The sequence below is a fragment of the Beijerinckia mobilis genome, from assembly GCF_000745425.1.
GTDB classification, from domain to species: Bacteria; Pseudomonadota; Alphaproteobacteria; order Rhizobiales; family Beijerinckiaceae; genus Beijerinckia; species Beijerinckia mobilis.
Map to the genome: position 1 here is coordinate 57,672 of NZ_JQJH01000012.1, position 88,038 is coordinate 145,709.

An 88,038-nucleotide genomic window follows, 5' to 3' on the forward strand; every position below is an offset into this window, starting at 1 on the left:
TATGCATCGCGTCGACGCCAAGATCACCCGGCCGCGCGCGCCCGACGATCGCGTTGAAATTGGCGCCATCACAATAGAAATAGGCGCCCGCCTCATGCATGGCCTCAGCGACCTCGACGATATTCTTCTCGAAGAGGCCGCAGGTATTGGGGTTGGTCAGCATAATCGCGGCGACATCAGGCCCGAGCGCCTGACGCACGGCGTCGACGTCGACAATGCCGTCGGCGCGCGCGGGCACCGAGCGGACCGTGAAACCGACAAGCGTGGCGGTTGCCGGATTGGTTCCATGAGCGGAATCAGGCACCAGCACGACAGTACGCTGCTCTGTCTCGCCTCGCGCGATCAGAGCCTGTTTGATCGCCATCATCCCGCAGGCCTCGCCATGCGCACCCGCTCGTGGCGAAAGCGCGACAGCCTGCATCCCGGTCAGGGTCAGGAGCCAATGGCTGATTTCGCGCATCAATTCCAGCGCACCCTGGACCGTCGATTGCGGCTGCAAGGGATGAATATCGCCGAACCCCGGCAGCCGCGCCATGCGCTCGTTGAGCCGGGGATTATGCTTCATCGTGCAGGAACCGAGCGGGAAAATGCCTGTGTCGATCGCATAATTCTTCTGGCTCAGCCGCACATAATGCCGCAGCACCTCCGGCTCGCTGAGGCCAGGCAAACCGATCGGCGCCTTGCGCTCCAGCGTGCCAAGCCGGTTTGCGACCGGTTTCGGATCCGGCAGATCGACGCCGGAAACTTCCGGGCGCCCAAGTTCGAAGATCAACCCTTCCTCAATGGCAAGCGCGCGATTGCCGGTGAAGGTCGTATGATCAGCCGGCGCGATCGTTCCTTCGATATTGCTCGTGTCGATCTCGATTTTCGTCTGATCCAACTTCGGCTGGTCCAACATGGCCTCGGCCCCGTCCTGCAAAATGATAAAATTTTCCGGCAATCGTTTATGGAGAGGATGATTATCGATCGCCCCGTTTCGCGATCTCACCACCCCGACCCCACACTCATTCTCGAATGGAGCGGATGCACATTCTCGCATCCGCTCGCACTCCGCTCAGGCAATGGATTTGGTAAGCGCCTCAGCCAGAGCGGCACGGTCCTCATCGCTATTCACTTCGGTATTGGCGACGAGCAGCAGATCGTCGAGCCCCTGCCCCGGTAACAGGCGCGATACCGGTACACCGGCGAGAATTCCCTGTGCCGCGAGCCGCTCAACATGATCGGCAGCACGGCCCGGAACACGAATGGTGAATTCGTTGAAGAAAGTCTCATTGAGGACTTCGATGCCCGGCACGGCGGCAAGGCGATCGGCGAGATCGACAGCATTCGCATGATTGAGTGCGGCAAGCCGGCGCAAGCCCATCTCTCCGAGCAGTGTCAGGTGAATGGTGAAGGCGAGACAGCACAAACCCGAATTGGTGCAGATGTTCGAGGTCGCCTTATCACGGCGGATATGCTGCTCGCGCGTCGACAGTGTCAGCACGAACCCGCGCCGTCCGTCGGCATCCACCGTCTCGCCGCAGAGGCGGCCCGGCATCTGACGCAGATATTTCGTGCGCGTTGCGAAAAGACCGACGTAGGGTCCGCCGAAAGTGAGTGGATTACCAATCGACTGGCCTTCGCCGACGACAATATCGGCACCCATCTCACCAGGCGCCTTGACAAGGCCGAGCGACACCGCCTCGGTAAAAACCGCGATGAGCAAAACACCCTGCTTGCGGCAGGTCTCGGCGAGCGGCTCGAGATCGCGCAGATTGCCGAAGACATCCGGCGTCTGCACGACGAGGCACGCGGTTTGCGCATCGATCGCCGCCGCAATATCCTCCTTCGCCGCAATGTCAGGCGGCAAGGACACGACTTCATGTCCGGTCAGCGCGGCCTGCGACGTGACGACTTGCGCATAATGCGGATGTAATCCGCCAGAGAGAACCGCCTTGCCGCGCTTCGTCAGCCTTTGCGCCATCAATACGGCTTCGCCGGTCGCCGTCGAACCGTCATACATGGAGGCGTTAGCGACCTCCATGCCGGTCAGCGCCGCGACCTGCGTCTGAAACTCGAAGACATATTGCAAAGTGCCCTGGGCGATTTCCGGCTGATAGGGCGTGTAACTCGTCATAAATTCCGAGCGCTGAATCAGATGATCCACACTTGCCGGCACATGATGTTTGTAAGCGCCGGCGCCGACGAAGAAGGGCGCGGAGGAGGCCGCAATATTCTTGCCCGCGAGGCGAGAAAGCCAACGGTCGACTTCGAACTCACCCTTGTGCAAGGGCAGATCTGGCAAATCGATCAGACGCTGCGCTGCCGGAATATCGTCGAACAGGGCATCAATCGAACTGACGCCGACGCGCGCCAGCATTTCGGTCCGGTCTTCCGCGGTCAGGGGCAGATAACGCATCGGCTGTCCTCTCGGGCGATCAATCGGCGCGCTCGGCCATGAGTGCGCGGTAAAATGAAGGAAGGAGACGGCTAAAGCGTCTTGAGAAAATCCTGATAGGCGGCTTCGTCCATCAAGGTATCGAGTTCGGCAGGATCGCTGATCTTGATCCGGAGAAACCAGCCGTCGCCGGTGGCGTCCTCATTCACTTTGCCGGGCTCTTCTCCCAAAACGTCATTGATTGCGACAACCTCTCCGGCAACCGGCGCATAGATTTCGCTCGCCGCCTTCACGCTTTCGACGACGGCCGCCTCGGCCCCCTTGGCAAGCACCTTGCCGATGGCCGGAAGTTCGACGAAAACGACATCACCCAATTGCGACTGGGCGTAGTCGGTAATCCCAACCGTGCCGGTGTCGCCTTCGACACGGATATATTCATGATCCTTGGTATAACGGGTGGTCGACATCAGGAGCCCCTGTAATAATGATTGGGAACGAAAGGCATGGCGGTGACGGTCGCGGCCAATTTCTTCCCACGGACAACGGCCTGCAGGACAGTGCCATTGGCGGCATGGGCGCTCGCCACATAGCCCATGGCGATCGGTGCCTGCAGGCTCGGTGCGAATCCGCCCGAGGTGACAAAGCCAACAGACACGCCCTCCGGCGTCTCGATCACGGCGCCTTCACGTGCAGGGACCTTGCCTTCGATGCGCAGGCCGATACGGCGGCGCGCGGGTCCCTCAGCGATTTCGCACTGGATGCGCGCCGCACCGGGAAAGCCGCCCGACTCGCGGCGCCTTTTGGAAATCGACCAGAGCAGTCCCGCCTCGATCGGCGTTGTTGTCGTGTCGATATCATGGCCGTAAAGGCAGAGCCCGGCTTCGAGCCGGAGCGAATCGCGCGCACCGAGGCCGATCGGAAGCACTGTCTCATCCGCCAACAGGCGTTCGGCAAAGGATTGCGCCGAATCTGCCGGCACGGCAATCTCGAAACCGTCTTCGCCGGTATAGCCGGAGCGCGAGATGCGCCAGACCATCCCTTCCTGCTCGATCTCGATCAGGCTCATGAACGGCATGGTGGCAACGGCGGGAAAATGCTGCGCGAGGCAGGCCGAGGCGGCAGGACCTTGCAAGGCCAGAAGAGCCCGATCTTCCAGCGGCGTCAGCCGAAGATCGGGTAGCGACGCGCTTATATGCGCGAAATCCTGTGCCTTGGTTGCGGCATTGACGACGAGAAAAAGTCGCTCGCCGTTCGAATCATTTTCGAGGCGCGTGACCATCAAATCGTCGAGGATACAGCCTTGCGCATCGAGCAATTGCGTATAGCGCATACGACCCGGCACGAGCGAGGTCAGATCGCCCGGAACGAGCGTTTCAAGACGCGCGGCAGCCTGTGGACCTTCCAACAAGGCCTGCCCCATGTGTGAAACATCGAACAGACCGGCCTTGGAGCGGGTCTGAAGATGTTCTTCCAATATACCTGTGGGATATTGAACCGGCATGGCATAGCCGGCAAAGGGAACCATGCGTGCGCCGCGCGCGACATGAAGCGCATAAAGCGGCGTATGCAGCAACGCCGGAGCGGAGCCTGCGGTTTTGGACTCTTCGAGCGACATGCGTGCACTATCCGGACAGGAAACAATAGGAGGGCGGCCTCATCGCAGATGCTATTCCGGCATCATGCGTCAAGAGAACGCCTGCCCCCTCTGTCCGGTGACCTGAGAGATTTCCTCCACGCCACAAGGCGTAAAGTTACCCCCGTCGGTGGATCCCCTAAGCGGAGATCGCTTTCCAGAGTGTCATCCCCTAGCGGTCCGTGGGCCTGAGCGTTTCCGGGGCGGTTGCGCCTTCGGCGCCGTTTCCAATGAAACGGACTCTTCCGCTAGGATTGGTGATCTGACGTGCGGGAATTTGGTCGAGGAGCTGTCACTTGTCAATCGGCCTCGCTGGTCGCTGCCACCAAGGCCGCCGTTTTTACGCCGCCGCGAAAATAAAAACCGATATTATTTCAATAGCTTTCAAGCATAAGGCCAAGCCGCGAAGCAAGCGCGGCGATAAGACGCAAGGCGAAGCCACGCCCCGGCTTCATGCGGAAAAATAAATGCGAATCAGAAGGATATCACCAACGGGAACGGATCGGGAAGCGAGCCGGTTCGCGGCGCTGACTGTCGGTCGTCGACGCAATCTGGATAACGTCCAGCAGCATGGCACGCGTCCCGCGATCACCGTTCCTTTTTAGCGCTGCCGTCGCTCACGCCGATCTTGACCGCATAATCCTGATCAGCCTGTTCGGTATGGAAAGGCATCTGCAAGACATCCGAGATCAGCGTGTAGCTTCCCTCCGTCCTGCCCGGAGGGATCGTGACCGTGGCATGATAAGTCTTGCTAAAGATCTCTTGCTTCTCACCCTCGTCGAAGATCGCCACCCGGCCTTGCACATTGAATGTTCCAGGGTTTCCCTTCGGTCCCAGCAAGACCTTGCCGCGCATACCGACCTTGATCTCCAGCTTGTCGCCATTGCGACCACATTCCCGCGCCGCATCGTCGATCGAAATCTGGTAGCGCAGATCATTGTTCGCTTCGCCGCCCGCGTAGACGCGCTTGGCGGCATCGCCTTCAAGGAGAACGATTTCCGGGCAGGCGATGGGTACGACATTTTGCCGGAGATTGCCGTGCTCGTCGAAGGAGGCACTCTTCAATCCGAGGAGACTTGCGAGTTTGGGCGTGAAACTGTTCTGCGACTCCGAGCCAACATCCTGCACTGACGGACTGTCAAAACTGCTGGCCGGCCCCTTGCCGCCACACGCGGCCAGAGTAGCGGCGAGAGCCAAGCAGACGACGCCCCGTGCAAGATTCCGAGTCCTGGAGAGCGACTTGTCCCGCAGGATCTTTTGGCGCGCAGACGCACCATCGGAAACAGCCGCAACGCGTTTATCGTCAGGGCGGGACCCTGTCCTCGAGCGTGCACGGAAGGCAAATTGAAAAGCACCGATTCTGCTTACGGCTTGCCGCATGCACCAAGGCTCCCGAAAGGATGATCGGAGCCGGAGCAGAACCTGCTTCGGCTGCGTGAAGGCATTAGGAGAAACCGAAACGAAAAGAACGGACTAGTGGAGAAGCGCGCAAGACACCCGTCCTTCCGCTGAGGTCGCACGGTTTTATCCTTACTCTCGGCAAAAGGAAATGCTTCCGGACAAGCTGTGGCGCAAGCCCGCGACTCTCCCCATGCGCACGACCGGCCTTGGCAGGAGCCGTTCCGGAAAGGTCCGAAATAACTCTATGGCAGGCGTGCAAATCCTTCCTTGAACCCGTTGAGCGCCAGAGGAATGCCGATTCCCTCCTCGGGGGTCTGGAAGATGATGAAAGTGGCATTCTTGCCGTTCTTCATCTGCTCGATGAGCTTTTCATCCATCACGACCTCAGCGACGCAACCGGTCGGCAGACACCGCACAAAACCGGCACGCCCGACGTCGGTCGCGTCGATCTTGAGGCCTAGGCCGGAAGGCAGCAAAACGCCAAGTGGAGCAATGACTCGCAACAATCGGCTCTTGCCATCGGCCGTCTTCAAAACGATCACGACGAGATTAATGTTGGGCTTGTCTTCCGCGGCGACGCTTTGCAGCAACGCGCATTGTTCGCTCTGTGCGCCCGGCGGCGTTTCACACCGCAATTCCCAGTCGCCATGCTTGGCCTTGACGATGCCCTGCGCCGTCGCCGGCGCGCCGGACACGGCCAGCAGAGAACATAAACCCACCAGAAAAAGCAGCCCCAATCCGAGCATACGCGCCGTAAAAGAACGCGAATCACCACGGGGGGCAACTGCAGGAGCCACGGATTGATTCACAAAGCCCGATTCCCGCAGGCGCGGGGCACAAAACCATTGATTGAGAGGCCAAACCGGCCGGGCGATTCCTTCTCGACCTATACGCTCGTCGATCCATTCCGCCATGCTTGCTCCAGCCATCCGCCTTTAGTCAATATCCAATGTCTATTCTAGAATACCTCTGCGCCAAAGCCTTTAGCCATAACGCCGAGGGAGTTCGCATCCTCCCGCGTCGATCATGCTCCATACCGCGCCAGAAACACTTCGACACGTCCTTGGCGTTTGAGGAAGATCACTTTGGAAGAGGGCGCCCCAGAAGCAACCGCCTTGCGGTGTTCGATTTTCCAAATCGATTCCGCCTAAGCAGGCGTGCGCAGCCAGCACCGCAATTGATTTTACTTCAAAAAGCAAAATCAATGCTTCCTAGATTTTTTTAAGTATAAGCCAACTTTGGAAAGTTTGCTTAGTGCGTGAGGCCCAGCGTATCGCCGGGGGACCAGCTTGGAGAGCACTAGCAAATCACCTCACCCTGTCAAGCACAAGGGTCGGTCACGAATTCCGGCGCAGATTCCCAGTCGATACCCGGCCCACGCATTCACCAACTTGCGGCCGAAAGACATATCGCGCATCGGCTAAAATCAGCAACTCTTGGTCTTGCGCTTTTAAGCCGCAACATATGAATTGCGCTTGAAACGCGTTTGTGTTTTGAACCCAAATAGGTTCCATCCATCCAGGCTGGAAGGTCCGGCGCATGGCGCGCCGGAGAAGCCGCTTATGAGTCAACACGGCGCACTGCCGTGCAGCGGAGCGAGGGTATACATGAACTTTGTTCCACCAGCCGCGCGACCCTCTCGATTGGTGCGCAGCGCAATCGGATTGGGTTTGCTCCTTTCCACAACGATTTCTGCCGGACTGGCTCATGCCGATGGCCTCGCCTATCCTGGCGAGATCTCCATGCAGGCAGCCGCAACGCCGATTGCCGAGGAAATTCACGTTTTCCACAACTGGGTGCTGCTGCCGATCATCACCGCGATCTGCCTGCTGGTCCTCGGGCTTCTGGCCTATGTGATCTTCCGCTTCAATGACAAGGCCAATACGGTTCCGTCCCAGACGACTCATCATACCGGCCTCGAAGTCGCCTGGACCATCTTCCCGGTCCTGGTTCTGGTTGTGATCGCAATTCCCTCGTTCCGGCTGCTCACGCACCAATTGGTGGTTCCGCCTTCCGATCTGACCGTCAAGGTCACCGGAAAGCAGTGGTACTGGAGCTATAATTATCCGGCCGACCAGGGCGGTGGCTTCGAATTTGATTCAACCCTGATCCAGGAAGCCGATCTGAAGCCCGGCGATGTGCGCCTGCTTTCCGTCGACAATGAGGCGGTGGTACCGGTTGGCAAAGTCGTCCATGTCCTGGTGACCGCGGACGATGTGATTCACTCCTTCACGATTCCCTCCTTCGGCATCCGTATCGACGCCGTCCCCGGCCGTACCAACGAAACCTGGTTCAAGGCCGAGCGCGAAGGCATCTATTACGGTCAATGCTCCAAGCTTTGCGGCAAGGATCACGCTTATATGCCGATTGCCTTCCGCGTCGTGAGCGAAGAAAAATATGCTGACTGGCTCGCCTCGGCGAAGAAGAAATTCGCTTCCGCTGATTCCCAGCCGATCCATCTCGCACAGGCACATTGAATTCCAGGTGTGAATTCCAGGTGTAGGGAGGGCGGCACGCATCCCGGCTTCTCCCCGCCATCCGACGACAACGACGAAAAACCAAGCGGCGGTTTTGATAGGTCAAGGTTCCGCCACTTGCCCTAATCGGACCGCAAACATCCGTTTCGAGGAGACTTCCTGATGGCGACAGCCTCAGCCCATCCAGCACATCCCACCGGGTTGAAACGATATCTGTTTTCAACCAACCACAAAGATATTGGTATACTTTACCTCGTCTTCGCGGTCATCGCGGGCGTCTTCGGCGCGTTCCTGTCGATTCTGATGCGTATGGAACTGCAATATCCCGGCATCCAGATTTTCACTCATCTCGCCCAGATCGTCGACGGCGCTGCTCCTGAAACCGCCATTGACGCCGCGAAGAATCTTTATAACGTCACGATCACCATTCACGGCCTGATCATGATCTTCTTCATGGTCATGCCGGCGCTGATCGGCGGTTTCGGTAATTATTTCATTCCGCTGATGATCGGCGCGCCGGATATGGCGTTCCCGCGCCTCAACAATATTTCCTTCTGGCTACTGCCCGCTTCTCTCGGCCTCGCCGTGATCTCGCTGTTCATGGAAGGCGCACCCGGCATGCTGGGCTTCGGCGGCGGCTGGGTCATGTATCCGCCGCTATCCGCCAATACGGGCCATCCGGGTCCGGCTATGGATTTCCTCATCCTCGGCCTGCATATCGCCGGTATTTCGTCCCTCGTCGGCTCGATCAATCTGATCACCACGATCTTCAACATGCGCGCGCCCGGCATGACGATGCATAAAATGCCTTTGTTCGCCTGGGGCATGCTCACTGCAGCGTTTTTGCTGGTTCTCTCGCTCCCGGTTCTCGCCGGCGCACTCACCATGCTGCTGACTGACCGCAACTTCGGAACGACTTTCTTCGACCCGTCCGGCGGCGGTGATCCTCTTCTGTTCCAGCATCTGTTCTGGTTCTTCGGTCATCCCGAAGTCTACATCATGATCCTGCCGGCCTTCGGCATCATCAGCCACATCGTTTCGACCTTCGCCAAGAAACCGGTCTTCGGCTATCTCGGCATGGCCTATGCCATGGTCGCCATCGGCATCGTCGGCTTCGTCGTGTGGGCTCACCACATGTACACGGTCGGCATGTCGCTCGATACACAACGCTATTTCGTCTTCGCCACGATGGTGATCGCGGTGCCGACCGGCGTTAAGATCTTTTCCTGGATCGCCACGATGTGGGGTGGCTCCATCACCTTCCGGGCGCCGATGTACTGGGCGATCGGCTTCATCTTCGTGTTTACCGTTGGTGGCGTCACTGGCGTCGTTCTCGCCAATGCTGCTGCCGACCGCGCCCTGCACGAGACCTATTACGTCGTCGCGCACTTCCACTACACCCTGTCGCTCGGCGCCGTGTTCGGCATTTTCGCCGGCTTCTACTATTGGTTCCCGAAAATGTCGGGTTACCTCTACAATGAGCGCCTTGCGAAGATTCACTTCTGGATGTTCTTCATCGGCGTGAACCTGACCTTCTTCCCGCAGCATTTCCTCGGCCTTGCCGGCATGCCGCGACGCTATATCGACTATCCGAACGCCTATATGCTCTGGAATTCGGTCTCCTCCATCGGTTCCTACATTTCCGGGCTCAGCGTCATCTTCTTCCTTTATATCGTCTTCCAGGCCTTCGCGCAGAAGCGGCTGGCCGGCGCCAATCCATGGGGTCCGGGCGCCACAACGCTCGAATGGACTCTCAGCTCGCCGCCTCCGTTCCATCAGTTCGACACGCTTCCGCGTATCGTCGGCTCGGACAGCCACTAACGTTTTTCGCGGCGAGCCACGGCTCGTCGCGATTCTCCCTTCGTGGACAAAATTCGGCGCTTAGAGCGTTGCGGGTCTATCCGGCAACGCTCCACTCGAACAATGAGAGTGTTTGCGAACGAAGCGTCGAATTTTATCCATGATGTTGGGATGGCCGTTACGACAGCCCCGTTCTTACGAGGCTCGTCCAATTTCCACCCAGCGATCTCGTCACCGACAAAAACAATGGAAAATAAAAGATGGGGGGAACGAATCTCTAGCGGTTTCAGAACCATCATCAGAGAAGACCGGTCTGATCGCGACTGTCTCCCGGCTCCCCGCCGGGAGATTGGACATAATCAAGCCGTTTGGGACCGTTTCGGTCCCTACCATCCGGCTCTCATATGTTGCGAATCACCAGACTTCGGAATGATGGCCGCTGTCTTTGCGCCCGCAGCACGGATCTCGCGAGAGGTATCCGCTGCGGTAGAATTCACGGCTTCGGCCTAACCCGGCACATTTACATGACTTTCCTCAGCCAAGTACCTTCCGCCGCCATATCGAGCGCCAGTCCCTCGGATTATTTTTCCCTGTTGAAACCCCGGGTTATGTCCCTGGTGATTTTTACGGCGCTGGCGGGAATGTTGCTGGCCCCTGTCCCCGTGAACCCGATCGTCGGTTTCGCCAGCCTGCTCGCCATTGCCGTGGGCGCCGGCGCCTCCGGGGCTCTCAATATGTGGTATGATGCTGACATAGACGCGGTCATGAAGCGAACCGCCAAACGGCCGATTCCTCTCGGCCGCGTCCTGCCGCAGGAAGCTCAGGCCTTCGGCCTCACGCTCACCCTTCTCTCGGTTTTCACTCTTGGCGTGGTCGCCAATTGGCTGGCAGCGGCCTTTCTTGCCTTCACCATCTTTTTTTATGTCGTCATCTATACGATGTGGCTGAAGCGCTCGACCCCTCAGAACATCGTCATCGGCGGGGCCGCTGGGGCGTTTCCACCCATGGTCGGCTATGTCGCGGCAACGGGTCAGTTCAGCCTGTCGAGTTTCATCCTCTTCGCCATCATCTTCATCTGGACGCCGCCGCATTTCTGGGCGCTCGCCCTCGTGCGTTCCGAGGATTATCGGCAGGCGGGCATTCCGATGATGCCCAATGTGAGAGGCTCCGACCACACGCGTCTTGAAATCCTTCTCTACACGCTGGTGCTGGTGCCGGTCGGCGTGCTGCCCTGGCTGTTCGGCTTCACCTCTCTCGCCTATGGCATCATTTCGATCACGCTCGGGGGTACGATGCTCTTCTTCGCCGCACGCGTCTTTGCCGTGCGGACCGGCCCGCAAGCGGATCGCCATGCCAAGGCGCTGTTCGGATTTTCCATCCTTTATCTTTTCCTGCTGTTTGCCGAGATCGTCATTGAACGATTGATCCCGATCGTCGCCAGCTTCGTTGCTCAAGTGATTGGCTGACGGCGCAGGAGTTGACTGATGACGAAAGATAAAGAACCCGAGGGGATCACCCTCACACCGGAACAGGAAAAAGCCCGGCGGCAACGCAACGTCGCAATCGGGGTGGCGATCGCCTTTTTCGTCCTGCTGTTTTATGTGGTCACCATCGCCAAGCTTGGGCCTGGGGTCATCGACAAGCCATTTTGACAAAAGGTAACGACATCATTCTTCGTGAGTACACCTCGCATGAGGCATTCCGGAGAGGAACCACGATCAAGTGCTCAGGAACACCTCTCACCGCTCCAGAAACCTGAGAGGTGAAGCACGAAGGGGAAAAGTGTGGAAATGAACGCTTCTCCGGCCACTGAACAGGAGGCACGAAAGTCCAGGCGGCGCATGACTGTCAGCGCCGTCCTCATCAGTGGCGCCATCTTCAGCATGCTCGGCCTTTCCTTTGCGGCTGTTCCTTTGTACCGGATGTTCTGCTCCGCAACGGGTTACGGCGGTACGACACAGGTCGCCAAAATCGCTCCAGCCACCGAGGGACAACGCGATATCATTGTGCGGTTCAACGCCAATGTCGCCAAAGGCCTTCCCTGGAGCTTTGAACCGGAAACGCCGCAAATCCGCTTACGAACCGGCAAGGTGGCGACGGTTTTTTACAAAGTCACCAATCACGCCGACCGGCCGATCGCCGCCCAGGCGCTCTATAATGTGACGCCAGAAAATAGCGGCGGCTATTTCGACAAGATCTCTTGCTTCTGCTTCACCGAGCAAACGCTCGGCCCGCATGAAAGCGCCGACATGCCTGTCGTTTTCTTCCTCGATCCGGCTCTCGAACAGGATGAATCGATGAAGAACGTCGATCAGATCACATTGTCCTACACGTTTTTCATCTCGAAAAATCCTGCGCCGGTGACCGCATCAAGCGACCATAGCGAGGGCAGCGACAAACCATTGTGAAACAGCTTTTCAGGGAGGCATGCGCCGCATCAACGCTGTCTGACCAATAACCGAATTGATCGCCTTGACCATTGCGGTCAAACAAGGCAAAGCCGGAGAAGCAGGGGAAAGCGGATCGGTCGGCAAAGATTGCTCGCTTCGCGTCTCGCGCTACAGATCCGCTGCTGCGCTCTTCCGGTTCCTCGCATGACCATTCTGGTGCAAAATCGGGATCTTTCCAGGCCAAAGGTCATCCTGCGATGATGGGCCCGGTGGATCCGGTGTCTGGAACAGATCATTATCCCTTTCCAACCCTATCGGGCGGAAGAACGACTGGAGCAAGGCTCGCGCAGCCATAAAGAAGGTAGACTCTCATGTCGGACGCGCATGCGAAACCGAATCACGATTATCATCTCGTCGATCCCAGTCCATGGCCCCTGGCAGCGTCCATCGCGGCCTTCATTATGGCTGTCGGCGGCGTCCTGTGGATGAAAGGCATGACCATCGGCGGATCCAAAGCCGGTGTCTACGTCTTCTTTGCCGGCCTTATCGGTGTTCTCTACACCGCCGCCTCCTGGTGGGTCGATATCATCAAGGAAGCTGAACACGGCGGCTACCATACACGTGTCGTCCAGATCAGCCACCGTTACGGCATGATCCTGTTCATCGCCTCCGAAGTGATGTTCTTCGTCGCCTGGTTCTGGGCCTTCTTCAACACCAGCCTGTTTCCGAATTTTCCGATCGAATATGCCCGGACGGAATTTCTTGGCGGCGTCTGGCCCCCGAAGGGTATGGAGGCCATCAATCCCTGGAAGCTGCCGCTTCTCAACACGATGATCCTCCTGACCTCGGGCACCACCGTCACCTGGGCGCATCATGCGCTTCTGGAAAATGATCGTGCCACGGTCAAGAAAGCCCTGTTGCTGACCATCGTTCTTGGCGTGATCTTCAGCTTCGTGCAGGGATACGAATATATTCACGCCCCCTTCGCCTTCAAAGGCTCAATCTTCGGATCGACCTTCTTCATGGCGACGGGCTTCCACGGTTTTCACGTCATCATCGGCACGCTCTTCCTTCTGGTGTGCCTGATCCGCGTGCAGATTGGCCAGTTCACCCCCACCCATCACCTCGGCTTCGAATTCGCGGCCTGGTACTGGCACTTCGTCGACGTGGTTTGGTTGTTCCTCTTTGCCGCCATCTATATCTGGGGTTCGTGGGGCGCGGCCGTCGAAGTCACGGGTTGAACTCTTTAAAGACGTTCTTTCTTTCTCATCAAGGGCGGCCACGGCCGCCCTTTTCTATGGAAAATACCCGAGCGGCGTGCGAATCAGTTTGATGGTGATGGACCGGAGCCCACAGTGGACCATCCTCTGGGAAACGCCATACGACCAGAGCGCGCGAAGAGACGTTTCGTTTCCGGCTTCAGCCAAAGCGCTCGACAATCCTGTCGCCAAAAGCCCGCCACGCCACACGAATAAGGAAAGGCATGAGCGCATGAACGCTCCCGGGACCACCTATTCTTCCATCTCCCCTTTTCTCACAGCGATCAAGGGAACCTGTCCGCGCTGCGGCAAGGGCAAATTATTCCATGGCTTCCTCGAACTCGCACCAAGTTGCAGCCAGTGCGGCCTCGATTACACCCCCCTCAATGCCGGTGATGGTCCTGCGGTTTTCGTGTCGTTGATCGGCGGTTTCATTGTTCTGGGTCTCGCCTTATGGATGGAACTGACCTACGAGCCACCGTTCTGGGTTCACATCCTCTTATTTTTCCCATTGACCATCCTGATCTGTGGCGGTCTGCTGCGCCCCTTGAAAGCTTTGCTCGTCGCCATGCAATACAAGCACAAGGCCGAGCCCGGCCGGATCGCTGGTTGACATGCGCTTGTCCCGTCGCCTGATCATCGCAGCGTTCCTCAGCGGTGCCGCCTTTCTGATCATGATCGGCCTCGGCGTCTGGCAACTGCAGCGTCTGGCCTGGAAGGAAGACCTGATCGCCAAAATCGCGGAAAGGGCGAAAGCACCACCACAGGCGCTCGCAACGCAGGATCAATGGCCAAAGCTCATCCCCGACGCTTATGATTACCGGCACGTCCGCCTGGCAGGTTCCTTCCTTCCGGGCCGCGATCGGCTGGTCTTTCGCGGTTCCGCCAATACGGTCGCGGCGGGTATGGGGCCCGGCTATCTGGTCATGACCCCTTTCGCACTTGAGAGCGGTGGAATCGTCATCGTCAATCGTGGATTTGTGCCGGTTGCGGCGAGGAATGACGCTCTCTTGCCCGAGCAAGTATCACCCACACCCACGACCCTGACGGGCCTGATGCGGCCGCCCGAGCCCCGCAATCCCTTCACCCCCCAGGACCAACCTGAAAAAGGGGAATTCTTTACCCGCGATCCCGAGGAGATCGCGGCCTCCATGCACCTCACCGAGGCCGCACCCTTCACCATTGATCTTGATCCGCTGCCCCCAGAGGCGGCTGCAAAAGCTCCTTGGCCACATCCAGGCACGACGGAAATACATTTCCCCAACAATCATCTTTCCTATGCGCTGACCTGGTTCGGGCTCGCCATTGGGATGGTACTCGTCCTCTACGCCTATGCCTGGAAGGAACGCAAAAGCAAAACTGAAGCGGGACAGAGAATTTAGCGTTACGGTTCATCGCTAATCTCTTTCCTGCCCAGGAGCATGGGAGAAACAGGTGCGAAGCCGAATGTCATGGTCTAAAAGAACGGCTTTCTTTCCCAGACCGTTTCGCCGGACAGGAGACGGGTTCGAGGTCCGATGATCACCTATATTTCCACACGTGGCGAAGCGCCCGCGCTTACCTTCACCCAAGCCCTGCTGACGGGCCTTGCGTCGGACGGCGGTCTCTATCTGCCCGATCATTATCCGCGCCTCGCTCCCGAAACGATCCGCGCTTTCGCTGGCAGGCCTTATGCTGAAGTCGCGGCCAGCGTCATCACCCCCTTCGTCGGCGATGATCTGCCGGCGGGACTCCTGCGGGAGATGATCGACGATGCCTATGCCGGGTTCCGGCATCCGGCCGTGACACCGCTCTCACAGCTCGACAGCAATCTCTACTTTCTCGAATTGTTCCATGGCGCCACGCTCGCCTTCAAGGATGTCGCCATGCAATTGCTCGGGCGGCTGATGGATCATGTCCTGAAGATGCACGGGCGCCGGGCAACCATCGTCGGCGCGACCTCGGGCGATACGGGGGCGGCCGCCATCGAGGCATTTCGCGGTCTCGCCCAGGTGGATGTCTTCATCCTTTATCCGCATGGGCGTGTTTCGGATGTGCAGCGGCGGCAGATGACGACCGTCGCCGACGCCAATATTCACGCCATCGCCATCGAGGGCACATTCGACGACGCTCAGGCGATCATCAAGGGCCTGTTCCAGAACCAGACTCTGCGGGGCGAACTCAATCTTTCCGGTGTCAATTCGATCAACTGGGCCCGTGTGGTGGCTCAGGCGGTTTATTATTTCACCAGCGCCGTGACGCTCGGCGCGCCCCACCGGACGATTTCCTATGCGGTTCCGACCGGCAATTTCGGCGATATTCTCGCGGGCTGGATCGCCAAGCGCATGGGCCTGCCGATAGATCGTCTGCTGATCGCCACCAACACCAATGATATTCTGGCGCGCGCGCTAAGGGACGGCCGTTATGAAGTCCGCGGCGTCGAACCTACCCAATCGCCGTCCATGGATATTCAGGTCTCATCCAATTTCGAGCGTCTGCTGTTCGAAGCTTATGGCCGCGATTCTCAGGCGCTGCGCCGGTTGATGGCGCAGCTTTCCCAATCACGCGGCTTTTCCATCGACCCCGGGCCGCTCGAGACGATCCGCGCCGAATTTGCCGCCGAAGCCGTCAACGAGCAGGAAACGACGGAGGAAATCGCCCGCGTCTATCGCGAAGCGGAAGTGCTCATCGATCCGCATTCCGCCGTCGGCGTCGCGGCGGCGCGCCGCCATCTGAACATCACGAGCGGCGAGAGCCCGATGGTCGTGCTCGGCACTGCCCATCCAGCCAAATTTCCTGATGCGATGGAAAAAGCGACGGGTGTGCGTCCACCATTGCCACCCCATCTCGCCGAGATCCTCGAAAAGCCGGAACGTCTCACCTTGCTCCCCAACGATCAGGGCGTCATCGAAGAGTTCCTGCGCAAATATGCGAGAGCGAAAATCCACTGAGGCAAACCCGTTATCGGCTCGCCTTGATCCTGCGAGCCCTCTTTAGAGCCGGTGCGGACTTGTTCCTTGTGACCCGGATCACGACATCTCGTAGTCTACACGGCTTTCAAGGCCAGCGCCGACGCACGCTCTTTATCGTCACGTTTCGTGCTTCCTGACATGCGATCTGGCCGTTCGGCCCCGCCGAAAAGCCGTTCCAGAAAGGTGTTCTGGGCGGCTCTCGCTTCAGATTTGACGCCGTAAAACCTCCCTGAAGGATTCGCCATGAGCGTTGAAATCACCACCCTTCCCTCCGGGCTGCGCATCGTCACCGATGCCATGCCGCATCTCGCCACGGCCTCGCTCGGAACCTGGGTCGGTGTCGGTTCCCGGAACGAACGCCCGGAGGAGCATGGTCTGTCGCATCTTCTCGAACATATGGCCTTTAAGGGAACCCGCCGGAGAAGCGCCCGCGAGATCGCCGAGACTATCGAGACGGTAGGCGGTGATCTCAACGCTGCGACCTCGACAGAGCAAACCGCCTATTATGCCCATGTGTTGGCACAGGATGCTCCGCTGGCCCTTGATATTCTCGCCGATATTCTGACCGACAGCCTGTTCGACAGGACCGAACTCGAACGCGAGAAAGATGTCATTCTTCAGGAGATTGGCGCGGTGGAGGATACGCCGGACGATCTCGTCTTCGATCTCTTCAACGCCTGCGCTTTCCCCGATCAGCCGCTCGGCCGCCCCATCCTCGGTACGCCGGCGCATGTGAGAAGTTTCGGGCCGGATATGATCGGTCATTATCTTTCGACACATTACCGCAGCGGTGCCATGGTCGTCGGGGCGGCCGGTGCCGTCGATCATCAGCGTATCGTCGACGAAACTGCGCGCCGTTTCGAGACATTGCCGGTCCATCCTGCGGAAAATGTCGCACCAGCCCGTTATCAAGGGGGAGAAATCCGCCTCAAGCGCAAGCTCGAACAGGCGCATATCGTTGTCGGTTTCGAGGGCCTCGACTATCGCCAGGACGCGTTCTACGCGATGCAAATCTTCGCCAATGCCACGGGCGGCGGCATGTCCTCACGCCTGTTTCAGGAAGTACGCGAAAAACGCGGCCTCGCCTATTCGATCTCGGCCTTCCATTGGGGTTATGCTGATACCGGCCTGTTCGGCTTCTATGCCGCGACCGGCGCCCGCGACGTCACCGAGCTCATGCCCGTGGCGCTCGATTGCCTTCTGGAAGCGGCTTCCGGCCTGACGGAAATCGAAATCCGCCGCGCCAAGGCGCAGATGAAAGTATCTCTCCTCGCCGCACTCGAATCGCCCTCGGCCCGCGTCGAACAGATCGCGCGGCAGTTGATCGCTTTCGACAGGGTCTTGACGCATGAGGAAATCGTCGAAAAAATCGACGCAATAACACTCGATGACGTGCGCGCCGTCGGTCAGGCAGCTTTGCGCAGCACGCCGACACTGGCAGCCGTCGGGCCGATCACGAAAGTCATGACACCGGACCTGATCGCCGCACGACTGAAAGCTTGATGCACGATCAAATCGGAATGTTCGAATTCCGCCGCTGGCGGCACGCGGCAGAATCGCGTCCGACGGCGCGGAACAGACGCCTCTTTTCAGACGAGTGAGAGCGTTTCGGATATATCCAGAAACATTCCACTAAAAAGATGGAGGATTTTCAAAATCCTGGAATCGCGAAGGGATTCAACATTCCCGAAAATTGCTCTAAATATATTTAGAATGGCTTGAAGTACTATCTCAACGCGTCGGGAGGTGGCGGGCTGATGGTCTTGAACGGGCGCGAACTTGCCGCATATTCCGGGAGCTGGGCTTGGCAACGCTCCGCCGCGCCCGTGCGGCCCTGCCTTTGCTCCTCCAGGCAGTAACGCCATGGCACTCTTCCGGCTTGGTCCTTCCAGCGAGAACGCTACCTTCGTGCGGGGCGATGGCGTCTATTTACGCCCCCCGGAAATGCGCGATTTCGAAGCCTGGGCAGGCTTGCGCGAACGCAGCCGCGCTTTTCTGACCCCCTGGGAGCCGACATGGCCAGGTGACGATCTCACCCGTGCCGCCTTTCGCCGCCGCCTACGCCGCAATGATCAGGAAATAGCTAATGATGAGGCCTATCCTTTCCTGGTTTTCAGTTCCAAGGACGTGCTGCTCGGCGGTCTTACGCTCGGCCAGGTCAAGCGTGGCGTTGCCCAGTCGGCGACCCTCGGCTATTGGATGGGCGCCCCCTATGCCGGAAAGGGTTATATGGCCTGCGCCGTCCGGGCGGTGATCGGTTTCTCCTTTGCGACCTTGCGGCTCCACCGGCTAGAAGCCGCCTGTCTGCCGCATAATCAACCCTCTATCAGGCTATTGCAGAACGTGGGCTTTACGCGCGAGGGCTATGCGCGCGCCTATCTGCGCATTAACGGTAACTGGCAGGATCATCTGCTTTTCGCCCTGCTGGAATCCGACCCGCTGCCGCGCAAAACACCCACGATCATCGGCTGAACCATGCAGCGGGACGCAGCCACGGCAATCCGCATCATCGCACCCTAGTGGATTTGTCGATTGAACAAGGTTCTGTATAAAACCGCGTGCCGTCGGCTCCTGGCTATGAGAAAATCTTCATTTCACCATAGAGGTTTCCCAATCCATTCCTGGTCCGGTCATTCTCGCGCGTGTCTCCAGAGACCTCGTCTCCGTGCTTTCTGAAGTGTCGATGCTGTTCATCTTTTCCTCACACGGCCGCCGCTCTCGTGAACATTGTTTCGCGGCTCCCGGCCTATGGCGCTCCGGCTTGAACTGCCTCCGTGGGAGACACCACGCGTTGAGCCGACACCGCGCGAACCGCCTGTCTCTCGGTTTCCTTCTATCCCTGTTGATGGTGTTGTCGGTGGCTCTGCCCGGCCCCGCCGCTGCGGTCGAAGCGGTGCGCGTTCCTCTCGACGCGCAAGCGATCGACCTCACCCATGCCGTGGTCGCCTATCATTCGCAAGGCGACCGTCTGCAGGTCTCGACGGCACCGGGCTCGGACGGCATCGTCCGACGCATCGAGGTCAGCGCCCGCGAGGCGGGCACGCAGCCGGCCTGGATCGTTTTCGCCCTCACTAATGATACGGATGAACAGCTTGAAAGGCTGATCGTCGCGCCGCATTTCCGTCTGGTCGGCTCGGGCGTGATCTGGCCGGATCTCGGGGCGACCCGCATCTCCGCCATTACCGCGAGCCAAGGTTTCGCGCCTGAGCATGAAGACAGCGACGATGCGGATGTCTTCCGTCTCACGCTCGATCCCGGCACCACGGTCACCTATGTCGCGGAATTGCGGACGCCAAACCTGCCACAGATCTCCTTGTGGGAACCTGACGCCTATAAAGACAAGATCACCAGCCTGACGCTTTATAAAGGCATTATCATCGGGGTCGCGGGTTTGCTCGCCTTGTTCCTGACGATCGTCTTCGTCGTGCGCGGCGCGGTGATCTTCCCGGCGGCGGCGGCGCTCGCCTGGACCGTGCTGACCTATGTCTGCATCGACTTCGGCTTCTGGAGCAAATTATTCGACCTTGAAGGATCCGCCGAACGGATCTGGCGCGCCTGTACGGAAACGGTGCTCGCCGCGACGCTGCTCGTCTTCCTTTTCGCCTATCTCAACCTCAACCGCTGGCATGTGCGCGCGTCGCACATCACCGCCCTGTGGTTGATCTTTCTCGCGGCGCTCATCGGCCTCGCCGTCTATGACGCGCCTGTAGCGGCTGGTGTCGCCCGTATTTCCCTCGCCACAATCGCCGGTATCGGCTTCATTCTGGTCGTCTATCTCGCAGCCCATGGCTATGACCGTGCGGTCATGCTGATCCCGAGCTGGTTCCTGCTGCTCGCCTGGATCGTCGGCGCGGCCTTCACCGTCACCGGCAAACTGACCAATGATCTCGTCTCGCCAGCCCTGATCGGCGGTCTCGTGCTGATCGTGATGCTGATCGGTTTCACCATCATGCAGAACGCCTTTGCCGGCATCGGCCTTGGACAACAGGCTATTGGCGATAGCGACCGCAAGGCACTCGCGCTGGCTGGCGGCGGCGATCATATCTTCGACTGGAATGTGGACGCCGATCAGATCTATGTGGCTCCGGAAGTCGAGTCCCATCTCGGTTTCGACCGCGGTGCTCTGGAAGGACCGGCCTCCGCCTGGCTCGACCTTCTGCATCCGCTCGACCGCGACCGCTACCAGGCGGTGCTCGACACGATGCTGGAACAGAGGCGCGGCCGCATTCATCAGGAATTCCGGCTGCGCGCGGTCGATGGTCAATATTTGTGGTTTCTGTTCAAGGCGCGGCCCGTCGTCTCCGCCGATGGAGAAGTGGCGCGGATCATCGGCACGCTTGCCGATGTGACGGAGACACGCATCTCACAGGAACGGCTGCTGCACGATGCGGTGCATGACAACCTCACCGGCCTGCCCAACGAAGGCCTCTTCCACGACCGGATCGATCGTGCCCTCGTCTTCGCCGCCAACGATCCCGAGATTCAGCCGGTCATCTTCAGTCTCGATATTGACCATTTTAAAACCGTCAACGAGACGATCGGCTTTTCGGCTGGTGATTCCGTTCTTCTCACCATCGCCCGCCGGCTTGGACGGATTTTAAAAGCTCAGGATACGCTGTCGCGGATCGATGGAGACCATTTCGCGATTCTGATCCTGTCGGAACATAGTCCCGAAGCTTTGATGGCTTTCGCCAACGTCATCCAGCGAGTCGTCTCGACACCGGTCAATTTCGCCGATCGAGAAATCCCGCTCACCGCATCGATCGGCTTTGCCGCTTATGATCCCGAGCAGCCGCCACGCCGCGAGGAACTCGTCAAGAACGCCGAACTTGCGATGCTTTACGCCAAGCGCAATGGCGGCAACCGGATCGAAGCCTATCGGCCCATGCTCCGCAACATGCGGTCGGATCGGTTGGGTCTCGAGGCCGATCTCCGCCGCTGCCTGGAGCGTGGCGAGATGAAAATCCTGTTTCAGCCGATCATCCGCCTCGAGGACCGCACGGTGGCCGGATTCCAGACGGTCTTGCGCTGGGATCACCCGCGTCTCGGACGCCTGACGCCCACAGAATTTCTGCCTGTCGCGGAAGATTGCGGCTTCATCGTCGATCTCGGCATTTTCGCCCTGGAAAGAACCGGGCGCGAACTTGCCGCATGGCAGAACGCCCTCAATGTGGATCCACCAATCTTCGCCAGCGTGAATATTTCCTCGCGGCAATTGCTGCGGCACGATCTGCTGCACGACATCAAGACTTTGCTTGCCCGCTGTCCGGTCGCGCCCGGAAGCCTGAAACTTGAGCTGAGCGAAAGCCTGATCATGGAAAACCCCGAATATGCGGCGCAAATGCTCACGCGCATTCATGATCTTGGCGCCGGCCTGCTGCTCGACGATTTCGGTACCGGCTATTCATCACTCTCTTATCTGCAACGCTTCCCCTTCGATACGATCAAGATCGACCGTTCGTTCGTGCATCAGCCGGGACAGGGGATCAGGCAGGGCTCGCGCTCGGCCATTCTGCGGGCGATCGTCACATTGGCGCAGGACCTCGGCATGGATGTCATCGCCGAAGGCGCAGAATCAGAATCCGATACGATCGAGCTCTATCAATTGGGCTGTGAATATGCGCAAGGATCGGCCTTTGGCCATCCCATCAGCATGGCGGATGCCCGCAAGCTCGTGGGCGCCTCCACGATTGCCGCCTGAGTGCGATTGCCTCAAACAGCCGGAAACAAAACCGCCCACACGGTTACACACATAGCGACGTTTACGCACCATGCTTTTCGTGATCGGGGAATTGTAGGCTCAAGGAGATTGTGCCCATTGACCTTGGACAGCACACCAGGATTGGGCGGGAAGAGATAGATGAGATGCCTTGCCCCCATGCCCCCTGAAAGGGCACGGTGGCAGTCATCCGGAAAGCGAGCCGAGGTGGAGCCTTAAGCGTGTCCAGCTTCGCTGGAAAGATAGCCGGGATCGATGCCGACCTTGCGCAACGCACGCTCATATTTGGAACCCAGCGCGTCATCGAAAATGATGGACGGATCCGCCGGGCAATTCAGCCAGCCATTATGCTGGATTTCTTCTTCCAGCTGACCCGCCGACCACCCGGCATAGCCAAGCGCCAGAAGTGCTTGGTGCGGTCCGGAGCCTTTGGCGATCGCCCGCAGAATATCGATCGTCGCAGTCAGGGCGACGCCCCCGTCGATCGACAGGGTCGAATTATCGATGAAGAAATCATCGCTATGCAGGACGAAACCGCGTCCTGTTTCCACCGGACCACCGTTCAGCACCTGCATGGTTTCGGCGCTGTTTGGCAAACGGATCGCCTCATCGGCGCCGATAACTTCCAGTTGCACGAGAAGCTGGGGAAAGCTGATCTTATGGGCCGCACGGTTGAGCACGATGCCCATGGCCCCTTCCTCGGAATGGGCACAAAGATAAATTACGGAACGCGCGAATCGATTGTCACCCATGTTCGGCATGGCAATCAGCAGTTGACCATCCAGAAACCCATCGGTCGAGAGGGTCGAGTCCATAGACTTCATCGATATCATCCTAACGTACCTCCCCGAGGAAGAGAAAGTCGTAGTCCAGGTTGCACCTTGTCGTCCGTCCCATTACTAAGAACGAATGTGAAAGTGACATCTGCATGAATGCTCATGCAAGACTCTCTCCACCCGATGGCGAGGCTGGTCATGCAAGCTCGGAATAATCCTTGGAATAATCAGGGCTCTCCCGTTTCGGGATTTTTTCTGGCAGCGATGATCGTATCACTGATCCTCGGCTTTTCCACAGCGTCTCCGCAAGCGTTCGAGAGCCTTGAGTCGAGGGTTAAAGACAGAGAGCCGCCGCTCGAAATCCTCAGCGAAGGCGGAAAGGACGGCGGTTCCTATACGATTGGCGTCGTTCTCTCCCTCGATCCAGGCTCGATAACCTATTGGCGCACGCCCGGCGAAGCTGGCGTACCCCCCGTCTTCTCCTTCGATCATTCAGTCAATCTCGCCGCGGCGACGGTTCTTTATCCGGCACCCGAGCGGATCGAAGAGGAAGGAATGCAGGTCTATGGCTATAGCCACAGCCTCGTCATTCCTCTCCAGATCACGCCGAAAAACGCGCGGGAAGCGGTCCATCTCGCGATCCATCTCGATTATGCCGTTTGCGACCGCTTGTGCCAGCCGCGAAAGGCTTCGGCGGAGATCGAGCTTTCGCCGGATCAGCCCGCCGCCAAGGATTCACGCCTTGCTGCAGCCATGACCCTGGTTCCCGAGCGCCTCGCCGCTGAAATCCTTCCAAAAGTCGTCAAGATTATTCCTGTAGTGGGATATGAGCATCCGACCTGGCGGTTGCAATGGCTGAAGGGACCGGCTCGGGATCTCTTCGTCGAGGCGCCGGAAGGATGGTTTTTTACCTCGAAACCGGTACAGGAACCCAATGCCTTTCTGGTGACAGCGGTCGAAGCGCCGAAATCCGGCGATCAGCCCGCCGCCGTCCCTATGCTCACCATGACCTTGACAACCCCAGACGCACGGCAGAGCTACGAATTTTCCCTTCAGCCTCCGATGCCGGCGAGGGCGGAGCCATTCTCAAATCCCTCGCAAAAGAAAGGCTGATATTGGCCTCATCAACACTGGACATTTGAGAATTTCTCAATAGTTCAGGCTCATGCTGCACACTATCGACCCGGCTTCGTCGCCGCGCGCCTATCCCGCCCATCCGCTGATCGGCGCAAGTATCGCCGTTTTTCGCCGCTTCTCGGGCGGTCTTGTGCCGGATTATGATGCGGTCCTGCTCGCACGGCGCACGCGGCCGCCCTTTGCCGGCGCCTTCTCCCTGCCAGGTGGCCTCGTCGAGATTGGCGAGCATCTGGAGACCGCGGCGCTGCGGGAATTAGGTGAGGAGGTTTCGGTCGAAGCGCGGATCGTCGCCTTCAACCGGCATGTCGAATCGATTGAGGAAGATTCGGATCATCGTATCCGGTTTCATTTCGTCATCGCTTCTTTCGTCGGCGAGTGGCTTTCCGGCGAAGGCGAGATTGGCCCCGAGGCCAGCGAAATCCTCTGGGCGCGGCCCGATGCTTTACCGATAGAGATGTGTACACCGATGGTCGGGCCTGTGGTCGCCTCGGCCTACCCGCTCTTCCTTCAAAACAGGCGATGCTGACATGCACAGGGAAATGGACCGGCTGCTTCGGGTTTTCACCTGTCTCCTCGCCGTCCTTCCCCTTTTGTCGGGGCCGGCGGGCGCCCAGTTCGACTGGTTCCAGAATGCGGAAAAGCCGCCCGGCTATCAGATGCCGGCGGCTCCGGCGCCGCACCAGCGTGCCCATGTAAAATCCCATCGGGATCATATCCAGGGCAATTCCAGCCAAGGACGGCCGAAATTCCATCCGGCGGAGAAAGCCGCACGGCACGGGAAGGCCGCTCCGCCAGTGCTGCATACCGGCCGCACAGTCGCCGTACCATCGAAGGAAAAGCGGAACGAAACGGCGCGCGGCAAAAAAGGACGCGCCAGACAGGAAACAGCGAAGGCCTCGCCTGAGGATCTCTCAGCACCCATCGCTCCGGTCGTCCCCAAACCGCCACATGCGCCTTATGAAAGCGACCTGCTTCGGCTCGCGGAAATCCTCGGCACTTTATCCTATCTCGAAACGCTCTGTGGCAAACAGACGGAGAACTGGAATGCCAGAATGGCAGCCCTGATGGATGCGGAAGCCATTAATGAGGATGAACGAGAACGTCTCGCCGGCGCCTACAATCACGGCATACGCGATTATCAGCTCTCCTACCGGACCTGTACGCCTAATGCACGGGCGGTCATCACACGGTTTTTTGCGGAAGGTGCCAGAATCAGCAACAGCGTCATCGATCGCTACGGCACCTACTGACAACGCCGCAGCGCAACAAGCCAAACAAACGCTCCGCGAAGCTCTCTTTCGAGGGTTTCGCGGAGCGTTCAAAAAGAAATACGGGTGATGCCGGCATATACATTCAGGCGTATATACCATGCGGCGAATCCAGATGCCGCTAGAGCGTTTCGGATACATCCAGAAACGCTCTACTCAAACAACCGGAGCATTTCCAACTGTCGGAAGATGCTCCGGCCTCCTTCTGGCCAAGGACAGCGTGATGCTTGCGTCCGCAAACACCCGGTCCTGACAAGGAAGATCAGGCGTGATCCTGAACGCCGTTGTGAACCTTGAACAGGACCTTGCCTTCGCGCCACTTGAACGGGCCTTCCTTATCGGCGACGTCGATTTCGCGCTCGACGATAAGGCGATCGCACAGCATGATGATGATGTCTTCGAGCGGAGCAGAAGTGTCGTTTTCTTCGGTCATGCGATCGATGGACATTTCACCGAATTCCTCACCATCGACGTAATGCATGATGAAGACTTCTTCATGACCCGGAGCGCCATGCGCGTTGACCCGGAAAGTTTCTCCGCGATATTCGAATTCACGTACCATGTTGTCCGTCGCACTTTCTGGTTAGAGGGCTGCGTCGATAGTATAAACGGCGAGATGCCGCGAAAGCGTAAGTGAACAAACCATAATCACGAGCACGAGAAGAGGTCAAGTCATCTGCGTACGCGTTCTTCTTGCCTTTTCATGAAGAAAGCGGGAGGTGACAGGCTGTTTTACTCCCGACGATCGGCTCTAAGCTCTCACGCAAGATATATGCAAGCACGAATTCTGTTGCTTTACGTATGCTAGCAGACATCATAATTATATACTTTGTGATATAGCTTGTTCTGCTACTGCAAACGATATCCGTTCCGGTATTTCAACTTACTTCTATGGTTCTAAAGGTGTTCCCTAAAAACCAGCGCGGCGGCGCACCCGGGCGCGGCGGGAAAGTCCCTCTGAGAACCCTCCCCGCACCACCCCGGCAACGATGTCATTTTGTTAGAAACCGCACAGCTTCACCCTCGCCAGGCGTCACAAGCTCGCCTTCCCACATGACCTTCCGGCCCCTGACGAAAGTACCGACTGGCCAGCCGGTGACTTGCTTGCCGTCATAGGGAGTCCAGCCAGCGCGTGAGGCAATCGCTTCATTGCGAATGGTCTCCTGCCGCTTCAAATCCACCACGGTCAAATCTGCGTCATAACCCACCGCGATGCGGCCCTTGCCGGCAATGCCGAAAAGACGCGCGGGGCCGGCGCTCGTCAAATCCACAAAGCGTTCGAGTGTCAGACGCCCGGCGTGGACATGATCAAGCATCAAAGGCACCAGCGTCTGCACGCCGGTCATGCCGGAGGGGCTTTGTGGATAGGGCTTGGCTTTTTCCTCCAGCGTATGCGGCGCATGGTCGGATCCGAGAATATCGACGATGCTCTGTGCAACCCCGTACCAGAGGTGTTCCCGATGCCGCGCATCACGGACCGGCGGATTCATCTGCATGAGCGTGCCGAGCCGCGTATAATCATCAGCGCATAGGGTCAGATGATGCGGCGTGATTTCGACACTGACCCGATCCTTGTAATCGGCGAGGAAATCGATCTCCTCCGCTGTGGAAACATGCAGCACATGGATCAGCGCATTCTGTTCCTGGGCAATCCGCACGAGGCGCCGTGTCGAAAGCAATGCGGCTTCCTCATCGCGCCACAGCGGATGCGAGGCGGGATCGCCCGCAACCCGCACCGGCTTGCGCTCGTTCAGCCGGGCCTCATCCTCGGAATGGAAAGCGGCGCGGCGCCGTGTCTGCGCCAGAATGCGGGCAATTCCCTCATCATCCTCAACGAGCAGGCTGCCGGTCGAGGATCCCATGAAAACCTTGATGCCGGCCGCGCCGGGAAGCCGCTCAAGTTCGGGAATATCCTTGGGATTGTCATAGGTGCCACCGACCCAGAAAGCGAAATCGCAATGCATGCGATGGGTCGCAAGGGCGACCTTGTCGGCGAGTTCCGCCGCGCCGGTCGTCAACGGATTGGTGTTGGGCATCTCAAAAACGGCGGTGACCCCGCCGAGCACGGCCCCGCGCGAGCCGGTTTCGAGATCCTCCTTATGCGTCAGGCCCGGCTCGCGAAAATGCACCTGGGTGTCGATGACGCCCGGAAGAATATGCAGCCCCCGCGCGTCGACCGTTTCTCCGGCGCTCGCCTGACCGAGAGCGCCGATCGCGGCGATCCTGCCATTCCTGATGCCGATGTCACGCGCGCCGATGCCATTGTGATCGACGACGATCCCTCCGGTGATGAGGAGATCGAAATTCTGCGCCTTGTTCAGCCCCATGGCCCATCCATTGCTTGTCGTGCCGCAAGGCTATGCCCGGCGGTTTGCGGAAAGATCTTTTCACTCGAAAAGATCAATTCACTTAGGCCAGGGGCGGCAGGGGCGGAACAGATTTTTCCTCAAAATTCGCTTCGCGTCCTCCTTCCTGTCCCAAATGCGCTGGCAGGGTCTTATCCCAAGTTTCCTTCGTCCCAACCTGTCGGGATGAAGGAGATCGGCGGAAAGCCGCCGCCCCGCGGTCGCGGGATTAAACTAAGTTTCTATGAGCAAGTCTCAATGAGTCATTCTCATTGAGACTTGGTGTAAATGTCCTGTTATTTTCCGCGCCCTATCCCATTTGAGCCGGGGACGTCGCCGCTCCTGCAAGCGGACGGATAAGCATCGAGGATCTCGGATGGATCAAGGAACCTGCACTCTCACCGATCGTGGCGTCCTCAAAATCGTCGGCGATGCGACGACCTTGCTGCACAAGGTCATCACCAACACCATGCTCAATTTCACGCCGGGCGAAGCGCGCTACAGCGCGCTTTTGACGCCGCAAGGCAAGCTGCTGTTCGATTTCTTCATTCTGCCCCTGCCCGAGGGTCCGGAGGCCGGTTATTATATCGATTGCGTCAAGGCGCAGGTGCCCGATCTCATCAAGCGCATTAATTTTCACAAGATGCGCGCCAAATTCACCGTAGAGGATGTGTCCGACACCTTGGGTGTCGCTGCCGTCTGGGGCGGCGCGAAAGTGCCGGAGATTGAAGGCGCCATCGTCTATCCCGACGCACGCGCGCCCGAGATGGGCTTCCGCCTCATCGCGCCACTCGCGGCTCTTGCCGCCCTGCCCGCCGACGACACCGCCTATGAAGTCCATCGCGTTGCCCTCGGCGTACCAAAGGGCGGGGTCGATTTCCCCTATGGCGATACGTTCCTGCATGACGCCAATATCGACCGCTGCAATGGCGTCGATTACAAAAAAGGCTGCTATGTCGGGCAGGAGGTCGTCGCCCGGGTGCATTTCCGCAAATCGGCGCGCAAACGCATCATTCCGCTCCATTTCGATGGCCCCGCACCGGCGCTCGGCACGGAAATCAAGGCGGGTGATATAGCCATCGGCCAGGTCAGTTCCATCGCCGGTGCCAGTGGTCTCGGCACGCTGCGCCTCGACAAGTTGGAAGATGCGAAGGCAGCCGGAACCCCGGTCAAGGCGGGAGAGGCTCTCGTCGAAGCTTTCGTGCCGCCGGAATTCATCGAGGAAGCAGCAGGCGTCGAAAAACGTCTTTGATCCCTTCCCCAGAATGCAACGGAAGGGATCAAAAGCCCTTCCGCTTAATAAATCAGCTCGATTCGAGTGAAATTTGCTTTTTGCGACCGATCGGCTTAGGAGAAGCGTGATACGGATTTCGTTCCGCGCCGCCGCTTAAGCTTCCGTCGAAGTCCATTTCCTCATAAATCGATGCCCAATTTCGCCAATCCCACAACTTTCCTGACCTGGACCAGCCGCCTTCTGCCTTGGCTCATCGCGCTGACGTCCGTCCTGTTTGGGCTTGGCCTTTATCTCTCCTGGTTCATCGCACCGCCCGATTACCAGCAGGGCGAAACGGTGCGGATCATGTATCTGCACGTGCCAGCTGCCTGGTTGTCCATGTTCATTTATTTTACCATGGCCTCGGCAGCGCTCGGAACATTGGTCTGGCGGCATCCGCTCGCTGATGCCGCGCAAAAGGCTGCCGCACCTCTGGGGGCGGGGTTCACTTTTCTCTGTCTCGTCACCGGCTCGCTATGGGGCAAGCCGATGTGGGGCACCTGGTGGGTCTGGGATGCGCGGCTTACCTCGGTTCTGGTGCTGTTTCTGATCTATCTCGGCCTTGTCGCTTTGTGGCAGACGATCGAGGATAGCGGCAAGGCGGCCCGTGCCGCGGCCATTCTGACCCTCGTCGGCGCCGTGAACATTCCGATCATTAAATTTTCGGTGGACTGGTGGAATACGCTGCATCAGCCAGCCTCCGTCTTCCGGCTGGGCGGTCCGGCCATCGCCTCCTCCATGCTCTGGCCGCTGATCATCATGGCGCTTGCGTTTACGAGCCTGTTCATGACCCTGCATCTCGGTGCCATCCGCAACGAGATTCTGCGCCGGCGCCTGCATCGGCTGGCCATGCTGGCCGCCTCCGGTGCGGCCGCCACCTATCCCGCCGCCAAGGCAGAAGCCGTTTCATGATGCAGGATCCGAATCTTTCCTATGTCTTCGCCGCCTATGGCATCGGCTGTCTGATCATTCTGGGAATGATCTTCGCGGTCTGGCGGGACTATCGGAACTTGCGCCGGCAATTGGCGATCTTCGGCGCAGGGACCGAGCGGCGGTCAGGCCACGGCTCCGGCCGCGACCAAGGTAGCCACTGACCATGCAGGAACCCTTGCCACAGTCGACGCCTGGCAGCCATCCCGCGCGCAGGCGCTCTCTGCTGCTTTATGTGCCGCTCGCAATCTTTCTCGCGATCGCAGGCCTGTTTCTGCTGCGGCTCTTTTCCGGTGATGCGTCGCTCATCCCCTCGGCCCTGATCAACCGCCCCGCGCCGGATTTCAAACTCGGAGCCGTCGAAGGATTCGAAGGTGTGCCGGGACTTTCGCGGGCGGATCTCGCGCAGGGCCATGTCAGCGTCGTCAATTTCTTCGCTTCATGGTGCGTGCCCTGCCGTCAGGAACATCCGGTGCTGATGCAGCTTGCCGCCGATCCGGCTCTGAGCCGCGCTGGCCTGCGTCTCGTCGGCATCGCCTACAAGGATAAGCCTGACAACATCCGCCAGTTTCTCGCCCAGAGCGGCGGCAACCCCTATGCGGCCATAGGTGACGACACCAAGGGCCGGGTCGGTATCGATTGGGGTCTTTATGGTGTGCCCGAAACCTATGTGGTTCGCGGGGACGGCACAATCGCCTATAAATTCATCGGCCCGCTATCGGACGAGACTTTGCGCGATACACTCGTGCCGGAAATCAGGAAAGCCGGGCTCACGCTGCCGTCGGCCGCGGCGGCTCCGACCCGCTGATCTTGAAGGCGCATATACGCGCCCTTATCCCCACGATCATCAAAGCCGGTGAGTCAAAGGCTCTGCATATACATTTTGATCGCCGTGGTGCGATGCGTACATTCCAGTTTTCTGAAGATGTTGGTGATATGCGATTTGACGGTGCCGTTGGATATGCCGAGACGCGCGGCAATCTGCAGCGTCCGCAATCCCTTGCTCATGAGATCGAGAACCTCGACCTGCCGCGTCGTCAATTGTGATAATTGCCTGGTTTCATCGGCCCCCTGCAATGCCAGCGATTGTGTGGCGCCGGAGCCGAGCATATCGATGAATTTGACGATATCTTCGAGCGTGCTTTCCGGATCGATGATACCGGCGATGCCCTGCGTCCGGAAGGCATTGAGATGAAACTGCTTGATCGAGGCAATGATGCCGACTGCGCGCTCGCACGTTTGCATGCGCTGAAACAGAGCCCGGTTTTCCAGTGCCGTCAGCGCGAGCCAGGCCGGTGCGTCGAGAAGAACGACATCGCCCGCTCCGGTACGCGCAAGCATCTCTTCGGCGGAGGCCAAATCGGGGGACAGGAAGATGTCGCATTCTGCATAGCGGCTTTCCTTCTTCATCGCGAAGAGAAGGCCAAACCGCATGAGCGGAATTTCATGAATGATGACGATCATCGACGATCGAAACTGACGCTCCCCATCGTTGGATGCTGATGAGGAGAGAGAGTTGCCGCATTGCAAATCCATTGTGACCTGACCGTTCCCAGCAACGTGTCATCGCCCACGGCGTCCAAGTGTCGGCCGAGTTGAAAACTCTGCCGGGGTGGATACGATCTGATGGCTAGGCCTTGGCTCAGGCAATTCACGACTATCGTTCAGGCAGGCCAAGGTGATCCGTCGAGACGATCCAGTCCACAGGAACACGCTCACGCGATGACGATAGAGGTCAGAGCATAATGCCGACCCCTGAGGTTCCTCCGAATACAAAGCGTCATCGATCACGTCAGAATGTGATCAATAAGACTTCGGCTTGAAAGCAGCCGCGCCGCTCGAAGAGCAGAAACACCGGCGTGCATGATCCCGATGAGGCGTACTCATTGAGATTGAATGTAAATTTCTATTTGCAACATTTGCGAATGCAGGGACGTTTTGTCACTCAGATTCTTGTGAACAATGGCAAAACGAAGATATTAATTCAGTTAATTTTGCAAATAGCGGGCGAGAGAAATCAAGACTATAATCCGCATCGCGTGACGGGGCCGAGCCCGGATCACATAAAAGGGCAACCCGCCGCGATCGGCTGAAACATACCGCGCTCGGTGCGGAACCTCATGACGCAACCGGACGAGACGTGAGATGAGGCGCGAAGTCAGGCGCAAGAAAATCTATGCCGGGGCGAGGCTGCGGCGGCTGCGCGAGACGCGCGGCATCGCCCAGGCGGAACTCGCACGGCGCCTTGCCATTTCCGCGAGCTATCTCAATCAGATCGAGAACGACCACCGGCCATTGACATCCGCAAATCTCGAAAGCCTGTGCGCGATATTCGGTGTCGAGCCGGATTATTTTTCGGATGCGGAAGATCTGCGCCATGCCGCCGATCTGCGAGAGGTCAGCGGTGATCCGTTTTTCGGCGACCGGCTGGTTTCTCCGGCTGAGGCCGAAGCCGCCGTGCGCAGCTCGCCACAAGTGGTGAGCCGCTTTCTGCAGCTCTATAGAGCGTGGCAGACCCTGAACGAGGAAAACGCAGCGCTCCGCCGTCTCGAGCAGGATGCGAACGTCGCCGAAGCCGTCACACCTGCCTTGCCCTATGATGAAGTACGCGACTGGGTTCAGTCACGCCGCAATTATTTCGACGGATTGGATCGCGCCGGAGAAGAATTGGCGGAAGCGCAGAATTTCAACAGCGACACGATGAAGGAAAGCCTGCGGAACTATCTGCATAGACAGCATGCGATCGATGTCGTCACCTTTTCTGGTCTATCGGAAAAAGGGCTGGTCTGGCAATTCGATCGCGGTGCGAAACGGCTGCTCGTCGCGGCCGAAACGACACCGCAACAACAATCCTTCGCCCTAGCGCATGTCATCGGCCTTCTCGAACAGAAGGCGCAGATCGCGAAACTCGTCCAGACCGCCGGACTCACGAGCGATGAGGCCCGTTCGCTCGCGCGAATCGCGCTGGCGAATTATTTTGCCGGTGCTCTCATTCTTCCCTACGGACGTTTTCTCTCGGAAGCCCAATCGGTTCGTTACGACATCGAGAAGCTGCGGGGTCGTTTCGGCGTCACTTTCGAGCAGGTCTGTCACCGATTGAGTACCTTGCAGCGGCCGCGCGCGTCGGGCATTCCGTTCTGGTTTCTCAAGGTCGATATTGCCGGCAATGTCCTGAAGCGCAGCAGCGCCGCGCGCTTTCAATTCGCCCGCTCCGGCGGCTCATGCCCGTTGTGGAATGTCCATCATTCCTTCACCCAGCCGGGGAGCCTGCTGGTCCAGCTTGCGCGCACGCCGGATGGAATCACCTATCTCAGTATCGCCAAAACCGTCGGAGCCGAGGCCACATCCTATCTGGCGCGGCCGCGCGCTGTCGCCGTCGGCCTCGGATGCGAAATCGATTATGCCGACCGCACCGTCTACGCGACCGGCCTCGATCTCGCCAATCATGACATAGCCGATCCCATCGGCCCCGGCTGCCGCACATGCGAGCGTCCCGATTGCCGCCACCGGTCCCTGCCACCCCTCGGCAAGAAGCTCGATGTCGGCAGCGACGAGCGCGGCGTCATTCCCTATCGCATCGAAGGCGAGAGCTGAAGTCTTGCCAATAGATCCGGTGAACGCGGTCAAAACCCTTACCGCGCGGCCGCTCGATACGGCGGTAACATCCTGTTAAGCATAAACCTTCTAAATCCCTCGAATAGCAAGTCGCAATGAGAATGAGTCACTGAGACTTGGCCCCCGCGACTGCGGGGCGGCGGCTTTCCGCCGGACCTCATTAACCCCAACAATTTGGGTTAATGAGATTTGGAAGAAGACCTTCGCATTGCCGCTTTTGCGGCCCCTGTTTCGCGCGGCAGCGACTCCGCCACGGCAAGAGCGGCGAACGGCGACGGATGAGAGAACAGCCACAGCAAACTGGCTGAAAAAACAGACCCGGGAAAACACACCGACGCGCCGGAGTCCGCGCGGCGACATTTGGCCCTGCTCCCACGCGTTGCCGCCAGGACTCGGGCCGCAAAATTCAGGAGAAGCGGATCGTGGCGAAACATGTGGCCGTACTGATGGGCGGACTTTCCGCCGAGCGGGAAGTGTCCCTGCATTCCGGTGCGGCCTGCGCGCAGGCCCTGCGCGGGGAAGGATTCATGGTCACCGAGGTCGACGTCGATCGTGACGTCGGCGAAAAACTCGCGGCGCTGCGCCCGGATGTCGCCTTCAATGCCCTGCATGGGCGATTCGGCGAGGACGGCATCGTCCAGGGCATTCTCGAAATGCTGGCCATTCCTTATACTCATTCGGGCGTGCTCGCCTCGGCGCTCGCCATGCGCAAGGACCGCGCCCGCGACGTGCTCTCCGCCGCCGGCGTGCCGGTGGCGCGCGGCCTCACGGTCGACCGGATGGAAGCCGCGCGGGAACATGTCCTGCCACCGCCCTATGTGATCAAGCCGCTCGACGAAGGTTCCTCCTTCGGCGTCTTCATCGTGCGTGAGGATCAGGCCTATCCGCCACAAGAGTTAACGCGTCCCGACTGGGCTTTCGGTAACCGTCTTCTGGTGGAATCCTACATAGCGGGGCGCGAGCTAACCTGTGCCGTAATCGGGGAAAAGGCCTATGATGTCATAGAGATAAAGGCCGCCGACGGCGGTTGGTACGATTATGACGCCAAATATCGCAAAGGCGGATCTATCCACATCCTTCCGGCAGAACTTAAACGAAATATTTACCAAAATGTTCAACTCTTATCTCTCAAGGCGCATCGAGCGCTCGGCTGCCGTGGCGTGAGCCGGACTGATTTCCGTTACGACGACCGTCCCGAAGGGACGGGCGAATTGATCGTTCTGGAGGTCAATACCCAGCCCGGCATGACGGAGACCTCGCTGCTGCCAGAAATCGCGGCCTATGCCGGTCTCTCGTTTGGTGAGCTTGTTCGATGGATGGTGGACGACGCCTCCTGCGATCGTTGAGTTTTTCTAAAAGCGCCCTGGCGCCGGCCGGTCTCGCCTATGCGAGCACGGGCGGAGCCTCGTGGGAACGGCGCGATGCCGCGTCACCGCGCTCGGGCCGCGGTGCGCCGGTGGAAACAGGTGAGACGCGCAGTTTCGGCACGCGCCTCAGAAGGCCGGGTTTCGGCCTCTTTCTCACCCTGGCCTTTCTGGGCGCCGTTGGTCTCTACGGCGCGGTCAGAGGCGGAGAATATGCGCAATTCGTCGCCGCTTATGGCGCTCCGCGCGATCTCGCCGCCAAAGCCTTTGGTTTCGGCATCAAGGGCATCACCATCACCGGTACGCAGGAACTCAAGGAAGAGGAAATCCTCTCCGGCGCGGGAATCGGACCCAACAATTCCCTGTTGTTCCTCGACGTCGCGAGCGTTCGCGAACGGTTGGCCAAAATCGCTCTCGTCAAGAGCGTCAGCGTCAGCAAACTGTTTCCAAACCGGCTTCTCATAGAAATCGACGAACGTCAGCCTTTCGCTCTCTGGCAGAAGGATGGCGAGGTGCAGGTGGTGGCGCGTGACGGCACGCCGATCGACTGGCTGCGCGATGATCGTTTCTTCCATCTGCCGCTTGTGACCGGAGAGGGCGCCAACGAGCATCTCGCCGAATATTTGTCGATTCTCGAGGCTGCGGGTGATCTGCGCGACGAGATCCGCGCGGGCATTTATGTCGCCAAGCGCCGCTGGACCCTCACCATGCGCAATGGGATCGAGGTCCTGCTGCCGGAGACCGACCCCAAGGCAGCGGTCGAATCACTAGCATTTCTTCAGCGGCAGTCGCGCGTGCTCGACAAAGATGTGATTTCACTCGACTTCCGGCAACAGGGCCGGATGGTCGCGCATCTCTCGGCAGAGGCGGCCGCCGCCCGCCAGGAATTGCTCGCGCATAAATCATCCAAAAAGAAGGGGGGCTAGGCAGATGGCCGGACAACCGCCCAGAACACCGGGCATGACGACGGCTCTCGCGCCACGCCTGCGTCCACTGCCGAGCCGAAAGAGCACGATTCTTTCCGTGCTCGATATCGGCACGTCCAAAATCGTCAGCCTGATCGCCAAGCTCAATCCCGCCGAGGCGTCGGACACCTTGCGCGGGCGCACCCACCGCTGCCGTATTCTTGGCATCGGCCATCAGCGCTCGCGCGGCATGAAGGGCGGCACCGTCGTCGACATGCTGGAGGCGGAAAGCGCCATCCGTCTCGCCGTCGATGCGGCCGAGCGTATGGCCGGCGTGCAGGTCGAAAGCGTCATCATCAATGTGACCGGCGGCCGTCTCGCCTCACAGCTTTTCGACGCCAAAGTTTCGCTCCTGTCCCGCAACGTCGGGGAAAATGACGTGCACCGCGTGCTGGAAGCCTGCGCCCATCGCGGCATGCAGCATGGAAGAGCCGTGCTGCATGCCCTGCCGATGGGATTTTCGATCGGCGAGACGCGCCAGATCCGCGATCCGCGCGGCATGATCGGCGATGAGCTTGGCGCCGCCATGCATATCCTCAATTGCGATGTCGCTGCCGTGCGCAATCTGATGCTGGCGGTCGAACGCTGCCATCTCGGCGTCGACGCCATGGTGGCGACCCCCTATGCGAGCGGCCTTTCCGCCCTCGTCGACGATGAAGCCGAACTCGGGACGGCGGTGATCGACATGGGCGGCGGCACCACCTCGATCGGCCTCTTCTCCGGTGGATCCCTCACTTATGTCGATGCTTTCGCCGTCGGTGGCCATCACGTCACGATGGATATTGCGCGCGGGCTCAACATGCGGCTCGCCGATGCGGAACGGCTGAAGACGCTGCATGGCGCCTGCCTCGCCTCGAGCTCGGACGAACGCGACATGATCGCGGTGACCAAGGCCGATGAGGATGGCGATCACGCCACCCATGTGCCGAAATCACATCTCGTGCGGATCATCAAGCCGCGCGTCGAGGAAATTCTGGAACTCGTGCGCGATCGTCTCCACGCCGCCGGTTTTGCCGCCCATGCAGGGCGCCGGCTGGTGCTGACGGGGGGCGCCTGCCAATTGACCGGCCTTTCGGAAATGGCCCAGCGGATCGTGTCCGGCCAGGTGCGGATCGGCCGGCCGCTCGGCGTCCAGGGCCTGCCCGACGTCGCCAAAAGCCCGGCCTTCTCGGCAGCGGTGGGATTGATGATCTATCCGCAGGTGTCAGGAATCGAGCATTTCCGTCCCGGCTCCGGGCGCGCGCCGGCGGCCGAATCCGATCGCTACATGCACCGGGTCGGGCGCTGGCTGCGCAACAGTTTCTAAATTTCCGGAGGGCGGGAAATGCGGCTCCCGCCCTCTACCATCACCGGCCGGAGCTCGCTCCGGTTTCCTCTTCCGATCCTCGGGCCCACCATTGTGGGCCGATTTCAGGGAGAGGCGCCAAGGGCCAACGAGGCCATGCGGCGAACATCAACAACCTGGGCTGTCCCGGACCGGGCGCCATGTCGAGAGGCCAGACAATGACGATCAATCTCAAAGCTCCGGAACTCCGGGAACTGAAGCCCCATATCATGGTCTGCGGGGTAGGAGGCGCCGGCGGCAATGCGGTCAATAATATGATCGTGTCAGGCCTGATCGGCGTGGAATTCATCGTCGCCAATACGGATGCACAGGCGCTGACAGCCTCGAAGGCCGACCGGATCATCCAGATGGGCCTGCAGGTAACGGAAGGTCTCGGCGCCGGATCGCAGCCAGAAGTCGGCCGGGCGGCAGCCGAGGAAGCGATCGAGGAGATCCGCGATCACCTCTCTGGCGCGCATATGTGCTTCGTCACGGCAGGCATGGGCGGCGGCACCGGCACCGGTGCCGCGCCGGTCATCGCGCGGGCGGCGCGTGACATGGGTATCCTCACAGTCGGTGTCGTCACCAAGCCGTTCCAGTTCGAGGGCGCGCGGCGCATGCGCGTCGCCGAGGCCGGCATCAATGAATTGCAGAAATCCGTCGACACGCTGATCGTCATCCCGAACCAGAACCTGTTCCGCATCGCCACCGAAAAGACGACTTTCGCCGACGCTTTCGCGCTCGCCGACCAGGTTCTGTTCTCCGGCGTCGCCTGCATCACCGATCTGATGGTCAAGGAAGGTCTGATCAATCTCGATTTCGCCGACGTCCGCGCCATCATGCGCGAGATGGGCAAGGCGATGATGGGCACCGGCGAGGCCTCCGGCGACAAGCGCGCGCTCATGGCTGCCGAAGCGGCGATCGCCAATCCGCTGCTCGATGAAGTGTCGATGAAGGGCGCCCGTGGCCTGCTCATCTCCATCACGGGTGGTAACGACCTCACCCTTTACGAAGTGGATGAGGCGGCCAGCCGCATCCGCCAGGAAGTGGACGAAGACGCCAATATTATCCTCGGCGCGACCTTCGACCAGAACCTCGACGGCATCGTGCGCGTGTCGGTTGTCGCGACCGGCATCGACCAGCCGGCCGGCGCGCCGGAACTGACGGCCGCGGAAAGCCGGATCAGCGAAGTCGCCAACCGTCTGCGTGCGCAGACGGCGGCCCGGGCGCCGATCGAAGCCAGCGTGCCGCGCGCGCCGGTCGAGGTCTATACCAATGCGCCGCAGGCAGCCCCTATGGGCTATGAAACCGCCGAACAAGGCTATGCCCCGATACCGCAGGCTCCGGCCCGCGTCGCTCAGGCCCCGATGCAAGCGCCGATTCAGACCGCCCCGGCCGCAGGCGTCAACATTCAGGGCGTGCATGTACAGCCGGTGGCGCCGCAAGCACAGCATTATTCCGCGGTCCCCGTCCAGCAAATCCCGGAAGAAGCTTTCGAGCCCGGTCCCTTCATTCCGCCGGCGGCGGAAAATCCGGTCATCCGGCCACGCGCCATGCCGCGTCTGGAAGATCTGCCCATGCCGGTGCAGGAGCAAATCCGGGCACAGCGCGGCGAGGCGCAGCCCGAAGCCCATGGCGACGCCAAAAGGCGCACGCTCCTGGAGCGTTTGGCTTCCTTCGGCATCAGCCGGCAAGACGAAACCGGCCCTCGCGAACGGCCGGCCGCTCCGGCGCAGCCGCAGCCGCATCAGCCTTCCGCTCAGGCGCGCCCGGCCTATCCGCCGCAGCAGGCGCATGGTCAGGCCCCCGCGCCCGTCCATGCCGAATATGCCAAGCGCCCGGCACAGGCGCCAATGCCCCGCGCCATGCAGGAACCGCCCCATGGCCGTGTGGGCTATCCGCCCCGCAGCCATGAAGAAGAACAGCTCGAAATCCCCGCTTTTCTGCGCCGCCAGTCGAGCTGATCTCCGCGCTGTCCCTTCATTCCAGGCGGGGTTGAAACAATCCCGCCTCCTGGCAAAATGTCGCGCCGGTCGAATCCGCCCTTGGACCTTTCATGGCCAAGCTTGCGGATTCGGCCGGTTTTTGCACAATAGACCGAGCATCTTCCAATAAGTGCCGGCGTGCCGGGAGCGTTTTCAAGTGGAGCAGTTCGGAAACATCTGAACTTGCTCTAGAACCGATGGGACCGGTTTGCCTGAACAAGCATCGCCTAGGCGTCGATGCGTGGAGTGATGCTATCGGCAACGGAATGCCATGGAATCTCCGGAAATCCGTGGTTCTGTGTGGAAACGATGTTTCGATCCGGCTGCGCGGAAAATGGGGCAAGGGGTTTTGGACCTGAACTTGTCATTGCCTCGCCCCGGTGCTTCGCTCTCCGGCCGGTTCCATGAAAAGCAATCCAAGAGCATGAAAAGCGTGGCTCTTTTCTCGGGCGATGTGATAGAGCGATCACATCGGATTGAACCAACGCCGGAATCCCAAGGGTTCCCGCGCGTCTTCCGGGCTCGGCCCATTCGGCAACAGGCGGTTCTAAAGATGACAGAGGCATTGCATGTCAGGGGGTATTTTTGGCGGCGCTCGCAATCGCCCCAGTTCGCCTCGCTGCCGTTCTCTAATTTAAGCCTCGCTCGCTTGCCGCTCCCTGATTTGAGCCTTGCTCGCTTGCCGCTCGCCTGCGCCACGCTGTTTTTGGCAGGCAGCTCCTACAGCCATGCTTTCGACCTTGAAAAGAGCCTAAACCCGGCGAATTGGTTCCAGGGCGAAAAATATGAAGCGAAAGTGATCCCGGACGTTCCGGCGGACGATATCTACAATCAGGGTCTCGCGCGCCTGAAGAAGCAGGATTACGAGGCAGCCGGCAAGAAATTCGGCGAGCTCGAGAAGCAATATCCCTATTCTCAATGGCAGCGGAAGGCATTGCTGATGAATGCCTTCGCCCAATATCAAAACGGCAGCTACGAGGACGCCATTTCCTCGGCGCAGCGTTACTACACGCTCTATCCCAGCGCGCCGGATGTCGCCTATGCTTATTATCTGGCGGCCATGTCCAACTACAATCAGATCCCCGACGTCAGCCGCGATCAGGAGCGCTCCGTCAAAGCGGCTCAGCTCTTTCAGGTGATCGCCGAGAAATTTCCGAAATCGGAATATGCCGAGGACTCGAAATATAAGCTGCAGGTCTGCCGCGATCAGATGGCCGGCAAGGAAATGTACATCGGCCGCTATTACCAAGGCATCCAGAATTATACCGCGGCGGTCAATCGCTTCCGCGAGGTCCTCGCCAAATTCCAGACGACGCGCCACACCGAAGAAGCGTTGATGCGTCTGACGGAATCCTATCTGGCGCTCGGCATCATCAACGAGGCGCAGACGGCCGCCGCCGTGCTCGGGCATAATTTTCCGGAATCGCAATGGTACAAGGATGCCTATGCGCTTTTGCAGGACAAGGGCCTGAAGCCGCAGGAACAGCCAGATTCCTGGATCGCGCGCATGTTTTCCAAACCGTGGCTCACCGCCAAGGGCGATGGCGCGCAGAAACCCGGCGAAACGGTTGATATTGCGCCGCCTGCCCCCTCTGCCCGAACGCCTTCGGCCCATGCGAATGCCGCCGACCTGCCCGCGAGGCTACCAGCCGGCAAGAAATCCGGCAGAAGAGGCCCGCCTGAATTGCCGACGGTTGCTCCGGCGGACATGCGGCCGCCGATCGAAAATACAGATGGACCGGCTCCGGAAGAGAATTGGTTTTCCAAAACCTTCCGCAGCATTTTGCCGCCGCCGCCACCGGACGCCAAACCCGGTGACACGCCGGCGCCCACGCCAATCAGCACGCCCGTCGCATCCAATGCGCCAGTGGCAATTCCGGCGCCCGTGACAGCGCCGGCGCCGGTGGCTACCCCTGCCCCCATCAATGTGCCGGTGAAACCTGTTGCCGCCGCGCCCGAGGCGCCGGCTCAGACCGCGAACACCTCGGCGCCTGCGGAAGAAAACTGGTTTACCAAGACGTTCCACAACGTCTTGCCGCCTCCGGCACCGGAAGCCAACTCCGCCGCCGCTTCGGCGCCCTCCCCGGCCCCGGCGGCGAGTGCCACGCCGATCTCACCTGCCAAATCCACCGCCGCTTCGGCTCCAGCACGCGGAAAGAACAAGGCGTCCGGCACAGTTTCGATCACGCCCGCTCCCACGGCGCCTGCGGCACCAACCGCGAGCAACGAAACGCCTGGAGAAGAAAACTGGCTTACCAAGACTTGGCGTAAGACCTGGGCTGCGGTGACGCCAGACGGTAAACCGGCCGAAGAGGCGCATTGAACCTTTCGCGTTCATTGAAAATACGGTGATTATTTGAGCAGAGCGTTTCCGGTTATCTCCGCAACGCTCTGACCTGAAAGACGCAGGTTCAAAGAAACCGGGCTTGCCGACCTTTCGGCTTTCTGCTTCTTTCCCTGGCGCGCAGCGCGCGCCGCCACCCTCTTCTTCCCACTCGCACCAGAACCCGGCTCCTGATCTCTGGCCCCCGAAATTCGGCTTGATATACCCGGAATCCGCAGGAATTCCGGGTTCCGTTCTCGCAAATCATTCGATTCCAATGGTTTGCGAGAGTGTACCGTCTTATTCCTTCGGAATGGTGGTATATTCGGTGATCATTGGTCTTCGGTGATCAAGGGGAGGAAAATCCTCGACCCCCATGCTCGTCACGCTTTCGATCCGCAATATCGTCCTGATCGACCGGCTTGATCTCGAACTCGGGCCCGGTCTGACTATTTTGACCGGCGAAACCGGCGCGGGCAAATCGATCCTGCTCGACGCTTTCTCCTTGGCGCTCGGCGCGCGCGGCGATGGCAGCCTCGTCCGGCAAGGTGAAACGCAAGGTCAGGTGACGGCCGTTTTCGAACTGCCCCCCGGCCATCCGGCGGTGGAAGCCGCCCGTGCGCAGGAAATCGAAACCGATGGCGCGCTGATCCTGCGGCGCATCCAGTTCGCCGATGGCCGCACGCGGGCTTCCATCAATGATCAGCCGGTCAGCGCCCAGATTTTACGCGCGATAGGGCGTAGCCTTGTCGAGATTCACGGCCAGCATGATGACAGGGCTTTGGTCAATCCTGCCCTGCATCGCCAATTGCTCGATTTCTACGGCGGATTGCAAGGCGAAGTCGCGCAATTGCGCGATGCCCATGCCCATTTGCGAGCCTTGCGTCGGGAACAGGTCGAAGAGGAAGAGCGGCTGGTGAAAACCCGCGCGGAGGCTGATTATCTGCGCCATGCCCAATTGGAACTGGACACACTCGCCGTCAGCGAAAATGAAGAAAGCCGCCTTGCCGAACAGCGCGCGGCGATGATGCAGTCAGAAAAAGTGTCCTCCGAATTGCGCGATGCCTATGATGCGGTCGCGGGCGATCACGCGCCGCTTCCCGCCTTGGCTTCGATCCTGCGGCGCCTCGAGCGGCGCGAAACACAGGCGCCCACCCTCCTTCAGCCCGCGATCCTGGCACTCGACGCGGCCCTTGGCGCTCTCGACCTCGCGGGGCAAGCCCTCGATGACGCCTTGCGAGCCGCCGATTATGATCCTCGGGAATTGGAAAAGGTTGAGGAACGCCTTTTCGCGCTGCGCGCTGCTGCCCGAAAATTTGGGGTCGCAAGCGATGATCTTCCGGCACTCGCGCGGCAATTCACCGAGAATCTGCGGCTGCTCGATGCCGGAGAGGCCAGGCTCGCCCACCTCCGGAAGGCGGCGGAGGAAGCGGAAACGCGCTACAGGCAGGCAGCCGCGCAATTGACGAGGGCACGGCGCGAGGCGGCTAAAAGGCTCGACGCCGCGGTCATGGCGGAACTGCCGCCACTGAAGCTCGAAGGCGCGACCTTTATGACCGAAATACGCGAGGAGGCACCGGGTCCCGAAGGCATGGACCAAGTCGAATTCTGGGTCCGCACCAATCCCGGGACGCGCCCCGGCCCTTTGATGAAAGTCGCCTCCGGCGGCGAACTTGCCCGTTTCATGCTTGCGCTGAAAGTCGTGCTCGCCGATCGCGGTTCGGCCCCCACGCTCGTTTTCGACGAGATCGACACTGGTGTCGGCGGCGCCGTCGCCGATGCGATCGGGCACAGGCTCGCCCGTCTCGCCAGCGGTGTTCAGGTGCTCGCGGTAACTCATGCGCCGCAGGTAGCGGCACGCGCCAGCAACCATTGGCGCATATTCAAGGGCGCCGAAGGCGATAGCGAAAGCATCGCCACACGGATCAAGGTGCTGGCAGCCGCGCAGCGGCGCGAGGAAATCGCCCGCATGCTGGCAGGCGCCACAATTACCGCCGAGGCGCGCGCCGCCGCCAAACGGCTGATCGAAGGCACCGCCTGAAAGCAACAGCGGACAAATGGACAAGTTTTCAAAATAAATGATTTTACAAAAATTTACATCTTTACATGAAGTCCTCTTCCCCGGCGAGCATCCGCCAAAATATTCAAGATAATACTGAAACTTGTCTTGCGCACAGACTGTAAAGCTCGCCGATCATTCGCAATTCTGGCAACAATGAATTTCAAATTGGCCAAAGATTACAGCTTGGTATTCTGATTTTTCCAGTTTATATGCGATGCACAATAAGGCTTCCAAAGCATCAAATTGAAAAGAGCTCTGCACTTTTCAGGTCGAGTGGATGCTTGACCGAAAGCTTGGAGCGCTGGCAACGATTTCGTCGAAAATCCAACGCTTCAGGGGCGCCTTATCCTTGAAAATCGCGATGCGCGGTCATGGGTTTCTGTCTCAAATAAACCGCATTTTCAAAAGCATGGCGAAGATTGGGGAGCGTGCCATATCCTTTTGCCGGGATTGGCGTGATGTAAAGATCAGTGGGGAACCACCATGACCAATAATGCTTTTGTCAATCTCTTCTCACACAACAAGCCGGGTGACACCGAATTCCGCACGGACGGTTTGCGGGATTTCTTCTCCTATCGTGACCTCGGCGTCGCCGACGCCACAGGTGGGCGGGTTCTCGTGCAGGTCGTCAAGGCCAACAAGGCACCGGAGAAAGGCACCGGCTGGCATATTCACGAGGCGCAATTCCACGTCGTGATCATGCTCAAGGGCTGGGCGCGCTTCATGTATGGCGACAAGGAGACACTGGTCTCTGCCGGCGATTGCGTGCATCAGCAGCCGGGTATCGTGCATTACCTGTTCGATTATTCGCCCGATATGGAATATATCGAGGTCATTGGACCGGCCGATTTTGCGAGCCCCTCCATGGAAGGCCCGTGCGAAGTGCCGGCGCCCACCCCCTGGGCCTGATCGTCGCGCTCCAGACGGCATATAGCGCGTCTGACCGATAAAGATTTGAATGAATCGGCACGGCAGTGGAACACATGCCGTGCTTTTTTGTTGGGCCGGGTTGGTTTACTCTTCTCCCGATTACCCCCCGTTCGCTTTTGCGGAATTCGCCACGAATGCTTCCCGGCCGCGAACATTTGGGACCTTTTGCCGTTAACCCATCGGGCCGATGATTTCGATGCATCGGACTGCAGCTAACCGAAGTGAGGTCTTCCAATGAAATTTGCTCTTCTTCTGCTGGGCCTGTTGGCTTCCATCGTAATCTTCACTCCTCAGGATGCAAAAGCGGTCACTTGTGCGCGGGGCGTCTATCGAGCCGGATGCGTCGGGCCTCACGGAGCGGTCGGCGTGCGTCGCGCGCCCTATGTTCGGCCAGCGCCCGTCGTCGTCCACCGCAGCGTGTATCGCCGGCCGGTTTATTACCGGCATTGGTGATCGGTTACCGACGGCGATACACGCTCAGACCTGACAGCCGCTGGACCTTTCGCCAAAGGTCCAGCGTTATAAGAGCGCATAATCCAGATGATTTCCTGTAAGGTATTCGCGTCACGAATCTTCTGGAAGCCGTGATGAGCGCTGGTTTTGCTCAAAGCGCCGCTCATCACGAAGAGTGCGGTTCCCCTGGAGTAAGACGCGAGATGATCGAAGACTGGAAACATTTGATCGAGGTCATGAACAAAGGCGTAGGCGACCTGAAAGGCGCGACACCTGATGTCATGAAAGCTTTTTCGGAGATGGGAAAAGCGGCGCATGCGAAGGGCGCCCTCGACGGAAAGACCAAGGAACTCGTGGCCCTCGCCATAGGCGTGGCGGTTCGCTGCGCACCCTGCATCGCCTATCATGCGCAAGGCGCGGCAAAACAGGGCGCAACGCGGGAAGAGGTCGCCGAAACCATGGCGACGGCAATCTATATGGGAGCCGGGCCTTCAGTCATGTATGCAGCGCATGCGCTCGAGGCTTTCGACCAGATCAAGGAATCCTGAGGCGGTTTTCCGCTGCTGCGGGACGGCTCGCGCCCATTTTCAGGTTCGCGAGCACCGGGAATATCAGAGCAGTTCGGAACCTTCCGAGCTGCTCTTATTGTTTTTAGAAAATTTCGCCTCTATTCGAACAGAAAAGCATCCATCATCAGGACACTGTTCTGCACGGAATGATGGATGCGCCTGCCCTTCGCTCCCTTGCCGTTCGTTCCAGCACCCGCCGCGCCGAGAGCGAAAGTAAAGGGCATGAAATGGTCCGGTTTCGGATGACACTTCTGGGCATTCGGCCCGAAGGCTTTGTAATCGATCAGCGAATCCGCATCTCCGGCCTCCGCCTTCTCTTTGATCCATTCGGCGAATTCGCTTGCAAAGGCATAGGCGGGCGCGGCACCGGGCGCCTCTTCCTCGATAATTTCCGCCGGAGCCGTCAACCGGCCAGAGCCGATGATCAGGACACCGTGCTGGCGCAGAGGCGCCAGACATTGGCCGAGAACATAATGATGGCCCGCCCCCTGCTCCGACTGGATCGCCGCCTCCACGACCGGAACATCAGCATCCGGATAGAGCAGGCTTAAGGGTCCAAAGACACCATGATCGAGACCCCGGCCGATGATTTCCTGCGCCGGCAGACCGGATTGTTCCGTCAAAGTGGCGGCAATCGTCGCGAGCTGCGGCAGGCCGGAAGCGGGATAATCAATGGAGCGCGCAGCTTCCGGATAGCCCTCCACATCATGATGGAGCACTCCCGGCTTTTCATCGGCGCTATAGGAGGGCTGCGCCATGTCGTAATGCGAGCTCATAATGAGGATCGCCTGCGGTTTGCCGAGCTTTTCCCCTAAGGAAATCAAAAACTCCCGCAATGGGCTCGCGTGCAGCGCCATATCCGGCGCGCCATGTGACAGAAACAGGGTAGGAAAAACAGCCATGACCGCTTCGCGAAATTAGAGCGGCGCAGGTCCCACTGAGGGCTGCCCGCGCCGCAAAGATCAAAATAAAGACGTCACGCGGCTTATACCAAGTCTCGATGAGTCATGCTCATAGAGACTTGGTATACCACTGTTCCGAAGGAATAAGGCGGAACATTCTTATAAATCATTGGAATAGAGTGATTTATAAGAACCGAACCCGAAACTACCGCGGAATTCGGGTATATTATTCAGCGGCGTGAATGATGCGTTGACCGCGTCCGAGCCGTTCCGCCTTGAGAAGTTCGGCGATGAGGAAAGCCACCTCGATCGATTGCTCCGCGTTGAGGCGCGGATCGCAATAGGTGTGGTAGCGGTCCCGCAGATCGTCGTCGGTGATGGCACGCGCGCCACCGGTGCATTCGGTGACGTCGCGGCCGGTCATTTCCAGATGCACGCCGCCCGCATAGCTACCTTCTGCCCGATGGACGGCGAAGAAGCTACGGATCTCGCTCATAATCCGTTCGAAGGGCCGCGTCTTGTAGCCAGAGGCCGCCTTGATCGTATTGCCATGCATGGGATCGCAGGACCAGACGACCCGCCTGCCCTCCTGCTGCACGGCGCGGATCAAACCAGGAAGGTGATTTTCGATCTTGTCGGCACCAAAACGGCAGATCAACGTCAGACGGCCGGGTTCATTGGCTGGATTGAGGAGATCAATCAGCCTCAGAAGGTCGTCGGGCTTCAGCGACGGGCCGCATTTGAGCCCGATGGGATTTTTGATGCCCCGTGCAAATTCCACATGGGCATGGCCCGGATCACGTGTGCGATCGCCGATCCACAGCATATGGCCAGAGGTCGCGTAATAATCGCCGCTGGTTGAATCGATCCGCGTCAGGGCTTCCTCATAGCCGAGCAGCAGGGCTTCGTGCGAGGTGAAGAATTCCGTCTGCCGCAATTCATGATGGGCTTCCGGATCGAGCCCGATCGCGCGCATGAAGCCGAGCGTTTCAGTGATGCGGTCGGCTAGTTCCTGATACCGCGCCGATTGCGGACTATCCATGACGAAACCGAGCATCCAGCGATGCGCATTTTCGAGATTGGCATAGCCGCCCATCGCGAAGGCGCGCAGAAGGTTCAGCGTCGCCGCCGATTGCCGATAGGCCATGAGTTGCCGCACAGGGTCTGGCTCGCGGGCGGCATCGGTGAAGGCGATGTCATTCACAATATCGCCGCGATAGCTCGGCAGCTCGACATCGCCAACTTTCTCGCTCGGGGCGGAACGTGGCTTGGCAAATTGCCCGGCGATCCGCCCAACCTTCACTACCGGAAGCGCGGCGGCGAAAGTGGCGACCACCGCCATCTGCAGGAAGACGCGGAAGAAATCACGGATATTGTCGGCATGGTGCTCGGCGAAGCTTTCGGCGCAATCGCCACCCTGCAGAAGAAAAGCCTCGCCATCGGCGACTTTCCCAAGCAGATTTTTCAGCTTGCGCGCCTCGCCTGCAAAAACGAGCGGCGGAAATCCGGCGAGCTGGCCCTCGACTTCGGCGAGTTTCGCTTTGTCGGTAAATTCGGGCACCTGCATGATCGGTTTCCCTCTCCAACTCGCAGGTGACCAATTTTCCAAGGCCATGATTGCAGAACTCCCTATCGCATCCCCGCCGTGCGGACCGATGCGTGTTTCGATGGATTGAAAAAGTTGCCGCTTGGCCGGTGAGAGCCAGGGCACAAAGCTCCACCGGCATTTGAACCGACGAAAAAGCTTTAAGCCGATCCTCTTACACCACTCGCCAGCGCCGCGTCCATGTACTCTTACATTATGCTCTTACATGGGGGGTCCTTTGCGCGGCCTCGCTTATAGCCACATGTGAAGCCATGCCGCCGGTGCCGGACGGTAACGGGCCAATATGCCCGGCAGGCAAATTTACCCTTTGTTTATAACATCGTTCAAAAAAGAGACGCTTTTTACGGAAGGCGTTAAACGTGGCCTTTACCAGAAGACGGGAAAAGTGTGGGTGTCAGTTGCGTTGATGGTTTGTCTTCATGTCCATAGAACGTGCTGGTGTGGCTCGCTCGAAATCCCGGATCGAGGTATTGCGTACCGGGATTTCGGCGGCTAGCCTCACCTGCCTCTCCCCAGTCGAAAACACGCTTCCTCTCGACCAGATTCTGGTCGGGGATTGCATTGAAAAACTCAACCGGTTACCGGCCGAGAGCGTCGATCTGGTCTTTGCCGATCCGCCCTACAATCTGCAGCTCGAAGGCAAGATCCTTCGGCCGGATCAGAGCCGTGTCGATGCTGTCGATGACGACTGGGACAAGTTCGACAGTTTCGCCGATTACGATCGCTTCACCCATGCCTGGCTCGCGGCCGTGCGGCGGGTGATGAAGCCGCAGGCGACGCTTTTCGTCATCGGCTCCTATCACAATATTTTCCGTGTTGGTACGGTTTTGCAGGATCAAGGTTTCTGGATCCTGAACGACATCATCTGGCGCAAGGCCAATCCGATGCCGAACTTCCGCGGCCGCCGGTTTACCAATGCGCATGAAACCATGATCTGGGCCGCAAAAAGCGCGGATGCGAAGAATTACACCTTCCATTACGACGCGCTCAAGGCCGGCAACGAGGATCACCAGGTTCGGTCCGACTGGCTTTTGCCAATCTGCTCGGGTGGCGAACGCCTCAAGAATGAAGCCGGACGTAAGACGCATCCGACGCAGAAACCGGAAAACCTGCTCGGCCGCATTCTTCTTGCCGCATCCAATCCCGGCGATGTCGTGCTCGATCCTTTCTTTGGAACGGGAACGACGGGAGCAGTGGCCAAAAAGCTCGGGCGGTCCTTTATCGGCATCGAGCGGGAAGCCGGCTATGCGGCAGCAGCCAAGGCACGGATCGCGGCGATCGAGACGCTGCCGACGCATGCGATCAAGTCTTTTCCTAACAAGCGAGCCGAGCCACGCATTCCCTTCCTCAGCCTGATCGAGGCCGGGCTGCTCGCCGCCGGTGAAACCCTGAGCGATGAGAAAGGCCGCCACGAAGCCGTGGTGCGCGCAGACGGTACGCTGGCAGTCGGCCCCATCGTCGGCTCGATCCACAAGATCGGCGCTCTGGTCCAGGGGCTGCCCGCCTGCAACGGCTGGACTTTCTGGCATTATTGCCGGGACGGACAGAAGCATCCCATTGACCGTTTGCGGAATCAATTGCGGGAAAGTGGTGGGAAGCGCGACTCCTTGTAATTTGGTTATGGCAAATGCGAAGCAGCGGCTTTCCGTCAGATCTCATTGATCCCGACAATCGGTGATCAATAAGATCCTTTATCGCTTCTTTCTGTCTTTCGGCAGAATGATCGAAACTCCTGTGTTTTGTGCACATCCCTGCCCGCAAGTTTGTCGTCGCTGAGGCTTACGTCGTGCTTCACAGGCGTATACCTTTGGTCTGATATCCTTCGGCGTCGTGGCAGCAGCCGGTCGGTGATCGACACCCTTTGGTGAAGAAGCCTGTGGTTCGCGTCAGATGTCTTCAAACCCTTCATTCAATTGCTATTTATTGATGTCATGACTGCGGTCCCGAAACATTTCGGGTAAGCGGACCATGCTTCGTCTCATTCCTCAATGCTGGCGCCTGACCCTGACAGAATTTGAAAGGAATAGGCCAGACACATGAATGTATTTCCTCCCTTTCACATTTGAGATAGACTTACTCGCATCGTTTTGAAGATTTGGGCTGATCGAACTCAGCATGCCAAAGCTACAGTATAGCGAGATACTCGACCGCATTTACGAGGCCGCGTTTGTTCCGGATCAATGGTCCGGGCTCCTCACGGATTTTGCCGATCACATAGGCGGCATGGCCGGTTTTCTTTTTGTCGCCAATGCCTATCGCTCGGAATGGATTTCATCACCGAATTTGGCGCAAAAGTTTCAGGAATTCATCGACCTCGGTTTCCTCGAACACAATAGCCGCATCACGCGCGTTCTCGAACGGCGCCTGCTCGGATGCACCGTCGCCGATCACGAGCTTTTCGAACCGCATGAAATGGCGAAGGATCCGATGTATGATTTTCTGCATTCCTACGGCGGCGGCTGGTGTGTCGGCTACACCTTCGCGGTTCCAAGCGGCGACACACTCGCCGTCAGCTTCGAGCGTCAACATCGGCTGGGACCGTTCGAGCGGAATACAATTCTCCATGTCGATCAATTCCGATCGCATTTTGCCCGGGCTGCCTTGTTGGCGTCACGCCTTGGCCTGGAGCGGGCACGGGCAGCCACGGAGGCCATGAATGCGATCGGCCTTGCCGCTGCGGTCGTTGGTCACTCCAGACGGCTCATTGCCAGCAATGACTTGTTCAATCAGCTGATCCCTTCGCAAATAGAGGATCGGCGCGAACGCGTGCGGCTCGTCCACGACGGCGCAGACAAATTGCTCGCGTCGGCGCTCACGCATATTGGCATCGTTGGACAAACCGCTGAAACGCTTTCCATTGCTATTCCCAAACGGGATGAAAAGCCTGCCACTGTCCTGCATGTCGTGCCGGTTCGGCGTACAGCCAATGATATCTTTTCCGATGCGTGCTGCCTGTTGGTCGCGACACAAATCGCCGACAAAAAAGCGCCACCGGCGATGCTGATACAGGGCCTCTTCGATCTCACACCCGCCGAGGCACGTCTCGCGCGGGGCCTTGGCGAGGGATTCACACTCGCCGAGCTGGCATCGCAATTCGGCGTGGGAACAGGAACCTTGCGCATACAATTGAAATCCGTATTCGCAAAAACCGGTCTATCGCGCCAGGCCGAACTCGTCGCCTTGCTCGGCACCCTCACCTTGCCAGGGAAATGACGTTTCTGCGCACGGAGAGCCAAAACCAGCCCCGGCTGCCCATTGCAGGCGCCACGATATTTCAGGCATGGGCCGGTGGCTTATGTACCCCCGTCATTTGTACGACCCGTCATTCAAAATCGACACGCAGCCCGTGTTCATCGAAGGCGCGTTCGATCGCCTGAACGATTGCCTGGACTTCGTCGATATCGATCTCGACCTCTTCATGCGGGGCGTCCCAATGCACGATATCATCAAGATAGATGATGAAATCGGCCGGATCCTCCTCTTCCGGCGGGCAGTCCGCGCGCCCGAGAGTCAAAATGCGGTCACCCTTGAGGATTCTGACGGCGCCTTCCGTCAATTCGACCTCGATGGCTGGGCTTCTCTTCTTGCTCATTCACAATTCCTTTGCCCGCATCATCCATAGTCTTTTCAAGCGCCGCCCGGCCCGATGCAACCGCCTTGCGCATCAGGCTCGGAAGCGCTTCCGCGCCGAGGTCACGCTCAGCGACGAATACACATCCATCAGGGGCGCGGGTCTTGGCCTCTGCTTCCGCCACATACACAGTAAGCCGCAAAGCGAAATGCGTGAAGACATGAGTAACCTCTGTCGTAAGGCACCGCCATGCCGCTGAAAGCGGAGCGAAACGCATTGGCTCCGCCAGCCCATTCTCCAGCCAGTCACTGCCAGGGATTTCCATCATGCCGCCGAGCAGGCCCTTCTCCGGGCGGCGCCGCAAAAGCACCGCGCCATCCGCCCGGCGCAGGTAAAAGGCCACGCCACGGCGAACCGGCTTCTGTTTCTTGATGGGCTTGACCGGAAAGGTCTCTGGCCGCCCCATAGCCCGCGCAGTGCAGGCAAAGGCGAGCGGGCACAAAAGACAATCAGGCTGGCGCGGCGTACAGACCATGGCGCCCAGATCCATCATGGCCTGCGCGAAATCACCGGCACGCTGCGTCGGTGTCACGCGATCGGCGCCCGCGCGAATGTCGGGGCGTGCCTCCGGCAAGGGCTTCTCGATCGCCTCGAGACGGCTCACCACCCGTTCGACGTTGCCGTCGACCACCACAGCGCGCCGGTCAAAGGCTATGGCAGCGATGGCCGCCGCCGTATAAATTCCTATCCCCGGCAATGAACGCAAGCTTTCTTCCTCGGCGGGAAAACGACCGCCGTGATCCCGGACAACCTCCCTGGCGCAGGCATGCAGGTTGCGGGCGCGTGAATAATAGCCAAGCCCCGCCCATTGCCGCAAAACATCGTCGAGCGGCGCGGCCGCCAACGCCCCCACGCTTGGCCATTTCGCGAGAAAGGCCGCATAATAGGATTTGACCGCCGCGACGGTGGTCTGCTGCAGCATGATTTCGGAAAGCCAGACCGCATAGGGATCGGCTTTTTCCCCGGGCCTCGCGCGCCAGGGTAAATCCCGCCGGTGCCGATCATACCAAGTGAGCAGCGCTTCCGGTACGCTGTTATCAACTGTCACCCGCGGCGAGACCGTAGCAGTGGAAACGGCGGCCCGGGATCGCCGCGATGCGGGCAACGGTTTTTTCATTCCCTCGTTTCCGCCTCTTGCTCCCTGGCTCTCGCGTCCTTGCTGTTGCCTTGGCTCTCCCCTCCGCAAGATTTGCTCTATAAAGACACACGACGCAACCGCTTCAACACCCAAGGTCTTTTGCCGGATCCGCAGCATGCGCAAATTCATTCCCCGCCAGCAGCCGCTCGCCGATCTCGTCGGTGCCTCTATCCGGCCGGCAACCGCACGCCAGGGTTTCAGCGATGTCGATTTGCTTCTTTATTGGGACGATATCGTCGGAGAACGGCTGGCCGCGATGGCTCAGCCGGTCAAGCTCAACTGGCCGGCACGCAGGGACCGGGGCTATGATACGGATTTCAGCATTGCCAGCGGCCGGAGCGTGGCTGCCTCCGCATCCACTCTGTCGACATCGAAGGCAACGCTTGTGCTGCGCGTCGATCCCGCCTTCGCGCTTGATCTCCAGCATGAAAGCGGCGTGCTGATCGAGCGGATCAACGCCCATCTCGGCTGGAATTGCATCGGCCGTCTCGTTCTGCAGCAGGGCCCGGTCACGCGCAGCCCCGCCCGCCCTGCACGGCCACGGGCTCCAGACCGGGAAACCATGGGCCAGGCGGAAGTCTGGGTCGAGACGATCGCCGACGATCCTCTGCGCCAGGCGCTTCTCCGTCTCGGCGCGCGCATTCTGCAGCGGGACAAAATGGGCTGAACAAACAAGGTTAATAAAGTCTTCATCCTTCGTCGCGATCATCGCCCGCGACGATGACCACAGAAACTAAAGCGTGTTCGAATGTTTGCGAACGGCCCCACTTGGAAAAGTTAGAGCATTTTCAACGATGTTGAATCGCGTATTGTTTCAATCCGAACCGAAAGTGCTCTAAGTGTTTCATTGCGCATACCATGCTTTTATTTTAGGCAAAGCAATGGCCCCAGAATATTTTCCGATAAAGTTGTATCGCTTCGTGATTTCAGTGCCCTGAAAATACTCTGGTTTTTGGTGGAGCATTTCTGGATATATCCGAAATGCTCTAACGGGGGTTGGCGCAATTTCGGGAGATTTCAGCCTTGTTCAGGCTGGTTGGAGCATGACACCATCATCATCTCCAGCGGGAAGAACATGGAAAAGAGGGAGGTGATTGGGAGTGATTCGCCCGTCATCGCCACGTCCGGCCGGTGCTCTTCCGTTGAGGATTTTCGCCGTCCGGAAGTTCCGATCCTTCGCCTTTTGAAATGGCTGCGTCCCGTTTCAGCATCGTCCACGCTTTCTGTCGCAACGGATTTCTGCATGATACCGATCCTTTTCTCGAAGCGCGCCGGTTTCCTTCCTCACCCTCGGAGAGCCCTGCTCGGCGCTGCTTTGGGAGCCGCCCTGAGCTTCACCCTGACCGTGGCTTCCTGCCTCTTCGTTCCGGATATGGCGCGCGCGCAGAATGCGACAGTGCCCGTCAATCAGCTGATGGCGGCCCAGGCCCTGCCGGACATTGCGCTCGGTTCGGAAAATGCGCCGATCACCATCGTCGAATATGCGTCGATGACCTGCACCCATTGCGCTGCTTTCCATGCAACGACTTTCCCGGAGCTCAAGAGCAAATATATCGACACAGGCAAGGTCCGCTTCATCCTGCGTGAATTCCCGCTCGATCCGCTCGCCACCGCGGCTTTCATGCTTGCCCGCTGCGCCGGACCCGACAAGCGCGAGGCCATGGTCGATCTTCTCTTCGCGCAACAGAAGAACTGGGCCTTCGTCGACAAGCCGATCGAGGAACTTGCCAATCTTCTCAAACAGACGGGTATGAGCAAGGACGGTTTCGAGGCCTGCCTCAAGGACAAGGACCTGTTTGAGAACGTCAACAAGGTGCGTAACCAGGCCGCGAAGCAATTCGACGTCAATGCCACGCCGACATTCTTCATCAACGGCCGCAAACAGAACGGCGAGCTTTCTCCGCAGGCGCTCGATGCTTTGCTGCAGCCGCTGCTGAAAGGCTGATAAAGTGGCGCCGGCCTTGTTCCATCCTTCCCTCTTTCCGTTCCGGCCCCTTCACGGGCCGGAACCCAAAGGCTGGCGCGCGCTCCGATGAAATTCACCAAGCTGCAGATTTCCGGCTTCAAGACCTTCGTCGATGCCACCGAATTTCTGATCGAGCCGGGGCTCACCGGCATCGTCGGGCCGAATGGCTGCGGCAAATCCAATCTCGTCGAAGCGATGCGCTGGGTCATGGGCGAAAATTCGTTCAAGGCCATGCGCGCCTCCGGCATGGATGATGTGATTTTTTCAGGCAGCGGCGAGCGCCGCGCCCTCGATATAGCCGAGGTCGCGCTGGTGCTGGACAACAGCGACAACAGCGCACCAGCAGGGTTTCAGGACAGCCCTATCATCGAGGTTACCCGCCAGATCGAGCGGGCGGAGGGCTCGACCTATCGGATCAATGGCCGCGAAGTCCGCGCCAAGGATGTGCAGCTTCTCTTTGCCGATGCCTCGACCGGTGCCAAATCGCCGGCGCTTGTCCGACAGGGGCAGATCGGCGAATTGATCTCCGCCAAGCCGCAGGCACGACGCCGTATTCTGGAGGAAGCCGCCGGCATTGCCGGGCTGCATTCGCGGCGGCAGGAGGCGGAAGCCAAACTCAAGGCGGCGGAAGAAAATCTGAGCCGCCTCGAAGATGTCGTCAAACAGGTGGAATCGCAGATGGAAGGCCTGCGACGTCAGGCCAAACAGGCGATCCGCTACCGCGCGCTCGCCGGCGAGATCGAGCGTGACGAGGCTTTGCTCGCCTTCATCGCCTATCAGCAGGCCACCCAGGCCCTTGTCACCTCCGAGGAAGGATTTGAGAAGGCGCGTTTCGCCCTCGCCGACCACGTCGGAACGCAAGGTGAGGCAGCGCGCCAGCAGGGCCTAGCCGCCCACGCCCTGCCGCCTCTACGCGAAACCGAAGCCGCTGCCGCAGCAGCGCTGCAGGAAGCGCTCGGCCGCCGCAATGCGATTGAAAGCGAGGAACGCCGCGCCAAACAGCGCCGCGCGGAACTCGAACGGCGGATCGGCGAAATGCAGGCCGATCTGGGGCGTGAAACGGCTCTGGTGGAGGATGCCGCCGCCCAGCTCGCCCGGCTCGACGAAGAAGCGCGGCGTCTCGCCATGCTTGGCGACGGCGCCGCAGAAGAGCGCGAGACGCGCGATCGCCTGATCGAGGCGGAAGCCACCCTCGCCCAGGCGGAAGCGGCCTTGAGCGAAGTGCAGGATCTGCGCGCCGGAATGGAGGCCAAGCGCACGACATTGGAAGCCGCCGTGCGCGAGGAAGGGCGGCGGCTCGCCCGGCTGACGGCTGAAATCGACAAAATCACAAGGGAATGGGAAGAACTCGGAGGCGAAAACGCCTTCTCCGCCGAAAGCGCGGCATTGCGCGACGCGCTGGAGGAAGCAGAAGCCGCCTTCGCCACGGCCGAAGAGCGTCAGGCGGAAGCTGAACAAAGACATGCCGACGCCCGGGAAACCGAACGGATTCTGCGCACACCCTGCACCGAGGCCGAGGGCAAGGCGCAGGTTCTCGCCACCGAGGTCGCGACGCTGACCAAACTCCTGGCCTCGGGTGGTGGCGGTTTCTGGCCGCCGGTGACGGAAGCGATGAGCGTCACCAAGGGTTATGAAGCGGCGCTCGGCGCGGCGCTCGGCGACGATCTCGAAGCTTCGACCAATGTGTCGGCTCCGTCTCATTGGGCGACGACAGAGGCGAAAGGGGATCCGGCCCTGCCGCCGGGCGTCAAGCCGCTTTCGACCTATGTCGAGGCTCCCGTCGCCCTGAAACGCCGTCTTGATCAGATCGGTGTCGTCGTGCGGACCGAGGGCGGGGCCTTACGGTCTCTTCTCGCACCCGGCCAGCGGCTCGTCTCGAAGGAAGGCGATCTGTGGCGCTGGGATGGTTTCGTCCAGGCAGCAGAAGCACCGACCCCGGCGGCCCGCCGTCTCGTGGAAAAGAATCGGCTCGCCGACCTCACGGCAACAGCGGAAAAAGCGCGTCAGGAGGCCGAAGTTCTGCGCGAAAATCTTATTGCGGCGCAGGAAGTGCTCGCCGCAGCGGCTTTTACCGAAGAGGAAGCCAGACGCCAATTCAAGACCGTACTCGCCGCACGCGACGCCTTGCGCCAAAAACAAGCCGCCGCCGAAATGCAGGAGGCGCAGACCACCGCGCGCATCCAGAATCTGCAGGAAACACGGGTCAGGCTTGCCGCCGACCAGGCCGAGACCAATGCCCGGCTCGAGCGCGCCGAAGGCGAATTCGCAGCGCTCGACGTCGCCGCCGATCTGCATGGCCGCGTCGAGACGGCGCGGCTGGAGGCGGCAACCCGCCGCGCCGCGATGATCGAATGCCGTACCGCCCTCAACGCTCTGCTGCGCGAGCGGCAGACGCGCGGTGATCGCCAACGTACTGTGCGGGACGAGCAAATCTCCTGGCAATCACGCGCCAGCGGCGCGGCAGGGCAGATTGCCGCGATCAAGACCCGTATCGACGAGACCCGCGACGAGCTCGAAGTTTTGCTGGCAGCGCCGGATACGTTCGACCAGCGCCGCAAGGCGATCGAATCCGAGATAAGCGTCGCCGAAAGCACCGCCAAACAGGCGACGAAAATGCGCGTCGCGGCAGAAAAAACTCTGGCCGAAGCCGAGAAGGCGGCGCTTGCCGCTCTGGAAGCGCTCGGCGCCGCCCGCGCCGAACAGGCCCGCGCCGAAACGCGGCTCGAAGCCGCCCGCGCGCGCTGCGAGACCGTGCTGCATATGATCGCACAGGATCTCGAATGTCCCGTCGAATCCCTCCCGGCCCGCGCCGGTCTTGAAGCCGGTGAGGCGCCACCTGCCGCCAATGTCGTTGAAAAACGTCTGGAAGCCGCCAAACGCGAGCGCGACAAGCTCGGCGCCGTCAATCTGCGCGCCGATATCGAACTCGCCGAAATCGAACAATCACGCCAGGGCCTCGACAGCGAGCGCAACGATCTCATCGCCGCCATCGAGCAATTGCGCGAGGCGATCACCACTCTGAACAAGGAAGGCCGGGAAAGGCTGAAAGCCGCCTTCGACAAAGTGCAGGCGCATTTCAAGGAATTGTTCACGACCCTGTTCGATGGCGGCTGGGCCGAACTGCAATTGATCGAAGCCGCCGACCCGCTCGAAGCCGGTCTCGAAATTCTCGCTCGCCCGCCCGGCAAAAAGCCGCAGGTCATGACCCTGCTCTCCGGCGGCGAACAGGCGCTGACCGCACTCTCCCTGATCTTCGCGATCTTTCTCACCAATCCCGCGCCGATCTGCGTCCTCGACGAGGTGGATGCCCCGCTCGACGACGCCAATGTCGAGCGTTTCTGCAACCTCCTCGATCATATGAGTCGCAAGACGGAAACGCGGTTCATCACCATCACCCATAATCCGATCACCATGGCGCGCATGAACCGCCTGTTCGGCGTGACGATGGTGGAACGCGGCGTGAGCCAGCTCGTCTCGGTGAATCTCGAGGAAGCCGAGCGGTTCCTGGAAACGGCGTGAGTGCGCTCCAGCCGCATCCGCGAACGGACATTCCCCCGAAATAACCTGTTCCCTCACGAGCCCAGACATCCTCTCCAAGGCCGCAGACCCGTGCCGTTCATCGGCTCGACATCTCCGCCGTATCGGCGAGCCGCACACACCGATTGACCGCGATCAAATCCCCTCTTTCGATGTGCCCGACGGTCTCGGTTGAATCGCCGCGCAATTCCATTGTCTTGAAAAAATTCTGATTTGTTTGATGTAGCACTTCCGTGGAACTGCGAAACGCAATGGCGCCCGGGAAATGACGCAAGTGCAATGCAGACAATCATCGACACAAATCGCCGTCACATTGGGTGCAAGGAGGAAAGCTATCCTGTTTCCAACATGCCGTTCATCCTGCTACCACACGGCTATCTTAAAAAACCGACCGTATTTTCAAAGCCTTTTCTCCGCTTTGAGAGCCGGTTCAAATCGAAAATACCAAAACTCTTGCGGCTGGCCCCGATCTCGCCTTCAATTATTCGCAGGCGGAATTGGAGAGAGTCCTGAAAGGATGTTGAGCTTGCACCTGGTTGCGACAATCGGCAGCGGATGTGACAACACCGCCTCGGCAGGAAGAATAAGGGTCCCATTCGTACAAAGTCTCAGTGAGTCATTCTCGATGGGACCTGGTATTAAGGCGTCGATTGCCTTGATCGCATACATCCTGATGTTTCTGATGCCTGTCGTTGCCAGCGCGCAACGCATCACCGGCGCCGGCGCAACATTCCCGGCACCGCTTTATCTGCAATGGGGCGAAGCAGCCTATCGCGCGATTGGCATAGAACTCGATTATCGCGCCATCGGCTCGGCCGGCGGCCAGGAGCAAATTCTCAATCGCACCGTCGATTTCGGCGCTTCGGATGCCCCGATGGATGCGGCAACCCTGGAACAAGGTCATCTGTTGCAAGTCCCGACCGTTATGGGTGCGGTGGTCGGCATCATCAACCTGCCGGGGATTGCCGCTGACGAATTAAAACTATCGGAAACATTGGTGGCCGATATTTACGCTGGCACAATCAAGCGCTGGAATGATCCCCGTATCGCCGAAGTCAATCCCGGTCTCAAACTGCCCGATCTCGCCATCACCCCGATTCACCGCGCAGAGGGATCGGGAACAACCTTCGTCTGGACATCCTATCTCTCCGCCGTCAGCCCGCAATGGAGGACTACGGCAGGTGCTGCAACCTCAATCCATTGGCCGGCGGGCAAGGGCGCCCGGGGCAATGAAGGTGTCGCCGCCGTTGTTCGCAAGACCACGGGGAGCATCGGCTATGTGGAAAGCGTCTATGCCAGCGCGAACAATCTGACGACGATCCAACTCCGCAACAAATCGGGCCATTATGTCGCGCCTTCGGTCGCGGCCTTCGAGGCCGCCGCAGCGCAGGCGGATTGGCTTGAGGCGAAAAATTTCGCCGTGAACATCATCAATATGCCGGGAGAAGCGAGCTGGCCGATCGTCTCGGCGACCTTCATCCTTCTGCCAGGAGACCCGCAAGAGCCGAAACAGCAGGCCAATGTCGTGAAATTCTTCAATTGGGCCTATAATAACGGCGCGGAAATCGCGGCGAACCTGCATTATGTTCCGCTGCCCCGGACGGTGCGCGACGCGGCCCTTGCCGCGATGGACCGCCCGATCAAGAACTAATCGGTGGCGCTGGCCGCGATTGCACCGTACTGGACCGATGTCCTCGTCTTCCAATCAGCAGCATTGTCGATAGGAGACCAGCAGCTCCGCCCGACGTCACACCGTCGCCCTGTCATATGCTTGTTACATTCTTGCGAACTACTTTCCTGGACATCCACGACAAACTTGAACCACAAAAATTTCGCTAACGACGCCAGGACTTCAGCCCTAACTGCATCACCGGGCATTCACCCAGGCCGCGATGAAGATGTGATACTACTATTTGTATGCAAAATACATTCTATTGGTGTGCTTAGAGCATTTTCAAGTGGAGCAGTTCGGAGACATCCCAACATGCTCTAGCACGCTACGACAACGACAAGTTCTTCGAGGTCATTATTCTTGCGAGGCGTTTCCTTTCCGATCTCGGAGGTTCGCCCATTCTCACCGATTGGAACCAAACCGAACTCTTGCCAAACTCTCTGAAATGGACGCGCACGGACAGGATCCTTCAGGGGAGCGTGGGATAGCGATGAACGAAGCTCTGCCTCCGCCTTTTGATGATATGGCCGGTTGCGCCGGTTCACCGCGTGCGCTGTTCAAACGCGCGGAAGAGACATTGGCCGAGCGCCGCTCACATCCGCCCGATATGTCCGGCGCGGTTTCGGAAGCACTCAAAACAATCTTATACGGCGAGGAGCCACCACCAGACATTGTCGCGGCGGGACAGGCGATCGCCGAGGCGGTGACAGCTTATGCCCATTCCCGCGCCAACGCCAACGAGCCAGCCTATCACAATCAATATCACCAGGCCGAAGCAACGGTGGCGATGGGGTGGCTTTGTGCGGTGGCACGTCGCCTCGGCCTTCTCGATGCCGCCACCGCCATGGCGGGTGTTCTGGCGATGGCCGGGCATGACTTGCGCCATGATGGTTCCAACCCCGCCGCCGGTGTCCTGGAGGCGCATTCAGCAACGCTCACCGTCGAACTCGCCGCACGCGCGGGCCTTGATGAAAGTACACAGGCGACGATCCGCCGCGTGATTATGGCGACCGACCCACTGCGCTGCAGCGAGGAGCGGGCTGGCGATGACCTGATTTGCCGGCTCGGCCAGGAAGCGGATCTTTTCGGCAGCCTTACGCCTGTGCTCGGCTGGCGGCTCGGCCAATCCCTCGCCCGGGAGACGCATGCCGTCGCCTATGATCCCGAGCCGCCTCTCGACAGTTTTGCCGGGCGGTTGCAATTGTTAAGATCACGCCAGCCGGCGTCGCCTGCCGGACGGCAATTGGGCCTTGATGCAGCGGTCGCCGATCAGATCGCCACTCTGGCAATATTCGGTGACGGCGATCCGCAGCAGGGAGCCGCTTGCCTCGATGCACGCCCGTTCACCGAGGCGCGGGCAGACTACCTCGCGGCATTGGCAGCAATAGGTTCACGATGAGGGTTCGGGCGCAGCTCAGCTTTACGATCACCATCCTGATTGCGTTCACCCTGGTGTTTGCCTTCGGTCTCGGTTTGGCCGTCCTGGGTTTCCGCAGCGCCGGCGAACGCGCTGCCGTAGCGACGGCCAACGTCAATCTCGGTGAGGTCGTCGCCACAGTCGCCGCGCGGACCAATGCGCTGGTACGGCCGGCGCTCGCGCTCGTGCGCTTCCTCGCCGATACGGGCATCACCGTCGAGGCACCCTTCGATGCCCATGCGGGAGAACAATTGCTCGCCGTTCTGGCGGCGGCGCCGGAGATTCGGACGATATCCGTTGCGTGGCCCGACGGTTCCCTGCTGCAAGCGGCGCCGGTTGCAATTGTTCCTCCGGCAAATATGCCTGAGACTCCAGCCCATGCGGCCTATGTCCTGGCCTTCAGCCGACCCGGCGCGCCGTTGAAGCAATGGATCTTCCTCGCCGCAGATCATAGCGTGCTGCACAGCATCACTTTCGGGGCCATCGATGATCCACGCCGTACACAATGGTATCTGCAGGCGCGCAACCCCGGCGTTTACGTTTCGACCCCCTATCGGCTCGGGCTCTCCCAGCGCGTAGGATTGAGCATCAGCAGCCAGCTCGCTGGTGGCGGAGTCGTTTCCGTCGATGTCACACTCTCCAGTCTCGGCACCTTCCTGCGGGCGCAGCAAGTCACGCCGAACACGCTCGCCTTTCTTTTCAGCGATCTCGGCATCCTGCTCGCCTATCCGGATGACAGCCTCGCTGTGGACACAGCTGACGACGGGCATGTCAAATGGACCACATTGCAGGCGACGGGCGATGCGCTGCTCGGCGCCACCTGGGATGCCTATGCGACCGGCCAGCTTGTCCCCGGACATGACGCGCAATTCACCGTCGGCGAGACCGAGATGCTGGCGCGGCTGGAATCGATCGAAAGCCTGGCAAATCCACCGGTTCTTGTCGCGGTTGTAGCCCCTCGCAGCGACTTTACCGCCGCCGTCGATGAATCGGTCCACAAAGGGACACTTTACGCAATCGGCGCCTTTATGGTTGGTCTGGGGGTGATCAGTCTCTTGTCCTGGCGCATCGCCCGCCCGCTCGGCGTCCTGACACGAGAGGCTCAGGCGATCCGTCGTTTCGAGCTCTCGGTTCCCCTGCTCCTGCGCAGCCGCATTACCGAAGTGGAGCGTCTCACCGAGGCGATGGCGGCGATGAAGCGGACACTGAGCAGTTTCGCGGCCTATCTGCCGCGCGATCTCGTGCGCCAATTCCTTCTCGCTGGGACCGAGCCGCGTCTCGGCGGCGAGCGTGTGACACTCAGCGTCATGTTCAGCGACATACAGGGATTCACCACAGTCGCGGAAAAACTCGATCCGATGGAATTGACGAACATTACTTCGGTCTATTTCGACGCGGTCACACGCGAACTTCTCGCCTGCGGCGGGACCATCGATAAATATATCGGTGATGCGGTCATGGCCTTCTGGAATGCGCCGAGCCGCGATCCGCACCATGCGAGCAACGCCTGCGCGGCGGCTTTGCGCGCCCGCGCGGTAACTGTGCGGCTGGCGAAGGAATTCATCGCACGCGGCTGGCCGGCGCTCCCAACCCGCTTCGGGGTTCATACGGGCGTCGCAGTCGTCGGTAATGTCGGCTCCAGCGACCGCATGACTTATACCGCTATGGGCGGCATGGTGAATCTCGCCAACCGGCTGGAAGGTTTGAACAAGCTCTATGGCACACAGATTCTCGTCAGCGAGGCGACACGCGCGGAAGCCGGCCCCGGGTTCGTGTTTCGCTCGGTCGATATTGTCATCGTCAAGGGAGCGGAAGCACCTCTGCCGGTCCACGAACTGGTCGGCTTGCGTGATCACGAGGCGCCTCCGCAATTGCGTGCGCGGGAGGCCGATATAGCGACATTGAAAAGCTGGGAAGCCTGTGTCGAGGCCTATCGCGAGGGGCGGTTCGATGCGGCACGGGAGGCACTGGCGGCAGTCCAGACGTCATGCACCTTTCCCGTCGCCGCAGTCTATGCCGAACGCCTGGCAGCTCTTGAAAGCGCGGCCCCGCCTGACTGGACACCCCTCGTTCGCCTGAATGTCAAATGAGGCCGGATTCCGATGCACGGAAGCCGGTGAAATCAGACTTCTACATGGGCGAGGCGATAGGTTTTCCTCCACTGGTGGTCAACGGGAAATCGTAATGGAAGACAACGGCCGCAAACGAATCAAGATCGCGTTGCAGGGGGGCGGTTCGCATGGCGCCTTCACCTGGGGGGTTCTGGACCGGCTGCTCGAAGACCCTCGGCTTGAAATCGAGGCTGTCGTCGGGACGAGCGCCGGTGCAATGAATGCCGCCGTACTCGTCAATGGCCTGGCATGCGGAGGTCCCGCGACGGCACGCAAACAGCTGCATACGTTCTGGCATGGCGTATCCGATCTTGCCGAAGCCTCGCCCTTGCAGCCGAGCCCGTTCGACCGGCTACTCGGTCACGGCAACATGGATTTTTCACCATCATGGCTGATCGCCGATGTGTTGAACAAAGTCTTCTCACCATACGATTTGAACCCGGCAAACATCAATCCGCTGAAGCAATTGCTGGAGGACATCATCGATTTCCCACAATTGCGGAAGGGCAAGGAACCCGCGCTGTTCATTAGCGCCACAAATGTTCTCACCGGCCGTTTACGTGTCTTCGAACGCGACGAGATCAGCGTCGACACCATCATGGCCTCCGCCTGTCTCCCGATGATCTTCCATGCAGTCGAGATCGAGGGGGAACATTATTGGGATGGCGGCTATTGCGGCAACCCGCCGATCTTTCCCCTGATCTATATGGGCGGTGGACCGGACATTGTGATCGTCCAGCTCAATCCGATCAACATACCGGCGGTGCCACGGGATGTGCGCGGCATCATCGATCGCGTCAATACGCTCGCCTTCAACTCCTCCCTCATGCGGGAGATGCGGATGATCAAATTCATCACCGATCTGATCGACAAGGGCCAGTTGCCGTCAGAACATTTCCTGCGGCTAAACATCCACACGATCGATGCCGAAAACGAACTCGCCGCTCTCAATGCCTCATCCAAGCTCAATGCCGACAGAGGCTTCCTGCGCTATTTGCATGAACTCGGCGTCGCCAAGGCCGAAGCCTTTCTGACGGCGCATTTCGATGCAATCGGCCATCGCTCGAGCACGGACATTATGGACAAATTCTTCTGAAAGCAAAAACCGCATCGATCAGGAGATCGATGCGGTTTTGTAAACACTTCGATCGGCCATCAGGAGAGAGAGCCCCCCTCACCGGATGCCGTATGGATTACTGGGCTGCGTTGGTCACCTGTGACAACGGATCATTGAGAACATCCACGGTCGCCGGTTCAAGGCCGAGCAGATGATGGAAACGCTGGAGCATACCAAACGTATGCGGCTCCATTTCATCGAGAGGACCGGGAACGAATTGCACCACGGCGACCGCCTTGCGGCGTTCCTCCGGAGTCCGCAACATTTCCGGCAGGGCGTCGATCGCGGCCTCGCCGGCATATTCGACGATCAGGCTCTGTTCGTGAATGATCTGGGCACGGGTCGCGATCGGCAGAGAACGGAACGGTTCATCCTGCGTAAGCACGCGGGCGGAACGCTCCAGCCGGTCGCGGCGAACCGTGCCGCGCGCCTCGGCCAGCAGGATGAGCATGCGGATGACGGCCTCGATGAAACCACCGGAATTCACATGCAGCAAAGCCGACTGCACCTCCGGCAGCGCCACCAGTTCCTGCTTCGATTTATGGGTGCGCTCGAAGGAATAATCGCGGCCGAACCAATGCATCATCGGCGTCGCATAGAGCGAGAAGAACGTCACCTCATACCAGGCGTCGCGCAAGTCGCGGAAGATGTCGAACGTCTGCTCCAGGGCATCCGCCAACAATTTTTCCATCAGCACGAAGAGATTATCTTTCTCGACCGGCTTGCGGGCCTCGCCAACACTCTTTGCGAGCTGTTCAACCGGGGCGATCAGCGGATTGCGCGAGGAGAACATCGCCCGCTGAAGCCTCAACGGATGCAGAGCCCGTCCGAGTTCAGCAGTAGCCTGCGTCACGGTCGCTTGCACCCATGGGCGCAGGAACACGTCGTAAAGCTCGCCCTGCAGCTCGGAAAGGCGCTGCACGGCGGCGAAGGGAACTTCGTCCTCCCGGCCGTCGGAATAACCCGGAAGATCGCTCAATTTGCGCTCGGCGAAGGAAACCCTGAAATGAGCGTCCTGCCCTTCACCCGTGATCTCGTCGATCATCATTTCATAGAGGCCGGGCGCGAGTGCCTCGATGGTCTTCAGCGTGGAAGACACCTCGGTGTGCTCACGTTTGGCGATCGAGGACGACACGAAAATGCCGAGATGCCCGATCTTCTCGTGGATCATGTAAATGATCCGCTGGCCGCGTATGCGGATCTCGGTCTCGTCCGTATAAGCGTCGATGATCCAGTTGATGGCCTGTTTCACCGGCGTGATATTGTCGCCATGGCTGGCGAAGACGATGATAGGGGAACGGACCTGCTTGACGTCCAGCAGGCGGCCATGCTCCAGGAAAGCCTCGTTGCGGGCAAGCTTGTTCCCCACGAACAATTGCCGCACGATCCAGACGATCTCGGCCTCGTTCAGCAGAAAGAATCCGCTCCACCATTTCTCGAATTCGAGGAAACGGCTGCGTTCGGTATCCACTTTCTCGAACAGGTCGTAATATTTGCGGAACCAGGTACGGCCCGGATTGAGCATCTCGAAATTGAGGACGAGCCAGGCGCCGTCAAAAAGCCCGTCACCCAAATCCGACATCAGCATCGGCTGGATTTCGCCGCCGAAGAGCCCGGCATTGTAGCGCATGGGATTGACGCCGATCTCACCGGACCAAGTCTCCACCGGCGCTCCATTGAGCACCAGCGGGCCGGTAAGATCGGGATTCGAGGCACCGAGGATGAGCGTTGCCCAGCCGCCCTGGCAATTGCCGATGACGACAGGCTTCGGCGCATCCGGGTGCTGCTCCTGCACATAACGCACGAAGCCGGCCTCGGCGCGGGTAACATCGGCCAACGTCTGGCCAGGCTCCGGTGCGCGGGTGAAGCTGACGAAATAGACCTGATGGCCAGTCTTGAGCGCCACACCCACCTGGCTATCCATCTTGAACCCGCCGATACCGGCGCCGTGCCCGGCTCTGGGATCGATGATGATATAGGGCCGCTTGTCAGCGGCGATCGTCACACCCTGCGGCGGCTTGATCTTCAGCAAAGCGTAATTGCAGGGCCTGGGAAGGCTGCGGCCGTCGACGACGACATCGTAATCATAGATCAGAACCGGCGGACACCCTTCGGCCTCATGGACGAAGAAAGTATCGCCGCGCTCACGCAAGGTATCGAGCGTCAGCACCGCCCGTTGGGCACGATCCGCCGCATAGTCTTGGGCCTCACGCAGCAAAGCAATCGGGCGGCGGTCTTCCTTCGTCGCCTCCGCGACCAGATTGGTCAAGGCATTGAAGGTCTCGCGCAGGCGCTCGCCATGGGTCGCGGAAATATTGTTGATATGCCGCGCGGCCGCCTTCGCGGTCAACTGACCCATTGACGACATATCGGCCAGTTGCGCCGTCAGCGCGACCGCACGCCGGCGCGCCGTGGAGGCATTGCCTGTGGAGGCCGACGAAAAGAATGAAGTCGCAAAATCTTTGGGCGTGAGGTGCGTGTTCAATCAACCCTCCAAGCCGTGTATCCTCGATCGGATCCACATTGTCTCGTGATGGCGCGGTTTCTATAGGGCAATGTATCCGGTCCTGTCTCGAGCGCTTATCCATTCCCCGTTTTCACATAGCCCAATTTCATGACAGGAAAGCCTCGACAAGGAATCCTTGCACAGGGTCAAAGTCCGTGCGCCACCGCAAAATAGGATGCGCGTGCGCATGGAGGATCCGCTATTTCAAATCCGGTCTTTCCGTCGAAATCCCGACGAGAGCGAGGTCGTTTCCGGCCATCGGACAATCCCCCCGCCGATGATCGATTGACATCTCGAGGCCCCGAGCCAATTGCGCGAATAGCGACATCCTCTCCCACCATAGGACCATGAAGACGCGCGCCTGGATTGCTGGCAGGAGAACCGCGCTCACAGGTAGCAAGGATTACGAGCGGCCTCCCAAACCGGAGACACTTTTGCGCTCTTCAATAGGCGGTCAATATAACAATTTTGCGACAGTGGTCAGCGCCAGTTGCACCCAGAAGAACACCACAGGCCCGATGATTCTCCGGTTGTACCGCACACCAATACAGCGAAAGAGCCGTCCGGTTGGTTCCGAACGGCTCTCCATGAATGGCAAACACAGGGTTGATGACGCGGCGCTTTGGCAGCGCGCGATTTGCTTCAATAAATGTCGGGTTCCGTAACCGGGCGGCCGAAGCTCGTCTCGAGAAAATCGAAATCACACCCTTCATCGGCCTGACGGATATGCTGGGAAAACATCCAGCCATAGCCGCGTTCATAACGTTTCCTGGGGATCGGCAAGGCGCTGCGGCGGCGGGCGAGTTCCTCTTCTGAAACCTCAAGGTTAATGCTACGGGCGGGCACATCCACACTAATCATGTCGCCTGTTTCAATAAGCGACAGCGGACCACCAATATAGCTCTCCGGCGAGACATGCAGGATACAGGCGCCATAGGACGTGCCACTCATGCGCGCATCGGAGATCCGCACCATATCGCGTACACCCTGTTTCACCAGTTTTTTGGGAATGGGCAACATTCCCCATTCCGGCATGCCGGGACCGCCGAGGGGCCCGGCATTGCGCAGGACGAGCACATGATCAGGCGTGACATCGAGATCATCCCGGTCGATATTCGCCTTAAGCTCGGCGTAATTGTCGAACACCAGCGCCGGCCCCGTATGATGCAGAAGATGCGGTGCTGCGGCAGAGGGCTTCATGACACAGCCATTTGGCGCGAGATTGCCGCGCAATACCGCGAGCGCGCCTTCCTCGTAGATAGGCTTGTCAAGCGGCCGGATGACATCCTCATTATAGACTTTTGCGTCCTTGAGGCTCTCGACCCAGCTTTTGCCGCTGACATTGATCTGGGTGAGATCGAGAAAGGGCGCGAGCCGGGTCATCAACCCGATGAGGCCGCCAGCATAATAGAAATCCTCCATAAGATAAGTATCACCGGAGGGGCGTACATTGGCAAGCACGGGCACCTTGCGGCTCATGGCGTCGAAATCATCGAGCGTGATCGCATAGCCCGCTCGCCGCGCCATGGCGATGATGTGAATGACGGCATTGGTGGAACAACCCATCGCCATCGCCACAACGATGACATTGCGATAAGCAGCCTCCGTCTGAATGGTGTTCGGCGTCAGATCCTCCCACACCATATCGACGATGCGCCGCCCAGCCGCCGAACACATACGGATATGGTTGGCGTCCGCCGCTGGAATCGAGGAGGTGCCGGGCAAGGTTAAGCCGAGAACATCGGCAAGCGCGGTCATCGTGGAAGCCGTGCCCATGGTCATACAATGACCATAGGAACGCGCGATCCCGACTTCCATTTCGTTCCAGTCCTGCGTCGAAATATTGCCGGCGCGCCGTTCATCCCAATATTTGAAAGCGTCGGAGCCGGACCCCAGCACTTTGCCGTGCCAGTTGCCCCGCAGCATGGGACCGGCAGGCACATAAATGGCCGGAACACCGGCGCTGGTCGCGCCCAGAATGAGGCCCGGCGTGGTCTTGTCGCACCCCCCCATCAAGACCGCACCATCAACCGGATGCGACCGGATAAGCTCTTCCGTCTCCATCGCGAGAAAGTTGCGGTAGAGCATGGTGGTCGGCTTGACCTTACTCTCTGAGAGCGACAGTGCGGGTAATTCCACCGGAAAACCACCCGCCTGGAGAATGCCGCGTTTCACATCATCGACGCGCGTTTTGAAATGGGCATGACACTGATTGAGATCGGACCATGTATTAATAATGGCGATGACCGGCTTGCCGCGATATTCCTCGCCTGTATATCCCATCTGCGCCATGCGCGAACGATGACCGAACGAGCGGAAATCATCCGGTTCGAAATAGCGCGCGCTGCGCAGATCTGAGGCGGATTTCGCCATGAGAAGGCTCCACAATTCTTTCAATTGGACCGGAGGTCACCGAGAGAGAGGTTGGATTGACCGTCCGTTACAGCGATTCAGCGGAGGCGGAATAAGGATGACGGAAAGGACGGCGTCTCTGTGCCGCCTTGCCCTTTCGAGCACCACCTCAATGACGTTTCTTCTGCCGGTAGACGTCAGCCACCACGGCGGCGACGATGATCACGCCCTTGACGATTTCCTGGTAATAGGAATCAACCCGCAGGAAGGTAAATCCGGACATCATGACACCGAGAATGGCCGTGCCGATGATCGTCCCGAGAATACGCCCCGAACCACCGGAAAGCGAGGTGCCGCCGATGACGGTTGCCGCGATGGCGTCGAGTTCATAGTTGATTCCCATATTGGCCTGAGCGGTCTGCGCGCGTGCCGCGGTCACGAGACCGGCAAGACCGGCCAGCGCCCCGGCGATCGCATAGACCTTGATGAGATGGCGCTCGATATTGATGCCGGACACGCGGGCCGCCTGCATATTCGCACCAATGGCGTAAGTAAATTTGCCGTAGCGTGTATAGCGCAGCACGATATGAAAAATCGCCGCCACCACCAAAAAGATCACCACGGGCCAGATTCCAGAACCGATCACCGTGAAGCTCTTCTCGAGACCAGAGACTGGTTGACCATTCGTGTACCAGCGGGCAACGCCACGCGCCGAGACCATCATGCCGAGTGTCGCGATAAAGGGCGGTATTTTCGTATAGGAGATTAAAAGCCCGTTGATCAGTCCGGCAAGGAGCCCGATCGCAATGCCGATGCCGATTGGCACAAGCGCCGGCAGATCGGTCAATGAGGGATAGACCGCGCGCGCCCAGGTCGACGTCTGCGCGAAACTCGCCGCTATCATCGCGGTCATCGCGACGACAGAGCCAGAGGAAAGATCAATGCCTCCGGTTATGATGACCTGAGTGACGCCGACCGCGATAATGCCGATGACGGAAACCTGCAGGATCATGATGGTCAGGCGCTGGCTGTTCATCAGAAAGCTCTGTCCGATGAGGAGCCAGCCGAGCGCCTCGAAGATCATTGCGATGCCGACGAGCACGAGCAGAATACTCATTCCTGCCGGCAGCCGCCGCACCGGCTTATGAAGGGCGGCGGGGGCATATATGAGATGATTGTCTGTCATTTTCATCCTCGCGAGTCATACTGGCATGGCTGTTTGCATTCGAATGTCATTGAGAGGCGAGCTCCATGATCTTCACCTGGGTCGCCTCGCAACGATCGAGAATGCCGGTCATGCGACCCTCATGCATCACCAGAATGCGATCGCTCATGCCGAGAACCTCCGGCATTTCCGACGAAATCAGAATGATCGCGACACCCTCGCGCGCGAGTTCCGTCACCAGACGGTGGATCTCGGCCTTGGCGCCAACATCGATGCCGCGTGTCGGCTCATCGAGGATGAGAATACGTGGCTTGTTGAGCAGCCAACGGCCGATCAGCACCTTCTGCTGATTGCCGCCTGAAAGATTGCCGATAATCTCCTGGAGGTTCGGTGCCTTCACCCTCAATTTGCGCGCCATTTCCTGACAGGCGGAATAAAGCGCCTTCTCATGCACGAAGCCGTTGGTGACATATTTGTTCTGCAAAACGGCAATCTGCAGATTTTCGAGAATGCTGAGGCTCAAGAGACAACCGCTGACCTTGCGATCCTCGGTAAGGAAAGCCATTTCATGCCGCATTGCTGTCGCGGGAGAATCGATGACCACTTTCTCGCCGTTGATGGCGATCGTGCCGGAAGTTGCCGGGGAAACGCCGAACAGGGTCGAAGCCAGGCTCGAGCGCCCAGAACCGACGAGACCGGCAATACCCAGGATCTCACCGGCATGCAGATCGAAATTCACGTCGTGGAACACGCCTTCGAGTGCGAGATCCTTGACCGACAGGGCAACGTCGCCGATCGGCACTTCCTCTTTCGGGAACATCTGCGTCAATTCGCGGCCGACCATCATGCGGATAATGTCATCACGCGTGACATCGCAGGCCGCATGGGTCGAGATGTAACGGCCGTCCCGGAAAACAGAAAACTCATCGGCGATCTCGAAGAGTTCATTCATCTTGTGTGTGATATAGACGATCCCGATGCCATGGGCGCGCAGATCACGGATGATCTCAAAGAGATGATCAACCTCCCGCTCCGTCAGAGCGGAGGTCGGCTCATCCATGATGAGAACATCCGATCCGTAGGAAACAGCCTTGGCGATTTCGACGATCTGGCGATTGGCGACGCTGAGATCGCGAACCTCGGCGTCGGGGTCGAGATCGATCTTGAGACGCCTGAAAAGATCCTGCGTCATGCGCCGCATCTCGTCATGGTCGACGAAACCGAAACGATTGAGCGGTTCACGGCGGATCCAGATATTTTCTGCCACGCTCATATAATCCATCAGATTGAGTTCCTGATGGATCATCGAGATACCGCTCTCAATGGCGTCGAGCGGCGACTGGAAGGAAATCTCATTGCCTTTGAGCCGGATGCATCCCCCATCCGGTTTGTATATGCCAGCAATGATCTTCATCAGCGTGGACTTGCCGGCGCCATTTTCTCCCATCAGGGCATGGACGGAGGAGGGGCGCAGCTTGAGCTCCACACCATCCAGCGCGACAACGCCGGGAAATTCCTTGCGGATATTCTCCGCCGTCAGAAGATAGTCTGAGGCCATGAGTGGCACATGGCTCGCGGCTGCATGAAGCTGACCCGTCGTCATTTGTCATTCCTCCCTGAATATCCCGCTCCGTCGATGAGCGTGGCTTACTTTGTTCGCACCTCAATTCCGGTTCAAAAATTTGTCCATATTGTCTTTCGTCACGAGCTCGAAGGGGATCATTGTCTTCTTTGCCGTTTCTTGGTTCTTGGCGAGTTTGAGTGCCGCGTCGATCGCGCCCTTTCCTTGCTCGGTCGCATTTTGAAAGACGGTGATGTCGAGATCACCCGCCTTCATCGCCGCCAATGCATCCTTGGTGGCATCGGAGCCGGCGATAACGACGCTTTCCATGGGACGGCCGCTCGATTTCAACGCCTGAACCGCGCCAAGCGCCATTTCATCATTGTTGGCGAGGACGGCGTTGAAATCGATCCCGGCGGAGATCCAATTGGTGACGAGATCCATAGCCGGCGTGCGCATCCAATTGCCGGTCTGTTCTTCTACGATTTTGATGCCCTTGCAGGCTGGCGCCGAAAGTGCCTCGTGAATGCCTTGCGTGCGGCCGCGCTGACCTGTCGTGCCGAGCTGGCCTTCGATCACGACGACATTGCCTTTTCCCTTGAGTTCCTTGCAGACTTCCTGCGCCTGCATCAATCCGGCCTGCACCTCATCGGAACCGACAAATGCCTGTTTGGCGGGAAGAGTATCGACATTGACCGGCGCCATATTGACGAACACGAGCGGCACACCAGCCGCCGCAGCCTGGGCCGAGATGGCGGCGCTTGAATCCGCGTCCACCAGCATGACAACGATGGCATCGACGCCACTCGCGATGAAATTATCAATTTGACTTTGCTGTCTGGCTATATCGCCCTGGGCATCCTCTGAACGGACACTCACATTCCCTTTCGTCTTCGCATAATTCTCCATCGCGTGACGCAGAATGTTGAGATAATTGTCATCGAACAGCGACATGCCGATGCCGATCGTGGTCGCCTGCGCGGAGGCCATGGTCAGGGCCGATACGGCAAGTGCGCACAGAAATCTCTTCACGTCGTTTCCTCCCCTAATTCTGTTCTCATTATCGCCGGCGCTTCAGCAGCTTCATACGAACCGCGGCACCAGCCAATGACCTCCGGCTTCATGACTGTCGACGACTGCGTCGACGAAAGCCACACCCTTGAGCCCGTCGGCAGAAGTCGGTACATTGCAGCCGATTTCGGATGGGGCGCGCGCCTCGCGGCGGGCACGGATCGCCTCGGCAAAACCGGCATAGAGATTGGCGAAAGCGGCAATATAGCCTTCCGGATGACCGGGCGGCGTCCGGCTGCGGACTTTCGCCGCCGGCACGAGATCCTCGCGGCCACGCTTGATCGTTTCCGGCGCGCCGCCGAGCGGCGTATAGGAAAGCGTGTTCGGATCCTCCTGCGCCCAGGCAAGGCTGCCCTTGTCACCGAAAACGCGCAGACGCAGGCCGTTGGAGCATCCGATCGCCACCTGGGATGACCAGAGGAGCCCTCGTGCGCCACCGTCATAACGGATCATGACGTGAGCATTGTCGTCGAGCAGGCGCCCCGGCACGAATGTGGCGAGATCGGCGGAGAGCGATTGCGCCTTGAGCCCGGTGACAAATCCCGCCAGATGATAGGCATGAGTGCCAATATCACCGATGCTGCCTCCGCGTCCCGAAAGTTTCGGATCGGTGCGCCAGGCAGCCTGTGCATTGCCCTCCGCCTCAATCGCCGTCGCCATCCATTCGAGCGGATATTCCACCTGGACCACACGGATGGCGCCGAGATCGCCGCGCGCCACCATAGCCCGGGCGTGATGGATCAGCGGATAGCCGCAATAAGTATAGGTGACACCGACGAAACGGCTGCTTGCCTCGGCAAGATCGTGCAGCGCGATCGCATCGTCGAGTGTCGTCGTCATGGGCTTCTCGCAGATGACATCGAAACCCGCCTCGAGAAAAGCCTTGGCAATGGGAAAATGCGTATGGTTTGGAGTGCAGATGGCCACCGCATCAATCCGGTCTGGGCGGTTCTTTTCGCCTTCCACCATCGCCCTGTAATCATCATAGGAACGGTCGCGCGCGATGAAGATACTCTCGGCGAAAGCATGACCGCGTTCCGGCCGCACATCGAATGCGCCGGCGACGAGTTCGAAAGCATTGTCGAGACGCGTCGCAAATCGGTGAATACCGCCGATATAGGCGCCCTCCCCGCCACCTACCATGCCAAGGCGCAGCCGACGCCGCGCCAGATCATCAGCGCCGGTCATGCCGCCTCTCCTTCATCGAGGCCGAGAATGGCGCGGTTGGCGGCGCGATTCGCATCCGCCTTGACGAAATCATCGAAGGCGCGCTCGGCGACATGGATAATGTGGCGCTTGATGAATGCGGCCCCTTCCGCCGCGCCGTCCTCCGGATGTTTGAGGCAGCATTCCCATTCGAGCACGGCCCAGCCATCGAAACCATAGCCCGCGAGTTTCGAGAAAATGGCACCGAAATCGATCTGACCGTCGCCGGGAGAACGAAAACGGCCGGCACGGCTGAGCCAGGGCTGGAAACCGCCATAGGCGCCGGTCTTGCCGGTCGGCCGGAATTCCGCATCCTTCACATGAAACATTTTGATGCGGTCGTGATAATGGTCGATGTAGGCCAGATAATCCATCGACTGCAAAAGGAGATGGCTCGGATCATACATGATGTTGCAGCGCGGATGATGATCGACCCTTTCGAGAAACATCTCGAATGTCAGCCCGTCGTGCAAATCCTCGGTCGGATGCACTTCATAGCAGAGATCGATCCCTTCGCTGTCAAACACATCGAGGATCGGCCGCCAGCGCCTCGCCAGCTCATCGAAAGCATCATCGATTAACCCCTCCGGCCATTGCGGATAGGGATAGAGATAGGGCCACAGCAACGAGCCGGAAAATGTCACATGGCGGTCGAGACCCAGCCGCCGGGAAGCGCGCGCCGCCGCGATCACCTGCCGCACCGCCCATTCCTGCCGCGCCTTGGGATTGCCGCGAACCTCGGGCGCCGCGAAGGATTCTGCCGGAATGTCGAAGGCCGGATGCAGAGCAACGAGTTGACCCTGCAGGTGGCTCGCAAGCTCGGTCACGACGAGTCCATGGTCGGCCAGCAGGCCCTTGATCTCGTCACAATAATCCTGACTCTCCGCCGCGCGTTCGACATCGAAAACACGGCGGTCCCAGGACGGGATCTGCACTCCGAGAAAGCCTTTTTCCGCGGCCCATTCGGCAAGACCGGCGAGCGAATTGAAAGGCGGCGTATCGCCGGCGAACTGAGCGAGAAAAACGGCCGGCCCCTTGATGGTGCGCATGGTCTTAGCCGCTTGTGGTTCTTCAAGCGGTGTCCTGGCCGCGTTGCGATCGGACATGGAAGACATTACGCTACCTCCTTCCACGCGCGGCTCTTGCTCGAGGCAATTGCGCTATCAACGACCTTCTGGATTTCCCAGGCTTCGCGGAAATCCGGTCCGCGCCGTACTCCGCCCTCGATGGCCGACAGGAAATCGGCAACCTCAATGGTTTTCAGATCATTGAAACCAAGCTGATGCCCCGGAGCGACACAAAAATTGCGATAGGGCGGATGCTGAGGACCGGCTTCGATGCGCCGGAAACCATTCTCGCGGGGATCCTCTCCGGCCTTGTAATAGGAGAGTTCGTTCAGGCGCTCCTGCGTGAAGACCAGACCGCCCTTAGTACCCGAGATCTCAAAGCCAAGCTGCATCTTGCGGCCGGTCGCCGCCCAATTGGCTTCGATCGTGCCGCCGCAGCCGCGCGCGAAACGCACCGTCAGGCGGGCAATATCATCGACCTCGATAAGACGCCGCTCCGCGGCACCCGGACCGACCGGACGGCTCTTCACCACGGTCGCGAGATCGGCATTGACTTCCGTAATCGGGCCGATCAGGAACCGGGCAAGGCCGATGATATGACTGCCGATATCGGCGATGGCACCACCACCGCCCTGTGGATCGAGACGCCAGCTGTAGGGCACTTCCGGATCACACATGAAATCCTCGGCATGGATGCCACGAAAACTGGTGATCTCGCCGAGTTCACCCGATGCAATCATTTCGCGCGCCAGAGACAGCAGCGGATTCTTGATGTAATTGTAGCCGACCTGCGTGACGACATTGGCGGCCTCGGCAGCTTCCATCATCTCGTGGGCTTCCGCAACGGAAGGCGCGAGCGGCTTTTCGCAATGAACATGTTTTCCGGCCGCGATGGCCGCGAGGGCCATTTCCCGGTGAAACATGTTGGGCGTGGTGATGGCAACGATCGCGATGGCCGGATCAGCGACGAGCGCGCGCCAATCGGTGACCGCGCGGCGGAACCCATATTGCCGCGCCGCCGCGTCAGCCGCTGCCTCATCGACATCTGCGACCGTCTGCAGAACTGGTTTGAGATTACCTGGAAAAATACCGGCGGCAGCGCGATAGGCCATCGCATGTGCCTTGCCCATAAATCCGGTGCCGATTACACCGACGCCGATGTCACCCATGAGACTGCTTCCTGATGTTTACCGGTGAATGTGCGGATACCATGCTCAGACCTTCACGGACTGACCGGTAAGTGCGGATTCGAGCGCGCAATCGGCGAGACGCAGCGCCTGGCGACCATCCTGCGCCGTGACCGGCATCGGACCTTTGGTGAGGACAGCCTTGGCGAAAGCGTCATATTCCAGCCGATAGGCATCGGCGTACCGTTCGAGAAAGAAATTGAGCAAGGGTTCGCGGACTTCCGTCGCCGACCGCGTCCAGCGCCTGATCGTCGTGGGACGAAGATTGTCGTTCAGCACCTGCCCGGCAGAGCCAAAAATTTCAAAGCGCTGGTCATAGCCATAGACTGCCTGGCGCGAACAATTGATATGGCATTGGCGGCCGGAAGCCGTCCGCAATTGCACCATGACCGTATCGAAATCGCCGAATTCCTCGAGCGAAGGCTCGATGAGACGGCTGCCAAAGGCCATGACCTCGACCGGGTCCTCGCGCAGGAAGAAACGGGCCATGTCGAAATCATGGATCGTCATGTCACGGAAAATGCCACCGGAATGGGCGAGATATTCGCGCGGGGCGAGGCCGGGATCACGGCTGGTGATGATGACCTGATGCACGTCACCAATTTCACCGGCATCGATCGCACGGCGAAGCGCGGCCGCACTCGGGTCGAAGCGGCGATTAAAGGCGAGCATCACCCTTCCGCCGACGCGCTCGATTTCGGCAACCGCCGAATCCACCTTGGCCATATCGAGGTCGATGGGTTTTTCGCACAAAACCGCTTTCCCGCGTGATACCGCATGGAGCGTCAGGCTGACATGCGTATCTGTCGGCGTGCCGATGATGACGGCATCGACATCATCGCGCTCGATCGTCGCTACCGGATCAAGCGAGGCCTCGCAACCAAGGCGTTCGGCCAGTTTGTGTGCCGCATCGCCAAATGGATCGGCAACGGCAATCAGTTTGGAATGTGCATGCGCTGCGACATTGGCAGCGTGAATGCTTCCGATCCGTCCCGCACCAAGGACAGCAACCCGCACCATGAGGAAACTCCAATTTCGGCCAAAGGCTAGCGTTCGCCGCCTCGTGCGGCGCACGGATCAAAGGGTCGCGATCGCCCGAATGGCGATCGCGCAAGGTGGTGGAGGATTTGCGAGGAAGAAAACTGCTCTGCCGCGAACTTTCGCGATTGGACCAGCACGCCTAAGCATTATGCCGACGGGTCACCGGACAACCTCCCTGACTGGCCACTTCAGCGGCTCTCGCTTGGTGTTTCAATATATATTTCATTACTACAATTTTTGCAATTATTATTGCAATTCTATCATCCGACAGAGGCGCTTTCGCGCAGCTGAGCGGAAAGTACGTTCCCATTGATAACGAGCGCGGGATCGAGCCGGCCGGCAAAATAGTCGAGTATGTTGCGGCTTGCGGAAACAGCCATACGGGCCGCGCATTCGCGCGTCAGGCCAGCAGAATGCGGCGTGAGGATGACACGATCGCTTTGCAGGAGCGGATGCTCAGGCGGCGGCGGCTCTGCCGAGAAGACATCAAGTCCGGCCCCGGCGATCGTGCCCTCGGCTAAAGCATGTGCCAGAGCCAGCTCGTCGACCACGCCGCCACGCGCCGTATTGATGAGAATCGCACCCGGTTTAAGGGCGGCAAGCTCATTTTCGCCAAGCAGCGGACCACCGCGCGGTGGCGGCATATGCAGGGAAACAAAATCCGCAATATGCAGAGCCCCGGCAAGATCGCGCGCCGGAATCGCTCCCGCTTTTTCGATCGAGGCCTCGTCGAGGAAGGGATCATAGGCGAGTACGGTCATGTCGAAGCCTCTCGCCATCGTCGCGACAAGTCTTCCGATCCGGCCGAACCCGATGAGCAGCAAGGTCTTGCCGAAAACGTCCGTTGCGGAAAGATCGTTGCGCAGACCCCATTTTCCGGAGCGTGTCGCATGATCATAGGCACAGACACGCTTGGCGACCGCCAGCAGCAAAGTCATGGCATGTTCGGCAACGGAACGGGAATTGACATCACCGACGATGGAGAGCGGAATGCTCCGGCGCGTCAAAGCCTCGACATCCACGGCATCATAACCGACGCCATGACGCGACACGAATCTCAGCTTCTTTGCCTTTGCAATGACAGCCTCGGGCAAAGGCTGTGTTCGGATCAGGATCGCATCAGCCTTCTCGACAAAAGGCACGTAGGACTCCATCGTGACTTCATCGACGAGATCGAGCGAGACACCCGGAGCATTGCGCAGGATATCGAGACCCGCCTCATGAATGCGCCCGGCCACGAGAATGTGGGTCATGGCAATTCTCCCTCAATAACCAGCCGCTGCCTGTTTGATATCCGGTACACTCGTCAACTGGCCGATGAGCTGACGTGCTGTCGCAACTGATGACTGCGCGGCTCCGGCGAGCAGCCGCACATCATTGGAGATGGTGACGAGATCGAACCCCCAGCCGATCGCCTTGGCCGCATAGGTCGGCGTACCATTATGCAGACAGGCGCGGATTCCGGATTTATGCGCCACGTCGAGAATGGTCTTGATCGCCGCAACCATCTCCGGCTCTTCGCGATCGAAGCCGGTACGGTATTTCCGGCCGGTAAGTCCAAGGGTCAAGTCCGCGGGGCCGATATACAGGCCGTCGAGTCCCGGCGTCGCGGCAATGGCTTCGAGATTGGCGAAAGCCTGCGCCGTCTCGATCATGGCGAAACAGAGAACCTCACGATCGGCATGATCGCCATAATCGGCGCCTGCGGCGATCGAGACCCGCGTCGGCCCGAAACTGCGCGTGCCAGTAGGCGGGTAACGCACGCATGAGACGAACTTCTCGGCTTCCTCTGGCGTGTTGATCATGGGGCAGATCACACCATAGGCTCCGGCATCGAGCGTCTTCATGATGATGCCGGGATCAAGCCAGGGCACGCGGACCATGGGCGTCACCGGGCTCGCCTGCATCGCCTGCAGCATGGTCGTCGCAACCTCATATCCGACAAGACCATGCTGAAGATCTATTGTGATCGAATCATAGCCCTGGTGTGCCATAATCTCGGCAGTGAAAGGACAGGCGATGGACAGCCATCCGTTGATGACAGGCTTGTCGGCGGCAAAAGCCTGCCGGATTGCATTGGATTTCATAGATTGATCCTTCACGCAGCCACATTCACACGGCTATCTGGGCGAGCTTTACATTCAGGAAGTCGAGAATACCTTCGCTTCCACCCTCGCGACCCATGCCGCTGTATTTGATGCCACCGAAAGGCGCCTCGGCGGCCGCGAGCGCAGTGCTGTTCACGCCGACCATTCCCGTCTCGATACGAGAAACCGCCTCACGCATACGCGCGGGATCGCGCGTGAATACATAAGCGGCAAGCCCATATTCACTGGAATTGGCGCGCTCATAGACACTTTCGGGATCACTGAAGGGCGTGACCGCCGCAATCGGTCCGAAATTTTCCTCGGCCAGAGCCTTGGCATCGTCCGGGAGCCCCGAAATCACCGTCGGGGCGAAGAAAAAGCCCTTGTTCTGGCCCGCCGGGCGCTGTCCGCCGGTCGCAATGCGGCCACCCCGGCTCTCGGCATCGGCGACAATGCTCTCCATCGCATCGATGCGGCGCTGGTTGATGAGCGGCCCCATTTGTGTTGCATCGTCAAGACCACGGCCAAGGCGCAACGCGCTTGCTCTCCGCGCAAGCCCTTCGATGAAACGGTCGTGGATCGATTCATGGACATAGAAGCGGTCCGGAGCGACGCAGACCTGTCCGGCATTGGCATATTTGGTCGGCGCCGCAATATCGAGCACGGTATCGACGTCGACATCATCGAAAACGATGAGCGGCGCGTTACCACCAAGTTCCATGCTGACACGTTTCACCGTCGCCGCCGAATCGCGGAGCATCTGCTGACCGACGGTAGTCGAACCCGTCAGGGTGATCTTGCGTACAAGCGGCGAGGCAACAAGCGGTGCGTAAGTCGTTTTGACTGGGCCGACGACGAGATTGACGACACCCTTGGGAACACCAGCTTGACGTATGCAGTCGACGAGATGCATGGCCGTGCCCGGACATTCATCGGAGGGACGCACGATCACCGAACAGCCAGCCGCGATTGCGGGCGCGATCTTGCGGGCAACGAGCACGGCGGGAAAATTCCAGGCAGTGAAGGCCGCGACAATGCCGACAGGCTCATGCAGAATTTCAATGCGTCCGCCCGGCGCCCGGCTTTCGACGATACGGCCATAGATACGCCGCGTTTCTTCCGCGAACCATCGGAATTGATCGATCGAAAGCACCCATTCCCGCCGCGCCTGCGCAAGCGGTTTTCCAGATTCAAGCGTGATGATGCGTGCCGCCTCTTCAAGCCGCTCCCGCATCACATCGGCGACGGCATGCAGCAGATCGGCGCGTGTCCAGGCAGGAACCCCACGCCAGCTTTTCAACGCCGCCGAGGCCACTGCAATCGCTTCCTCGACATCCGACGTATCGGCCGAGGCCACTTCACCAAGCGAGGCACCCGTTGCCGGATCGAGCACGTCGATGCGCTCCTTGCTGGTGCCAGCGCGCCAGGCTCCGTCGATGAACAGACCGAACTTCTCGTACATCAAGCAGCACTCCGGGAATAAGGGAGACATTTCGCAACGATCGTTGCAGAATATGAACATGCGGGAGGAGCGGCAGAGCAACGGACGCAACAATCGCCGCTGCATTCACGCAGGTGAAGCCTTTGAGAATACGGGGAGAAATCGGTCGCCCACACAACGACACAGCTTGTCAGCAAGTCGTTTCCTCCCGATCATTGTTTCTTGTGTCACCGCGTTGCGGCGTTAAGCAAACATTATTGCATGTTGATTGTTAGTGCAATAAAAATTCCTTGTTCTCTGCACAAGGAAATATCCGCCACAGGCATGGCGCGCTCAGAAGGGAAGAAACAATTGACGACGCTGGATTGGTCTTTCTATGCGGCGGCCTTTCCCGCCACCATGCTCCTTGGCCTGTCCAAGGGCGGCTTTACCGGCCTTTCGGTCCTGGCCCAGCCGATTCTCGCTCTCGCCATCTCGCCGGTACGTGCCGCGGCGATCCTTCTGCCCGTGCTCATTGTTCAGGATGTCGTGAGTCTGGCCGCCTATTGGCGGCGATGGGACAACCGCCAATTGAACCTGCTTCTCCCGGGCGCTTTCCTCGGCGTTATCGCAGGCTATCTGCTCGCCTCATCGATTTCGGATGCAACCATCGAAGCCGGTATCGGCGTGCTGGCGCTCATTGAGGCCACCCGTCACGCTCTCAAACGGGGAGCTGATTCATCCGTTGCCGCTGCTCGCCCAGGACGTTTTGCTGGGCGTTTGTGGAGCCTCCTTTCGGGTTTCACCAGCATGATCGCCAATGCGGGTGGACCGCCCTTCATGATCTATCTTTTGCGGCAAGATCTTTCCCGGGACGTGTTTGCCGCGACGGCAGTCGCTTTCTTCGCCATCGTCAACTGGATCAAGCTCCCCTTTTTCATGGCGCTCGGACAGATCACCAGCAGCAATCTCACGACATCGGCGGTGCTTTTTCCGATCGCGGTGGTCTCGACCCTGGCCGGAGTGCGGCTCGTTACGCTCGTCCCCCAGGAGCGCTATTTCGGCGTCATCTATGGGCTTTTGGCAGCGGTCGGCGCGAAACTTCTTTACGACGGCATCACCATAACCTGATTCGCCAACGACGATCCCTCGAAAGTCTCGGCGGCGGTCCCTTGCAGACAAGGAAAATTGCGGGTCTATTTATCCAGCAAGAATTGTTTTATCATTCCGACCCGCAGAGCGCCCAAAGAGTGATTTCTTCCAAACGGTCCTCATTCCGGCACCGGGCGGGAGAATATTTGGGGCGTCGCAACCGGCGCCAATGCCGCCCCGGATGTGAGTCATGCCGAAGAAGACCAATGCTCCCCCCGCAATCGTTCCGAAAAATTACGAGGGGATCGTCAATCTCATCACGAAAAACTACGCGGATCTCTCGACCCGGTTTCAGCAGATCGCGCGGTTTTTCACGCAAAATCCCAATGTAATCGCTCTCGAATCGATCAATTCGATCGCCGAGAAATGCGGCGTCCATCCCTCGAGCCTCGTCCGCTTTGCCCAGAACTTCGGTTATTCCGGTTTCAAGGAATTGCAGGCGGTGTTTCAGACCAGGCTCGTGACCACCGCGCCCGGCTTTCGCGAACGCATCAGCGCCCTTGAAAGCGAATTGTCGCGCAACGAGAGCTCGGGCAATCTCGGCTTTTTGCGCGATCTCGTCGTGCGCGACATGGCGGCACTGCAGGGATTGCTCGACGGCATTTCAGAAGACTCGCTTGCGACCGCCGCAAACCTGCTCACAAAGGCCGATACGATTTACATCGCCGGCCAGCTCCGGTCGGAACCCATCGCCTCCTTCCTGCGCTACCTGCTGACAATGCTGCATTGCCGCGTGGTTTTTCTCGATCCGGCCGGTGGCCTTGCACTGGAAATGGCGGCGACGATGACCGAGAACGACGTGCTCGTCGCCATCGCCTTCCGTCATTACGCCAAGGAGGTCGTCGCCATTTGCGATGTCACGGTCGGCGCGGGAACCCCCCTCATTGCGATTACCGACAGCCAGCTGTCACCGCTCGCCAAGAATGCGAGCATCCTCTTCACCGTCCCGGAGGACGAATATACATTTTCCCGCTCACTCGCCGCCCCGATGTGCCTGGTGCAATGTATAGCCATCGCCACAGCGGCAGCGCAGCAGCCGGATCGCAGCGCCACGCCACGTATCCCGACAGTGACGGAAATTGCGCGCGATCGTACCGCCACAGAAGCGCGACGCAAACGGGGTTGAGACACGTTTTCCGGCCCCATATTTTTTGCAAAAAAACTTGCAAATAAATTTTTCGCGCAATAAAAATTACAAAACCCGGCTGGACGAGCTATCGGGTTCTGGGAGGAAGATGTATGGCGACGGTCCGCTGCACCATGGCGCAGGCCCTGGTTCGTTATCTTTGCAATCAATTCACGATCATTGATGGAAAGCGCGCGCCATTATTCCCCGGCGTATTCGCGATTTTCGGCCATGGCAATGTCACCTGTTTCGCCGAGGCGTTGGAAGCCGTGCAGGACAAATTGCCGACATGGCGTGGCCAGAACGAGCAATCCATGGCGCTCGCCGCAATCGGTTTTGCCAAGGCGACACGCCGCCGTCAGATCATGGTAGCGTCAAGCTCCATCGGCCCCGGCGCCCTCAATATGATAACGGCGGCGGGTGTAGCACACACAAACCGCCTGCCCGTGCTGCTGCTTGCCGGAGATACTTTCGTCAATCGCCGGCCGGATCCGGTCATGCAGCAGGTCGAGCATTTCGGCAATCCGACGATCACCGTCAATGACGCCTTCAAGGCCGTCACCCGCTATTGGGATCGGATCGTCCATCCGGAACAGATCATTTCTTCGTTGCCGCAAGCAGTCGCAGCCATGCTCGATCCTGCCGATTGCGGGCCGGCCTTCATTGCCCTGCCCCAGGATGTGCAGGAGATCGCGTGGGATTATCCGGAAGAATTTTTCACCGAGACCGTGCATGTCATCCCGCGGCCACGACCGGATCGCGGACGCTTGCAGGAAGCCGTCGCCCTCCTCAAGGCGGCGCAACGGCCGCTGATCATCTCCGGTGGCGGCGTACGTTATTCCGGCGCCGAGGAAGCGCTCGCCGCCTTCGCCGCAAAACACGGCATTCCGCTGTGTGAAACCATTGCCGGCAAGGGCAGCGTCTCGCATGATCACCCCGCCCATGTCGGACCCATTGGTATTGTCGGCTCGACCTCGGCCAACATCATGGCCGCAGAAGCCGATGTCATCCTCGCCATCGGCACGCGGCTCATGGATTTCACCACTGGTTCATGGTCCTCATTCCAGCCGGATACGAAATTCATCACCGTCAATGCCGCGCGCTGGGATGCGACCAAACACCGGTCGCTTGCCGTTGTCGGCGACGCCCTCGAAACGGTGAAGGAATTCGATCAATATCTCGACGGCTGGAGCGCCGGTGCCGCCTGGACCGATAAGGGCAAACTCGAATTCGCGAAATGGAATGACGCACTCGATGGCTTTCAGAAGCCGACCAACGACCCCATCCCAACCTACGCGCAGGTCATCGGTGTCGTCAATGCCAAGGCGGCGGACAAGGACCTCCTGATTACGGCGGCGGGCGGTCTGCCCGGCGAAGTCATGAAAAACTGGCGGGTGAAAGCTCCGAATACATTCGATTGCGAATTCGGCTTTTCCTGCATGGGTTACGAAATTTCCGCCGGCTGGGGCGCGGCGATGGCCGATCCCAGCCGCACGCCAATCGTCATGATTGGCGATGGCACCTATATGATGATGAATTCGGACATCTATTCCTCGGTCCTTTCGGGGCACAAGATGATCCTCATCGTCTGCGACAACGGCGGCTATGCCGTCATCAACCGCCTGCAGAACGCCAAGGGCGGCGCCTCCTTCAACAATCTTCTCAAGGATTGCCGGGTCAAGGAGCCCTTCCCCGTCGATTTCAACAAACATGCGGAATCGATGGGCGCGCTTACACGGCGGGTGGAAAGCCTGGCCGATCTCGGTCAGGCCCTGGAATGGGCGAAGATGACCGACCGCACCACCGTCATCACCATCGTTTCCGACGCCTTCACCTGGACTCCGGGTGACGCCTGGTGGGATGTCGGCGTGCCGCAGGTGAGTGCGCGCGCGGAAGTACTTGAGGCCGCGCGGCAACAGCAGGATGGGCGGACCCGCCAGCGCGTCGGCGTCTGAGCCTTTCCGCCGCGTTTTTCTTTCTGACCAGATTCAAGGCCGTTCCTGCGGACGGGGCCTTTCGGCTTCGCTTTGCCCGCACGGCTGCGTTGACCCTCCCTCCACATTGATTGTGAGCGAACATGAACGCCAAGCTAGGTATCGCGCCGATCGCATGGTCGAATGACGACCTGCCGGAACTCGGTGGGCAGACCACCCTTGAAACCTGTCTGCAGGAAAGCCGTGCCGCCGGTTTTTCCGGCGTCGAGACGGGGGGCAAGTTCCCCAAAACCTCAGCAGAACTCGGACCGAAACTCGCCGCCTTCGGCCTCTCCCTCGCTTCTGGCTGGTATTCTGGTACCGTGCTTGATGCTCCCGACGATCTTGCGGCAGAAAAAGAGAAGGTCTCCGACCAACTCAAACTGTTTCGCGACCTCGGCGCCGCTTGCCTTGCCTATGGCGAGACGGCCGGGACGATCCAGAACATTCGCACGGCACCGCTCGAGACCCGCCGCCGTCTCGACGAGGATCAAATCCGCACCTACGGCCATCGCCTGACGCGCTTTGCGGAATATTGCGCGGAAATGGGCGTGCCGCTCGCTTTCCACCATCATATGGGCACCGGGATCGAGACCGAGGAAGATCTCGATCTTCTGATGCGCCACACAGGCGAGGCGGTCGGGCTGCTTTATGACACCGGACACATGCGTTTTGCCGGTGGCGACCACCTGCGTGTCATCGAGAAACATGGACGCCGGATCATTCATGTCCACGCGAAAGATGTTCGTGACCCGGTGATAGCATCCCTTGATCGCGCACATGATTCCTTCCTCGACGCCGTCCTTGCAGGCGCATTCACCGTCCCCGGAGATGGATCCATCAACTTCGACGCCGTTGCCCGGCGTCTTGCCGATGCTGGTTATCAGGGATGGTTCATTGTGGAAGCGGAACAGGATCCGGTAAAGGCGCCGCCCGCCGAATATGCAATCATCGGCTACCGCGCTTTATCGGCTGCACTGCAAAAAGCTGGCTATAACATTCTGGGAGAGAATACGCATGAGCGCGTTGCAGGGTAAGATTGCCGTCGTCACCGGCGGTACACAGGGACTTGGCGCCGCTATAGCCCGGACATTTGCCGAACGCGGCGCCGCCGGCATCATCATTTGCGGCCGCTCGAAGGAAAAAGGCGAGGCCAAGGCTAAAGAGATTTCCGCCGCGACCGGAACCAAAGTCGTTTTCGTAGCCGCCGATCTTGGCCAGGTTGATGATTGCCTCGGCGTCGTCAGACGCGCGGATGCGGAATTCGGCCGCATCGATGCCCTCGTCAATGCGGCGGGAGCGACTGACCGCGGTACCATCATCGATACGTCCCCGGAATTGTTCGATAAGATCTTCGCCGTCAATGTCAAAGGACCCTTCTTCCTCATGCAGGAAGCAATCAAGCTCATGCGGCGGGAAAAAACCGAGGGGACGATCGTCAACATCTGCTCCATGTCGGAAATGGCCGGCCAACCCTTCATTGCCGCCTATTGCAGCTCCAAGGGCGCGCTCGCGACATTGACGCGGAATACGGCCTATGCGCTGTTACGTAACCACATTCGGGTCAATGCCCTCGACATTGGCTGGATGGCCTCTGACGGCGAGGACCAAATCCAAAAGAACTATCACGGTGCGAGCGACGACTGGCTCGCAAAAGCCGCCGCCGCCCAGCCCTTCGGCCGCCTGATCGATCCCGACGAAGTTGCGCGGGCAGTCGCATTTCTTTCAAGCGACGAATCCGGTCTCATGACGGGAAGCGTGATCAATTATGATCAATCGGTCTGGGGCGCCTATGACTCGGCGCCCAATCCCACCGCTCCCCTTTGAAACGCGACATCACACGACACCACAGACCTCGACGCAACCGCGGAGACAATCCAGGATCAAATCGCACTCAACCGGCGATTTCCTGCACTCGACAAACGATCCGGGAGATTCCGGCAGCTCGCGTCCCGAGTCACGAGGGAAACACAATCATGCTGGTGTCTGTAAGGCGCCAGCTCACAGCCCAGAGAGATACGCATAAAAAGCAAATCTCCTGCGACGCATCTCCATATCGCCGTCAAATCGATGACCGTCACTGACAGGGCGAGAAGGCGGATGGAAACGGCTCCTGCCCCGGTTCAGGCCACCCTGCCGCAATCTTTCAACAATCACATCTTCGGCCTGTTTCGCGGGGAGCCCTTAAGCGGCGGCCTTTTCGTTCTAACCGGAAAGGCCCCGCATTCAAAAAGCCTGGAAGCTTTGTATTCTCGATGGATCAAGCTGGTAACAACCAGGCCTGTTCCATCCCGGAAAAGACGCTCCACCTGGCGATCCAAAGAAAAATAGTCAATGGGGAGGGGGAAATGGGAAGGACGGGGAAATCCTATAGACGGATTGTTAGTATTTTGGCCTCCATGCTCGTCACCACCACTTCGGCTGTTGCGGCCGATGCGGTGACGAAGACAAAACCAAAGACAGCGACTGCCGACGATTTCTGGACGCGAGATCATCTATTTGGCGATATGGGAGGCCTGCGCACACAGCTTCACGACATGGGCATTGATTTCCAGATTGGCTATGTCTCGGAGAGCGTGACAAACTGGACCGGCGGCAAGGATCAGTATGTCGTCAATGCCGGACAGGCGACCTTCGGCACGACCTTCGACCTCCAGCGGCTTCTGGGCGACCCCAACGCCATATTCCAGATCACATTGAC

Annotated in this window: 71 protein-coding genes, 1 pseudogene and 2 riboswitches (1 of these 74 cut by a window edge); of the genes and pseudogenes, 45 read left to right on the forward strand and 27 right to left on the reverse strand. The window is 59.3% G+C overall.

The genetic code is table 11. From position 1 onward, the window contains the following. From gcvPB to gcvT, 4 genes are all read right to left on the reverse strand, one after another. On the reverse strand, positions 1-898 hold the 5' portion of the coding sequence (gene gcvPB, locus DL88_RS10935; protein ID WP_084705128.1) for an aminomethyl-transferring glycine dehydrogenase subunit GcvPB. The gene continues 686 nt to the left of window position 1, outside the view; 898 of the gene's 1,584 nt are visible here — the first part of the coding sequence; the start codon lies at positions 896-898; its stop codon lies beyond the left edge, outside the window. A 156-nt stretch (positions 899-1,054) separates the two neighbouring features. Beyond that, entirely contained in the window at positions 1,055-2,398 is a 1,344-nt protein-coding gene (gene gcvPA / locus DL88_RS10940) for an aminomethyl-transferring glycine dehydrogenase subunit GcvPA (protein WP_034995889.1), read from the reverse strand. 71 nt (positions 2,399-2,469) lie between these two features. Next, positions 2,470-2,844: a glycine cleavage system protein GcvH gene (gcvH, locus tag DL88_RS10945; RefSeq protein ID WP_034995890.1), complete on the reverse strand. Its 375-nt coding sequence runs from the start codon at positions 2,842-2,844 to the stop codon at positions 2,470-2,472. Then, positions 2,844-3,992, reverse strand: a complete 1,149-nt coding sequence (gene gcvT, locus DL88_RS10950; RefSeq protein ID WP_034995892.1) for a glycine cleavage system aminomethyltransferase GcvT — start codon at positions 3,990-3,992, stop codon at positions 2,844-2,846. Before gcvT ends, gcvH begins: the two co-directional genes overlap by 1 nt. 80 nt (positions 3,993-4,072) lie before the next feature. Further along, positions 4,073-4,176: riboswitch (glycine riboswitch) on the reverse strand. Then, a riboswitch (glycine riboswitch) is annotated at positions 4,177-4,268 on the reverse strand. Between the two features lie 38 nt (positions 4,269-4,306). On the opposite strand from gcvT, the gene DL88_RS20320 reads away from it, so the two are divergent. Further along, positions 4,307-4,477, forward strand: coding sequence for a hypothetical protein (locus DL88_RS20320; protein WP_156971050.1), 171 nt, complete (start codon positions 4,307-4,309; stop codon positions 4,475-4,477). 121 nt (positions 4,478-4,598) lie between these two features. On the opposite strand, the gene DL88_RS10955 is transcribed toward DL88_RS20320, so the two are convergent. Together DL88_RS10955 and DL88_RS10960 are read right to left on the reverse strand one after the other, a co-directional pair. After that, complete coding sequence (locus tag DL88_RS10955; protein ID WP_156971051.1) at positions 4,599-5,207, reverse strand: hypothetical protein; 609 nt, start codon at positions 5,205-5,207, stop codon at positions 4,599-4,601. 446 nt (positions 5,208-5,653) lie between these two features. Continuing rightward, positions 5,654-6,157, reverse strand: a complete 504-nt coding sequence (locus tag DL88_RS10960) for an invasion associated locus B family protein (protein WP_034996034.1) — start codon at positions 6,155-6,157, stop codon at positions 5,654-5,656. A gap of 861 nt (positions 6,158-7,018) precedes the next feature. Between DL88_RS10960 and coxB the strand changes: the two genes are divergently transcribed. The 12 genes from coxB (at position 7,019) to DL88_RS11020 (ending at position 21,989) form a co-directional block, all read left to right on the forward strand. Then, complete coding sequence (coxB, locus tag DL88_RS10965; protein WP_034995894.1) at positions 7,019-7,888, forward strand: cytochrome c oxidase subunit II; 870 nt, start codon at positions 7,019-7,021, stop codon at positions 7,886-7,888. Positions 7,889-8,050: 162 nt separating this feature from the next. Beyond that, positions 8,051-9,709 carry a cytochrome c oxidase subunit I gene (gene ctaD, locus DL88_RS10970; RefSeq protein ID WP_034995895.1) on the forward strand — a complete coding sequence of 553 codons (1,659 nt, stop codon included), beginning with the start codon at positions 8,051-8,053 and terminating at the stop codon, positions 9,707-9,709. A 503-nt stretch (positions 9,710-10,212) separates the two neighbouring features. Then, positions 10,213-11,154, forward strand: coding sequence for a heme o synthase (locus DL88_RS10975; RefSeq protein WP_034995898.1), 942 nt, complete (start codon positions 10,213-10,215; stop codon positions 11,152-11,154). A gap of 18 nt (positions 11,155-11,172) precedes the next feature. Next, positions 11,173-11,340 (forward strand): cytochrome c oxidase system small membrane protein, encoded by a 168-nt coding sequence (locus DL88_RS20550; RefSeq protein WP_169741564.1) that lies wholly within the window; start codon positions 11,173-11,175, stop codon positions 11,338-11,340. Between the two features lie 138 nt (positions 11,341-11,478). Further along, positions 11,479-12,096, forward strand: a complete 618-nt coding sequence (locus DL88_RS10980; protein WP_034995899.1) for a cytochrome c oxidase assembly protein — start codon at positions 11,479-11,481, stop codon at positions 12,094-12,096. 353 nt (positions 12,097-12,449) lie between these two features. After that, on the forward strand, positions 12,450-13,319 hold the full coding sequence (locus DL88_RS10985) for a cytochrome c oxidase subunit 3 (protein WP_034995901.1): 870 nt from the start codon (positions 12,450-12,452) through the stop codon (positions 13,317-13,319). A 250-nt stretch (positions 13,320-13,569) separates the two neighbouring features. Then, entirely contained in the window at positions 13,570-13,950 is a 381-nt protein-coding gene (locus DL88_RS10990) for a DUF983 domain-containing protein (protein ID WP_034996036.1), read from the forward strand. 1 nt (position 13,951) lies between these two features. After that, positions 13,952-14,719, forward strand: coding sequence for an SURF1 family protein (locus DL88_RS10995; RefSeq protein ID WP_034995903.1), 768 nt, complete (start codon positions 13,952-13,954; stop codon positions 14,717-14,719). A 138-nt stretch (positions 14,720-14,857) separates the two neighbouring features. Then, on the forward strand, positions 14,858-16,267 hold the full coding sequence (gene thrC / locus DL88_RS11000; protein ID WP_034996037.1) for a threonine synthase: 1,410 nt from the start codon (positions 14,858-14,860) through the stop codon (positions 16,265-16,267). Positions 16,268-16,531: 264 nt separating this feature from the next. Then, entirely contained in the window at positions 16,532-17,791 is a 1,260-nt protein-coding gene (locus DL88_RS11005; RefSeq protein WP_034995905.1) for a M16 family metallopeptidase, read from the forward strand. Between the two features lie 360 nt (positions 17,792-18,151). Further along, positions 18,152-18,760 (forward strand): GNAT family N-acetyltransferase, encoded by a 609-nt coding sequence (locus DL88_RS11015; RefSeq protein ID WP_034995908.1) that lies wholly within the window; start codon positions 18,152-18,154, stop codon positions 18,758-18,760. 373 nt (positions 18,761-19,133) lie between these two features. Then, a complete protein-coding gene (locus tag DL88_RS11020) occupies positions 19,134-21,989 on the forward strand; it encodes an EAL domain-containing protein (RefSeq protein WP_034995909.1) in 2,856 nt (951 codons plus the stop codon). Positions 21,990-22,222: 233 nt separating this feature from the next. On the opposite strand, the gene DL88_RS11025 is transcribed toward DL88_RS11020, so the two are convergent. Then, a complete protein-coding gene (locus tag DL88_RS11025) occupies positions 22,223-22,840 on the reverse strand; it encodes a YqgE/AlgH family protein (RefSeq protein ID WP_034995911.1) in 618 nt (205 codons plus the stop codon). 207 nt (positions 22,841-23,047) lie between these two features. Between DL88_RS11025 and DL88_RS19405 the strand changes: the two genes are divergently transcribed. The 3 genes from DL88_RS19405 to DL88_RS19410 are packed head-to-tail and all read left to right on the forward strand — an operon-like array spanning position 23,048 to position 25,170. Continuing rightward, positions 23,048-23,896 (forward strand): protein-disulfide reductase DsbD domain-containing protein, encoded by an 849-nt coding sequence (locus DL88_RS19405; RefSeq protein WP_169741565.1) that lies wholly within the window; start codon positions 23,048-23,050, stop codon positions 23,894-23,896. A 52-nt stretch (positions 23,897-23,948) separates the two neighbouring features. Continuing rightward, a complete protein-coding gene (locus DL88_RS11035) occupies positions 23,949-24,446 on the forward strand; it encodes an NUDIX hydrolase (RefSeq protein WP_034995917.1) in 498 nt (165 codons plus the stop codon). A gap of 1 nt (position 24,447) precedes the next feature. Then, positions 24,448-25,170 carry a TIGR02301 family protein gene (locus DL88_RS19410; protein ID WP_051955892.1) on the forward strand — a complete coding sequence of 241 codons (723 nt, stop codon included), beginning with the start codon at positions 24,448-24,450 and terminating at the stop codon, positions 25,168-25,170. Between the two features lie 280 nt (positions 25,171-25,450). Here the strand turns inward: DL88_RS19410 and DL88_RS11045 are convergent, their stop codons facing one another. Both DL88_RS11045 and DL88_RS11050 read right to left on the reverse strand, forming a co-directional pair. Next, entirely contained in the window at positions 25,451-25,750 is a 300-nt protein-coding gene (locus tag DL88_RS11045) for a hypothetical protein (RefSeq protein ID WP_034995918.1), read from the reverse strand. Between the two features lie 430 nt (positions 25,751-26,180). Further along, the gene (locus tag DL88_RS11050) at positions 26,181-27,515 is read right to left on the reverse strand and encodes a dihydroorotase (protein WP_034995920.1); all 1,335 of its coding nucleotides are present in this window, start codon (positions 27,513-27,515) and stop codon (positions 26,181-26,183) included. 394 nt (positions 27,516-27,909) lie between these two features. Here DL88_RS11050 and ygfZ point away from each other — a divergent pair, with 394 nt between their 5' ends. From ygfZ to DL88_RS11070, 4 genes are all read left to right on the forward strand, one after another. Next, positions 27,910-28,785: a CAF17-like 4Fe-4S cluster assembly/insertion protein YgfZ gene (ygfZ, locus tag DL88_RS11055; RefSeq protein WP_034995922.1), complete on the forward strand. Its 876-nt coding sequence runs from the start codon at positions 27,910-27,912 to the stop codon at positions 28,783-28,785. 171 nt (positions 28,786-28,956) lie between these two features. Beyond that, the gene (locus DL88_RS11060; protein WP_034995924.1) at positions 28,957-29,718 is read left to right on the forward strand and encodes a heme ABC transporter permease; all 762 of its coding nucleotides are present in this window, start codon (positions 28,957-28,959) and stop codon (positions 29,716-29,718) included. Further along, a complete protein-coding gene (ccmD, locus tag DL88_RS11065; protein ID WP_034995926.1) occupies positions 29,715-29,900 on the forward strand; it encodes a heme exporter protein CcmD in 186 nt (61 codons plus the stop codon). The genes DL88_RS11060 and ccmD overlap by 4 nt, the downstream gene beginning before the upstream one ends. Before the next feature lie 2 nt (positions 29,901-29,902). Then, positions 29,903-30,544 (forward strand): DsbE family thiol:disulfide interchange protein, encoded by a 642-nt coding sequence (locus DL88_RS11070; protein WP_034995928.1) that lies wholly within the window; start codon positions 29,903-29,905, stop codon positions 30,542-30,544. A gap of 53 nt (positions 30,545-30,597) precedes the next feature. Here DL88_RS11070 and DL88_RS11075 read toward each other — a convergent pair whose 3' ends face one another. Beyond that, positions 30,598-31,200 (reverse strand): helix-turn-helix transcriptional regulator, encoded by a 603-nt coding sequence (locus tag DL88_RS11075; protein WP_034995930.1) that lies wholly within the window; start codon positions 31,198-31,200, stop codon positions 30,598-30,600. Between the two features lie 681 nt (positions 31,201-31,881). On the opposite strand from DL88_RS11075, the gene DL88_RS11080 reads away from it, so the two are divergent. The 10 genes from DL88_RS11080 to DL88_RS11130 all read left to right on the forward strand — a co-directional run bounded on the left by DL88_RS11080 (position 31,882) and on the right by DL88_RS11130 (position 45,305). Next, a complete protein-coding gene (locus DL88_RS11080) occupies positions 31,882-33,330 on the forward strand; it encodes a helix-turn-helix domain-containing protein (protein WP_034995932.1) in 1,449 nt (482 codons plus the stop codon). A 443-nt stretch (positions 33,331-33,773) separates the two neighbouring features. Beyond that, a complete protein-coding gene (locus DL88_RS11085; protein WP_034995936.1) occupies positions 33,774-34,697 on the forward strand; it encodes a D-alanine--D-alanine ligase in 924 nt (307 codons plus the stop codon). Further along, positions 34,694-35,641 carry a cell division protein FtsQ/DivIB gene (locus DL88_RS11090; RefSeq protein WP_245270779.1) on the forward strand — a complete coding sequence of 316 codons (948 nt, stop codon included), beginning with the start codon at positions 34,694-34,696 and terminating at the stop codon, positions 35,639-35,641. The genes DL88_RS11085 and DL88_RS11090 overlap by 4 nt, the downstream gene beginning before the upstream one ends. Before the next feature lie 34 nt (positions 35,642-35,675). Continuing rightward, entirely contained in the window at positions 35,676-36,986 is a 1,311-nt protein-coding gene (gene ftsA, locus DL88_RS11095; protein WP_034995941.1) for a cell division protein FtsA, read from the forward strand. 197 nt (positions 36,987-37,183) lie between these two features. Continuing rightward, a complete protein-coding gene (gene ftsZ, locus DL88_RS11100; protein ID WP_034995944.1) occupies positions 37,184-38,968 on the forward strand; it encodes a cell division protein FtsZ in 1,785 nt (594 codons plus the stop codon). Positions 38,969-39,653: 685 nt separating this feature from the next. Next, on the forward strand, positions 39,654-41,312 hold the full coding sequence (locus tag DL88_RS21020) for an outer membrane protein assembly factor BamD (RefSeq protein ID WP_305953016.1): 1,659 nt from the start codon (positions 39,654-39,656) through the stop codon (positions 41,310-41,312). A gap of 376 nt (positions 41,313-41,688) precedes the next feature. Beyond that, a complete protein-coding gene (gene recN, locus DL88_RS11110; RefSeq protein WP_034995946.1) occupies positions 41,689-43,353 on the forward strand; it encodes a DNA repair protein RecN in 1,665 nt (554 codons plus the stop codon). A gap of 504 nt (positions 43,354-43,857) precedes the next feature. Then, a complete protein-coding gene (locus tag DL88_RS11120) occupies positions 43,858-44,283 on the forward strand; it encodes a cupin domain-containing protein (RefSeq protein WP_034995950.1) in 426 nt (141 codons plus the stop codon). Positions 44,284-44,538: 255 nt separating this feature from the next. Next, positions 44,539-44,757, forward strand: a complete 219-nt coding sequence (locus tag DL88_RS19910; RefSeq protein WP_084705126.1) for a hypothetical protein — start codon at positions 44,539-44,541, stop codon at positions 44,755-44,757. Between the two features lie 203 nt (positions 44,758-44,960). Beyond that, the gene (locus DL88_RS11130) at positions 44,961-45,305 is read left to right on the forward strand and encodes a carboxymuconolactone decarboxylase family protein (RefSeq protein ID WP_034995955.1); all 345 of its coding nucleotides are present in this window, start codon (positions 44,961-44,963) and stop codon (positions 45,303-45,305) included. A gap of 119 nt (positions 45,306-45,424) precedes the next feature. On the opposite strand, the gene DL88_RS11135 is transcribed toward DL88_RS11130, so the two are convergent. Further along, positions 45,425-46,228 (reverse strand): DODA-type extradiol aromatic ring-opening family dioxygenase, encoded by an 804-nt coding sequence (locus DL88_RS11135; RefSeq protein ID WP_034995958.1) that lies wholly within the window; start codon positions 46,226-46,228, stop codon positions 45,425-45,427. 226 nt (positions 46,229-46,454) lie between these two features. Then, positions 46,455-47,843, reverse strand: coding sequence for a class II 3-deoxy-7-phosphoheptulonate synthase (locus DL88_RS11140; protein WP_084705130.1), 1,389 nt, complete (start codon positions 47,841-47,843; stop codon positions 46,455-46,457). A gap of 410 nt (positions 47,844-48,253) precedes the next feature. On the opposite strand from DL88_RS11140, the gene DL88_RS11145 reads away from it, so the two are divergent. After that, positions 48,254-49,447: a site-specific DNA-methyltransferase gene (locus tag DL88_RS11145; protein ID WP_245270780.1), complete on the forward strand. Its 1,194-nt coding sequence runs from the start codon at positions 48,254-48,256 to the stop codon at positions 49,445-49,447. Between the two features lie 502 nt (positions 49,448-49,949). After that, positions 49,950-51,047 carry a helix-turn-helix transcriptional regulator gene (locus DL88_RS11150; protein WP_034995960.1) on the forward strand — a complete coding sequence of 366 codons (1,098 nt, stop codon included), beginning with the start codon at positions 49,950-49,952 and terminating at the stop codon, positions 51,045-51,047. 109 nt (positions 51,048-51,156) lie between these two features. Here the strand turns inward: DL88_RS11150 and DL88_RS11155 are convergent, their stop codons facing one another. Next, a complete protein-coding gene (locus tag DL88_RS11155; protein ID WP_034995962.1) occupies positions 51,157-51,426 on the reverse strand; it encodes an Imm74 family immunity protein in 270 nt (89 codons plus the stop codon). Further along, positions 51,356-52,582 (reverse strand): A/G-specific adenine glycosylase, encoded by a 1,227-nt coding sequence (gene mutY / locus DL88_RS11160; protein ID WP_084705127.1) that lies wholly within the window; start codon positions 52,580-52,582, stop codon positions 51,356-51,358. The genes DL88_RS11155 and mutY overlap by 71 nt, the downstream gene beginning before the upstream one ends. A 136-nt stretch (positions 52,583-52,718) precedes the next feature. Between mutY and DL88_RS11165 the strand changes: the two genes are divergently transcribed. Further along, complete coding sequence (locus DL88_RS11165) at positions 52,719-53,270, forward strand: DUF721 domain-containing protein (protein ID WP_051955894.1); 552 nt, start codon at positions 52,719-52,721, stop codon at positions 53,268-53,270. Positions 53,271-53,620: 350 nt separating this feature from the next. On the opposite strand, the gene DL88_RS20325 is transcribed toward DL88_RS11165, so the two are convergent. After that, positions 53,621-53,848 carry a hypothetical protein gene (locus DL88_RS20325; protein WP_156971052.1) on the reverse strand — a complete coding sequence of 76 codons (228 nt, stop codon included), beginning with the start codon at positions 53,846-53,848 and terminating at the stop codon, positions 53,621-53,623. Between DL88_RS20325 and DL88_RS11170 the strand changes: the two genes are divergently transcribed. The 6 genes from DL88_RS11170 to DL88_RS11200 all read left to right on the forward strand — a co-directional run bounded on the left by DL88_RS11170 (position 53,847) and on the right by DL88_RS11200 (position 64,402). Continuing rightward, entirely contained in the window at positions 53,847-54,548 is a 702-nt protein-coding gene (locus tag DL88_RS11170) for a DsbA family protein (RefSeq protein ID WP_034996048.1), read from the forward strand. The two genes, DL88_RS20325 and DL88_RS11170, sit on opposite strands and share 2 nt — an antisense overlap. Positions 54,549-54,635: 87 nt before the next feature. Next, positions 54,636-58,088, forward strand: coding sequence for a chromosome segregation protein SMC (gene smc, locus DL88_RS11175; protein ID WP_034995966.1), 3,453 nt, complete (start codon positions 54,636-54,638; stop codon positions 58,086-58,088). A 643-nt stretch (positions 58,089-58,731) separates the two neighbouring features. Then, on the forward strand, positions 58,732-59,757 hold the full coding sequence (gene pstS / locus DL88_RS11185) for a phosphate ABC transporter substrate-binding protein PstS (protein ID WP_245270781.1): 1,026 nt from the start codon (positions 58,732-58,734) through the stop codon (positions 59,755-59,757). A 511-nt stretch (positions 59,758-60,268) separates the two neighbouring features. Beyond that, a complete protein-coding gene (locus DL88_RS11190) occupies positions 60,269-61,177 on the forward strand; it encodes an HD domain-containing protein (RefSeq protein WP_034995971.1) in 909 nt (302 codons plus the stop codon). Beyond that, a complete protein-coding gene (locus tag DL88_RS11195; RefSeq protein WP_034995973.1) occupies positions 61,174-63,285 on the forward strand; it encodes an adenylate/guanylate cyclase domain-containing protein in 2,112 nt (703 codons plus the stop codon). The genes DL88_RS11190 and DL88_RS11195 overlap by 4 nt, the downstream gene beginning before the upstream one ends. A 94-nt stretch (positions 63,286-63,379) precedes the next feature. Then, positions 63,380-64,402 (forward strand): patatin-like phospholipase family protein, encoded by a 1,023-nt coding sequence (locus DL88_RS11200; protein ID WP_034995976.1) that lies wholly within the window; start codon positions 63,380-63,382, stop codon positions 64,400-64,402. Between the two features lie 97 nt (positions 64,403-64,499). Here DL88_RS11200 and DL88_RS11205 read toward each other — a convergent pair whose 3' ends face one another. From DL88_RS11205 to DL88_RS11265, 12 genes are all read right to left on the reverse strand, one after another. After that, complete coding sequence (locus DL88_RS11205; RefSeq protein ID WP_051955895.1) at positions 64,500-66,908, reverse strand: DUF3141 domain-containing protein; 2,409 nt, start codon at positions 66,906-66,908, stop codon at positions 64,500-64,502. A gap of 663 nt (positions 66,909-67,571) precedes the next feature. Further along, entirely contained in the window at positions 67,572-69,302 is a 1,731-nt protein-coding gene (araD, locus tag DL88_RS11215; RefSeq protein WP_034995980.1) for an L-arabinonate dehydratase, read from the reverse strand. Positions 69,303-69,450: 148 nt separating this feature from the next. Continuing rightward, complete coding sequence (locus DL88_RS11220) at positions 69,451-70,467, reverse strand: ABC transporter permease (protein ID WP_051955896.1); 1,017 nt, start codon at positions 70,465-70,467, stop codon at positions 69,451-69,453. A 46-nt stretch (positions 70,468-70,513) separates the two neighbouring features. Further along, positions 70,514-72,049: a sugar ABC transporter ATP-binding protein gene (locus DL88_RS11225; RefSeq protein ID WP_034995981.1), complete on the reverse strand. Its 1,536-nt coding sequence runs from the start codon at positions 72,047-72,049 to the stop codon at positions 70,514-70,516. Between the two features lie 60 nt (positions 72,050-72,109). Next, positions 72,110-73,039 carry a substrate-binding domain-containing protein gene (locus DL88_RS11230; RefSeq protein WP_034995983.1) on the reverse strand — a complete coding sequence of 310 codons (930 nt, stop codon included), beginning with the start codon at positions 73,037-73,039 and terminating at the stop codon, positions 72,110-72,112. A 51-nt stretch (positions 73,040-73,090) separates the two neighbouring features. After that, positions 73,091-74,266: a Gfo/Idh/MocA family protein gene (locus DL88_RS11235; RefSeq protein ID WP_210165303.1), complete on the reverse strand. Its 1,176-nt coding sequence runs from the start codon at positions 74,264-74,266 to the stop codon at positions 73,091-73,093. Beyond that, positions 74,263-75,333: a sugar phosphate isomerase/epimerase family protein gene (locus DL88_RS11240; RefSeq protein WP_034996066.1), complete on the reverse strand. Its 1,071-nt coding sequence runs from the start codon at positions 75,331-75,333 to the stop codon at positions 74,263-74,265. Before DL88_RS11240 ends, DL88_RS11235 begins: the two co-directional genes overlap by 4 nt. A 65-nt stretch (positions 75,334-75,398) precedes the next feature. Continuing rightward, positions 75,399-76,520 (reverse strand): Gfo/Idh/MocA family protein, encoded by a 1,122-nt coding sequence (locus DL88_RS11245; RefSeq protein ID WP_034995984.1) that lies wholly within the window; start codon positions 76,518-76,520, stop codon positions 75,399-75,401. Between the two features lie 45 nt (positions 76,521-76,565). Beyond that, positions 76,566-77,558: an inositol 2-dehydrogenase gene (iolG, locus tag DL88_RS11250; protein ID WP_034995985.1), complete on the reverse strand. Its 993-nt coding sequence runs from the start codon at positions 77,556-77,558 to the stop codon at positions 76,566-76,568. A 281-nt stretch (positions 77,559-77,839) separates the two neighbouring features. Next, on the reverse strand, positions 77,840-78,832 hold the full coding sequence (locus DL88_RS11255) for a hydroxyacid dehydrogenase (protein WP_034995987.1): 993 nt from the start codon (positions 78,830-78,832) through the stop codon (positions 77,840-77,842). A gap of 12 nt (positions 78,833-78,844) precedes the next feature. Further along, positions 78,845-79,666, reverse strand: coding sequence for an HpcH/HpaI aldolase family protein (locus DL88_RS11260; RefSeq protein ID WP_034995990.1), 822 nt, complete (start codon positions 79,664-79,666; stop codon positions 78,845-78,847). A 25-nt stretch (positions 79,667-79,691) separates the two neighbouring features. Then, a complete protein-coding gene (locus tag DL88_RS11265) occupies positions 79,692-81,128 on the reverse strand; it encodes an NAD-dependent succinate-semialdehyde dehydrogenase (protein WP_034995992.1) in 1,437 nt (478 codons plus the stop codon). A gap of 330 nt (positions 81,129-81,458) precedes the next feature. On the opposite strand from DL88_RS11265, the gene DL88_RS11270 reads away from it, so the two are divergent. The 6 genes and pseudogenes from DL88_RS11270 to DL88_RS11295 form a co-directional block, all read left to right on the forward strand. After that, positions 81,459-82,217, forward strand: coding sequence for a sulfite exporter TauE/SafE family protein (locus tag DL88_RS11270; protein WP_245270784.1), 759 nt, complete (start codon positions 81,459-81,461; stop codon positions 82,215-82,217). A gap of 211 nt (positions 82,218-82,428) precedes the next feature. Continuing rightward, positions 82,429-83,364, forward strand: a complete 936-nt coding sequence (locus DL88_RS11275; RefSeq protein ID WP_034995994.1) for a MurR/RpiR family transcriptional regulator — start codon at positions 82,429-82,431, stop codon at positions 83,362-83,364. 113 nt (positions 83,365-83,477) lie between these two features. Then, a complete protein-coding gene (gene iolD, locus DL88_RS11280) occupies positions 83,478-85,319 on the forward strand; it encodes a 3D-(3,5/4)-trihydroxycyclohexane-1,2-dione acylhydrolase (decyclizing) (RefSeq protein WP_034995996.1) in 1,842 nt (613 codons plus the stop codon). Positions 85,320-85,441: 122 nt separating this feature from the next. Beyond that, positions 85,442-86,374, forward strand: a complete 933-nt coding sequence (gene iolE / locus DL88_RS11285; protein ID WP_034995998.1) for a myo-inosose-2 dehydratase — start codon at positions 85,442-85,444, stop codon at positions 86,372-86,374. Further along, the gene (locus DL88_RS11290) at positions 86,355-87,164 is read left to right on the forward strand and encodes an SDR family oxidoreductase (protein WP_034996000.1); all 810 of its coding nucleotides are present in this window, start codon (positions 86,355-86,357) and stop codon (positions 87,162-87,164) included. Before iolE ends, DL88_RS11290 begins: the two co-directional genes overlap by 20 nt. A gap of 521 nt (positions 87,165-87,685) precedes the next feature. Then, positions 87,686-88,038: pseudogene (locus DL88_RS11295) on the forward strand (carbohydrate porin); the annotation flags it as partial.

Coding starts and splice junctions, on each gene's coding strand:
- gcvPA (WP_034995889.1), bottom strand. CDS start 2,398: ATGCGTTATCTGCCCCTGACCGCGGAAGACCGGACCGAAATGCTGGCG.
- gcvH (WP_034995890.1), bottom strand. CDS start 2,844: ATGTCGACCACCCGTTATACCAAGGATCATGAATATATCCGTGTCGAA.
- gcvT (WP_034995892.1), bottom strand. CDS start 3,992: ATGTCGCTCGAAGAGTCCAAAACCGCAGGCTCCGCTCCGGCGTTGCTG.
- DL88_RS10960 (WP_034996034.1), bottom strand. CDS start 6,157: ATGCTCGGATTGGGGCTGCTTTTTCTGGTGGGTTTATGTTCTCTGCTG.
- coxB (WP_034995894.1), top strand. CDS start 7,019: ATGAACTTTGTTCCACCAGCCGCGCGACCCTCTCGATTGGTGCGCAGC.
- ctaD (WP_034995895.1), top strand. CDS start 8,051: ATGGCGACAGCCTCAGCCCATCCAGCACATCCCACCGGGTTGAAACGA.
- DL88_RS10975 (WP_034995898.1), top strand. CDS start 10,213: ATGACTTTCCTCAGCCAAGTACCTTCCGCCGCCATATCGAGCGCCAGT.
- DL88_RS20550 (WP_169741564.1), top strand. CDS start 11,173: ATGACGAAAGATAAAGAACCCGAGGGGATCACCCTCACACCGGAACAG.
- DL88_RS10980 (WP_034995899.1), top strand. CDS start 11,479: ATGAACGCTTCTCCGGCCACTGAACAGGAGGCACGAAAGTCCAGGCGG.
- DL88_RS10985 (WP_034995901.1), top strand. CDS start 12,450: ATGTCGGACGCGCATGCGAAACCGAATCACGATTATCATCTCGTCGAT.
- DL88_RS10990 (WP_034996036.1), top strand. CDS start 13,570: ATGAACGCTCCCGGGACCACCTATTCTTCCATCTCCCCTTTTCTCACA.
- DL88_RS10995 (WP_034995903.1), top strand. CDS start 13,952: ATGCGCTTGTCCCGTCGCCTGATCATCGCAGCGTTCCTCAGCGGTGCC.
- DL88_RS11005 (WP_034995905.1), top strand. CDS start 16,532: ATGAGCGTTGAAATCACCACCCTTCCCTCCGGGCTGCGCATCGTCACC.
- DL88_RS11015 (WP_034995908.1), top strand. CDS start 18,152: ATGGCACTCTTCCGGCTTGGTCCTTCCAGCGAGAACGCTACCTTCGTG.
- DL88_RS11020 (WP_034995909.1), top strand. CDS start 19,134: ATGGTGTTGTCGGTGGCTCTGCCCGGCCCCGCCGCTGCGGTCGAAGCG.
- DL88_RS11025 (WP_034995911.1), bottom strand. CDS start 22,840: ATGATATCGATGAAGTCTATGGACTCGACCCTCTCGACCGATGGGTTT.
- DL88_RS19405 (WP_169741565.1), top strand. CDS start 23,048: ATGATCGTATCACTGATCCTCGGCTTTTCCACAGCGTCTCCGCAAGCG.
- DL88_RS11035 (WP_034995917.1), top strand. CDS start 23,949: ATGCTGCACACTATCGACCCGGCTTCGTCGCCGCGCGCCTATCCCGCC.
- DL88_RS19410 (WP_051955892.1), top strand. CDS start 24,448: ATGCACAGGGAAATGGACCGGCTGCTTCGGGTTTTCACCTGTCTCCTC.
- DL88_RS11045 (WP_034995918.1), bottom strand. CDS start 25,750: ATGGTACGTGAATTCGAATATCGCGGAGAAACTTTCCGGGTCAACGCG.
- DL88_RS11050 (WP_034995920.1), bottom strand. CDS start 27,515: ATGGGGCTGAACAAGGCGCAGAATTTCGATCTCCTCATCACCGGAGGG.
- ygfZ (WP_034995922.1), top strand. CDS start 27,910: ATGGATCAAGGAACCTGCACTCTCACCGATCGTGGCGTCCTCAAAATC.
- DL88_RS11060 (WP_034995924.1), top strand. CDS start 28,957: ATGCCCAATTTCGCCAATCCCACAACTTTCCTGACCTGGACCAGCCGC.
- ccmD (WP_034995926.1), top strand. CDS start 29,715: ATGATGCAGGATCCGAATCTTTCCTATGTCTTCGCCGCCTATGGCATC.
- DL88_RS11070 (WP_034995928.1), top strand. CDS start 29,903: ATGCAGGAACCCTTGCCACAGTCGACGCCTGGCAGCCATCCCGCGCGC.
- DL88_RS11075 (WP_034995930.1), bottom strand. CDS start 31,200: ATGATCGTCATCATTCATGAAATTCCGCTCATGCGGTTTGGCCTTCTC.
- DL88_RS11080 (WP_034995932.1), top strand. CDS start 31,882: ATGAGGCGCGAAGTCAGGCGCAAGAAAATCTATGCCGGGGCGAGGCTG.
- ftsA (WP_034995941.1), top strand. CDS start 35,676: ATGACGACGGCTCTCGCGCCACGCCTGCGTCCACTGCCGAGCCGAAAG.
- ftsZ (WP_034995944.1), top strand. CDS start 37,184: ATGACGATCAATCTCAAAGCTCCGGAACTCCGGGAACTGAAGCCCCAT.
- recN (WP_034995946.1), top strand. CDS start 41,689: ATGCTCGTCACGCTTTCGATCCGCAATATCGTCCTGATCGACCGGCTT.
- DL88_RS11120 (WP_034995950.1), top strand. CDS start 43,858: ATGACCAATAATGCTTTTGTCAATCTCTTCTCACACAACAAGCCGGGT.
- DL88_RS19910 (WP_084705126.1), top strand. CDS start 44,539: ATGAAATTTGCTCTTCTTCTGCTGGGCCTGTTGGCTTCCATCGTAATC.
- DL88_RS11130 (WP_034995955.1), top strand. CDS start 44,961: ATGATCGAAGACTGGAAACATTTGATCGAGGTCATGAACAAAGGCGTA.
- DL88_RS11135 (WP_034995958.1), bottom strand. CDS start 46,228: ATGGCTGTTTTTCCTACCCTGTTTCTGTCACATGGCGCGCCGGATATG.
- DL88_RS11140 (WP_084705130.1), bottom strand. CDS start 47,843: ATGGCCTTGGAAAATTGGTCACCTGCGAGTTGGAGAGGGAAACCGATC.
- DL88_RS11145 (WP_245270780.1), top strand. CDS start 48,254: ATGTCCATAGAACGTGCTGGTGTGGCTCGCTCGAAATCCCGGATCGAG.
- DL88_RS11150 (WP_034995960.1), top strand. CDS start 49,950: ATGCCAAAGCTACAGTATAGCGAGATACTCGACCGCATTTACGAGGCC.
- DL88_RS11155 (WP_034995962.1), bottom strand. CDS start 51,426: ATGAGCAAGAAGAGAAGCCCAGCCATCGAGGTCGAATTGACGGAAGGC.
- mutY (WP_084705127.1), bottom strand. CDS start 52,582: ATGAAAAAACCGTTGCCCGCATCGCGGCGATCCCGGGCCGCCGTTTCC.
- DL88_RS11165 (WP_051955894.1), top strand. CDS start 52,719: ATGCGCAAATTCATTCCCCGCCAGCAGCCGCTCGCCGATCTCGTCGGT.
- DL88_RS11170 (WP_034996048.1), top strand. CDS start 53,847: ATGATACCGATCCTTTTCTCGAAGCGCGCCGGTTTCCTTCCTCACCCT.
- DL88_RS20325 (WP_156971052.1), bottom strand. CDS start 53,848: ATGCAGAAATCCGTTGCGACAGAAAGCGTGGACGATGCTGAAACGGGA.
- smc (WP_034995966.1), top strand. CDS start 54,636: ATGAAATTCACCAAGCTGCAGATTTCCGGCTTCAAGACCTTCGTCGAT.
- pstS (WP_245270781.1), top strand. CDS start 58,732: ATGGGACCTGGTATTAAGGCGTCGATTGCCTTGATCGCATACATCCTG.
- DL88_RS11190 (WP_034995971.1), top strand. CDS start 60,269: ATGAACGAAGCTCTGCCTCCGCCTTTTGATGATATGGCCGGTTGCGCC.
- DL88_RS11195 (WP_034995973.1), top strand. CDS start 61,174: ATGAGGGTTCGGGCGCAGCTCAGCTTTACGATCACCATCCTGATTGCG.
- DL88_RS11200 (WP_034995976.1), top strand. CDS start 63,380: ATGGAAGACAACGGCCGCAAACGAATCAAGATCGCGTTGCAGGGGGGC.
- araD (WP_034995980.1), bottom strand. CDS start 69,302: ATGGCGAAATCCGCCTCAGATCTGCGCAGCGCGCGCTATTTCGAACCG.
- DL88_RS11220 (WP_051955896.1), bottom strand. CDS start 70,467: ATGACAGACAATCATCTCATATATGCCCCCGCCGCCCTTCATAAGCCG.
- DL88_RS11225 (WP_034995981.1), bottom strand. CDS start 72,049: ATGACGACGGGTCAGCTTCATGCAGCCGCGAGCCATGTGCCACTCATG.
- DL88_RS11235 (WP_210165303.1), bottom strand. CDS start 74,266: ATGACCGGCGCTGATGATCTGGCGCGGCGTCGGCTGCGCCTTGGCATG.
- DL88_RS11240 (WP_034996066.1), bottom strand. CDS start 75,333: ATGCGCACCATCAAGGGGCCGGCCGTTTTTCTCGCTCAGTTCGCCGGC.
- DL88_RS11245 (WP_034995984.1), bottom strand. CDS start 76,520: ATGGGTGACATCGGCGTCGGTGTAATCGGCACCGGATTTATGGGCAAG.
- iolG (WP_034995985.1), bottom strand. CDS start 77,558: ATGGTGCGGGTTGCTGTCCTTGGTGCGGGACGGATCGGAAGCATTCAC.
- DL88_RS11255 (WP_034995987.1), bottom strand. CDS start 78,832: ATGACCCACATTCTCGTGGCCGGGCGCATTCATGAGGCGGGTCTCGAT.
- DL88_RS11260 (WP_034995990.1), bottom strand. CDS start 79,666: ATGAAATCCAATGCAATCCGGCAGGCTTTTGCCGCCGACAAGCCTGTC.
- DL88_RS11265 (WP_034995992.1), bottom strand. CDS start 81,128: ATGTACGAGAAGTTCGGTCTGTTCATCGACGGAGCCTGGCGCGCTGGC.
- DL88_RS11275 (WP_034995994.1), top strand. CDS start 82,429: ATGCCGAAGAAGACCAATGCTCCCCCCGCAATCGTTCCGAAAAATTAC.
- iolD (WP_034995996.1), top strand. CDS start 83,478: ATGGCGACGGTCCGCTGCACCATGGCGCAGGCCCTGGTTCGTTATCTT.
- iolE (WP_034995998.1), top strand. CDS start 85,442: ATGAACGCCAAGCTAGGTATCGCGCCGATCGCATGGTCGAATGACGAC.
- DL88_RS11290 (WP_034996000.1), top strand. CDS start 86,355: ATGAGCGCGTTGCAGGGTAAGATTGCCGTCGTCACCGGCGGTACACAG.